This window comes from Mesorhizobium sp. WSM4850 (assembly GCF_055811735.1).
In genome coordinates this window covers 1-113,646 of the sequence record NZ_JBVVPV010000010.1, presented here as the reverse complement: position 1 = coordinate 113,646, position 113,646 = coordinate 1, and the positions used below count along the sequence as shown (strand labels likewise).

General features: G+C 63.5%; 101 protein-coding genes, 2 other RNA genes and 2 pseudogenes (1 of these 105 only partly in view). 74 read left to right on the top strand and 31 right to left on the bottom strand.

Annotated features, from left to right (window positions below; all coding sequences use genetic code 11):
* Positions 1 to 980 carry the 5' portion of a lytic murein transglycosylase gene (locus AC0L2Z_RS13205; RefSeq protein ID WP_473628216.1) on the bottom strand. The gene continues 196 nt to the left of window position 1, outside the view, so only the first 980 of its 1,176 coding nucleotides appear in the window; the start codon lies at positions 978 to 980; its stop codon lies beyond the left edge, outside the window.
* An 80-nt stretch (positions 981 to 1,060) separates the two neighbouring features.
* Positions 1,061 to 1,852, bottom strand: a complete 792-nt coding sequence (locus AC0L2Z_RS13200) for a glycoside hydrolase family 25 protein (RefSeq protein ID WP_023798718.1) — start codon at positions 1,850 to 1,852, stop codon at positions 1,061 to 1,063.
* A 223-nt stretch (positions 1,853 to 2,075) separates the two neighbouring features.
* Here AC0L2Z_RS13200 and AC0L2Z_RS13195 point away from each other — a divergent pair, with 223 nt between their 5' ends.
* Positions 2,076 to 3,455: a serine hydrolase domain-containing protein gene (locus AC0L2Z_RS13195; RefSeq protein ID WP_473628215.1), complete on the top strand. Its 1,380-nt coding sequence runs from the start codon at positions 2,076 to 2,078 to the stop codon at positions 3,453 to 3,455.
* Between the two features lie 553 nt (positions 3,456 to 4,008).
* Here the strand turns inward: AC0L2Z_RS13195 and AC0L2Z_RS13190 are convergent.
* The 3 genes from AC0L2Z_RS13190 to AC0L2Z_RS13180 form a co-directional block, all read right to left on the bottom strand.
* The gene (locus tag AC0L2Z_RS13190; RefSeq protein WP_287259765.1) at positions 4,009 to 4,695 is read right to left on the bottom strand and encodes a class I SAM-dependent methyltransferase; all 687 of its coding nucleotides are present in this window, start codon (positions 4,693 to 4,695) and stop codon (positions 4,009 to 4,011) included.
* Entirely contained in the window at positions 4,692 to 5,939 is a 1,248-nt protein-coding gene (locus tag AC0L2Z_RS13185; RefSeq protein ID WP_287259766.1) for a BtaA family protein, read from the bottom strand. Before AC0L2Z_RS13185 ends, AC0L2Z_RS13190 begins: the two co-directional genes overlap by 4 nt.
* Before the next feature lie 82 nt (positions 5,940 to 6,021).
* Entirely contained in the window at positions 6,022 to 9,954 is a 3,933-nt protein-coding gene (locus AC0L2Z_RS13180; protein ID WP_473628214.1) for a hydantoinase B/oxoprolinase family protein, read from the bottom strand.
* A 200-nt stretch (positions 9,955 to 10,154) separates the two neighbouring features.
* On the opposite strand from AC0L2Z_RS13180, the gene AC0L2Z_RS13175 reads away from it, so the two are divergent.
* From AC0L2Z_RS13175 to AC0L2Z_RS13165, 3 genes are all read left to right on the top strand, one after another.
* Positions 10,155 to 10,355: a hypothetical protein gene (locus tag AC0L2Z_RS13175; RefSeq protein WP_023798723.1), complete on the top strand. Its 201-nt coding sequence runs from the start codon at positions 10,155 to 10,157 to the stop codon at positions 10,353 to 10,355.
* Positions 10,356 to 10,666: 311 nt separating this feature from the next.
* Positions 10,667 to 11,386 (top strand): J domain-containing protein, encoded by a 720-nt coding sequence (locus tag AC0L2Z_RS13170; RefSeq protein ID WP_023798724.1) that lies wholly within the window; start codon positions 10,667 to 10,669, stop codon positions 11,384 to 11,386.
* Positions 11,383 to 12,144 (top strand): N-acetylmuramoyl-L-alanine amidase, encoded by a 762-nt coding sequence (locus AC0L2Z_RS13165; protein ID WP_287259771.1) that lies wholly within the window; start codon positions 11,383 to 11,385, stop codon positions 12,142 to 12,144. Before AC0L2Z_RS13170 ends, AC0L2Z_RS13165 begins: the two co-directional genes overlap by 4 nt.
* Before the next feature lie 164 nt (positions 12,145 to 12,308).
* On the opposite strand, the gene AC0L2Z_RS13160 is transcribed toward AC0L2Z_RS13165, so the two are convergent.
* The gene (locus tag AC0L2Z_RS13160; protein WP_287301815.1) at positions 12,309 to 12,629 is read right to left on the bottom strand and encodes a hypothetical protein; all 321 of its coding nucleotides are present in this window, start codon (positions 12,627 to 12,629) and stop codon (positions 12,309 to 12,311) included.
* Positions 12,630 to 12,636: 7 nt separating this feature from the next.
* Here AC0L2Z_RS13160 and AC0L2Z_RS13155 point away from each other — a divergent pair, with 7 nt between their 5' ends.
* The 4 genes from AC0L2Z_RS13155 to AC0L2Z_RS13140 all read left to right on the top strand — a co-directional run bounded on the left by AC0L2Z_RS13155 (position 12,637) and on the right by AC0L2Z_RS13140 (position 14,450).
* Complete coding sequence (locus tag AC0L2Z_RS13155; protein WP_473628212.1) at positions 12,637 to 13,119, top strand: lytic transglycosylase domain-containing protein; 483 nt, start codon at positions 12,637 to 12,639, stop codon at positions 13,117 to 13,119.
* Between the two features lie 59 nt (positions 13,120 to 13,178).
* Positions 13,179 to 13,576: RNase P RNA component class A (gene rnpB / locus AC0L2Z_RS13150), an RNA gene on the top strand.
* A 299-nt stretch (positions 13,577 to 13,875) separates the two neighbouring features.
* A complete protein-coding gene (locus AC0L2Z_RS13145) occupies positions 13,876 to 14,160 on the top strand; it encodes a type II toxin-antitoxin system ParD family antitoxin (protein ID WP_091594133.1) in 285 nt (94 codons plus the stop codon).
* Positions 14,157 to 14,450: a type II toxin-antitoxin system RelE/ParE family toxin gene (locus tag AC0L2Z_RS13140; RefSeq protein WP_287259775.1), complete on the top strand. Its 294-nt coding sequence runs from the start codon at positions 14,157 to 14,159 to the stop codon at positions 14,448 to 14,450. The genes AC0L2Z_RS13145 and AC0L2Z_RS13140 overlap by 4 nt, the downstream gene beginning before the upstream one ends.
* A gap of 9 nt (positions 14,451 to 14,459) precedes the next feature.
* Here AC0L2Z_RS13140 and AC0L2Z_RS13135 read toward each other — a convergent pair whose 3' ends face one another.
* Positions 14,460 to 15,575: a cystathionine gamma-lyase gene (locus AC0L2Z_RS13135; RefSeq protein ID WP_128167173.1), complete on the bottom strand. Its 1,116-nt coding sequence runs from the start codon at positions 15,573 to 15,575 to the stop codon at positions 14,460 to 14,462.
* Positions 15,576 to 16,001: 426 nt separating this feature from the next.
* Here AC0L2Z_RS13135 and mraZ point away from each other — a divergent pair, with 426 nt between their 5' ends.
* From mraZ to AC0L2Z_RS13020, 23 genes are all read left to right on the top strand, one after another.
* On the top strand, positions 16,002 to 16,460 hold the full coding sequence (gene mraZ / locus AC0L2Z_RS13130; protein ID WP_023798730.1) for a division/cell wall cluster transcriptional repressor MraZ: 459 nt from the start codon (positions 16,002 to 16,004) through the stop codon (positions 16,458 to 16,460).
* Positions 16,457 to 17,488: a 16S rRNA (cytosine(1402)-N(4))-methyltransferase RsmH gene (gene rsmH, locus AC0L2Z_RS13125; RefSeq protein WP_023798731.1), complete on the top strand. Its 1,032-nt coding sequence runs from the start codon at positions 16,457 to 16,459 to the stop codon at positions 17,486 to 17,488. The genes mraZ and rsmH overlap by 4 nt, the downstream gene beginning before the upstream one ends.
* Before the next feature lie 4 nt (positions 17,489 to 17,492).
* Complete coding sequence (gene ftsL / locus AC0L2Z_RS13120; protein WP_023798732.1) at positions 17,493 to 17,885, top strand: cell division protein FtsL; 393 nt, start codon at positions 17,493 to 17,495, stop codon at positions 17,883 to 17,885.
* The gene (locus AC0L2Z_RS13115; protein ID WP_287259780.1) at positions 17,882 to 19,609 is read left to right on the top strand and encodes a peptidoglycan D,D-transpeptidase FtsI family protein; all 1,728 of its coding nucleotides are present in this window, start codon (positions 17,882 to 17,884) and stop codon (positions 19,607 to 19,609) included. The genes ftsL and AC0L2Z_RS13115 overlap by 4 nt, the downstream gene beginning before the upstream one ends.
* Before the next feature lie 54 nt (positions 19,610 to 19,663).
* A complete protein-coding gene (locus tag AC0L2Z_RS13110; RefSeq protein ID WP_473628211.1) occupies positions 19,664 to 21,121 on the top strand; it encodes a UDP-N-acetylmuramoyl-L-alanyl-D-glutamate--2,6-diaminopimelate ligase in 1,458 nt (485 codons plus the stop codon).
* Positions 21,118 to 22,551 carry a UDP-N-acetylmuramoylalanyl-D-glutamyl-2,6-diaminopimelate--D-alanyl-D-alanine ligase gene (locus tag AC0L2Z_RS13105; RefSeq protein WP_473628210.1) on the top strand — a complete coding sequence of 478 codons (1,434 nt, stop codon included), beginning with the start codon at positions 21,118 to 21,120 and terminating at the stop codon, positions 22,549 to 22,551. Before AC0L2Z_RS13110 ends, AC0L2Z_RS13105 begins: the two co-directional genes overlap by 4 nt.
* A 24-nt stretch (positions 22,552 to 22,575) precedes the next feature.
* Positions 22,576 to 23,658 (top strand): phospho-N-acetylmuramoyl-pentapeptide-transferase, encoded by a 1,083-nt coding sequence (mraY, locus tag AC0L2Z_RS13100; protein WP_023798736.1) that lies wholly within the window; start codon positions 22,576 to 22,578, stop codon positions 23,656 to 23,658.
* Between the two features lie 8 nt (positions 23,659 to 23,666).
* Entirely contained in the window at positions 23,667 to 25,070 is a 1,404-nt protein-coding gene (gene murD, locus AC0L2Z_RS13095; protein WP_473479910.1) for a UDP-N-acetylmuramoyl-L-alanine--D-glutamate ligase, read from the top strand.
* On the top strand, positions 25,070 to 26,221 hold the full coding sequence (gene ftsW / locus AC0L2Z_RS13090) for a putative lipid II flippase FtsW (protein WP_023798738.1): 1,152 nt from the start codon (positions 25,070 to 25,072) through the stop codon (positions 26,219 to 26,221). The genes murD and ftsW overlap by 1 nt, the downstream gene beginning before the upstream one ends.
* A gap of 1 nt (position 26,222) precedes the next feature.
* The gene (gene murG / locus AC0L2Z_RS13085; RefSeq protein ID WP_473479908.1) at positions 26,223 to 27,350 is read left to right on the top strand and encodes an undecaprenyldiphospho-muramoylpentapeptide beta-N-acetylglucosaminyltransferase; all 1,128 of its coding nucleotides are present in this window, start codon (positions 26,223 to 26,225) and stop codon (positions 27,348 to 27,350) included.
* The gene (gene murC / locus AC0L2Z_RS13080) at positions 27,347 to 28,753 is read left to right on the top strand and encodes a UDP-N-acetylmuramate--L-alanine ligase (protein ID WP_473628208.1); all 1,407 of its coding nucleotides are present in this window, start codon (positions 27,347 to 27,349) and stop codon (positions 28,751 to 28,753) included. The genes murG and murC overlap by 4 nt, the downstream gene beginning before the upstream one ends.
* A complete protein-coding gene (gene murB, locus AC0L2Z_RS13075) occupies positions 28,750 to 29,715 on the top strand; it encodes a UDP-N-acetylmuramate dehydrogenase (RefSeq protein ID WP_287259792.1) in 966 nt (321 codons plus the stop codon). The genes murC and murB overlap by 4 nt, the downstream gene beginning before the upstream one ends.
* Positions 29,716 to 30,018: 303 nt before the next feature.
* Positions 30,019 to 30,945 (top strand): D-alanine--D-alanine ligase, encoded by a 927-nt coding sequence (locus AC0L2Z_RS13070; RefSeq protein WP_473628207.1) that lies wholly within the window; start codon positions 30,019 to 30,021, stop codon positions 30,943 to 30,945.
* A complete protein-coding gene (locus AC0L2Z_RS13065; RefSeq protein WP_473628205.1) occupies positions 30,933 to 31,874 on the top strand; it encodes a cell division protein FtsQ/DivIB in 942 nt (313 codons plus the stop codon). Before AC0L2Z_RS13070 ends, AC0L2Z_RS13065 begins: the two co-directional genes overlap by 13 nt.
* The gene (gene ftsA, locus AC0L2Z_RS13060; RefSeq protein ID WP_473479900.1) at positions 31,871 to 33,178 is read left to right on the top strand and encodes a cell division protein FtsA; all 1,308 of its coding nucleotides are present in this window, start codon (positions 31,871 to 31,873) and stop codon (positions 33,176 to 33,178) included. The genes AC0L2Z_RS13065 and ftsA overlap by 4 nt, the downstream gene beginning before the upstream one ends.
* A gap of 67 nt (positions 33,179 to 33,245) precedes the next feature.
* A complete protein-coding gene (ftsZ, locus tag AC0L2Z_RS13055) occupies positions 33,246 to 34,904 on the top strand; it encodes a cell division protein FtsZ (protein WP_023798745.1) in 1,659 nt (552 codons plus the stop codon).
* 273 nt (positions 34,905 to 35,177) lie between these two features.
* A complete protein-coding gene (lpxC, locus tag AC0L2Z_RS13050) occupies positions 35,178 to 36,125 on the top strand; it encodes a UDP-3-O-acyl-N-acetylglucosamine deacetylase (RefSeq protein WP_128246414.1) in 948 nt (315 codons plus the stop codon).
* Between the two features lie 216 nt (positions 36,126 to 36,341).
* Positions 36,342 to 37,211, top strand: a complete 870-nt coding sequence (locus tag AC0L2Z_RS13045) for an outer membrane protein assembly factor BamD (RefSeq protein ID WP_128174186.1) — start codon at positions 36,342 to 36,344, stop codon at positions 37,209 to 37,211.
* Positions 37,212 to 37,224: 13 nt separating this feature from the next.
* Positions 37,225 to 38,895: a DNA repair protein RecN gene (recN, locus tag AC0L2Z_RS13040; protein ID WP_473628204.1), complete on the top strand. Its 1,671-nt coding sequence runs from the start codon at positions 37,225 to 37,227 to the stop codon at positions 38,893 to 38,895.
* 318 nt (positions 38,896 to 39,213) lie between these two features.
* Entirely contained in the window at positions 39,214 to 41,364 is a 2,151-nt protein-coding gene (ligA, locus tag AC0L2Z_RS13035) for an NAD-dependent DNA ligase LigA (protein ID WP_473628203.1), read from the top strand.
* Positions 41,364 to 42,056 (top strand): DUF2461 domain-containing protein, encoded by a 693-nt coding sequence (locus AC0L2Z_RS13030; protein ID WP_473628243.1) that lies wholly within the window; start codon positions 41,364 to 41,366, stop codon positions 42,054 to 42,056. The genes ligA and AC0L2Z_RS13030 overlap by 1 nt, the downstream gene beginning before the upstream one ends.
* Positions 42,057 to 42,285: 229 nt before the next feature.
* A complete protein-coding gene (locus tag AC0L2Z_RS13025; RefSeq protein WP_128167158.1) occupies positions 42,286 to 43,014 on the top strand; it encodes an AzlC family ABC transporter permease in 729 nt (242 codons plus the stop codon).
* Complete coding sequence (locus AC0L2Z_RS13020) at positions 43,011 to 43,307, top strand: AzlD family protein (RefSeq protein WP_473628201.1); 297 nt, start codon at positions 43,011 to 43,013, stop codon at positions 43,305 to 43,307. The genes AC0L2Z_RS13025 and AC0L2Z_RS13020 overlap by 4 nt, the downstream gene beginning before the upstream one ends.
* Positions 43,308 to 43,331: 24 nt before the next feature.
* Here AC0L2Z_RS13020 and AC0L2Z_RS13015 read toward each other — a convergent pair whose 3' ends face one another.
* From AC0L2Z_RS13015 to AC0L2Z_RS13005, 3 genes are all read right to left on the bottom strand, one after another.
* A complete protein-coding gene (locus AC0L2Z_RS13015) occupies positions 43,332 to 44,063 on the bottom strand; it encodes a DUF1501 domain-containing protein (RefSeq protein WP_473628199.1) in 732 nt (243 codons plus the stop codon).
* A 34-nt stretch (positions 44,064 to 44,097) separates the two neighbouring features.
* On the bottom strand, positions 44,098 to 44,616 hold the full coding sequence (locus AC0L2Z_RS13010) for an RNA polymerase sigma factor (protein ID WP_473628198.1): 519 nt from the start codon (positions 44,614 to 44,616) through the stop codon (positions 44,098 to 44,100).
* 198 nt (positions 44,617 to 44,814) lie between these two features.
* Positions 44,815 to 46,662, bottom strand: coding sequence for an aminopeptidase P family protein (locus tag AC0L2Z_RS13005; protein ID WP_473628196.1), 1,848 nt, complete (start codon positions 46,660 to 46,662; stop codon positions 44,815 to 44,817).
* Between the two features lie 579 nt (positions 46,663 to 47,241).
* Between AC0L2Z_RS13005 and AC0L2Z_RS13000 the strand changes: the two genes are divergently transcribed.
* Complete coding sequence (locus AC0L2Z_RS13000) at positions 47,242 to 47,427, top strand: hypothetical protein (protein WP_029351430.1); 186 nt, start codon at positions 47,242 to 47,244, stop codon at positions 47,425 to 47,427.
* Positions 47,428 to 47,462: 35 nt separating this feature from the next.
* On the opposite strand, the gene AC0L2Z_RS12995 is transcribed toward AC0L2Z_RS13000, so the two are convergent.
* A complete protein-coding gene (locus tag AC0L2Z_RS12995; protein WP_473628195.1) occupies positions 47,463 to 48,335 on the bottom strand; it encodes a 50S ribosomal protein L11 methyltransferase in 873 nt (290 codons plus the stop codon).
* Between the two features lie 86 nt (positions 48,336 to 48,421).
* A complete protein-coding gene (locus tag AC0L2Z_RS12990; RefSeq protein WP_473628193.1) occupies positions 48,422 to 49,000 on the bottom strand; it encodes an SCO family protein in 579 nt (192 codons plus the stop codon).
* A 204-nt stretch (positions 49,001 to 49,204) separates the two neighbouring features.
* Between AC0L2Z_RS12990 and AC0L2Z_RS12985 the strand changes: the two genes are divergently transcribed.
* The 3 genes from AC0L2Z_RS12985 to AC0L2Z_RS12975 all read left to right on the top strand — a co-directional run bounded on the left by AC0L2Z_RS12985 (position 49,205) and on the right by AC0L2Z_RS12975 (position 50,938).
* Entirely contained in the window at positions 49,205 to 49,723 is a 519-nt protein-coding gene (locus tag AC0L2Z_RS12985; RefSeq protein ID WP_473628192.1) for a CreA family protein, read from the top strand.
* 70 nt (positions 49,724 to 49,793) lie between these two features.
* Positions 49,794 to 50,435 (top strand): LbetaH domain-containing protein, encoded by a 642-nt coding sequence (locus AC0L2Z_RS12980; protein WP_473628191.1) that lies wholly within the window; start codon positions 49,794 to 49,796, stop codon positions 50,433 to 50,435.
* Between the two features lie 74 nt (positions 50,436 to 50,509).
* Positions 50,510 to 50,938: a low affinity iron permease family protein gene (locus tag AC0L2Z_RS12975; RefSeq protein ID WP_473516868.1), complete on the top strand. Its 429-nt coding sequence runs from the start codon at positions 50,510 to 50,512 to the stop codon at positions 50,936 to 50,938.
* Between the two features lie 3 nt (positions 50,939 to 50,941).
* Here AC0L2Z_RS12975 and AC0L2Z_RS12970 read toward each other — a convergent pair whose 3' ends face one another.
* The gene (locus AC0L2Z_RS12970) at positions 50,942 to 51,811 is read right to left on the bottom strand and encodes an SDR family NAD(P)-dependent oxidoreductase (RefSeq protein ID WP_473628189.1); all 870 of its coding nucleotides are present in this window, start codon (positions 51,809 to 51,811) and stop codon (positions 50,942 to 50,944) included.
* 132 nt (positions 51,812 to 51,943) lie between these two features.
* On the opposite strand from AC0L2Z_RS12970, the gene AC0L2Z_RS12965 reads away from it, so the two are divergent.
* A complete protein-coding gene (locus AC0L2Z_RS12965; protein WP_128167136.1) occupies positions 51,944 to 52,225 on the top strand; it encodes a hypothetical protein in 282 nt (93 codons plus the stop codon).
* A gap of 7 nt (positions 52,226 to 52,232) precedes the next feature.
* Here AC0L2Z_RS12965 and AC0L2Z_RS12960 read toward each other — a convergent pair whose 3' ends face one another.
* On the bottom strand, positions 52,233 to 52,808 hold the full coding sequence (locus tag AC0L2Z_RS12960) for a TMEM175 family protein (RefSeq protein ID WP_473628188.1): 576 nt from the start codon (positions 52,806 to 52,808) through the stop codon (positions 52,233 to 52,235).
* A gap of 66 nt (positions 52,809 to 52,874) precedes the next feature.
* A complete protein-coding gene (locus AC0L2Z_RS12955; RefSeq protein WP_473628187.1) occupies positions 52,875 to 53,903 on the bottom strand; it encodes a LacI family DNA-binding transcriptional regulator in 1,029 nt (342 codons plus the stop codon).
* A gap of 197 nt (positions 53,904 to 54,100) precedes the next feature.
* Here AC0L2Z_RS12955 and AC0L2Z_RS12950 point away from each other — a divergent pair, with 197 nt between their 5' ends.
* The 5 genes from AC0L2Z_RS12950 (at position 54,101) to AC0L2Z_RS12930 (ending at position 59,128) form a co-directional block, all read left to right on the top strand.
* Positions 54,101 to 55,129, top strand: a complete 1,029-nt coding sequence (locus tag AC0L2Z_RS12950; protein WP_287064982.1) for a Gfo/Idh/MocA family protein — start codon at positions 54,101 to 54,103, stop codon at positions 55,127 to 55,129.
* Between the two features lie 2 nt (positions 55,130 to 55,131).
* Positions 55,132 to 56,037, top strand: coding sequence for a sugar phosphate isomerase/epimerase family protein (locus tag AC0L2Z_RS12945; RefSeq protein ID WP_473628186.1), 906 nt, complete (start codon positions 55,132 to 55,134; stop codon positions 56,035 to 56,037).
* Between the two features lie 174 nt (positions 56,038 to 56,211).
* A complete protein-coding gene (locus tag AC0L2Z_RS12940; RefSeq protein WP_473628185.1) occupies positions 56,212 to 57,225 on the top strand; it encodes a substrate-binding domain-containing protein in 1,014 nt (337 codons plus the stop codon).
* Positions 57,226 to 57,281: 56 nt separating this feature from the next.
* The gene (locus AC0L2Z_RS12935) at positions 57,282 to 58,079 is read left to right on the top strand and encodes an ATP-binding cassette domain-containing protein (protein WP_473628183.1); all 798 of its coding nucleotides are present in this window, start codon (positions 57,282 to 57,284) and stop codon (positions 58,077 to 58,079) included.
* Positions 58,076 to 59,128, top strand: coding sequence for an ABC transporter permease (locus tag AC0L2Z_RS12930; protein ID WP_473628182.1), 1,053 nt, complete (start codon positions 58,076 to 58,078; stop codon positions 59,126 to 59,128). The genes AC0L2Z_RS12935 and AC0L2Z_RS12930 overlap by 4 nt, the downstream gene beginning before the upstream one ends.
* A gap of 9 nt (positions 59,129 to 59,137) precedes the next feature.
* Here the strand turns inward: AC0L2Z_RS12930 and AC0L2Z_RS12925 are convergent, their stop codons facing one another.
* A complete protein-coding gene (locus AC0L2Z_RS12925; protein WP_473628180.1) occupies positions 59,138 to 61,834 on the bottom strand; it encodes an ATP-dependent helicase in 2,697 nt (898 codons plus the stop codon).
* 335 nt (positions 61,835 to 62,169) lie between these two features.
* Here AC0L2Z_RS12925 and AC0L2Z_RS12920 point away from each other — a divergent pair, with 335 nt between their 5' ends.
* Positions 62,170 to 63,075 (top strand): dienelactone hydrolase family protein, encoded by a 906-nt coding sequence (locus AC0L2Z_RS12920; protein WP_473628179.1) that lies wholly within the window; start codon positions 62,170 to 62,172, stop codon positions 63,073 to 63,075.
* On the opposite strand, the gene AC0L2Z_RS12915 is transcribed toward AC0L2Z_RS12920, so the two are convergent.
* Positions 63,076 to 63,981, bottom strand: coding sequence for an EamA family transporter (locus AC0L2Z_RS12915; RefSeq protein ID WP_473628177.1), 906 nt, complete (start codon positions 63,979 to 63,981; stop codon positions 63,076 to 63,078).
* A gap of 41 nt (positions 63,982 to 64,022) precedes the next feature.
* Here AC0L2Z_RS12915 and AC0L2Z_RS12910 point away from each other — a divergent pair, with 41 nt between their 5' ends.
* The gene (locus AC0L2Z_RS12910) at positions 64,023 to 64,556 is read left to right on the top strand and encodes an Lrp/AsnC family transcriptional regulator (RefSeq protein WP_473628175.1); all 534 of its coding nucleotides are present in this window, start codon (positions 64,023 to 64,025) and stop codon (positions 64,554 to 64,556) included.
* Positions 64,557 to 64,803: 247 nt separating this feature from the next.
* Here the strand turns inward: AC0L2Z_RS12910 and AC0L2Z_RS12905 are convergent, their stop codons facing one another.
* Both AC0L2Z_RS12905 and AC0L2Z_RS12900 read right to left on the bottom strand, forming a co-directional pair.
* Positions 64,804 to 65,001: a hypothetical protein gene (locus AC0L2Z_RS12905; RefSeq protein WP_091594205.1), complete on the bottom strand. Its 198-nt coding sequence runs from the start codon at positions 64,999 to 65,001 to the stop codon at positions 64,804 to 64,806.
* 121 nt (positions 65,002 to 65,122) lie between these two features.
* Positions 65,123 to 65,629, bottom strand: coding sequence for a thioesterase family protein (locus AC0L2Z_RS12900; RefSeq protein ID WP_128174141.1), 507 nt, complete (start codon positions 65,627 to 65,629; stop codon positions 65,123 to 65,125).
* A 200-nt stretch (positions 65,630 to 65,829) separates the two neighbouring features.
* Here AC0L2Z_RS12900 and AC0L2Z_RS12895 point away from each other — a divergent pair, with 200 nt between their 5' ends.
* Both AC0L2Z_RS12895 and AC0L2Z_RS12890 read left to right on the top strand, forming a co-directional pair.
* Entirely contained in the window at positions 65,830 to 67,242 is a 1,413-nt protein-coding gene (locus AC0L2Z_RS12895) for an FAD-binding oxidoreductase (protein WP_128174139.1), read from the top strand.
* 94 nt (positions 67,243 to 67,336) lie between these two features.
* Positions 67,337 to 71,335, top strand: a complete 3,999-nt coding sequence (locus AC0L2Z_RS12890; RefSeq protein WP_473628174.1) for an AsmA family protein — start codon at positions 67,337 to 67,339, stop codon at positions 71,333 to 71,335.
* Between the two features lie 20 nt (positions 71,336 to 71,355).
* On the opposite strand, the gene AC0L2Z_RS12885 is transcribed toward AC0L2Z_RS12890, so the two are convergent.
* From AC0L2Z_RS12885 to AC0L2Z_RS12870, 4 genes are all read right to left on the bottom strand, one after another.
* Complete coding sequence (locus tag AC0L2Z_RS12885) at positions 71,356 to 71,583, bottom strand: ribbon-helix-helix domain-containing protein (protein WP_023798778.1); 228 nt, start codon at positions 71,581 to 71,583, stop codon at positions 71,356 to 71,358.
* Between the two features lie 20 nt (positions 71,584 to 71,603).
* Positions 71,604 to 71,849 carry a DUF4169 family protein gene (locus AC0L2Z_RS12880; protein WP_128174135.1) on the bottom strand — a complete coding sequence of 82 codons (246 nt, stop codon included), beginning with the start codon at positions 71,847 to 71,849 and terminating at the stop codon, positions 71,604 to 71,606.
* 18 nt (positions 71,850 to 71,867) lie between these two features.
* Positions 71,868 to 72,401: an SspB family protein gene (locus AC0L2Z_RS12875; protein ID WP_128174272.1), complete on the bottom strand. Its 534-nt coding sequence runs from the start codon at positions 72,399 to 72,401 to the stop codon at positions 71,868 to 71,870.
* Positions 72,402 to 72,519: 118 nt separating this feature from the next.
* Entirely contained in the window at positions 72,520 to 73,209 is a 690-nt protein-coding gene (locus AC0L2Z_RS12870) for a TetR/AcrR family transcriptional regulator (protein ID WP_091594214.1), read from the bottom strand.
* Positions 73,210 to 73,362: 153 nt separating this feature from the next.
* Here AC0L2Z_RS12870 and AC0L2Z_RS12865 point away from each other — a divergent pair, with 153 nt between their 5' ends.
* On the top strand, positions 73,363 to 74,568 hold the full coding sequence (locus AC0L2Z_RS12865) for a multidrug effflux MFS transporter (RefSeq protein WP_473628172.1): 1,206 nt from the start codon (positions 73,363 to 73,365) through the stop codon (positions 74,566 to 74,568).
* A 147-nt stretch (positions 74,569 to 74,715) separates the two neighbouring features.
* On the opposite strand, the gene ssrA is transcribed toward AC0L2Z_RS12865, so the two are convergent.
* Positions 74,716 to 75,072, bottom strand: a transfer-messenger RNA (tmRNA) gene (gene ssrA / locus AC0L2Z_RS12860).
* Between the two features lie 171 nt (positions 75,073 to 75,243).
* On the opposite strand from ssrA, the gene AC0L2Z_RS12855 reads away from it, so the two are divergent.
* The 6 genes from AC0L2Z_RS12855 to AC0L2Z_RS12830 all read left to right on the top strand — a co-directional run bounded on the left by AC0L2Z_RS12855 (position 75,244) and on the right by AC0L2Z_RS12830 (position 79,800).
* Positions 75,244 to 75,555, top strand: a complete 312-nt coding sequence (locus AC0L2Z_RS12855) for a DUF2853 family protein (protein ID WP_023798783.1) — start codon at positions 75,244 to 75,246, stop codon at positions 75,553 to 75,555.
* A 198-nt stretch (positions 75,556 to 75,753) separates the two neighbouring features.
* A complete protein-coding gene (locus AC0L2Z_RS12850) occupies positions 75,754 to 76,548 on the top strand; it encodes a thymidylate synthase (protein ID WP_473628171.1) in 795 nt (264 codons plus the stop codon).
* 201 nt (positions 76,549 to 76,749) lie between these two features.
* Positions 76,750 to 77,544, top strand: a complete 795-nt coding sequence (gene modA, locus AC0L2Z_RS12845; RefSeq protein ID WP_473628169.1) for a molybdate ABC transporter substrate-binding protein — start codon at positions 76,750 to 76,752, stop codon at positions 77,542 to 77,544.
* Between the two features lie 13 nt (positions 77,545 to 77,557).
* On the top strand, positions 77,558 to 78,262 hold the full coding sequence (gene modB, locus AC0L2Z_RS12840) for a molybdate ABC transporter permease subunit (RefSeq protein WP_027153742.1): 705 nt from the start codon (positions 77,558 to 77,560) through the stop codon (positions 78,260 to 78,262).
* Positions 78,259 to 79,371, top strand: coding sequence for a molybdenum ABC transporter ATP-binding protein (gene modC, locus AC0L2Z_RS12835; protein ID WP_473628167.1), 1,113 nt, complete (start codon positions 78,259 to 78,261; stop codon positions 79,369 to 79,371). The genes modB and modC overlap by 4 nt, the downstream gene beginning before the upstream one ends.
* A gap of 87 nt (positions 79,372 to 79,458) precedes the next feature.
* Positions 79,459 to 79,800, top strand: a complete 342-nt coding sequence (locus AC0L2Z_RS12830; protein ID WP_023798788.1) for a winged helix-turn-helix domain-containing protein — start codon at positions 79,459 to 79,461, stop codon at positions 79,798 to 79,800.
* 27 nt (positions 79,801 to 79,827) lie between these two features.
* Here AC0L2Z_RS12830 and cobF read toward each other — a convergent pair whose 3' ends face one another.
* Entirely contained in the window at positions 79,828 to 80,601 is a 774-nt protein-coding gene (gene cobF / locus AC0L2Z_RS12825) for a precorrin-6A synthase (deacetylating) (RefSeq protein ID WP_287228243.1), read from the bottom strand.
* A gap of 242 nt (positions 80,602 to 80,843) precedes the next feature.
* On the opposite strand from cobF, the gene AC0L2Z_RS12820 reads away from it, so the two are divergent.
* The 7 genes from AC0L2Z_RS12820 (at position 80,844) to AC0L2Z_RS12790 (ending at position 86,754) form a co-directional block, all read left to right on the top strand.
* A complete protein-coding gene (locus tag AC0L2Z_RS12820; RefSeq protein WP_473628165.1) occupies positions 80,844 to 81,851 on the top strand; it encodes a DUF4424 domain-containing protein in 1,008 nt (335 codons plus the stop codon).
* Positions 81,851 to 82,369: a dihydrofolate reductase gene (locus tag AC0L2Z_RS12815; protein WP_023798791.1), complete on the top strand. Its 519-nt coding sequence runs from the start codon at positions 81,851 to 81,853 to the stop codon at positions 82,367 to 82,369. Before AC0L2Z_RS12820 ends, AC0L2Z_RS12815 begins: the two co-directional genes overlap by 1 nt.
* Positions 82,370 to 82,511: 142 nt before the next feature.
* On the top strand, positions 82,512 to 83,621 hold the full coding sequence (gene hflK / locus AC0L2Z_RS12810) for an FtsH protease activity modulator HflK (protein WP_027154960.1): 1,110 nt from the start codon (positions 82,512 to 82,514) through the stop codon (positions 83,619 to 83,621).
* Positions 83,621 to 84,598 (top strand): protease modulator HflC, encoded by a 978-nt coding sequence (gene hflC / locus AC0L2Z_RS12805; RefSeq protein ID WP_128167091.1) that lies wholly within the window; start codon positions 83,621 to 83,623, stop codon positions 84,596 to 84,598. Before hflK ends, hflC begins: the two co-directional genes overlap by 1 nt.
* A gap of 84 nt (positions 84,599 to 84,682) precedes the next feature.
* Positions 84,683 to 84,895, top strand: coding sequence for a DUF2065 domain-containing protein (locus AC0L2Z_RS12800; RefSeq protein ID WP_287056277.1), 213 nt, complete (start codon positions 84,683 to 84,685; stop codon positions 84,893 to 84,895).
* A gap of 138 nt (positions 84,896 to 85,033) precedes the next feature.
* Positions 85,034 to 86,548, top strand: a complete 1,515-nt coding sequence (locus AC0L2Z_RS12795) for a DegQ family serine endoprotease (protein ID WP_287210773.1) — start codon at positions 85,034 to 85,036, stop codon at positions 86,546 to 86,548.
* A 74-nt stretch (positions 86,549 to 86,622) separates the two neighbouring features.
* Entirely contained in the window at positions 86,623 to 86,754 is a 132-nt protein-coding gene (locus AC0L2Z_RS12790; protein WP_473628164.1) for a hypothetical protein, read from the top strand.
* A gap of 16 nt (positions 86,755 to 86,770) precedes the next feature.
* Here the strand turns inward: AC0L2Z_RS12790 and AC0L2Z_RS12785 are convergent, their stop codons facing one another.
* Together AC0L2Z_RS12785 and serB are read right to left on the bottom strand one after the other, a co-directional pair.
* Entirely contained in the window at positions 86,771 to 87,334 is a 564-nt protein-coding gene (locus AC0L2Z_RS12785; RefSeq protein WP_473520132.1) for a GNAT family N-acetyltransferase, read from the bottom strand.
* The gene (serB, locus tag AC0L2Z_RS12780) at positions 87,331 to 88,218 is read right to left on the bottom strand and encodes a phosphoserine phosphatase SerB (protein ID WP_473628163.1); all 888 of its coding nucleotides are present in this window, start codon (positions 88,216 to 88,218) and stop codon (positions 87,331 to 87,333) included. The genes AC0L2Z_RS12785 and serB overlap by 4 nt, the downstream gene beginning before the upstream one ends.
* On the opposite strand from serB, the gene miaA reads away from it, so the two are divergent.
* The gene (miaA, locus tag AC0L2Z_RS12775) at positions 88,208 to 89,200 is read left to right on the top strand and encodes a tRNA (adenosine(37)-N6)-dimethylallyltransferase MiaA (protein WP_473628241.1); all 993 of its coding nucleotides are present in this window, start codon (positions 88,208 to 88,210) and stop codon (positions 89,198 to 89,200) included. The genes serB and miaA overlap by 11 nt on opposite strands.
* A gap of 102 nt (positions 89,201 to 89,302) precedes the next feature.
* Entirely contained in the window at positions 89,303 to 90,094 is a 792-nt protein-coding gene (locus AC0L2Z_RS12770) for a GGDEF domain-containing protein (RefSeq protein WP_027154966.1), read from the top strand.
* A 216-nt stretch (positions 90,095 to 90,310) separates the two neighbouring features.
* Here AC0L2Z_RS12770 and AC0L2Z_RS12765 read toward each other — a convergent pair whose 3' ends face one another.
* Together AC0L2Z_RS12765 and AC0L2Z_RS12760 are read right to left on the bottom strand one after the other, a co-directional pair.
* Positions 90,311 to 92,149 carry an ATP-binding protein gene (locus AC0L2Z_RS12765; protein ID WP_473628240.1) on the bottom strand — a complete coding sequence of 613 codons (1,839 nt, stop codon included), beginning with the start codon at positions 92,147 to 92,149 and terminating at the stop codon, positions 90,311 to 90,313.
* A gap of 160 nt (positions 92,150 to 92,309) precedes the next feature.
* On the bottom strand, positions 92,310 to 94,112 hold the full coding sequence (locus AC0L2Z_RS12760) for an NAD(P)-binding domain-containing protein (RefSeq protein ID WP_473628161.1): 1,803 nt from the start codon (positions 94,110 to 94,112) through the stop codon (positions 92,310 to 92,312).
* A gap of 138 nt (positions 94,113 to 94,250) precedes the next feature.
* Between AC0L2Z_RS12760 and AC0L2Z_RS12755 the strand changes: the two genes are divergently transcribed.
* The 10 genes and pseudogenes from AC0L2Z_RS12755 to AC0L2Z_RS12710 all read left to right on the top strand — a co-directional run bounded on the left by AC0L2Z_RS12755 (position 94,251) and on the right by AC0L2Z_RS12710 (position 105,157).
* Positions 94,251 to 94,451, top strand: a complete 201-nt coding sequence (locus AC0L2Z_RS12755) for a hypothetical protein (protein ID WP_091594240.1) — start codon at positions 94,251 to 94,253, stop codon at positions 94,449 to 94,451.
* 120 nt (positions 94,452 to 94,571) lie between these two features.
* Positions 94,572 to 96,353, top strand: a complete 1,782-nt coding sequence (locus AC0L2Z_RS12750) for an acetolactate synthase 3 large subunit (RefSeq protein ID WP_287290879.1) — start codon at positions 94,572 to 94,574, stop codon at positions 96,351 to 96,353.
* An 88-nt stretch (positions 96,354 to 96,441) separates the two neighbouring features.
* Positions 96,442 to 97,017, top strand: coding sequence for an acetolactate synthase small subunit (gene ilvN, locus AC0L2Z_RS12745; RefSeq protein WP_091594244.1), 576 nt, complete (start codon positions 96,442 to 96,444; stop codon positions 97,015 to 97,017).
* 150 nt (positions 97,018 to 97,167) lie between these two features.
* On the top strand, positions 97,168 to 97,764 hold the full coding sequence (locus AC0L2Z_RS12740) for a LysE family translocator (protein ID WP_287219128.1): 597 nt from the start codon (positions 97,168 to 97,170) through the stop codon (positions 97,762 to 97,764).
* A gap of 167 nt (positions 97,765 to 97,931) precedes the next feature.
* Positions 97,932 to 99,161: an efflux RND transporter periplasmic adaptor subunit gene (locus tag AC0L2Z_RS12735; RefSeq protein WP_473628160.1), complete on the top strand. Its 1,230-nt coding sequence runs from the start codon at positions 97,932 to 97,934 to the stop codon at positions 99,159 to 99,161.
* Positions 99,158 to 102,323 (top strand): annotated as a pseudogene (locus tag AC0L2Z_RS12730) (efflux RND transporter permease subunit). The gene AC0L2Z_RS12735 and the pseudogene AC0L2Z_RS12730 overlap by 4 nt, the downstream one beginning before the upstream one ends.
* Positions 102,324 to 102,388: 65 nt before the next feature.
* A complete protein-coding gene (nthA, locus tag AC0L2Z_RS12725; protein ID WP_023798807.1) occupies positions 102,389 to 102,994 on the top strand; it encodes a nitrile hydratase subunit alpha in 606 nt (201 codons plus the stop codon).
* A complete protein-coding gene (gene nthB / locus AC0L2Z_RS12720; protein ID WP_473628158.1) occupies positions 102,991 to 103,650 on the top strand; it encodes a nitrile hydratase subunit beta in 660 nt (219 codons plus the stop codon). The genes nthA and nthB overlap by 4 nt, the downstream gene beginning before the upstream one ends.
* Complete coding sequence (locus AC0L2Z_RS12715) at positions 103,637 to 104,017, top strand: nitrile hydratase accessory protein (RefSeq protein WP_473628157.1); 381 nt, start codon at positions 103,637 to 103,639, stop codon at positions 104,015 to 104,017. The genes nthB and AC0L2Z_RS12715 overlap by 14 nt, the downstream gene beginning before the upstream one ends.
* A 118-nt stretch (positions 104,018 to 104,135) precedes the next feature.
* Positions 104,136 to 105,157, top strand: a pseudogene (locus AC0L2Z_RS12710) (IS630 family transposase).
* A gap of 112 nt (positions 105,158 to 105,269) precedes the next feature.
* Here the strand turns inward: AC0L2Z_RS12710 and AC0L2Z_RS12705 are convergent.
* On the bottom strand, positions 105,270 to 108,614 hold the full coding sequence (locus AC0L2Z_RS12705) for an AAA family ATPase (RefSeq protein WP_473628155.1): 3,345 nt from the start codon (positions 108,612 to 108,614) through the stop codon (positions 105,270 to 105,272).
* A gap of 350 nt (positions 108,615 to 108,964) precedes the next feature.
* Between AC0L2Z_RS12705 and AC0L2Z_RS12700 the strand changes: the two genes are divergently transcribed.
* Entirely contained in the window at positions 108,965 to 110,092 is a 1,128-nt protein-coding gene (locus tag AC0L2Z_RS12700; protein WP_473628153.1) for an ATP-dependent DNA helicase, read from the top strand.
* A gap of 58 nt (positions 110,093 to 110,150) precedes the next feature.
* Here the strand turns inward: AC0L2Z_RS12700 and AC0L2Z_RS12695 are convergent, their stop codons facing one another.
* Positions 110,151 to 110,555 carry a SpoIIAA family protein gene (locus tag AC0L2Z_RS12695; protein WP_128167059.1) on the bottom strand — a complete coding sequence of 135 codons (405 nt, stop codon included), beginning with the start codon at positions 110,553 to 110,555 and terminating at the stop codon, positions 110,151 to 110,153.
* 112 nt (positions 110,556 to 110,667) lie between these two features.
* Between AC0L2Z_RS12695 and AC0L2Z_RS12690 the strand changes: the two genes are divergently transcribed.
* Positions 110,668 to 111,408, top strand: a complete 741-nt coding sequence (locus AC0L2Z_RS12690; RefSeq protein ID WP_287138192.1) for a pyridoxine 5'-phosphate synthase — start codon at positions 110,668 to 110,670, stop codon at positions 111,406 to 111,408.
* A 103-nt stretch (positions 111,409 to 111,511) separates the two neighbouring features.
* On the top strand, positions 111,512 to 113,425 hold the full coding sequence (locus AC0L2Z_RS12685; protein WP_023798815.1) for a potassium transporter Kup: 1,914 nt from the start codon (positions 111,512 to 111,514) through the stop codon (positions 113,423 to 113,425).
* Positions 113,426 to 113,646 lie beyond the last annotated feature (221 nt).

Genomic DNA, 113,646 nt, shown 5'->3' with positions numbered 1-113,646 from the left:
GGGTCGAATTGCGGCGCACCCGCCAGCCGCGCGGCGAGATTTGCCGCGGTCAGCGCATAGGTGAAGGACTGGTTCCATTCGAGGTAGACGTCGAAATTGTCGTAGACCAGGAAGGCTGGCCCCTTGCGGCCCATAGGCAGTGCGAGGCCTGCCTTCAGGCCGTTGTCGACAAGCGGCGTGCTGTTCGGGTTGGTGACACCCCACTGAGCCCATTGCGCCAGCGGCAGCTTGTTGGTGCGGCCGGTCTGGTCCCATGGCAAGTCGTCCGGCACGCGGACTTCCTCGATCCAGGGCTGGTCGCGTTTCCAGCCGCGCGACGTGATCTTGTTGGCCGTGGTCATGATCACATCAGGCGCGCTGCCGCGCAGGTCGATCACTTCGTCGCCGTCGCCGTCGACGCCTCGGCCGAGATAGTCGGAAGGCAGCATCTGCGTCTGGCCGATTTCGCCCGCCCAGGCGCCGATGACGTCGGCCGGGACCACGCCGCGATCGATCAGCGTCAACAATGGCACGATCTGGGGCCGGAAGAGCTGCGGGCGACGACAGTCGTGAGAGAGCGTGACCAACGCGTTCAGCGTTTGGAAATCGCCCTGCACGGCGCCGAAATCGGTTTCCAGCGCCCAGAAGGCGGCAATGACCGGGGCCTGAACGCCGAATTCGCGATCGGCGCGGGCAAACACGTCGGCATATTCCTTTAAGACGACCGCGCCCTGCTTCAGCCGATAGGCCGATATCATGCGGTTCGAAAACTCGATGAAGGTCTGGGTAAAGACGCCTTGGGCGCGATCTCGCGCCAGCACCTTTCCATCGAGAGCGGCGGTTTCCAGTGCCTCAAGTCCGGCAGTGCCGACGCCGGCGTTCTTCGCCTCGGCCACAACGCCCTGCTTCCAGGCCTGGAAATCGCCGCCGCATTGCTGTGCCACCGCCGGCGACGTGGCGGCCAGAAACAGCGCCGCGAGAATTTCCAAGCGCAATCGCATCGCCATCCTCCCGAGAAGATTACCGGCGGTTGCAGGCGTCCTTCATTGGCTGTGTCGAAAAGCAGGCTGCAGGCCCGCTGTCAACGGGTGTTCTGCCGCAGCCATTTGTTCCAGGTGGCTTCCGAGCCGTTGAACACGTTGATATCGGCCTTCCCTGAGATGCCCGGCACAATACCGGTTCCGGTGTACTGCCAGAAGGTGAACGGGTGGCTGCCGTATCTTTTGCGCGGATGGCCGGCCACCGAACGCAGCCAGTAGGGATAGCCGCGGAAGGCCGACAGGCCGTTGTCGTCGAAGAAATCGATCGAGGTGTAGATGATCGGCTTCTTGCCATAGTGCTTTTCGACGATTTCGAGGAAAGTGCTCATCTCGCTGCGCACCGTGGCCGCATTGGGGCGCAGCTTGCAGGTCGGCGATTGCGGGTTCCATTCCATGTCGAGAACCGGCGGCATTGCCGAGCGGTCTCTGGGCACGTTCTGGATGAACCAGCGCGCCTGCGTCGCGGCCGGTGTGCAGAAATAGTAGAAATGATAGGCGGCGCGCGGAATTCCGGCGGCTTTCGTGCGGCTCCAATGCTCGTTGAAATACGCGTCGAAGCGATCGCCACCTTCCGTCGCCTTGACGAAAACGAAGGAAATGCCGCTTGCCCTGGCCGCCGGCCAATCGACCGAGGTCTGGTATTTGGAGACGTCGGTGCCATGGACGGCATAGCTCCACGGCGCGCCGCTGTCCCACTCATGCGGGTCGGAGTCGTCAAAACGGGGTGCGCGCACCGCAACGCTCGGCGCGCCCGATGAGGGAGGCGCAAGATCGTCGACGGTCGAGCAGGCGCCCAGCAGCGTCAGCAAGATGAAAGCCGCGAAACGGCGCATCGCTACTCCTGAACCGGTTTCAGCCGGCCGCTGATGGGTTGTTGCTGCAGGTGGTCCCTCGACCGTGCCCCCAAGCGATCGCCCCACAGGACCGCTCTCCTATCCCTGGTGTATCGCTGATCATGGTTGATATTCCGTTGACAGCGCTCGACCAGAACCGCGATTTTGCCGAAGCAATGACGGCAAATCGATGGCATAGATGAGCTTCCGGGGGAATCGGAAAATGCAGATTGCTCTGAGGCTGGTGAAGTGGCTGCTCGGGCTGGCCGTATTGGCGGTCGCAGCACTCGCCGCCTGGCTTTACATCGCGCCGCCGGAACTGATCCGAGTCGGCTCGGGTTATACGGCCAAGATCGTCTGCTCGAATGTCTTCATCGCCGGACGCGATGCCGATGAGGTGCTCGCAGTCGACGTGCAGGCGCCGGGCCATCCACTGCTGCGGCTGATGAGGATGTCCGTCGACAAGGAGCAGGGCACGGTTTCGGCCGGGCTGTTCGGCGTGTTCGGCAAGAGCGTCGCCGTCGTTCGGAACGGGCTTGGTTGCACCGCGGTTCCGGGCGGCGACATCGCCCGGGCCAAAGCAGTCGCCGGGCCGGCGCTGACACCGGCGCCGCCGCTCGCCGCGCTCTGGCCGGAGGGCGACAAGGTCGAAGCATCGCAAAACCCCGAGATCGCGAAAATCCTCGACGATCCTGCAATGACCGGCGCCGGTATGCGGGCGGTGGTGGTGGTCAAGAACGGCCGCATCGTCGCCGAGCGTTATGGCGCAGGCTTTACCCAAAAGTCGCCGCTGCTTGGCTGGTCGATGACCAAGACGGTCAATGCCGCGATCGTCGGCACGGTGGTGAAGGACGGCAAGATGGTGATGACGAACCTGCGCCTGTTCGGGCCCTGGAAAGCGGACGGCCGCGCCGCCATCAGCCTCGCCGATATGATGGCGATGTCGAGCGGGCTGGAGTTCAACGAGGATTACGGCGACGTCACCGACGTGACGCGGATGCTCTATCTGGAGCCTGATATGGCGGGCTTTGCCGGATCCAAGCCGCTGACCGGCGAGGTGGGCAAGGTATTTTCCTATTCAAGCGGCACGGCAGCGATGCTGTCGCGGCTTTGGCAGGATGCGATCGGCGACAAGAACAAGGCGCTGGCGTGGCCAAGGATTGCACTGTTCGACCCACTCGGCATGCAGAGCGCGGTACTGGAGACCGACGAGCACGGCACCTTCGTCGGATCGTCCTATCTCTACGCCACCGCCCGTGACTGGGCGCGCTTCGGCCAGTTCCTGCTGCAGGATGGTGTCTGGAACGGCCAGGAGGTCCTGCCTGCGGGCTTCGTCACCTGGATGCGGGAAGCCGCACCCGCCTCGAAAGTCTACGGCAGGGGCCAGGTGTGGATCGAGGGTCCGGGCGACGAGGAGAGCCCCGGCGCCGGTATCGCTGCGGGCCTGCCAAGGGATAGCTATTGGATGGAAGGCCATGACGGGCAGACGGTCGCCATAATCCCCTCGGCGCAGCTTGTGGTGGTGCGGCTCGGCCTGACGCCGGCCAAGCTCGGCTACCGGCCGCAGATTATGCTGGCAGCACTGGTGAAGGCGCTGCATTAGAGGAATGCGGCGATCGCTCGCCGCAGCGTCTATGCAGTTGTCGCCAAAGGCCTTCCACGATCAACACGCGCCCGCCCGTCTGGCGAGGAGCGAAGCGACGCGACCGATCTTGGGATTCCGTGACCTTGGAGCGCTGCTGCGGTGCAGAACCTTCGATCGCGGAGCGAGGCGCCCCCCTCTGTCCTGCCGGACATCTCCCCCACAAGGAGGGAGATTGGCAGCTCGCGCGCCTCACCCTTCTTTCAACGTTGAAGATTGGCGAAGCCGGACGCGACATCTGATCTCCCCCCAAGTGGGGGAGATGTCCGGCAGGACAGAGGGGGGCGCGACGGATCACTGCTGTTTTCGTTCTGAGCCGCTGCATTCTTCGGCTGATGTCACGGAATGGATCCCAAGTTCTGCGCTGTGTCGCTTCGCTCCTTGCTTGACCTAGGATGACGAAGGCGCGGGGGCTTATGGCTAATCGCAGACGTTGGAGATTGGCGGTTGCAGGCCGGTCGGCAGCGACCCTCCACAGGGCTCAGTCAAAGAGCAAATCCTCTGGGCTGCGGAACTAGCTGGCGATCTTGATCACGGCCAGCCAGGCGTAACCGCGATAAAGCGTTCTAAACCGAAGGGTTGCGCCGCGCCTTGCAGATTCCGATTGCAGGATGTCCCGCAGTGCCTCGCGCGGCTCGACGTGGAATTTTCTCAGCCAGCCGCGCAGCAGCGTGCGGAACCAGCGGGGCAGGGCCTCCTGCTGGCCGAAATCGACGACGTGCAGCGAACCGCCGGGTGACAGGGCTGCAAGTGCCGCCGAAATCGTCTTCTCCCAGCCGGGGATCATCGACAGCGAATAGGAGACAAAAATGCGGTCGAAACTTTCGACGGAAAATAGCACCTTCGCGTCGAAATCGGTGGCGTCGCCGCGCGCCAGCGTGACGCGGCCTGAGACGCCTTCGCGGGCAATGGCAGCAGTGGCCGTTTCCAGCATTTCGGCTGAAATATCGAGACCGAAGAAGCGGGCGTCGGGATAAAGCCGGGCGGCGAGGACGATGTTGCGGCCGGTGCCGCAGCCAAGCTCGAGCACGGTGCCGCCGGCGGGCACATTCAGCCCCGCGATCAGCCGGTCGCGGCCGAGCAGGTAGTATTTGCGGGTCAGGTCGTAGACGTGGCGCTGCCAGCGGTAGACGCCGTCCATCAGCTCGGCGTGCCCGGCCGGCGGTTCGCCGTGCCTGGCCGGCAGTTCGGTCGCGCTCATGCGGCCTGCTTCACATAAAGGTGGAAGCCGCCATAGATGGCCGAACGGTCGCGGGCCGAGAATTCGCGCGACGCCTCCTCCGCATAGCTCCACTGGTCGAGCAGCGAATTCGAGACCCGGCCGGGCAACAGGCTGGGTTCGGCCGCGGTGCGGAAGATGACGCGGGCATCGGTCGACGCGGTACGGGTGATCTCGGCCCACAGCGCATTGAGCTGGTCGTCGGTCATCCAGTCCTGCGCGTCGAGCAGGACGAAGCGGTCGACCGAACCGGCATCCTTGCCGGCAAGGAACTCGATCAGATTGGCATGGTGGATGGCGATGCGGTCGACATTGTTGCGGATCGTTTTGTAGTTGCGTTTTTCGAGATAGGCAGGCAGCGCCGCCTCGCCGGGATTGGGGTAGCGGCGGGCAAAAGCCTGCCAGGCGAAATAGTTGTTCTCCAGCGGAAAATCGCAGGCGAGCTTTTCCAGCCGGGCCTTCAGCACGCTGGCCATGGTGCCGTCGCCCGAGGTGATCAGCGAATCGTACTGTGCCGGCGGAATGCCGAGGCCGAACAGCGAGGCTTTTCGCGATGTTGCCCATTTCAGCAGCGGTTTTTCGAAAACCGGCGCCAGTTCCTCGTCGAAGAAGCGGCGCTGGTCGACGAGGCTTTTGGCTTCCATGATGCCGGCCGGATCGACGCCGAAGAATTTGGCGGTGCGATGGCCCATGGCAATGAACAGGCCGAGCAGCCCGGTCTGGTAAAAATTGCTGTCGAAGACGGCGATGCGGCGACGCCGGCGCCAGTTGCGATGTTCCCAGTAATGACGGCTGACCGGGTCGAGATGCGGCGCGATGAAACGGTCGTAGGCTTGCGAATTGTGACGGGTCTCGGCAGCGCCGAAGAAACGGAACAGGTCACCCTGCGACGGCAGATGGCGCACCGCTTCGAGCTTCATGCGGTTCAGCGCGATATGGGCGGCGTTGAGATCGACGGCGTCGATCCGTTCCGGTGACCGGGTGAGATAGGCAAGGATGTTACAGCCACCCGAGGCGATGGTGACGACGCGGTGGCCCTGGCCAAGCTGCATCGCCTCCATGTCGACGTCGGGGTCTTCCCAGATCTGTGGATAGACGAGGCCGGAAAACAGCAAGGCGAAGAGCCGCTCGGAGAGGCCGGCCTTAGACAGCGGGCGGTTCTGGTAGACGGCCTTGCCAACTTGCTTGCCGCGGCGAAAAACCAGTTCTCCGGAAACATCCGTCATGACAAGGCGATTCCCCGTTTGCTCTGGCGCAAGCGGGTAGCGCAGGTGGATGACAGGCCGGTGACAGTCTGTTGAGGCGAGTTCAGGCGTTGCCAAATCCGCCCGGCGTCGGCGTCGTCACGATGACGGCTTCACCGGCCTCGAGCACCGTCTGGTCGCAAGCCTTCAGGACTTCGATGCGGCCATCCTTGCGGCGAACCTTGGTCGAGCCGACCTCGCCATCGCCGCCGCCGTCCAGGCCTCGCGGCGGGCGATTGCGATGTGAGGACAGGATCGCGCATTCCATCTTTTCGAGGAAACGGATGATGCGCTCGGTGCCGTCGCCGGCACTCCATTTGCCTTTGCCCCCGGAGCCTTCGCGGATGTGGAAATCCTCGAGCAGGACGGGGAACCGCAACTCCAGCACTTCCGGGTCGGTCAGGCGCGAATTGGTCATATGGGTGTGGACGCCGGAGGTGCCGGCAAAGCCGCGACCGCTGTTCATCCGGCCTGCCGGCGAGCCGGAGCAGATCGTCTCGTAATACTGGTACTGCTTGTTGCCGAAGGTGAGGTTGTTCATCGTGCCTTGCGCATTGGCCATCGCGCCCATGGCGCCGAACAGCGCATTGGTGACATGCTGCGAGGTCTCGACATTGCCGGCGACGACCGCGGCCGGGTAGGTCGGCTTCAGCATGCAACCTTCGGGAATGATGATGTTGATCGGTCTCAGACACCCGGCATTCATCGGGATCATGTCCTCGACCATGACGCGGAACGCATAGAGCACGGCTGCGCGGGCGACCGGCTCGGGGGCGTTGAAGTTGTTCTTCATGACCGACGATGTGCCAGTGAAGTCGACGGTCGCCTCGCGCTTTTGCCGGTCGACCGATATCTTCACCTTGATGATTTGGCCGGTGTCGGTCGGATACTCGTATACGGAGCTGTCGGGCAACCGCTCCAGCACGCGGCGCACGCTTTCGGCGGCATTGTCCTGGACATGGCCCATATAGGCCTCGACCACGCCAAGGCCGAAATGCGCGACCATCTCGCGCAACTCGGCAACGCCCTTTTCATTGGCGGCAATCTGCGCCTTGAGGTCGGCGATGTTCTGGTGCGGATTGCGCGCCGGGTAGGGGTGGTCGGTGAGCAGCGTCTCCAGCTCCTTCTCGCGGAACCGGCCGCGATCGACGATGCGGAAATTGTCGAACAGCACGCCTTCCTCGTCGACGGTGGTGGCGAGCGGCGTCATCGAGCCGGGCGCCGTGCCGCCAATGTCGGCATGATGGCCGCGCGAGGCGACGTAGAAGAGGATCTTTGGCGATTGGCCGATCTCCCCCCTTGTGGGGGAGATGCCAATTGGTGACAAAGAGGGCAGGGCAGAGGGGGGCAACGTCGAGCGCTCAGCTTCGCGGTATGCCGGCTCGCCAATTGGAGGCGTTGGCGGGACAGCGCCCCCCTCTGTCGGCTTCGCCGACATCTCCCCCACATGGGGGGAGATTGGGCGCCCATCCTCAAAGACCGGCGTCACCACGGTGATGTCTGGCAGATGCGTGCCGCCATTATAAGGCGCATTCAGTGCAAAGACGTCGCCGGGGTGGATGTCGCCGGAGTTCAGCCGAATGATGGTTTCCACCGAACGGTCCATGGAGCCGAGATGCACCGGCATGTGCGGCGCATTGGCGACCAGCGCGCCATTGCGGTCAAAGACGGCACAGGAGAAATCCAGCCGTTCCTTGATGTTGACCGAATAGGCGGTGTTTTGCAGGGTCACGCCCATCTGTTCGGCGATCGACATGAACAGGTTGTTGAACACCTCCAGCATGACCGGATCGGCCTCGGTGCCGAGCGCCGCCAGCCGGCGCTTTTTCTCGATGCGACGCAGGAGCACGTGGTTCCTGGCGGTGATTTCGGCCTGCCAGCCCGGCTCGACGACGATGGTCTGGTTCGGTTCGATGACCAGGGCAGGGCCGCCAAGCTTGTGCCCCGGTTTGAGCGCCTCGCGGCGGAAAATGCCGGCGTCTCGCCAGGTGCCGTCGATGAAGATTTGCCGATTTTCCGAAGGGCTTGCGGCGATGTCTTCAAGGATTGAATCACTTTCCTCGCGGCCGGCGTCGCCGCTGTCGATGCCTTCGACGCCGACCGATTCCACGATCATCGGCTTGTCGTCATAGACGAAGCCGAACTGCGCCTTGTGGGCGGCTTCGAAATCCGCCTTGGCCCGTGCGATCGAACCGTGCTCGAAATTCACCGGCAGCGCGGTGTCGGTGCCGTCGTAGCGGATCTGCAGCACCGGTTTCGAGGCGACGGCGCCCTCGGCAATGCCTTGCGCGGCAAGCTCGTCGATGACGGCTTTGCGCAGCGTCGCGATGAGTTCATCGATTGCCGGCCTGGACACTTCCGTCAGCGGTTTCAGCAGCGCCTGCTGGCGCGACGAAAAAATCGAGGACAACCCAATGCCATAGGCCGACAGCAGCCCGGAGAAGGGATGGATCAGCACCGCCTCCATGCCGAGTGCGTCGGCAACGAGGCAGGCGTGCTGGCCGCCGGCGCCGCCAAAACAATTCAGGAGATACTCGGTGACGTCGTAGCCGCGCTGCACGGAAATCTTCTTGATGGCGTTGGCCATGTTTTCGACGGCGATGGTGACGAACCCTTCGGCGACCGCCTCCGGCGTGCGGCCGTCGCCGATTTCGGCGGCGAGTGCGGCGAATTTCTCGCGCACGGTTTGCATGTCGAGCGGCTCGTCCTGGCCGGGTCCAAAAATGGCCGGGAAGAAGTCGGGGTGCAGCTTGCCCAGCATGACATTGGCGTCGGTGACGGCCAGCGGGCCGCCGCGCCGGTAGGCGGCCGGGCCGGGATTGGCGCCGGCCGAATCCGGCCCGGCGCGAAAACGGCCGGCCTCGTAGTGCAGGATGGAGCCGCCGCCGGCGGCGACGGTGTGAATGCGCATCATCGGCGCGCGGATGCGCACGCCGGCAACCTCCGTGTCGAAGGCGCGCTCATAGTCGCCGTCATAATGAGCGACGTCGGTTGAGGTGCCGCCCATGTCGAAGCCGATGACCTTGTCGAAACCGGCGAGCTTTGCTGTCTCGACCATGCCGACGACGCCGCCGGCCGGACCGGACAGCAACGCGTCCTTGCCCTGGAACATATCGGCGGCGGTAAGGCCGCCGGATGACATCATGAACATCAGGCGAGGGGATTCCCTCCCCCTTGAGGGGAGGGTGGCGGCGAAGCCGCCGGGTGGGGTCGGCTCGACTGGGTTCGACGCTCTGGCGGTGCCTTCTAAGATGACCCCCTCTGTCGGCTTCGCCGACATCTCCCCCTCGAGGGGGGAGAGGACGCCCAGCTCTTGCGCCACCTTCTGCACATACCTTGCCAGAATCGGCGACAGATAGGCGTCGACCACGGTCGTATCGCCGCGGCCGACCAGCTTGATGAGCGGCGAGACCTCATGACTGACCGAGACCTGCGAAAACCCCAGTTTCCTGCAGACTTTTGCAACCGCCTTTTCGTGGTCGGGATATTTCCAGGCATGCATGAACACGATCGCCACCGCGTCGATGCCGTCGGCCTTGGCTTGTTCGATGGCCGGGCGCATGGCGGCGATGTCGAGCAGCCTTTCGACGCGGCCGTCGGCGCGCACGCGCTCATCGACCTCGATGACGCGCTCGTTGAGCTGTTCGGGAAGGATGATCTGCTTGGCGAAGATATCGGGCCGCGCCTGATAAGCGATCCTCAGCGCGTCGCGAAATCCCCTGGTGATGAGCAGCAGCACACGGTCGCCCTTGCGCTCCAGAAGCGCGTTGGTGGCAACGGTGGTGCCCATCTTGATGTCGCCGATCAGGCCGGATGGGATCGGCGCGCCGGATTTTAGCCCGAGCAGATCGCGAATGCCCTGGATGGCGGCGTCGGCATAGGCTTCGGGATTTTCGGATAGCAGCTTGCGCGGGTGCAGCCCGCCTTGCGGGTCCCGGCCGATGACATCGGTGAAGGTGCCGCCGCGGTCGATCCAGAAATCCCATTTGGCGGTCACGGCAGCTCTCCCGGGCATTTTATTGATTCAAATGTGCTAATTCGCCATGGTCTGGTGTTAATTCGCCATGGCTTCGCCGGCAACGCAAAAGCAGATGATGTTACATACGGAAATGCAACGTTATGAAACCCATGGGGCATTCGGTGCATTCTGTCCTCGATCGTCACCGGTAGCGGGGGCGTGATTAGAGGAGAGATGTCATGAAGAAACTCATTCTTGCGTCGGTTTCGGCGCTTGCCCTGCTTGGCGTTGCGGCTTGCAGCGACAGCGGCACGGGCGGGGACGCCACCACCACGCAGAGCACCAACCCGCCGGCGAACGAACAACCGATGCAGCCGGCTCCCGACGCGACCAAGCCGGCCGAGCCGGCTCCGGCACAGCCATCTGCGCCCGCGCAGTAATTCTTATGTGATGAACAGAAGGCCGGCATCCTGCCGGCCTTCTGACTTCAGGACAGTCTTCTTGCGGCCGCCGCCGCAAGCTCGGTTTCGCCTGTCACTTTTTGGCCCAGCAGAAGGGGCCGAAATGGCGAGGTGACGAAGGCTTGCAGTTTCGCGCGCCATGGCCGCTGCTGCCGGCTAATTTCCATGATCGACGGTTGCGCCAGCTGCTCAGGCGGCCGCGAAATCGGCTGGGCCGGCCCTGCGGCATTGTCTTCAGCTTGATAGCGGTGGGGTTGATAGCGGCGGCCAGTTAGCCCTAATAGGTGCCCATGTCGATTTGGGATCGCCTCGGCGACTTCATCACCCGCGTTTCGTCCTCAACCTCGTCCGGCGTCGCCGACGTGGTCGAGGCTGTGCGCACGGTTTTCTCCGGCGACCCCGACCTGCGCCGGCGCGTCGCCTTCTCGGTGGCGATGATCGCGCTGTCGGCCAAGATGGCCAAGGCCGACGGCATCGTCACCCAGGACGAGGTGCGCGCCTTCCAGCAGATATTCGAAGTGCCGAAGGAGCAGACGCGCAATGTGGCGCGGCTCTACGATCTGGCCAAGCGCGACATCGCCGGCTTCGAGACCTATGCCGCGCGCATGGCGCAGCTTTGCGGCTCCGGCCATTCGAACTGCGCGATGCTGGAGGACATTCTCGACGGGCTGTTCCATATCGCCAAGGCCGACGGGCTGGTCCACGAGCGCGAAGGTCAGTTCCTGCATCGCATCGCCGAGATCTTCCGGATCGAGGAGGCGCATTACCAGAGCATTCTGGCCCGGCACGTCGATCTGGGTGCGGCCGATCCGTATGTCGTGCTCGGCATCGAGCGGGGAAAAACCTTCGAGGAGGTCAGGAAGCGTTACCGCAAGCTGGTTTCGGACAACCATCCCGACCGGCTGATCGCACGCGGCCTGCCGCAGGAATTCATCAAGATCGCAACCAGCAGGATAGCGGCGATCAACGCGGCCTATGAGATGATCGAACGGGGCCTGCGGCACGCATGAGCGGCTTCCTGCCCGACGAGCCGAGCGCCGAGGTCAGGGTATCGCCGAATTTCGGTCCACGACGCGAGACGGTCGACATGATCGTGCTGCACTACACCGGCATGGAGACCGGCGCCGGCGCCGAAGCATGGCTGTGCGATCCGGCCAGCGAGGTTTCGTCGCACTACCTCGTCCATGAGGACGGCCGCATCGTCCAGATGGTCAGGGAAAGCGACCGTGCCTGGCATGCCGGCAAGAGTTCCTGGTTCGGACGAAGCGACATCAACTCCTGTTCGGTCGGCATCGAGATCGTCAATCCGGGACATTCGCTGGGCTACCGAAATTTTCCGAAACGGCAGATCGATGCCCTGATCGGCCTGTGCGAGGGGATTGTTCAGCGCCATTCCATCCCGGCTCAACGGGTGCTCGCCCATTCCGACGTGGCGCCGGGACGCAAGATCGACCCGGGCGAGAGATTCCCCTGGAAGGCCCTGTTCGATGCCGGTGTCGGCCATCTTGTCGAAGCGGCACCCGTCAGGCGCGGCGCGGTGCTGAAGGCCGGCGACGCGTCTGCCGAGGTCGAGGCGCTGCAGTCGATGCTGGCGCTCTACGGTTATGGCGTGGAGATATCAGGCGCTTTCGACCGGCAAACCGAAATCGTGGTCGAGGCTTTCCAGAGGCATTTCCGGCAACGCAAAGTGGATGGCGTGGCCGACGGATCGACAATCCGCACGCTGGAACGGCTGCTTGGCTCGGTGAGGGCAGTTCCGTCCAAGTAGTCTTTTCCTGGCTGTAAGTTACAGCCTGTCATTTAAAGTGACTTGCCCCGCCTTTTTTGCCGCCAATTCGACCGTCAAATGCGATCCGTGCAAGTTGTCGGACCTACAGCCTCCCAAATGTTCCGACGTTGATTGGCGTAGCTGCGTGAAGTTCTTCGCGCGGTTTAAACAGAACAGGATCCCATGCAGAAATTAACCGTTTTAACGGCAGCTGTTGCTGCCGGCGTAATGACTTTTGCCATCGGTGCGGCCAATGGCGCGCCTTTGAGCCAGCGGGCCGACCAGGGTTTCATGACCGCGTCCGATAAGACTGCCACGCCGAAAGCCGGGCAAGATGCCGGGGAAAAAAGGACAGCCTCCGCAAAGGCGAAAAAAGCTGCTGCGGTGAAAGCGAAAAAGCCAGCATCCGCAAAGGCGGAAAAGGTCTCTGCAAAGAAGGCAGTCGTTGCAAAGAAGCCAGTCGTTGCAAAGAAGGCAGTCTCCAAGCGGCATGTGAAGCGCAACAGGACCCGCATCGACCAGGCGACGACGGCGTCGATCGGCCGGCAAAACCGGGCGGCGGCGCCGAAGCCGGCGGCCGCTGGCGATAGCGGCCAGTATTCGACGATCATCGAGCGTCATGCGGCCAGCAATGGTGTGCCGGTCTCGCTCGCCAAGGCCGTCATCATGATCGAGAGCAGGTTTCAGCCGAACCAGGTCGGCCGCGCCGGTGAGATCGGCCTGATGCAGATCAAGCCGTCGACGGCGCGGATGATGGGTTACAGCGGCTCGATCAAGGGTCTCCACGATCCCGAGACCAACATCAAATACGGCATGAAATACCTCGCCATGGCGCGCAACCTCGGCGACGGCACGACCTGCGGCACGATCCTGAAGTACAATGCCGGCCATGGCGCCAAGCGGATGAACCCGATTTCCGCGGCCTATTGCGGCAAGGTCAAAGTGCAGCTGGCCGCGCTTGGAGCGCCGGCGTAATAGACCGGGACCTGCTTTTTTGTTTGCGTTTTCGAATGTGAATCCCTTTATACGCCTTGCCAGCTGGCCGGGTGGCCGCACCCGCGAAGCCGAAAGGCTGCGGGTGAGGAAAGTCCGGGCTCCATGGAGACACGGTGCCGGTTAATGGCCGGCGGGGGCGACCCTAGGGAAAGTGCCACAGAAAGCAAACCGCCACGATCCGTCGTGGTAAGGGTGAAAGGGTGGGGTAAGAGCCCACCGCGCGACTGGCAACAGGAGCGGCACGGTAAACCCCACCGGGAGCAAGACCGAATAGGGGCGGTGCGAGGGGAAACCCTCGAGGGCTGTTTCCGGCTCACCGCCCGGGTAGGTTGCGTGAGGCGCATGGCAACATGCGCCCAAGATGAATGGCCGCCACGTTCTCGCGCCGCAAGGGGCGAGGGCCATACAGAACCCGGCTTACAGGCCAGCTGGCAATTTTCGTCCAGATTCTACGTTTTCGTCCAGATTCTAGGGGGAAACTCCCTGATATCAGCACGTTGCGTCTTCGGGCGCGCTTGCTGGTTCAGGCGCTTCATTGACTGAATCAGCTTTTACTGGGCTGTGCATGGAGCAAGCGTTTCTTGAAACTGGTGCGATTAAATCGTACTTTCCTAAAGCGCGTCGCGTTCGACCGTCCTCTCGCGACGCGCTTTAGGTTGTTGTTTATGCATGTCGCAGAACCGCTGCACACTTTTGCGCGACATGCATTAGTACGGGCGGTATCAGGAGCGCACCATGGGTCAGGTCGACAAACGCAGCATCACGCTCTCGCCGGAATTGGCGGCGGCGGTCGACGATGTGGTCGCCGCCGGCGAATATGCTTCGGCGAGTGAGGTGATCCGCGACGCGCTCAGGCAATGGAAGGACCGCCGTGACTTGCACGGCTACACGCTCGAGGAGTTGCGCAAGCTGGTGCAGGAGGGGATCGACAGCGGGCCGGCGCTGGACGGCCCGCCAATCATGGAACGACTGCGCGCCAAATATCTGAAAATGGCCGAGGCCAAAGGCCTTGAGGAGTGAAATACCGCCTGCTTCCTCAGGCATTAATCGACCTCGAACGTATCGGCGACTACATTGCCGAACACAATCCTAATGCCGCGATCCGCCTCGTGAAAATCCTGGAGAGGCGTTGGGATTTGCTGACCTTGCATCCTTTCTCGGGGGCACCGCGCGAAGACATTGCGCCCGGCATCCGCCATCTGGTCGTCGGCGAATACCTCACCTTGTACCGTGTCGGCGCGGATGCAGTCGAGATCCTGCGTGTGCTGCATGGCCGGCGCAGTATCGAAGCCGACGATCTGGCTTCGTGATCGGTTCGCTCAACCGTCGACGCCGTCCAGTGACGCCTCGATCGCATGCCAAAGCGCTTCCACCGGCTCGCAGCCGACCGACAGGCGAACAAAGCCGGGCGGCACCGCATCACCCCAACGGGCGCGCCGTTCGGCCGAAGAGTGGACGCCGCCGAAGGAGGTCGCCGGCTGGATCAGGGCGCAGGCGCCGATGAACGCTTCGGCCCTGGCTTCACTCCCCAGGTCGAGGCCGACAAGGAAGCCGAAACGCTCCATCTGGGTGGTCGCCAGATTGTGTGAAGGATCATCCTCCAGTCCAGGAAAGCGGACGGATTTCACGGCCCGATGATCTGTCAGGCGTCGGGCGATCAGTTCGGCCGATTTGCACATGCGGTCGAAGCGGACCTCCAGTGTCTCGAGGCCTCGATGGACCAGCCAGGCTTCGAATGGTCCGGGGATGGAGCCCGACAGTTTGCGCCACTCGCGGATGGCGGTGATGATGCCGGCGTCACGGCTGGCGACATGGCCGAACAGCGCGTCGGAATGGCCATTGGGCGCTTTTGTGTCAGCAGCAACGACGATATCGGCGCCGAGGTCGAGCGGGCGCTGACCGTAAGGCGTCATCGTGGTGTTGTCGGCGACGACCAGCGCGCCGGCCTCGTGCGCAAGGCGCGCCACGCCGGCCAGGTCGCAAATGTCCAGCCCGGGATTGGATGGGGTCTCGACGAACACCAGCCGGTAGCCGGAAAAACCGCCGTCCACAAAGGACTTGGTCGGTCGTGTGTCGAACGGGACATCGAAAGGTTTGAGGAAGCGCTCGGCAAGCAGGCGCGGCGTGTAGTAACCGTCGGACGGCAACAGGATGCGATCGCCCGCCTTGAGCAGCGCGAAGAAGACCGCCGCGATCGCGGCCATGCCCGACGGGAACGCTACGGACGGCGCGTCCTCGAGGTGGCCGAGCATGTCTTCCACCGCTTCCCATGTCGGATTGTCGTAGCGCCCGTACTGGCTGACGCCGGCCGGATTGCCGGGCAGATGGAAAGTGGTCGTCATTGTCAGCGGCAGCGAGACCGGGTCGCCCTTGGCGAGCTTGACGCCACGCAAATGGGCAAGGGTGGCCGCGCGCGATTTGGCTGTTTCGGACATGTATTTTCAACCTTCTGACCGAGAAAAGAACCTGTTTCTGACCGAGAAAAGACAGGCCGACGCTATGCGTGGTGGCGCTCCGCGGCAAGCCGCCTCCGGTTAGGCCAAACCGCTCTAAACGCTTCGTTAGGCTTAATGGAGCATAAACACGGGAGTGCCGTCAAAGCTGCCCTCATCGGTTGTGGCGCGCGTTTTGTGAAGCCTATTCCCGTTGACGCCCATAGTACCCCATGATATCCCATTCAGATATTCAAGCCTTCGTTCCGCGTCAGGGTGAAGCGTACGCCAATCGGGCAGCCGCGGCGGCTGCGCGTTCGCCTGTTTTTGCCTTTTGGAGCGAAGTGAGTTTTGGGCAGGGACCGCGCTGCGGCGGCGCGGGCGGGAAGATGCAGAGGGGTGCGGCGGCGCAAGCGGCCGTAACGCGTAATGGACCGGTTTCTGTCAAGCGCGGTGAACAGGATCGATGCGAAGGGGCGGGTGTCCGTTCCAGCGCATTTCCGTGCGGTTGTGCAGAAGCGCGGTTATTCGGAACTCTATGCGCTGCGCTGCCTGGACCGTCCGGCGATGGATGTCGGTGGGCTCGACCTGCTCGACCGCTACGAGCAGCGCATCGCGCAGGAAGACCCCTTCCTGCAGACCTCGGACGACATGTCGTTCTTCTGCCATGGCGATGGAACCTTTCTCAAGCTCGATCAGGACGGCCGCATCTCGATGACCGATTTCATCCGCGAGCATACCGGCATTTCCGCGGAAGTGGCTTTTGTCGGCCGCGGCAATTTCTTTCAGATCTGGGAACCTGGACGGCTCACCGCCTATGGGGCGGAAGCACGCGCCCGGCTTTTGCAGCTTCGGCAGGGGACGAAGCCTGGGGAGCGGCCGGAATGATGGCGGGCTACGGCGATGACCCTCACGCCGTTGGCGGACCAGCCCGTCACATTCCGGTCCTCCTTGCCGAAGTGCTGGAGGCGCTTTCGCCCAAGACGGGCGAGGTGGTCGTCGACGGCACATTCGGCGCCGGCGGCTACTCCAAAGCCATTCTGGCGAGCGGCGCCTCGGTTGTCGCGATCGACCGCGATCCGGATGCGATTGCTGCCGGTCGTGTTCTCGAGCAACAATCGGGCGGCAGGCTCCGGCTTGTTCAGGCGCCGTTCTCGACATTGGACGAGCATGTCGAAAGCGCTGACGGCGTCGTGCTCGACATCGGCATCTCCTCCATGCAGATCGATCAGGCGGAGCGCGGTTTTTCGTTCCGTGCCGACGGACCGCTCGATATGCGCATGGCGCAGGCTGGCCTCAGCGCCGCCGATGTCGTCAACTCTTTCAAGGTGGGCGATCTTGCCCGCATCTTCGGGTTTCTTGGCGAAGAGCGCCATGCCGGCCGCATCGCCCGCATGATTGAAAGCCGTCGCGAAAAACATCCGTTCGAGCGCACGCTCGACCTTGCAGACGCCATTGAGACGCATATCGGCCGCGCGCCGAAGGACAAGATCCATCCAGCGACCCGCGTCTTCCAGGCGTTGCGCATTTTCGTCAATGACGAACTCGGCGAACTGGCCAAAGCGCTGTTTGCGGCTGAACGCGTGCTGAAACCGGGCGGACGGCTGGCCGTGGTGACGTTCCATTCCCTGGAAGACCGCATCGTCAAGCGCTTCATCGCCGATCGCGCCGATGCGGCGACCGGATCGCGGCACCTGCCCGAGGCGCAGGCGCGCAGCGCCACCTTCAAAAAGGTGGGCAGCGGCGTGACGCCCGGTGAGGCCGAGATATCGGCCAATCCGCGGGCGCGCTCGGCAAGGCTGCGCGCGGCGATCCGCACCGACGCGCCGGCGCGCGCCGGCGATTTTTCGATTTTCGGGCTTCCAAAACTTCCTGATCCAAAACTTCCCGGTGCCGAGCGGCCGGGAGAGAGGTGAGCACGTGTTTCGTACCAGCGACATAGTCCTTATCGCCGTCATGGTTTCGGCCGCGGCCTTGACCTTCAAGACCAAGCGCGAGGCCGAGGAACAATTGGCGGCGGTGCACAAGATCCAGGCGCAGATCCGCTACGAGGAGGATACGATCGATCTCCTCAAGGCGGACTGGAGCCTGCTTACCCAACCGTCGCGCCTGCAAAAGCTGGCCGAGACCTATAAATCGCAACTCGAGCTCGAGCCGGTCAGCGCCCGCCAGATCATCGGGCTGGACGATCTGCCGGCAAAACCCCTCACCATCGAGGACCTTTCGTCCGAGCGGCTGGGCGGCATGGCCGACAGTTCCAGCAAGGAACCGATGGGCAACGACCCCGTGGTCACCGGAGGCATCGTCCAATGATCGCCAGACTTCCAGTGATCACCAGTCTGCTGACGCGCCGCGCCAAGTCCGGTGACGACGGATCGATTGTGGTCGAAGGCGCCCGCAAGGCGACCGGCGGCAAGGGCAGGACCCGCGTCGTGATGACGATGGCGGTGTTTTTCGGCATCTATCTGACCATCACCGGGCGGCTGGTCTATCTCGGTTTCCAGAACCCCGACTTGTCCGGCGGTCCGCAGAGCCGGGTGACGGCGTCCCGGCCCGACATCGTCGACCGCAACGGCGAAGTTCTGGCGACCGACATCAAGACGGCGTCGCTGTTTGCCGAACCGCGCCGCATTGTCGACGCCGACGAGGCGATCGAAAAACTGGCGACGGTGCTTCCCGAAATCGACTACGAGCAGACCTATCACAAGCTGAAGAGCGGCGCCGGCTTCGTCTGGCTGCAGCGGCAACTGACGCCCAAGCAACAATCGGAGATTCTGCAGCTCGGCATTCCGGGCATCGGCTTCCGCACCGAAAAGCGCCGCTTCTACCCGGCCGGCGAAACCTCGTCCTACATTGTCGGCCTCACCAACATCGACAACCAGGGCATCTCCGGCATGGAGAAATACATCGACGAACAGGGGCTGAGCGATCTTCAGGCGTCCGGCCTGGCGGTGGCCAAGGATCTGAAGCCGGTGCAGCTCTCGATCGACCTGCGCGTCCAGCATATCGTGCGTGATGAGGTCGCCACCGGCATGGAAAAATACCGCGCAATCGCGGCGGGCGCCGTCGTTCTCAACGTCAAGACCGGCGAAGTGGTCGCGATGGCCTCGGTTCCGGATTTCGATCCGAACAACCCCTATAATGCGCACGACAAGGACCGCTTGAACCGCATGTCGGCCGGGCTCTACGAGATGGGCTCGACCTTGAAGAGCTTTACCACCGCCATGGCGCTCGATTCCGGCAAAGTGACGCTGGAAAGCCGTTTCGACGCTACGCGCCCGATCAGGATCGGCCGCCAGACCATCCATGATTTTCATGGCAAGTCCCGGGTGCTGTCGGTGCCCGAAGTGTTCATCTATTCGTCCAACATCGGTTCGGCCAAGGAAGCTGAAGCGGTCGGCATCGAGGGGCACCGCGAATTCCTGCATCGCCTGGGTATCCTCGAGAGAATGCAGACGGAACTGCCTGAGGTCGCCCGCCCGACCGAGCCAAAAGTCTGGAAACAGGTCCATTCGATCACCATCGCCTTTGGTCACGGTGTGTCGACGACGCCCCTGCAGACGGCGGTCGGCTGTGCCGCGCTGATGAACGGCGGCTATCTGATCCAGCCGACATTCCTGAGACGGGCGCAGGAACAGGCGATGTCGGTGGCCAAGAAAGTCGTCAGCGACAAGACATCCGAGAACATGCGCTATCTCTATGCACTCAACGCCGAGAAAGGCTCAGGCAGGAACGCCAGGGTTCCGGGTTATCGCGTCGGCGGCAAGACGGGAACGGCCGAGAAGGTTGTCAACGGCCGCTACTCAAAGGACAAGAACTTCAACGCCTTCGTCGCGGCTTTCCCGATGGATGATCCGCAATACATCGTGCTTACCATCGCCGACGAACCGAAGCCGGAAAAACCCGGCATGGGTGCGACGGCCGCCTCGAATGCTGGCGTCATGGCTGCAAACATTATCCGACGTTCGGCTTCCATGCTTGGCGTGAAGCCAGATTTCAGCCATGAAAATGGCGCAACGCTGGTTTCCTATCAGTGATTCTGAGGGCGCGCCGGCAACTGCGCGCTATTTTGTTGCTATGAACGGGGTTCGATGAAGCTGAAAGACCTAGCCGGTATCCTGCCTGTCGAGGGGACAGCTTCCTTCGATACGGAGGTTACCGGGATTTCTTCGGATTCCCGCCAGGTAGGACCGGGCGTGGTCTTCTTCGCGCTCGCTGGCACCAAGACCGATGGCGCGGCCTATTCCGCCGATGCCGCCAAGCGCGGCGCCGCAGCGATCGTGACCGGCAAGGGCAGCGGCGCCGTCACCGGACTGCCGGTGCCGGTTTTCGCCGTCGACGATCCGCGCCTGGCGCTGGCGCTGAGTGCGGCCCGCTACTTCGGCAGGCAGCCGCAAACCATGGTCGCGGTGACCGGCACCAGCGGCAAGACATCGGTTGCGGCTTTCACCAGGCAGATCTGGGAGCAGTCAGGCTTTGCCGCTGCTTCGATCGGCACGACCGGCGTGGTGGCGCCGGGCCGCAACGAGTACGGCTCGCTGACCACCCCCGACCCGGTCGACCTGCACAGGCTGCTGCGCGAACTGGCGGATGCCGGCGTCACCCACGCATCGATGGAGGCCTCCAGCCATGGTCTCGATCAGCGCCGGCTTGACGGCGTGAAACTCGCAGCCGGCGGGTTCACCAATCTCGGCCGCGATCATATGGACTATCATCCGACAGTCGAGGACTATCATCGCGCCAAGCTGCGCCTGTTCGACGCGCTGCTGCCGAAGGGCGCGCCGGCCGTCATCTTTGCCGACGATCCCTGGTCGGAGCCGACGATCCAGGCGGCAAGGGCCGCGGGACTGGATGTGCTGACGGTCGGCCGCCACGGCGAGTTCCTGACACTGAAGCGGGTCGAGCACGAGCGCCACCGCCAGCGTGCCGAGGTGGAAGTCGATGGCGTTCTCCACGAGATCGACCTGCCGCTGGCCGGCGATTTCCAGATCGCCAATGCCCTGGTTTCGGCGGGCCTCGCCATTTCTACTGGAACACCTGCCGCCAAAGCCCTGATGGCGTTGGAGAAATTGAAGGGCGCCCCGGGCCGGCTGGACCTTGTTGGCACCGCTGCCAACGGTGCGCCGGTCTATGTCGATTACGCGCACAAGCCGGACGCGCTGGAAAACGTGTTGGCTTCGGTGCGGCCGTTCACCACCGGCCGCGTCATCGTCGTGTTAGGCTGCGGCGGCGACCGCGACCGTGGCAAGCGTCCGATCATGGGCGAGATCGCCACGCGGCTCGCCGATGTCGTAATCGTCACCGACGACAATCCGCGCTCGGAAGTGCCCGAAACGATCCGTGCCGCGATTCTTGCCGCTGCACCCGGCGGCATCGAGATCGGTGACCGGCGCAAGGCGATCCACGAGGCAGTCGCCATGCTCCATGCCGGCGATACGCTGATCGTGGCCGGCAAGGGGCATGAGGAAGGCCAGACCGTCGGCGCCGAGACGCTGCATTTTTCCGACCATGAGGAAGTCCGCGCCGCGCTCCAGGAGCACGCCGCATGAGCTTCCTGTGGACGTCAGAGGATCTCGTCGCCGCCATGGGCGGACGACCGCTCGGTCCGATGCCGGAGGGTATCGGCGGCATCTCGATCGACAGCCGCAGCCTTGAGCCGGGCGATGCTTTCTTCGCGATCAAGGGCGAGGCGATGGACGGCCATGATTTCGCGACCGCCGCCATCAAGGCCGGCGCCGGCGTGCTGGTCGTCGCTGAGGGCAAGTTGCCGTCGCTCGGGCGGCTGACGGCGCCGATGATCGTCGTGCAGGACGTCTTGGCCGCGCTGGAAAAGCTGGGGCTGGCCGCGCGCGCGCGCTCCAATGCCAAGATCATCGCGGTGACCGGTTCGGCGGGCAAGACCACCACCAAGGAAGCGCTGCGCCATGTGCTGTCCGTAGTCGGCAAGGTGCACGCATCGGCGCAGTCTTTCAACAACCACTGGGGTGTGCCGCTGACGCTGGCGCGGCTGCCTGTGGATTGCGACTATGCCGTGTTCGAGATCGGCATGAACCATCCTGACGAGGTCCGGCCACTGGCCAGGATGGTCCGGCCGCATGTCGCCATCGTCACGCTGATCGCCGCGGCACATCTCGGCTTCTTCCGCAACCTGGACGAGATCGCCAGGGCCAAGGCCGAGATTTTCGAAGGACTGGAACCGGACGGCGCCGTCCTTCTCAACCGCGACGACCCGCGCTGGAAGCTTCTGGACAAGATGGCGAGAGCCGCCGGCGTCGAGCACATCTACGGCTTTGGCGAGAATGCCCGTGCGACCTTCAAGCTGCTGGCATGCGCGCTGCATGCCGATCATTCCGTCATCACTGCCAAGATCGGCGGTCAGGAGATCACCGCCAGGGTCGGCGCGCCGGGCCGACACATGGTGCAGAATGTGCTGGCCGTGCTGGGCGCCGCGCACCTGGTCGGCGCCGAAATAGCCAGGGTGGCGCTGGCGCTGGCCGATCTTTCGGCCGAACGCGGACGCGGCAAGCGCCATGTGCTGCGCCACCCGAAAGGTCCGATCACGCTGATCGACGAGAGCTACAACGCCAATCCGGCGTCGATGAGCGCAGCGATGGCGCTGCTCAACGCGACGCCGGTGTCGGGCGAAGGCAGGCGTATCGCGGTGCTCGGCGACATGCTCGAGCTCGGCGACCATTCGGCGAAGCTGCACGCTGCCCTTGCCGATCTCATCGTCGGCACCGACACGCGCACGGTGTTTCTTGCCGGCCCGCAAATGCGGGCGCTGGCCGATATCCTGCCTGATGAGATCGAGACAGAATATCGCGCCGGCGCAGAGGATCTGAAACTGGTGCTTCTGTCGGCGCTGAAGCCGGGCGACGTGGTGATGATCAAATCGTCGAAAGGCATCGGATTTTCCAAACTGGTCGACGCACTGCTCAGCAAATTTCCGGCGGCAGCCGCAACCGCCAAACAGACCTAGAGCCAGGTCCGGGGACCGAATCGCATGTTCACACTGCTCGTCGAATTCGCGGACAAGATCTCCGTCTTCAACGTCTTCCGCTACATAACCTTCCGCACCGGCGGCGCGCTGATCACCGCGGCGCTGATCGTCTTCATCTTCGGCCCGGCCATCATCAATTCGCTGAGGCTGCGGCAGGGCAAGGGCCAGCCGATCCGTGCCGACGGGCCGCAGACGCATTTCAAGAAAGCCGGCACGCCGACCATGGGCGGGCTGATGATCCTGTGCGGCATCATCGGCTCGTCGCTGCTATGGGCGAACCTGTCCAGCATCTATGTCTGGGTGGTGCTGCTGGTGACCCTGGGTTTCGGCTCGATCGGGTTCTACGACGATTATCTCAAGGTGACGAAGCAATCGCATCTCGGCTTTTCCGGCAAGGCGCGGCTGGGGCTTGAATTCGTCATCGCCGGCATCGCCGCCTGGGTGATCATGCACAACGGCCAGGCGCCGTTCTCGTCGTCTCTGACCTTCCCCTTCGCCAAGGAGTTCCTCATCAATCTCGGCTGGTTCTTCATCCCGTTCTCGTGCTTCGTCATCGTCGGCGCCGGCAACGCGGTGAACCTGACCGATGGCCTCGACGGCCTTGCGATCGTGCCGATCATGATCGCGGCGGCGTCCTTCGGCGTCATCGCCTACCTGTCCGGCAATGCGGTGTTCGCCGAGTATTTGCAGATCCATTTCGTGCCCGGCACCGGTGAATTGGCGGTGGTCCTCGGCGCAGTGATCGGCGCCGGCCTCGGCTTCCTGTGGTTCAACGCACCGCCGGCGGCGATCTTCATGGGCGATACCGGCTCGCTGGCGCTTGGCGGCCTGATCGGCACGGTTGCGGTTGCCACCAAGCACGAGATCGTGCTGGTCATCGTCGGCGGCCTGTTCGTTGTCGAGATCCTGTCGGTCATCATCCAGGTCGGCTACTTCAAGATGACCGGCAAGCGGGTATTCCTGATGGCGCCGATCCACCATCATTTCGAAAAGCTCGGCTGGACCGAAAGCCAGGTGGTGATCCGCTTCTGGATCATCGCCGTCATCCTGGCGCTGGTCGGCCTGTCGACCCTCAAGCTGCGATAGGAGGCCGCTTGATCCCCGCCGCATCCTTCGCAGGCAAGCGCGTTTCACTCTTCGGGCTCGGCGGCTCGGGGATCGCCACTGCGCGCGCGTTGATCGAGGGCGGGGCGGAGGTGCTCGCCTGGGACGACAATCCCGGCAGTGTCGCCAATGCCGCGGCCGTCGGTATCGCGACCGGCGACCTGCGTGGCGCCGACTGGGCGAAATTCTCGGCCTTCGTGCTGTCGCCCGGCGTGCCGCTGACGCATCCGAAGCCGCACTGGACAGTGGAACTGGCGCGCGCTTCAGGCGTCGAGATCATTGGCGACATCGAGCTGTTCTGCCGGCAGCGGACCTTGCTGGCGCCGGCTGCACCCTTCGTCGCCATAACCGGCACCAACGGCAAATCGACGACCACGGCGCTGACGGCGCATATCCTGAAATCGGCCGGATGCGACACGCAGATGGGCGGCAATATCGGCCGCGCGGTGATGACGCTCGATCCGCCGGAGCCGGGGCGGCATTATGTCGTGGAATGCTCGTCCTACCAGATAGACCTGGCGCCCTCGATCAATCCGACTGCCGGCGTCCTGCTCAACCTGACGCCCGATCATCTCGACCGTCATGGGACGATGCAGCACTACGCCGCGATCAAGGAGCGGCTGACGGCCGGCAGCGAAACGGCCATCGTCGGCGTCGACGATTCCTGGTGCGCCCAGCTCGCCGACCGGCTGGAGCGGGCAGGCCGGCACGTCATTCGCATTTCGAAGCGCCTGCCGCTGACCGACGGCTATTTCGCCGAGGGCACCGATCTGATGGAGGCGGTGCACGGCCGTTACAGCCGGGTCGCCTTTCTCGAAGGCATCGGCTCGCTGCGCGGCCAGCACAATGCGCAGAATGCGCTGGCCGCTCTCGCCGCCTGCCTCAAGGTCGGGCTCGATCTGGGCGAGATCCAGTCGGGGCTGGAGAGCTTTCCCGGGCTGGCGCACCGTATGGAGCAGGTCGGCCGCAAGGGCCATGTGCTGTTCATCAACGATTCCAAGGCGACCAATGCCGATGCGGCTGCGCCCGCATTGTCCTCCTTTTCGCGCATCTACTGGATCGCCGGCGGGTTGCCGAAAGAGGGTGGCATCGAGCCGTTGCGCGGCCTCTTTCCGCGCATCGCCAAGGCCTATCTGATCGGCGAGGCCGCACCAGCCTTCTCGGCGACGCTTGGCGAGGCGGTGCCCTACGAGATCTCCGGCACTCTGGCGGCAGCTGTCGAGCATGCGGCAAGCGACGCGGCCAGGGACGACTGCAACGGCGAGGTGGTGGTGCTGCTTTCACCGGCCTGCGCCAGTTTCGACCAGTTCAAGAATTTCGAAGTGCGCGGCGAAGCCTTCAGGCAAGCTGCGAGCACTATTGATGGCGTGAAGCTCATCGGAGGGGCACGATAATGCAAAGCCGTCTCGACAAAAGCCCGGTTGCCACTTGGTGGTGGACGATCGATCGCTGGTTCCTGGCTGCGTTCCTGTCGCTGATGGGGCTCGGCATCGTGCTGTCCTTCGCGGCAAGCCCGGCGGTGGCCCAGCGCATCGGCCTGGACAGTTTCCACTTCGCCACGAGGCAGATCATCTTCACCATTCCCGCACTTGGCGTGATGCTGGCCGTCTCCTTCCTGGAATCGCGGCAGATCAGGCGCATGGCCCTGGCGATGCTGTGCATCACGCTGGTGCTGATGTTGGCGGTGCTCTACATCGGCGTCGAGGTGAAGGGCGCGCGTCGCTGGGTGTCGCTCGCCGGGGTGTCGCTGCAGCCGTCGGAATTCCTGAAGCCTGCCTTCGTCGTCATCTGCGCCTGGCTGTTTGCCGAACACAAGCGCCAGCCCGACATTCCAGGCAATCTGTTCGCCATGCTGCTGCTGGCCCTCGTCATCTCGCTGCTGGTGGCGCAGCCCGATTTCGGCCAGACCATGCTGGTGCTCGGCACCTGGGGGGTGATGTTCTTCATGGCCGGACTGCCATGGCTGTGGATCATCGCGCTGGGCGCTGTCGGCATCGGCGGCGTGTTTGCCGCCTATACCGTGTTCCCGCATGTCGCCGGCCGCATCGATCGCTTCATGACCGGCGAGGGCGACACGTTCCAGGTGGACATGGGCCGCGATGCGCTGATCAATGGCGGCTGGTTCGGCGTCGGTCCGGGCGAGGGCACCGTCAAGCGGGTGATACCCGACAGCCATGCCGATTTCGTCTACTCGGTGGCCGGCGAGGAGTTCGGACTGATCATGTGCTTCTTCATCATGATCATCTTCGCCTTCATCGTGCTGCGCGGCCTCGGCACCGCGCTCAAGGAGCAGGACGATTTCACACGCTATGCGGTCGGCGGCCTGGTCACGGTCTTCGGTCTGCAGTCGGTCATCAACATGGCCGTCAATCTGCAGCTGATGCCGGCCAAGGGCATGACCTTGCCGTTCATCTCCTATGGCGGCTCTTCGCAGATCGCCATCGCCATCTCGATGGGCATGGTGCTGGCGCTGACGCGCAAGCGGCCGGAAAAGCGCAAGCAGTTGGGCTTCGCGCCGTCGCAGCGCGCCATGCCGGCGGAGTGAAATGTCGAGGGGCGCGATCCTTTTGGCGGCCGGCGGCACGGGCGGGCATCTCTTCCCGGCCGAGGCGCTGGCGCACGAGCTGATCAGGCGCGGCTGGACGGTGCATCTGGCCGCCGATGATCGTGCCGAGCGTTTTGCCGGCCAGTTCCCGGCCGCGGGTATCCATCCGATCCAGTCGGCGACCATCGGCTCGAAAAATCCTTTCGCCGTGCTCGCCGCCTTCTGGAAGATCTGGGGCGGCGTGCGGCAGGCATCGGCCGTGATCGGTCGGGTCAAGCCAGCCGTGGTGGTCGGTTTCGGCGGCTATCCGACGCTGCCGCCGCTCTATGCGGCGACGCGGCGCAAGGTGCCGACGCTGATCCACGAGCAGAACGCGGTGATGGGGCGCGCCAACCGGGCGCTCGCCGGCCGTGTCGATGCCATCGCCGGCGGGTTTTTGCCAGAAGATTCAACCGCTGCAGGCGCCAAGACGGTGACGACCGGCAATCCGGTCAGGCCGCAAGTGCTGGAGGCGGCAAAGACGCCCTATGCGGCGTCGACCGGGGAGCAGCGGTTCCGCTTCCTGGTGTTCGGCGGCAGCCAGGGCGCACAGTTCTTTTCCGATGCGGTGCCGGCGGCGGTTCGACAGCTTTCCGATGCACAACGCGGGCGGCTTGATATCACCCAGCAGGCGCGTGCCGACGATGTCGAGCGGGTGAAGGCGGCCTATGCCGCCCTTGGCGTCGAGGCTGAGGTGTCGCCCTTCTTCACCGACATGGCGGCGCGCATGGCTGCGGCGCATCTGGTGATGTCGCGGTCCGGCGCATCGACCGTATCGGAAATCGCGGTGATCGGCCGGCCGGCGCTGCTGGTGCCCTATCCGCATGCGCTCGACCACGACCAGGCGGCCAATGCCGCGGCATTGGCCGCGGCAGGCGGCGCCGAAGTGCATCCGCAATCGACGCTTTCGTCCGAGCGCATAGCCGCGCTCGTCGGAGCGCTGATGGACGATCCGGAGCGGCTGACCACGATGGCAGCGGCGGCGAAATCGGCCGGAAAACCGGACGCGGCACGGTTGCTCGCCGATCTGACAGAGGCTATTGCGTCGAAGAAAAGCGTATCGGAATTCAGGAAGGAGACGCACGTATGAAGATGCCGCAGACGATCGGCCTCGTGCATTTCATCGGCATCGGCGGTATCGGCATGAGCGGCATCGCCGAGGTGCTGCATAATCTCGGCTACCAGGTGCAAGGGTCCGACCAGGCCGACAGCGCCAATGTGCAGCGGCTGCGCGACAAGGGCATCGAGTGCTTCGTCGGTCACCATGCCGACAATATCGGCGATGCCGAAGTGGTCGTCGTCTCGACGGCGATCAAGAAATCCAATCCGGAGCTGAAGGCGGCACGCGAGAAACTGCTTCCCATCGTCCGTCGCGCCGAGATGCTGGCGGAACTGATGCGCTTCCGGCAGGCGGTGGCCATCGGCGGCACGCATGGCAAGACGACGACGACCTCGATGGTGGCGACGCTGCTCGAGGCCGGCGGGCTCGATCCGACCGTGATCAATGGCGGCATCATCAATGCCTACGGCACCAACGCCCGCATGGGCGATGGCGAATGGATGGTGGTGGAGGCCGATGAGAGCGACGGCACGTTCCTGAAGCTGCCGGCCGAGATTGCCGTCGTCACCAACATCGATCCCGAACATCTCGACCATTACGGCTCCTTCGACAAGGTGCGCGAGGCCTTTCGCCAGTTCGTCGAAAACGTGCCGTTCTACGGCTTCGGCGTCATGTGCACCGACCATCCGGAGGTGCAGGCGCTGGTCAGCCGCATCGAGGACCGGCGCGTCATCACCTATGGCGAGAACGCACAGGCCGACGTGCGTTTCATCAATCACCGCATGGATGGCCCGACCTCGGAATTCGACGTGGTGATCCGCGACCGCAAGACCGGCGGCCAGTCGACGATATCAGGCCTGCGCCTGCCGATGCCCGGCCGTCACAACGTCGCCAATGCGACGGCGGCGATCGCCGTCGCGCATGAGCTCGGCCTTTCGGCCGAGGCGATCAGGAAGGGCCTGTCGTCCTTCGCCGGCGTCAAGCGGCGCTTCACCCGTACCGGTTCGTGGAACGGCGTCGATGTGTTCGATGATTACGGCCACCATCCGGTCGAGATCACGGCGGTTCTCAAGGCGGCGCGCGATGCCACCAAGGGCCGCGTCATCGCGATTGCCCAGCCACACCGCTTCACCCGGCTTCACGACCTGTTCGACGAGTTTTCCGTCTGCTTCAACGATGCCGACACGGTGATGGTGGCGCCGGTCTATGCGGCAGGCGAAGAGCCGATCGACGGGGTGACGTCCGAGGCATTGGTGTCGCGCATCCGCTCCGGCGGCCATCGCGACGCGCGCTACATCGAAGGCCCCACGGCGATTGCGCCGGTTATCCGCGACCTGGCCAAACCAGGCGATTTCATCGTCTTCCTCGGTGCCGGCAACATCACGCAATGGGCCTACGCGCTGCCCAGGGACCTCGGCGGTACTGCCTCATGATGCGTGGCCAGGCATTGATCGACAAGCTTGGCGGCCGGCTTGCCGGCCTGCGCGGCCGCATCACGCCCAATGCCGAGATGGACAAGATCACCTGGTTCCGCGCCGGCGGGCTGGCCGACGCGCTGTTCCAGCCGGCCGACGAAGACGATCTCGCTGCGTTCCTGGGGGCAGTGCCCGAAGAGATACCGCTGACCACCGTCGGTATCGGCTCGAACCTGCTTGTGCGTGACGGCGGTATTGCGGGCTTCGTCATCCGGCTTTCGGCCAAGGGCTTTGGCGAAGCCGAAGTGACTGCGCCAACCACAATCAAGGCGGGTGCGGCGACGCCCGACAAACGCCTTGCCGCTGTCGCCTATCAGGCTGGCATAGGCGGCTTTGAGTTCTACCACGGCATTCCGGGCGCCATCGGCGGTGCGCTGAGGATGAATGCCGGCGCCAATGGCGTCGAGACGCGCGAGCGTGTTGTCGAGGTGCGGGCGCTCGACCGCAAGGGCAATGTGCATACGCTGAGCAACGCCGATATGGGCTACGCCTATCGCCATTCGGCAGCACCTGCCGGGCTGATCTTCACATCAGCGGTGTTCGAAGGCGTTTTGGCAGACAAGGCCGCGATCAAGGCGGCAATGGACGCCGTCCAGCATCATCGCGAGACCGTGCAGCCGATCCGCGAAAAGACCGGCGGCTCGACCTTCAAGAATCCGGAGGGCACCTCGGCCTGGAAGGAGATTGACAGAGCGGGCTGTCGGGGGCTGATGATCGGCGGTGCGCAGATGTCGCCGATGCATTGCAACTTCATGATCAACACGGGAACCGCCACCGGCTACGACCTTGAATATCTTGGCGAGACAGTGCGCGCGCGCGTGCTCGAACGGTCGGGCATCCGGCTGCATTGGGAAATCAAGCGCATCGGCAAATTCCGGCCAGGGCACGAGGTCCAGGAATTCCTCGGACAGTTGCTGTAAGGACTCAACAACACAGTTTTCGCGGCCGTTTTTGCGGAAAGTGAATCTCGCGGAATCGTAAGGACTTGCCAGCGATTCAACTCTCTGATTCTCTGCCCTGAAGCGTTTCCTGATTTGAGTCGTTTCGACGCGTCACCAGCGTTTTTCCGTCAGGGGCTGCCTGCCGGGAGGCTTGGGGACTCGATGTTGCAGAAATCGTCAGAGCAGGGAGTGCTCCGAGCGTTTGAGTGAATGGCCCTTTCCGGGGCGTGTGAGATGCAGACCCGCAGTGAAAGGGCCCGCCGTGATAGGGAATGACGGGAAATGAAAAGCAAGCACGTGGCCGTCCTTCTGGGTGGATTCTCGTCCGAGCGGCCCGTGTCCTTGTCTTCGGGGAAAGCCTGTGCCGATGCGCTCGAGACGGAAGGCTACCAGGTCACTCGCGTCGACGTCTCGCGCGATGTTGGATCGGTGCTGGCCGAGCTCAAGCCTGATGTTGCCTTCAATGCGCTGCATGGTCCTTTCGGCGAGGACGGCACCATCCAGGGCATCCTCGAATATCTTGCCATCCCCTACACCCATTCCGGCGTGCTCGCCTCGGCGCTTGCCATGAACAAGGAGCAAGCCAAGAAGATCGCCAAGTCTGTCGGCATTCCGGTCGCCGAATCGAAGGTGGTCAATCGCTTCGCCATCCAGAACAAGCACCCGATGAAGCCGCCTTACGTCGTCAAGCCGGTCAATGAGGGGTCGAGCTTCGGTGTCGTCATCGTGCACGAAGGGCAGTCGCATCCGCCGCAGGTCATCGGTTCGTCCGACTGGAAGTATGGCGATACCGTCATGGCGGAGCGCTATGTGCACGGGCGGGAGTTGACCTGCGCGGTGATGAGCGATGTGGCGCTCGGCGTCTGCGAGATCATCCCGACCGGCCATTCCTTCTACGACTATGATTCAAAATACGTCGCGGGCGGATCAAAACACGAATGCCCTGCAAAAATTTCACCGAATATTTACCAAAAAATACAGACACTGACGCTCAGGGCTCACCAAGCCATCGGCTGCCGGGGCGTTTCCCGGTCGGACTTCCGTTATGATGATCGACACTCCGAGAACGGCGAAATTGTCTGGCTCGAGGTCAACACTCAGCCCGGCATGACGCCGACATCCTTGGTGCCTGAGATCGCCGCGCAGGCGGGACACTCGTTCGGCGATTTGTTGAGTTGGATGGTGGAGGACGCTTCGTGTCTGCGTTGAGGTGGGGACAGGGCAAGGGGAAGGGCGCGACCGGGCCGACGCTGTTCGGCGTGGCGTTGTCGTTCGACCATTTCGTGCTGCCGCGCCTGCTTCGCCGGCCGGCGCGCATGCTGGCGCGTCTGGGCGAGGACGACTTCGAGGTGCCGCCGTTTTCCGCAGCCGTGCTGTCGGCGGCGCTGCTCGTATCGGGCAGTGCCTATGGCGCCTATCTCGGCGGGCATGTCGACGCTATCGTCCAGGGCATCACCGCGCGCACGGGCTTTGCCGTCGACCAGATCAAGGTCGTCGGCAACCGCGCAACCTCCGAGATCGATATTCTCGACAGGATGCAGCTCGATGGCTGGACGTCGCTGATCGGCTTCGATGCCGAAGCCGCGCGGGAACGCATCGCCACGCTGCCCTGGGTCGAGGTTGCGGCGGTGCGCAAGGTCTATCCGCACACGCTGGAGGTGCGCATCGAGGAGCGTGAGCCCTTCGCGCTCTGGCAGCAGGGCAGCGAGCTTTCGGTCATCGAGCGCTCCGGCGCCGTGATCGCGCCATTCTCCGGCGGCAAGCAGTCGCTGCTGCCGCTGATCGTCGGCACCGGCGCCCCGGCCAAGGCGCCGGATTTCCTGGCCAGGATCAAGAAATACCCAGAGCTTGCCGCACGGATCAAAGGCTACATCCGCATCGGCGAACGACGTTGGGATCTGAAGCTGGAAAACGGCATCACGGTCAAGCTCCCCGAGGATGGCGAGGACCAGGCGATCGCCGATCTGCTCAGGATGGACCGAGAGAACGGGCTTTTGACGCGCGATATCGCCGCCGTCGACATGCGCCTTTCCGATCGCCTCGTCGTCCAGTTGACGCCGGAGGCGGCGACGCAGCGTCAGGCCGCGCTCAATGAAAAGCCGAAAATGCCGAAGCGCAAGCCGGAGACGAAGATATGAGCTGGCTTGGCGGCAACAGCGATACCTCGTCGCGCCGGTCCGGCATCATGACGGTGCTGGATGTCGGCTCGAGCAAGGTCTGCTGCGTGGTGGCCAAGCTCAAGCCGCGCGAGGACGGCATGCTGCTGCGCGGGCGCTCGCATCGCATACAGGTTATCGGCATCGGCCACCAGAAATCGCAAGGCGTGAAATCGGGTGTCGTCATCGATCTCGACAGGGCCGAGCACGCCATCCGCCTTGCCGTCGATGCCGCCGAGCGCATGGCCGGGCTGACCGTCGATTCGCTGATCGTCAACATGACGGCCGGCCGGCTGAAGAGCGAAAGCTTCTCGGCAACCATCAACCTTGGCGGCCATGAGGCGGACGAGGCCGACATCAAGCGCGTGCTTGCCGCCGGCGCCAAGCAGGCGCTGCGGGCCGAGCGAGAAGTGATCCATTCGCTTCCCGTCGGCTTTTCGCTGGACGCCGAGCGCGGCGTGCGTGATCCGCGCGGCATGGTCGGCGACCAGCTCGGCGTCGACATGCACGTGCTGACGGGTGACGCGGCACCGTTGCGCAATCTGGAGCTTTGCATCAACCGTTCGCACCTGTCGGTCGAGCGCATGGTGGCGACGCCCTATGCCAGCGGTCTTGCCGCACTGGTCGACGACGAACTCGAGATGGGCGCAGCCTGCATCGACATGGGCGGCGGCACCACGACGATCTCGATGTTTTCGGAAGGCAAGTTCGTTCATGGCGACGCCATCGCCATCGGCGGCAACCACGTTACGCTGGACATGGCCAAGGGCCTGTCAACCTCGCTCGATGCCGCCGAGAGGCTGAAAGTGATGCATGGCTCGGCGCTGCCCGGCAGTGCCGACGACCGCGACCTGGTCTCGATACAGCCGATCGGCGAGGACGGCGAGGTGCCGCTTCAGATCCCGCGTTCGGTGATGACGCGCATCATCCGGGCGCGCATCGACGAAACGCTCGAACTGTTGCGCGACCGGCTGAACAGGTCCGGCTACGGCAACGCGGCCGGCAAGCGCGTCGTGCTGACCGGCGGCGCCAGCCAGCTTTCCGGCCTGCCCGAGGCAGCGCGCCGCATTCTCGGACGCAATGTGCGCATCGGCCGTCCGCTCGGTGTAGCGGGCCTGCCGGAGGCGGCCAAGGGGCCGGCTTTCTCGACGCCAGTCGGGCTTCTGATCTACCCGCAGATGGCGAATTTCGAGAGCCATCCGGCGAAAGGAATTTCTGGTCTCAGGATGACCGGAACAGGCGGAAAACTGCATCGAATGAGTCAGTGGTTGAGAGACAGTTTTTAAATTGACGGGGACAGCCCCATAGGCGGCCGCAGCGGCGAAGCGGCGGGAAAGGCAAAGGACGGAGACAATGACCATCAATCTGCAAAAGCCGGACATCACCGAGCTGAAGCCGCGTATCACCGTGTTCGGTGTCGGCGGCGGCGGCGGCAATGCCGTCAACAACATGATCACCGCCGGCTTGCGCGGCGTCGAGTTCGTGGTGGCCAATACCGATGCGCAGGCGCTGACCATGTCCAAGGCGGATCGCCTGATCCAGCTCGGCGCGCATGTCACCGAGGGCCTGGGTGCGGGGTCGCAGCCGGAAGTCGGACGCGCCGCGGCGGAGGAATGCATCGACGAGATCGTCGATCATCTCTCCAACACCCATATGTGCTTCGTCACTGCCGGCATGGGCGGCGGCACCGGCACGGGGGCCGCGCCGGTCGTTGCACGTGCGGCGCGCGAGAAGGGGATTCTCACCGTCGGCGTCGTCACCAAGCCGTTCCATTTCGAAGGCCAGCGCCGCATGAAGACGGCGGATCTGGGCATCGAGGAATTGCAGAAATGCGTCGATACCCTCATCGTCATCCCCAACCAGAACTTGTTCCGGCTGGCCAATGACAAGACGACCTTTGCCGACGCTTTCGCCATGGCCGACCAGGTGCTCTATTCCGGCGTCGCCTGCATCACCGACCTGATGGTCAAGGAAGGGCTGATCAACCTCGACTTCGCCGACGTCCGCTCGGTCATGCGCGAGATGGGCAAGGCGATGATGGGGACGGGCGAAGCTTCCGGCGAGGGGCGCGCCATGGCCGCCGCCGAAGCCGCGATCGCCAATCCGCTGCTCGACGAGACCTCGATGAAGGGCGCCAAGGGGTTGTTGATCTCGATCACCGGCGGCCGCGACCTGACCCTGTTCGAAGTCGACGAGGCGGCGACCCGAATTCGCGAGGAGGTCGACCAGGAAGCCAACATCATCCTGGGTGCGACCTTCGACGAGGATCTCGAAGGCGTCATCCGCGTCTCGGTGGTTGCTACCGGCATCGACAAATCGGCGGCAGAAATCGCTGCCGCGCCGATCGCCATCCGCACGGCTCCGCCAAAGCCGGTCAGCCGTCCGGCCGCTCCGGTCACGGAAAGCCGTCCGGCGCCTGTCCAGCAGGGAGGCTACGAGCCGCGCGCCGCCGATCCGGTCGCCGAGGCAATCCAGCTCGCCGAGGCGAATGCGGCGGCGATGGCGCGTCCCGCGCCGGCCTCCCAGGCAGAAGATTTCCGCCCGCAGAGCAAGATCTTCCAGGCGCCGCCGGCCCAGCCGCAGCCGATGCTGCAGCCAATGGTTCAGCAAACGATGCAGCCCGCGCCGCAGCGTGAAGTGCTTCAGCCGGCAGCGCCCCAGCGCATGCCGCGCGTCGAGGACTTTCCGCCGGTGGTGAAAGCCGAGGTGGAAGCCAAAAGCCGTCCGGCCGACCACGAGAACAGCGGACCGATGGGACTGCTCAAGCGCCTGACCAACGGCCTTACCCGTCGCGAAGAAGAGCCTGCACGGCTGCAGCCGGCGCAGCCGCGCGAGCCGAAACTGCGCCAGGCGGCACCCGAAGTGCGCCGCCTTGCCAGCCAGGATCCGCAGCTTTACGCGCCACGCCGCGGCCAGTTGGACGACCAGGGCCGGCTGACGCCGCAGAGCAGGGCCGTCCAGGAAGACGATCAGCTGGAGATTCCGGCATTCCTGCGCCGCCAGGCCAACTAACCTGTTAACGGACCGTAACAGTTATTAACAGGCAGACAAGAAATTGTTTGCCTGTTAACGCTAAAAGCGCCTGTAAAACAAGGAGTTATGAGACCGTATCCGGTTCGGATCGCGGTTACAGAAAGTAAGAAACCGTGATTTGGAGACTTCCTGCCGGACCACTATCTTCGCCGCAATCAATTTCGGTTTGCTGGGATTCGGGGAAGTGGCCCTGCCTGCCGATCAAAGAGCCGCGCCCTTGGGCTTATGAAGCGGACGTAGGCAGTATGGGCTATGGGGTTTGTTTTGCACGACTATCAGACGACACTTAGATCGCGTGCGACGCTGACCGGCACCGGTGTTCACAGCGGCAATTCCGTTACCGTTCATTTCCTGCCGGCAGACGCTGATACGGGTGTCGTGTTCCAGCTTTCGAATGGAAGCGAAGTCCGGGAGTTCCGCGCGCTGGTTTCCGAGGTCGGCGCCACCGATCTGTGCACCATGCTCGGCGATCCGGCAGGCGAGCACATCGCCACAGTCGAACATCTGATGGCCACGGTTTTCGGGCTCGGCATCGACAATGTCGTCATCGAGATCGACGGCCGTGAGGTTCCGATCCTCGACGGCAGCGCCATGGCGTTCGTCGAGGCCATCGACCAGGCGGGTATCGATACGCTGCCGGTCAAGCGCCGCTACATCAGGGTGGTGAAGCCGGTTCGCATCGAGAACGGTGCCTCCTGGGCGGAGTTCAGGCCCTATGACGGCACGCGCTTCGAAATCGAGATCGATTTCGAAAGCCCGGCGATCGGCCGTCAGCTGTTTGCATCCGACATGAACGCCGACATTTTTCGCCGCGATATCGCGCGGGCGCGCACCTTTGGTTTCATGAAGGACGTCGAGCGGCTGTGGGCAGCCGGCTATGCGCTCGGCTCCTCGCTGGAAAACTCCCTGGTGATCGGTGACGACAACCGCGTGATCAACATCGGAGGCTTGCGCTATCCCAACGAATTCGTGCGCCACAAGACGATGGATGCCATGGGCGATCTGGCGCTGGCCGGCGCCCGGTTCATTGGCTGCTTCCGTTCCTATCGCGGCGGCCACAGGCTGAATGCGGCAGCGCTGCGCCGCCTTTTGTCGGACCGTTCGGCGTTCGAGATCGTCGAGACGACACGCCGCGAGCGCGGTCGCACCGTCGAAAAGAGCGCCGTCTACGCACCTGTCTACGCGCCCTGGATGATCTGATTCTTAACGTTTTTTCGGGTTTTATGGCCGCCGGCCTGTGTTGCATGAATGCACCATCGGCCGGCGAAATCACGCAAGTGTGCGGGTTGCGCCAGGCTGCCACAAAAATGTGCGAATGGCCGGAGATAGCGTTGCCGGGCACGGCGATTATGGTTATGCCTGCTGCCCCAGGGCGAGATGTCGACTGAAATGACGCCGAAAGGGCGGAATCCAATCATGTTCTTCAAGCGAATTGGTCAATCGAAAGCGCCGCATCGGGCTGTTTTCCTGGCGCTTTCGGTGGTTGTTCCATCGCTGTTCCTGTCGGCCTGCATGTCGTCCGAAAAGGATGTCGACCTGTCGACCTATGTCGAGCAGACCGAGCCGGCAGACGTTCTCTACAATCAGGGCCTCGCCAATCTGAATGCCGGGCGCCTGCAGGAGGCGAGCCGCAAATTCGGTGCGGTCGACCGCCAGCATCCCTATTCCGAATACGCCCGCAAATCGATGGTGATGGGCGCCTTTGCCGACTATCGCCAAGGCAACTATACCGAGGCGATCGGTTCGGCCAAGCGCTATCTCACGCTCTATCCGTCGACCGACGACGCTGCCTATGCCCAGTATATCATCGGGCTGAGCTATTACCGGCAAATCAGGGATGTCACCCAGGATCAGAAGGAAGCGCGTCAGACCGTGCAAACGATGCAGGATCTGGTGACGCGCTGGCCCGATTCCGAATATGTCGACGACGCCAAGGAAAAGATCCGCTTCGCCAACGACCAACTCGCCGGCAAGGAGATGCAGATCGGCCGCTATTATCTCGAGCGCCGTGAATACATCGCCGCCGTCAAGCGGTTCCGCGTCGTGGTGGAGACCTATTCCAACACGCGCCATGTCGAGGAAGCGCTCGCGCGTCTTACCGAAACCTACTACGCGATGGGGCTGACATCGGAAGCGCAGACTGCCGCTGCTGTGCTCGGCACCAACTATCCCGACAGCGTGTGGTACAAGGATTCCTACAAGCTCCTGCAGACTGGTGGGCTCGAGCCGCGCGAGAATGCGGGCTCGTGGATCGCCAAGGCCGGGAAGCTGATCACCGGCGCCTGAGCGGCGCGTCACCATGCTTTCCAGACTGTCGATCCGCGATATCGTTCTGATCGAGAAGCTGGACATCGACTTCTCGTCCGGTCTCTCGGTGCTGACCGGCGAAACCGGCGCTGGAAAATCCATCCTGCTCGACGCGCTGTCGCTGGCGCTTGGCGCCCGCGGTGACGCCTCGCTGGTGCGGCATGGCGCAGCACAGGGCCAAGTCATCGCCGTGTTCGACGTGCCGCGCAACCATCCTGCCCGCATGCTGCTTGCCGACAACGCTATCGAGGACGATGGCGACATCATCCTGCGCCGCGTGCAGACGGCGGATGGCCGTACCCGCGTCTTCGTCAACGACCAGCCTTCCAGCGTGACACTGATGCGCGATGTCGGTCACGCGCTGGTCGAGATCCACGGCCAGCATGACGAGCGTGCCTTGGTCGATCCCGGTGCCCATCGCGAATTGCTCGACAGTTTTGGCGGTCATCTCGGCGCTGTGCGGGCGACCGGCGAGGCATGGCGGTACTGGCGGGCCTGCGAACTGGAACTTTCGCGGCATCGTGCCAAGGTGGAAGCGGCGGCCCGCGAGGCCGACTATCTGCGCGCCGCGGTCGCCGAATTGACGAAGCTCGATCCCCAGCCAGGCGAGGAAGCCGACCTCGCCGAGTTGCGCGCCTCGATGATGCGGGCGGAAAAGATCGCCTCGGAAATCCACGATGCGCAAGATGTGCTCTCGGGCCCGTCTTCGCCCCTGCCGCAACTCGCCAGCCTGTTGCGACGGCTGCAGCGCAAGGTGACCGAGGCGCCCGGCCTGCTCGACGACGTGGTCAAATCGCTCGATGAGGCGATGCTGTCGCTCGACGCAGCGCAATCGGGCGTGGAAGCGGCACTTCGCGCCACCGAGTACGATCCGCGGCGGCTGGAACAGGCCGAGGAGCGGCTGTTTTCGCTGCGCGCCGCCTCACGCAAGCACAGTGTGGCGGTCGACGATCTGGCGCAATTGCGCGATACGATGGCCGCCGATCTCGCCGATCTCGACGCCGGCGAGGAGCGCCTGCACGGGCTGCAGAAGCAGGCCGCCGCCGCGTGCGAGACCTATGACATTTCCGCTGCCCAGCTTTCGTCGCTTCGCCATGCGGCGGCGGTCGGGTTGACCAGGGCGGTGATGGCCGAACTGCCGGCGCTGAAGCTCGAACGGGCAGCCTTCATCGTCGAGATGGCAAGCGAGGCCGAGAGCCGCATGGAAGACGGCATCGATCAGGTCGAGTTCTGGGTGCGCACCAATCCCGGCACAAGACCGGGCCCGATGATGAAAGTCGCCTCCGGAGGCGAACTTTCGCGGTTCCTGCTGGCGCTGAAGGTGGCGCTGGCCGACCGCGGCTCGGCGCCGACCTTGGTCTTCGATGAAATCGACACCGGGGTTGGCGGCGCGGTGGCGGACGCCATCGGCCAAAGGCTGGCACGGCTGTCGAAGCGCGTGCAGGTGCTTTCGGTCACGCACGCGCCGCAAGTGGCGGCACGCGCGGCGACGCATTTCCTGATCTCCAAATCCGGCGGCGCCGATCGCGTCGCCACCGGCATCGCCGAGATGGACTGGGCGGCGCGCCAGGAAGAGATCGCGCGGATGCTTGCCGGGGCGACCATCACCGACGAGGCGCGCGCAGCGGCCGAGCGGCTGCTGCGAGAGAACACCGCGGCCTAAAGCGCGTCGCATTTGAACGGATTCATGCGACGCGCTTTAGGTTCTTGTTTTTATGCATGTCGTTATCGCAAAACCGCTGCGCACGCTCGGTTCAAGCCCGAGGGCATGCTTTTGCGCGACATGCATTAGCGGACCTCATGCTCGGCGTTGTGGATCGAGTCAGGATGTGGCTCCATCCTGCTGTTCAGCAATGATTTTCTCAAAATCCTGATCTATTGTGGCGCGCCGCGCGTCCTTCGAACGCGCAAGGACGCTGTAGCAATTTGATTTCGCGCATGGCCCAGGAAATCGTTCCGGGTCAGCGTCGAGGAGCCGTGCATGCCCGAAAAACCAGTCGATTCACTCAGCGAAAGTGAAGCAGCCAGCGTGCTGAAGCGGTTGGCCGAGGAACTCGCCGCCCACGACCAGCGTTACCATGCCGAGGACGCGCCGACGATTTCGGACGCGGCCTACGATGCGCTGCGGCGGCGCAACCTTGCCATCGAGCAGCGGTTTCCTGCCCTTGTGCGCGAGGATTCGCCGTCACGCAAAGTCGGCGCGGCGGTGTCGGAGAAATTCCGCAAGATCGTCCATGCCATTCCGATGCTGTCGCTCGACAACGCTTTCGCCGATGCGGACGTGATCGATTTCGTCGGCCGCATCCGCCGTTTCCTCAGGCTCAGCGCCGACGCGCCGCTGGCGATGACTGCCGAGCCTAAGATCGACGGCCTGTCGCTGTCGCTGCGCTACGAGGCCGGACGGCTGGTGACGGCGGCAACGCGTGGCAACGGCCAGGTCGGCGAGGATGTGACGGCCAACGCCCGCACCATCGCCGAGATTCCCAACGTGCTCTCAGGCGATTTTCCCGATGTGCTGGAAGTGCGGGGCGAGGTCTATATGCGCCTCACCGACTTTGCCGAGCTCAATCGCCGCAATGCCGAGGCCGGAAAGCAGGTTTTTGCCAATCCGCGCAACTCGGCGGCAGGCTCCTTGCGCCAACTCGATACCTCGATCACAGCCAGCCGGCCGCTGCGGTTTTTCGCCTATACCTGGGGTGAGGTGAGCGCCATGCCCGCCGACACGCAGATGGGCATGGTGGCGGCGTTCGAGCGCTTTGGCTTCAGGATCAATCCGCTGATGAAGCTGTTCGACAGCGTCGAGGGATTGCTCGAGCAATACCGGCTGATCGAATCCAACCGGGCGACGCTCGGCTACGACATCGACGGTGTCGTCTACAAGGTGAACAGCCTCGAGCTGCAGCAGCGGCTGGGCTTCGTCTCGCGTTCGCCGCGCTGGGCGATCGCTCACAAATTCCCGGCCGAGAAGGCGACGACGATCCTGACCGGCATCGACATCCAGGTCGGCCGCACCGGCGCGCTGACGCCGGTGGCGCGGCTGGTGCCGGTGACGGTCGGCGGCGTCGTGGTGACCAACGCGACACTGCACAATGAGGACTACATCAAGGGCATCGGCAACAACGGCCAGCCGATCCGCGAAGGCCGCGACATTCGCATCGGCGACACGGTGAGCATCCAGCGTGCTGGCGATGTCATTCCGCAGGTCATCGACGTGGTCATGGAAAAGCGGCCGCCCGACAGTGTGCAATATGCCTTCCCAGTGCTTTGCCCGGCCTGCGGCAGCCACGCCGTGCGCGAGGAGGGGGAAGCAGTCAGGCGCTGCACTGGCGGATTGATCTGCCCCGCGCAGGCGGTGGAGCGTCTGCGCCATTTCGTCTCTCGGGGTGCTTTCGATATCGAGGGGCTCGGTGAGAAGCAGATCGAATTCTTCTTCCACGCCGAGGATCCGTCACTACGCATCTATTCACCGGCCGACATTTTTACGCTGAAGAAGCGGCAGGCAGCATCGCTGACCAAGCTCGAGAACGTTGACGGTTTCGGCGCGACCTCGGTACGCAAGCTGTTCGCGGCAATCGACGATCGGCGGCAGGTCGAGTTCTCGCGATTCCTCTATGCGCTCGGCATCCGCCACATCGGCGAGACCAATGCCAAGCGGCTGGCCCGCCATTTCCTTTCCTTTGCCGCTTTCCGCGAAACCGGGCAAAGCGCCGTCATGCCGGCCGGCAAGGGTGACCCTGGCAACGCTGCCTGGCAGGAGTTGAACGGCATCAACGGCATCGGCTCGATCGTTGCCGAGGCGGTGGTCGATTTCTTCGCTGAAGACCATAACCGGCAGGCGCTCGATGCATTGCTGGCGGAAGTAACAGTGCTCGACGAGGAGCCGGTCGGTGGCGTGTCGTCGCCGGTCTCCGGCAAGACGGTGGTCTTCACCGGCGCGCTGGAAAAGATGTCGCGCGACGAGGCCAAGGCAATGGCCGAAAAGCTCGGCGCCAAGGTCGCCGGCTCGGTGTCGAAGAAGACCGATCTCGTCGTTGCCGGCCCAGGTGCTGGCTCCAAGCTCAAGCTTGCCACCGAACTCGACATCGAGGTGATCGACGAAGACGCTTGGTTGGCGCGGATCGGCAAGGCGTGATGGAAGGCGCGTTCACCGGTTTCGGCCAAAAGGCAATTCCCTTCCTCAAGGCGCTCGATTTTCACCAGAGCCGGGAGTGGTTTCTGGAAAACCGCGACCTCTTCGAAAGCGAGCTGCGCGACCCCTTCGGCGATCTGGTCGAAACGCTCTCCGAGCGCTTCGCGGCAGCGGGGCTGGGCTTGCGCGGCGATCGCAAGAAGTCGCTGTTCCGGATCAATCGCGACGTGCGCTTCGCCAAGGACAAGCGGCCCTACAACCGGCATCTGTCGGCAATCCTCTCGCCTGATGGCACCAAGATGGAACAGGGCGTGTTCTTCATCCATATCGGGCTTGAGCGCTGCTTTGCCGGCGTTGCCTGGTGGCAGCCGGGGCCGGCGCTGCTGCTGGCGATGCGCCAGGCCATCGCGGCGCGGCCGGGTGAATTCCGGGCGCTGATCGAGGCGCTGAAGCAAAACCGCCTCGAACTCGATGCGGAAGGCTGCATGAAGCGCGCGCCACGCGGCTTCGAGCATGTCACGGCGGCCGATCTCGCGGCGGCCATCCGCAACCGGCATTTCGCCGTCCGGCACGAAGTCGACCCTGCGGGAATCCACTGGCCGGCGCTGGTCGACGAGCTGGTCGATTTCGCCTTGCGGGCCAAGCCGTTGCTCGACTGGGGCAGGGCGATCGAAGCCAAGGTCCCGGTGGACTGAGCACTGGCCGAAACGCGCACGCCTGAACCTGCGACGAGGATCACTTCCGCTGATCGTCGGCTCAAGCGAATTGGTGTGACAAGGCTGACAGCGCTCCCTACATACCAGCTTTCCCCCGCATCGGCCCGAAAATCGGGATCGATTTTCGGATGGCCCGACGCGTGGATTCAAAGTGTTAGAGCGTCCTTTGATCGTCCAAAAGGACGAGCGGTGCTCCGAGGAGTGGCTGATGTCGGCGGAAGCAATCTCCGAAAACCGCGCAAAAAGCGATTTCTGGCAAGGCGTGCGGCTCAGCATGCCCGTCGTGGTGGCGGCGGCGCCGTTTGGACTGCTGTTCGGGGCGCTCGCCGTAGACAACGGATTTTCGGTGCTTGAAGCCTTGCTGATGAGCGCCATGGTTTTCGGCGGCGCCAGCCAGATGGTCGGCATCGAATTGTTCGGGCAGCATGTCGCGCCATGGCTGATCGTGCTGTCGATCTTCGCCGTGAATTTCCGCCATGTGCTTTACTCCGCGGGCATCGGCCGGCGCATCGCGCACTGGCCGCCGGTGCAGCAGGCGGTCGGCTATTTCCTGCTCACCGATCCGCAGTTCGCCGTGGCCGAGCGCAAGGCGGAGGCTGGCGAGACGGTCGGCTTCGCCTGGTATATGGGGCTTGGCCTGCCGGTCTATGTGTTCTGGGTGACCGAAAGCGCGCTTGGCGCGGTATTCGGCAGGCTTATTCCCGATACCCATGCGCTGGGCATCGATTTTCTGCTGCCGATCTATTTCCTCGGACTGGTCATGGGCTTTCGCAAACGGCCACTGTGGCTGCCGGTGGTCGTCGCCAGTGCTGCTGCCTCCATCATCGCCTACAAGACGGTGGGCTCGCCCTGGCACGTCTCGATTGGCGCCGTGGCCGGCGTGCTGCTCGCGGTCATCCTGCCGCCGCGCCACAGCGGCGTGGAGGCGCGGCCATGAGCACGACCTTGTGGATCATCACCGCCGGCGCGATCGCGACCTATCTGACCCGCATCGGCGGCCATCTGGTGATCTCGCGCTTCGAAAACATCCATCCGCGCGTCGAGGCCGGGCTGAACGCTGTGCCTGCCGCAGTGCTGACGACGCTGGTGGCGCCGGCAGCACTTGGCGGCGGGCCGGCGGAATGGGCGGCATTGATCGTCGCCGGGCTGGTCTCGCTGCGCAGCGGGCTTATGGCGATGTTTTTGGCCGGCGCCGTCGTGCTGGTGCTGGCCCGGCAGTTCGTCGGGTAACCGGACCGGCTGAGTACGCCAGTCCTATTTCCGCACGATGTTGGAGATCGCGGGATCGAATCGACCTCCTGCAAAGAGCCTGTGCATCGTCTCTTGCGGATCGAGATCAAACGTTTCGGCTGATGTCACCGCAATCAGCGCGTCGAGGTCGAGCGTCGGGGCGAGGTCGCGTCCTTGGTAGAGTGCACCGGTAGACAGTCCCGGCCAGTCGGCCAGCACCCGCCCGCCATTCACCGCTCCGCCAGCGATCATCGCAGCCGATGCCGTACCGTGGTCGGTGCCGCCAGTGCCGTTGACGGCGACAGTGCGGCCGAACTCGGTGGCGACCAGCACGGTCGTATCCTTCCAGATATCGCTGAGGCCAACGTGCAACCCATCGATGAGCGCGTCGAGCGCTCTGAGCTGGTTGGCCAGCCTGGCTTGCTGGCCGCTATGGGTGTCCCAGCCGCTGGTTTCGATCATGGCAACGCGCGGTCCGCCGGCCTTGGCGAGGAAGCCCGCGGCGGTGCGGCCGACGCTCGCTGCGTCCTTGCGCTGCGCGTTCACCGCGCCCAACGCCCGTGTCTCCATCGCGCTGCTCGACAGCGCATGCAGCTGTTCGTCGGCGTCATAGAGCTTGCCGACGCGCGTCATCAGGTCGTCCGGCGCCTCTGGCAGGGCGGACGGCGCATAGGAGGTGACGTCTGCCTGGCCTCGCAGCGCCAGCGGGATGGTCGGTGCAAAAGCGATTGCTTCGCCGCGAGACTTCGGCAGCATGCCGACCAGCCGGTTCAGCCAACCGTGCTTGCGCTCATAGGGCGAGCTGCCGCCGCGCCCGCGACAACAGGCTTTCCAATGCCTCGATGCTGATGCCCATGACCTCTGCCGCATCGCCGTTCGAAAGCTCCTGATAATACTGCAGCACGATCGCCTCGCGCTGGCGCTCCGGCAGCTCGGCCAGCGCGCGCCGCACCTGGTGCTGATCGTCGGCCGCGAGCATATCCGCTTCCACGCCCGGGCGTTCGTCGGGGCGATCGGGAAGTTCCGCCACCGGCGTCTCCCGCCGCCTGCGCAGCCGGTCGTAGCAGAGATTGAGTGCGACGCGATGCAGCCAGGTGTCGAACTTCGCCTCGCCGGCGCGCCAGCCCGGAGCCGCCCGCCAGATGCGCAAGAACGTCTCCTGCGCGACATCCTCGGCCTCGCCGCGGTCGCCCAGCATTCGCGTGGCGAGACGGATCAGCCGCGGCAGCTTGCGCTCGACCATGGCTTCCACCGCAGCCGCATTGTTCTGAGCGATCAGCGCCAGCAGCCGCTCGTCGGTTTCGCCCACGCTCTGCCTTCTCGTTCCACCACGCCAGACCTTGTGCCGAGACGACCGTCATCCTGCACCCGCCATGTGTCTTCAACGAGTTTCGCGGCGAAATCCGTCGGCGACCCTTGGAGGTTAGAAGGCAGCGATAAGGCCGCAGGCCATTGCCTGCGGACCGGCATCCTGGGTCCCTAGCTGACCCACCGCCTTTCCGAAAAATCAGGACTTCTGGTCGTGCGGCAGCGGTGCGGTTGCCTTTTCCAGCCAGGCCAGCGTCTCGCCATCGAGCATCGGTCCGATCTCGGCCAGCACGCGCTGGTGGTATGTGTCGAGCCAATGCAGCTCGTCGCGCGTCAACAGGTCGGATCGCACCAGCCTGGTGTCGATCGGCGCCAGCGTCAGCGTCTCGAAGCCATGCACAGCGATGTCGCCGCCCTCTATCGGCTCGGCCGGCGTCACCAGTATGAGATTCTCGATGCGAATGCCGTAAGAACCCTCCTTGTAGTAGCCCGGCTCGTTGGAGACGATCATGCCTGCCAGCAGCTTTTCGGTGCCGGTCCTGGCGATGCGCTGCGGGCCCTCGTGCACGGCCAGATAGGAGCCGACGCCATGGCCGGTGCCATGGGCGAAATCGCAACCGTGTTTCCACAGGGCAAGGCGCGCCACGGCGTCGATCTCGGAGCCGCGCGTGCCCGGGGGAAAGCGCAGCATGGAAATGCCGATCATGCCCTTCAGCACCAGCGTGAAGCGTTCGCGCATTTCCTCGGTCGGTGTGCCGATCGGTACGGTGCGGGTGATGTCGGTGGTGCCGTCCTGATACTGCCCGCCCGAATCGAGCAGGAACAGTTCGCCAGACTGAAGCTTTCGGCTGGTGGCGCGGGAAACGCGGTAGTGCATGATGGCGCCGTTCGGGCCGGCGCCGGCGATGGTGTCGAAGGACACGTCGCGCAGCGGCATCTGTGTTTCCTCGCCGGTGCTGCGGCGGCACTCCTCGAGCTTGGTGACGACCGCGATCTCGTCGAGCTTGCCCGGTTCCTGGCGGTCGAGCCAGCAAAGCAGCTTGGCAACGGCGGCGCCATCGCGGCGGTGCGCGGCACGGGCGCCGCTGATCTCGGCCTGGTTTTTCGTCGCGCGCGGAATGCGGGCAGGGTCGGGTGCGGTGATGACGGTGCCGCCATTGTCCTCGACCAGCATTCTCAGTCTCTCCGCCGCCAGCACCGGATCCAGCGCGATCTTCGCGCCGCCCTTGGCCAGGGCTGCGATAGCAGCTTCGAATTCACCGGGTTCGTGCAATTCGGCGAGCTGCGTCAGATAGGCCGCGACGGTGCGTGAAAACTTACGCTGGTCCATGAAAAGCAGGTGCGATCGATCGGCGGCGAGCACGGCGAAGCCGAGCGCCAGCGGCGTGTGCGGCACATCGCCGCCGCGGATGTCGAAGGCCCAGGCGATGGAGGACGGGTCGGTCAGCACGGCATGGGTGGCGCCATCCTTGCCGATCGACTCGGCCAGCCGCGCCAGCTTGTCCTTGGCCAATTCGCCGGCAAAGCCGATAGGATGAAGCTCGACCGGCGCCAGCGGCGGTTCGGGCTGGTTCTCCCAAATGGCGTCGATCGGATTCCTCTCGAGCGGCACCAATGTCGCTCCCGATTTTTCGGCCGACGCTTTCAGCGCTTTCACGTCGCCGATCGTCTGCAGCCACGGGTCGAAGCCAAGCCGCACGCCCTTGCCGAGATTGTCCTTGATCCAGGCGGCGGGCGGATTGTCGACCAGGCTTTCGATCGAAAAGATGTCGAGATCGACCTCGTGGCGCACCTGCAGCGTGTAGCGGCCGTCGACGAACATGATGGCACGGTCGCCGAGCACGATGGCGGCGCCGGCCGAGCCGCTGAAGCCGGTCAGCCATTTCAGCCGCGCCGAGCGGTCGGCGACATATTCGCCCTGATGCTCGTCGGCACGAGGCACGATGAAGCCATCCAGCCCGTTGGCCGCCAGCCATTGACGCAGCAACGCCACACGTGGCTTGCCGACGGCGGGGTCGCCTGCGGAATCAAAGGTCTGGAACATCATGGCCTCTCCTCGGATGCTGGATGTGAGCGGCGGACTTTCAAGTCGAACCGTGCCGCCGCTCACATCTAGCCTTTTGTTTGAGCATCGGGTTTTCCCAAACCGGTTTCCACTTTTGGGCCCGATGCTTTGGCGCGACCGTAGCGCATGACCCCGGAAATCGGAATCGACTTTTGCTACGCCAGGCGCTCCAGCAGGGCAATCGCTTCAGGTCTGCGCTGCCCTCATCTGCCTGCCGGCATCTTCTCCCCGTATAGTGACGGGGAGAAGGGGCTGACCGCAACCTCGGCATCCTTTCCGCAACCTGGAGATTGGCGAAATCGTTCGCGAAGGCGTTTTTCTCCCCGTCACTATACGGGGAGAAATGCCCGGCAGGGCAATGAGGGGCAGCGCCGACATCGACGGTGGTCATTCTACGTGAGCTGGGAGGCCCTCTTTTGCCTGCAGTGATTGCCCTGTTCGGTCCAGCATCGCTTTTGCGCATGGACGCCATGCAGAATCAGCGATTTAAAAAAAGGTCAGCAGAGCTTACCTTTTTTGGCGTGGAGGAACGAGTCTTACTGCCCTGCAAAGGAGACCATCATGTCCACGATTTCAGCCAGACGCGGATTTTTCAGAAGCGCCGTGAACGCTCTCATCGAAGCGCGCCAGCGCGAAGCGAGCCGCTATGTGAGCGGCGTTCTGCTTGGCTTTGACGACGAAACGCTGAAAGCGAACGGCTACGATCGCGAAGAACTGAAGAAGGCGGCAAGGTCGCGCTATGTCTGAGCGAATTTGCGGCGTGCAATTGAAGGCGCTGCGCGTCACCGCTTGAGGTGGATCGTCACCCAGCCTTCGCGATGCAACGTCCTGACATGGCGGAACTGCTGGCCGACATAGGCGGAGATCACCGCGTCGCGCTGCCGGTCGAGGATGCCCGACAGCACGATCGAGCCGCCCAAACCGACATGCCTGGCCATTTCGGGCGCCAGCCGCATCAGCGGCCGCGCCAGTATATTGGCGACGATGAGGCCAAAAGGGCCGCGCGCGGCAAAAATCGGATGGTGGAAGCCCGGCGCCGTCACCGTCTCCACCAGCGCCTTGACGTGATTGAGCCGCGCGTTGGCGGCGGCGACTTTTGTGGCGACCGGATCGATGTCGGTCGCCAGCACCGGAATATGGGCGAGCTTGGCCAGCGCGATGGCCAGCACCGCGCTGCCGGTGCCGAGGTCGAGCGCGTTGCGCGGGCGTTCGCGCCGCACGACCTGTTCCAGAATTTCGAGGCAGCCGGCGGTGGTGCCGTGATGGCCGGTTCCAAAGGCGAGGCCCGCTTCGATCTCGATGGCGAGCTCGCCGCTGTGGCGCTTCCTGCGGTCATGCGCGCCGTGGACGAAGAAACGGCCGGCGCGCACCGGCTTCAGTCCCTCCAGCGAACGCGTCACCCAGTCGATATCAGGCACGGGCTCGCGCGCAATCGGCCTCGACAGGGCCAGCCCGGCAAGGATCTCCTTCAAGCGCGCCTCGACGGCATCGACATCGCCGTCGGCATAGAGTGACACTTCGTGGATGTCGCGGTCCTCGTCGACTTCGACCAAGCCAATCGGCAGGCCCTCATCTTCGAATGCCGCTTCGAACGCCGCGAAGATACGGTCGGCCTCGATCTTTCCAGTGCTGAAATAAAGCCGCGTTTGGGTCATCAAACGATTTTCTTTGTGCGCATGATCTTATCCGAAATCCGGTTCCCACTGTTCGCTGGTGCGGAGCTTCGGTTCGGGATCATGCACTAGCCTGCCGCCGCCAGCCGCTTGAGCTTGGCGATGGCGGTGTCGGGGCTTTCGCCATAAGCGATGGTGCCGGCGAAATCGCCCCTGGCGTTGAGCAGCAGCACCGAAGCGGTGTGGTCCATCGTGTAGTCGCCGTCGCCGGTATCGACCTTTTTCGAATAGATGCCGAAGGATTTGGCCATGGCGCGGACCTTGTCCGGGTCGCCGGTGATGCCGAGGATGCGGTCGGAGAAGTTGCTGATATAGGCGTTCATGATTTCGGGCGTGTCGCGCTCCGGGTCGACCGTCACGAAATAGGCGCGCAGGTTCTTGCCATCATCACCCATCGTCTTCAGCCAGCCGGCCAGTTCGAACAGCGTGGTCGGGCAGACTTCCGGGCAGTGGGTGAAGCCGAAGAAGACGACGCTGGGGTGGCCGCGAAAGGCCGCCTCGGTGATCGGAGCGCCCTTCTGGTCGACCAGCGTGAACGGCGCGCCGAACGGCTCGCCGCCATAATGCCCACGGTACCACTCGAAGGTGAGCCAGCCGATGCCCGCCGCCATCAGGATGAGAATGCCGACCAGTATTGAACGCATCATCAAATGGCTGTCCGTCGCGATTTTCATCGGCGCCGTATCGGCGCCTTTGGAGCTTGTTGGGCGAACACTCTTAACGGTTTGATCTCGCTCGCGCAAAGATGTCGCGTTGCCGCAACCGGCTTTCCCTTAAAAAATGATCCGCTTGCAAAGTGCCGCCGCCCGTCCCACCTGAGGTCGGCAAAACTCGAACCGCAGGAGGCTTTGTTGCAACGACTGATTGGGCAGGGACTGATTGGGCGAAAACTGATCGGCGGCGCTTTGGCCGCGTGCCTTGTCGTCGGCGCTGGTGCGGCTGTCGCCCAGGAGGTCGGCAAGGTCGGCGTCGACTGGCTAGGCAACGACATCATCGTCGAGGCGATCAAGGACCCGAAGGTCGAAGGCGTGACCTGCCACGTCTCCTATTTCGACCGTGGCGTGATCGATCGCCTGCAAAAGGGCAACTGGTTCGAGGACCCATCCGATTCCTCGATCGCCTGCCGCCAAACCGGGCCGATCACAATCGGCGACATCGACATGAGCGATGCCGGCGAGGAGGTGTTCAAGCAAGGCATCAGTCTGATCTGGAAGAAACAGGTGGTGAACCGCATCTACGATAAAGCCAACGAGACCCTGATCTATCTGTCGCATTCGCGCCAGGTGCAGGACGGTTCTGCGAAAATGTCGGTCACCACGGTCCCGCTCTATGGCCAGAACGTGGTGTGGACCAACGGCAAGCCGAAATAGGCTCTGGAAACAGGTGACGGACGATTGCTCCCGCTTGCGGGACCAATCGCTCGGGCGTAAAGCCGCCGGCATGGACCGTCCCGAAAATCTTGTCCTGAAAGACCCCAAGCCGCGCATCCATCCGACCGCGGAATTGAAGGCATGCAAGCTTGGGCGCTACGCTTCGATCGGCGAGCGGGTCATCTTGCGCGAAGTCATAGTCGGTGACTTCTCCTATTTCGAGCGCCACGCCGAGGCGATCTACACGACAACAGGCAAGTTCTGCTCGATCGCCGCCAACAGCCGTATCAACGCGCTCGAGCACCCGATCGAGCGATTGACCCAGCACAAGGTCAGCTATCGGCCAAACGAGTATTTTCGCTGGCTCGGCGTCGACGCGGCGTTCCGCGAGCGGCGGCGGGCGACGTCCGTCACCATCGGCCACGACGTCTGGATCGGCCATGGCGCGGTGATCATGCCCGATGTGACCATCGGCAATGGCGCGATCATCGGCGCCAATGCGGTGGTGACGCGCGATGTACCTGCCTATGCGATCGTCGCCGGCGTTCCGGCCAACCCGCTGCGCCAGCGTTTTGCCGAGAAAACCGCTGCGCGGATTGAAAGCCTCGGCTGGTGGGACTGGTCGGTCGAAAAACTCGCCAGGGCCATTCCCGACATGCAGGCGCTTTCCATCGAGGCCTTCCTCGACCGCTGGGAGCGCGAAATCCCTTGATCCTTGCGGGTCTGTGAACGGCTGCGTCGGTGAAAGGAGGGAACCAGGAGCGGATGCTGGTTGTTTCTCCTGCCATGATAGAGAAGCTTTTCACCAGGATCGCCAATTATGTGGCGCATCTAGCCGGTCTGCCGTCGACATTCGCCGTCTGTTTCCTGATCATTGTTGCGTGGGGGGCAAGCGGACCGATGTTCGGGTTTTCCGATACATGGCAGCTCATCATCAACACCGGCACCACGATCGTCACCTTCCTGATGGTGTTCCTAATCCAGAACACCCAAAACCGTGACGGCGCCGCGATCCAGGCGAAGCTCGACGAATTGATCCGGGTCAGCAAAGCCAAAAACAGCTTTATCGGCATCGAGCATCTGACCGAATCCGAGGTCCAGGAGATCCGCGACAAATGTGAGCGCGCGGCGAAGCGGCATGACCGACAGGTCGCGGATGTGGCGGTCAACAAGGCCGCTGCGCAAAAGCACGGCTCGAAGACGCATGCGGCGTGAGCGTCAGCCTTCCATGAACGCCGCGAAAGCGTCCTTGTGGTCCGGGTGCCAGCGCGACAGAGCAGGGCGGTTCTCGATGATGTCGCCGATCGCCCAGGCCATGCGCTTTTCGTCCATAGGCCGCGTCGCCTCGTTGTCGGGGCACAGGATGTAGAAGTCGCCACGCACCAGCGCGGCCAGCATGAAGTCGATCACCTGCTCGCCGGTCCAGGCGCCGGCGGGCTTTTCGGTCGCACCTTCGGTCAGGCCGGTAAAAGTGAACCCCGGAATGAGCAGATGCGCGGCGATGTTGGCCCCGGGCTCGTTGCGCAGCGCATGCGCCAGGCCCTCGGTGAATGTTTTCACGCCCGATTTGGAGACGTTGTAGGCAAGATTGCCGGGCGGCGTCGTGATGCCTTGCTTGGAGCCGGTGTTGACGATCAGGCCCGGTTTTGCTGTAGCCAGCATACGTGGCACGAAGGCCTCGACGCCATGGACGACGCCCCAGAAATTGATGTCCAGCAGCCGCTTCCAGGCGTCGCGGTTTCCCCAGGGCTTGCCGGGGTTGTTGCCGACGCCGGCATTGTTCATTAACAGCGACACGCCGCCGAAGGCATCGAACGCCTTTTCGGCCAGCCGGTCGACCTCGTCGGGCTGCGAAACGTCGGTCGCGACAGCGAGCACGGCGGCGCTGTCGCCGGCAATCGTGGCAACGCCGTGGGCAGCCTCATCGAGCCGCGCGCCGCCGATGTCGGCAAGCACGATTTTTAGGCCCATTGCCGCCAGCCGCCTGGCCGCTGCGAGGCCGATGCCGCTGGCGCCGCCGGTGATGACGGCTACGTTGCCGGAGCCAAGGGCAGGCAAAGCGCTCTGGATTTCGGCGTCGGTGGTCATCGATCGTGTCCTCGCTCAGGTTGCGCCGAACTTAACGCGGCGACAGGCTCGCGCAAGCCCGTTTGGGCGTCCTTGGGTTGACCATATCGGCAGGCGCTGCGCATGCTGTCCGCGTAAGAAGGAGATTACCGATTGACCGACTGGATCGAGATCCTGAAAGAACAGACCGCCACCGGCGACCAGATGAGCCGTGAGGTGCCGCAAATGCTTGCCAATCCCGACATCAGCGAAGCGCAAGTGAGAACGCTGTTTTCGGCGCTTGAAAAGCAGGCGGAGTTCGTCGAGAAGCTGCGCATGGCGCTGGAAAAATTCGGCCACGATTTTTCGGTGATCAAGGCGGCCGAGCGGCTGGAGGAGCGCTATGCCGACCTTGCGGCCTCGGTGGCGGAAAAGCTGAAGGCGATGCGGGGATAGGGCGGACCTATTTTTCGATCTGCTTTTCGAAACGCTTGTCCGGCACGAACCAGATCATGGCAACCAGCACATAGAGCGCAACGCTGATCCATTGATTGACTGACGTCAGTGGAATGGCGGCGATGTAGAGGACCACCGAGATCTTCTCCTTGCGATCGGTGCCTGCCGCTCTGGCGAAGGCAGTGTCGTTGCCATGCAGCCGGTGCAGGATGACGACCAGAATGAAGTAGGCGGCCGCGCAAAGCGCCAGGACAACACCGTAAACGGCGACAGGCACCGGCGCGAAATGGTTTTCGCCCATGAAGGCGGTGGTCACGGGCATCAGCGACAGCCAGAACAGCAGATGCAAATTCGCCCACAGCACGCGGCCATCGACCCGCTGCACGGTGTGGAACATGTTGTGCAGATTGTTCCAGTAGATGCCGACATAGATGAAGGACAGCACGTAGCTGAGAAAGGTGGGCCATAGCGGTGCCAGCCCGGAAAAATCCGCGCTATGCGGCACCTTCAATTCCAGCACCATGATGGTGATGATGATGGCCATGACGCCATCGGAAAATGCCTCGACCCGTCCCTTGCCCATGCATTCTCCCCTGCTGCGCCTGACTCATCCTAGGCGATCGACGTGGCTGGAGGGAAGGCCCGGCCATCACCAATCGCTGTCGCGCGCGATCAGCTCCAGCGGCCAGACCTCACGGATGATCCGCGCGCCTTCGGGGCCGGCGAAGGCGGGGATCGACGCCAGCAACATTTCGGCAAGCCGCCGTCCCATCGGCTCCAGGCGAGGGCGGAAGCCGGTCAGTGCCGGTGAAAAATAGCGGCAGAGCGGCGTGTCGACGATGACGATCACCGCAATGTCGTGGCCCGGCTTGATGCCCATCTCGGCCAGCGCCTTGCAGCCGCCGAGTGCCATAGCGTCATTGTTGAAGATGATGGCGGTCGGCGGGTCCTTGGAGCGCATGACCTGCGGCGTCACCGCGTCGCCGCCGGCCTCGTTGATGAAGCCTTTCGCGATCAGCCCGGGGTCGACCTCGATGCCGTGCCGCCGCAGGGCCTTGCGATAGCCGGCCAGGAACAGATAGCCGAAATTGAGGTTGAGGGACGGGCGGATGGCGGCGATGCGGCGGTGGCCGCGCGCCACCAGGCGGTCGACCGCGTCGGCCCCGGCTTTTTCGAAATCGAGGTCGAGCGACGGGTAGGTCTTGCCGCCGGAGCGGCTGCGGCCGAGCGTCGCGAACGGGAAGCCGACCCTGGTCAGGTAATCGATGCGCTCGTCCTCGCGACGCGTATAGGCCAGCACCACGGCGTCGGCCCGACGCGTCTCGACCACCCGGCGCAGGCGCTCCTGCTGGTAGTCGCCCGGCGCGCCCATCACCACGATCAGGTCGAGCCCGCTTTCGGCGAGTTTCGCCTGCAGCCCGGTCAGGAACGGAATGAAGAACGGCTCGCCATATTGCTGGTCGCCCGGGTGCGGCTGCAGCATGAAGGCGATCGAGTGGGTGGCGCCGCGGCGCAGGCTGCGGCCGGACTGGTTCGGCGAATAGTTCAGCTTTGCCGCCGCATCGAGCACGCGCTGGCGGGTGTCGGCATTGACGTCGGCACGGCCGTTGAGCGCGCGCGACACGGTGCCGATCGAAATGTTCAGGTGACGCGCAAGGTCGTGAATGCTGGACGCCAAAGGACAGTTCTCCCCCTTGCCTGGCTATCATCGACCGCTCTTCAGGCCAAGGTGATCTAGGTGATTTTCGCGAGCGGCCAATTGACATTCTACGCCTTCCGGTGTGTTCTCGTAAACGTTTACGGAAAAGCGTTTACGGTCATGCCGTGAATGCGTGACGACCGGTCTGGAGGGGCCGAGCGGAGGAGGAGCGCTGGATGATGAATGTCGTCCTGGTCGGCTGCGGAGCGATGAGCAAGCACTGGCTCGATGCGGCGAGGCAGATCGACGGGTTGGCTATTGTCGGCCTTGTCGATCTCGACGCCGACAGGGCGACGGCAAGGGCGCGCGAATACGAGCTTGCCGGCGCCATTGTCGGGACCAATCTTGACGCCGTGCTCGACCAGACCAGGCCAGACGCTGTGTTCGACGTCGTGGTTCCCGCGGCCCGGCGCGATGTCGCGCTTTCGGCCTTTGCCCATCATTGCCATCTCCTGACGGAGAAGCCGCTGGCTGACAGCCCGGAGAACGCGCGCGCCATCGTCGAGGCTGCCCGACGCGCCAGGCGCGTGCACGCCGTCGTCCAGAACCGCCGCTATGTCGCCAACGTCAGGCGCATCAGGCGTTTTCTCGATTCCGGCGCCATCGGTGCGCCAACCAGCATCCACGCCGAATTCTTCGTCGCGCCGCATTTCGGCGGGTTTCGCGAGGAGATGCGCCATGTCCTGCTGCTCGACATGGCGATCCATACTTTCGACGCCGCCCGCTACATGGTCGGCGGCGCGCCGGCCAGCGTCTACTGCCAGGAATGGGAGCCGGTCAATTCCTGGTACCGGCAGGGATCGTCGGCCACCGCAATCTTCGAGCTCGGCGGCGGCAAGCTGTTCACCTATGCCGGCTCCTGGTGCGCCGACGGGTTCCGCACCAGTTGGGAGAGCACATGGCGCATCGTCGCCGAGCACGGCAGCTTGGTCTGGGACGGTGAGGACGGACTGATGGCGGAAGTCGCGCGGCCTATCCGTGAAGGCCTGTTCGATCGCACTGAGCCGCTCGCCGTGCCGCCGCTCGATCCGAGAGACCGCATCGGCGGCCATCTCGGCATCATCCAGGATTTTGTGCGTGCCGTCGAAACCGGCAGCGAGCCGGAGACGCGCGGCGCCGACAACATCAAGAGCCTGGCCATGGTCTTTGCCGCGATCGAAAGCGCCGAAACCGGGCGCCGGGTCGCGATCGCACAGGAAGGGTGACGATGCCAAACCCGCTTCTCGACATCAGGATCGGCACCATGGTGCGGGCCAATCTCGATGACCCGGCCGCCTATATTAAGGCGATCCTGCCGCTCGGCTTCGAGAGCATCCAGCCCTTCTTCTGGCAGACGCTGGGCGACAAGGATCTTCCACGGCTGGCCGGCCAGATCCGCGAGGCGATCGGTGATGCCGATGTCGTCGTCTCCTCGCTCGGCGTCTTCGGCAATCCGCTGGAAAGCGGCGATGTCGATCGCGGCGTGCTTGATGCCTGGGAAACGGCCATCGACCATGCGCATCTGTTCGGCACCGCGATGGTCAGCGGCTTCACCGGCCGCCTCCGCGGCAAGCCGCTGCCCGACAGCCTGCCGCGCTTCCGCGAGGTCTGGGGACCACTGGCCCGGCGCGCCGCCGACAAGGGCGTGCGCATCGCCTTCGAGAATTGCGCGATGGACGGCAACTGGGCTGATGGAGACTGGAACATCGCCCACAATCCGGACGCCTGGGAGCTGATGTTCAACGAATTGCCAGATGACAATCTCGGCCTGGAATGGGAGCCCTGCCACCAGCTCGTCTACCTGATCGATCCGATCCCGCAGATCCGCAGATGGGCGCCGCGCATTTTTCATGTCCACGGCAAGGACGCGACGGTGCGCTGGGACGTGATCCGCGAGCATGGCGTGTTCGGCCGGCTGCCGTTCGTGCAAATGCGCACGCCTGGCTTCGGGGACAGCGACTGGACGCGGGTGATCAGCGAATTGCGGCTGGCCGGATACAGGGGCGCCATCGACATCGAAGGCTGGCACGACCCGGTCTATCGCGGCGACCTTGAGATTACCGGGCAAGTGCGGGCGCTGGACTACCTCAAGCAATGCCGGGGAGGTGCGACGTATCTGCCGAACCCGGCGTGAGGCTAATGCATGTCGCGCAAGAGCATTCCCTCTGGCCTGACCCAAGGGTGTGCAGCGGTTTTGCGACAACGACATGCATCAAACAGGGAGCCGGCCAGCGAAGCATTGCGGCGAGAAGCCGAAGCATTCGTCGAAGACCCCTCGGCTTGCGAGGGAACAAAGGGAGGAACGTGCATGAGCATCACGATGAGAAGGACAGTTCTGCGCTCGACCGTCATGGCGGCCGCCACGGCGCTCGCCGCCGCAATCTCCACCTTGCCCGCCCAGGCGCTCGATGCCCAGTGGTGCAAGGACGTCCACATCCGCTTCTTCGTCGGCGGCGCCGAGGGCGACGCCTTCGGCACCATCGTCTACAATGGCGCCAAGCAGGCCCAGGCCGATCTTGGGCCAAAGGTCGACTACATCTTCTCCCAGTGGGATGTCGAGAAGATGGTGCAGCAATTGCGCGAGGCCGTCGCGGTCAAGCCCGGCGGCATCGCCATGATGGGCCACCCTGGCGATGCTTCGATCATGCCGCTGGGCGAACAGGCGCACAAGGACGGCATCAGGATGATGTACCAGAACGTGCCGGTGCCGAAGGTCACGGCAGCGTTCGGCGGCGGCTATGTCGGCGCCCAGCAGGAAGAGCAGGGCCGCGCGCTCGGCGCCGAGGCGTTCAAGCTGGCCGGGCTCAAGGCCGGCGACAAGGCGATCATGATCGGCCCGTTCGAGAACGAGAGCCGCGGCGCACGCGAGCGCGGCACAGTCGCCGCCCTGAAAGAGGCGGGCGTCGAGGTCATCCAGCTCTCCTCGCCGCCGAGCGGCGAATGGGCTTCCGACCCTAATCTGGCCATTCCGGTGATTACCGCAGCACTCCTCAACAATCCCGATGTCAAGGCGGTTGGCTATCCCGGCGGACAGATGCTGGGCAACGTCCCGACCTACATGCAGGCGGCGGGCAGGAAGGCTGGCGATATCTTCAATTTTGGCTTCGACACCAGCCCGCAGATCGTCGAGGGCTTCAAGGGCGGCTGGGTCCAGCTGACGGCCGACCAGCAGCCGTTCCTGCAGGGTTATCTGCCGATCCTCAGCCTCTGCCAGCAGGTGGTGCTGGGCCTGGCGCCAATGAATGTCGACACCGGCGCCGGCTTCGTCACGCCTGACAATTACGAGATCGTCGCCGAGCTCGCCAAGCAGGCGCTGCGCTGACCTTTTGACACGGCTGCCGGTCTTCCGACCGCAGCCGGAACCAAGCGAGGATCGCCATGGCCGAACGCCTCATCGAACTGCGCGACATCAGCAAGTCCTACGGTCAGGTCTATGCGCTGGGTGGGGTCAATCTCAGCGTCGACCGCGGCGAGGTGGTCGGCCTGATCGGCGACAACGGCGCCGGCAAGTCGACGCTGATCAAGATCCTCTCCGGCGTGGTCAAACCGACCAGCGGCGAGATCCTCATCCGCGGCCAGCCGGTGACCGGCTGGAGCGCCGCGCGCTCTCGCGACGCCGGCATCGAGACGGTATTCCAGGACCGGGCGCTGGCCGTGCAGCAGACGATCGTGCGCAACATCTTCATGGGCCGCGAACTCACCGGCTTTCTCGGCTGGCTGAAGGTCAACAAGGAAATCGAGGAGGCGAGCCGGCTGATGCGCGAGATCGGCTTCACCTCGAAAGTGTTCACGCCGCAATCGATCGTTGGCCAGCTTTCCGGCGGCGAACGCCAGGGCGTGGCGATCGCCCGGGCAATCTACAAGCAGGCCGACCTGATCATCCTCGACGAGCCGACGACGGCGCTGTCGCTGACCGAGACCGCCAAGGTCTTCCATTTCGTGCGCCAGGTGCGGGCGAGCGGACGGTCGATCCTGTTCATCGGCCACAACATCCACCACGTCTTCGACGTCGCCGATCGTTTCGTCGTGCTGGACCGCGGCAAGGTGGCGCTCACCGCCGACCGCAGCCAGGTCAAGTCGGCCGAAGACCTCATCAACTTCATGGAAGACGTCGCGCATCCGGGTGGATTGCCGGGACTGCACGACGCCGGCGACCCGGAGCAGAGAGCACGATGAGCAAGACGATGGAGCCCGATCTGCAAGAGCCGTCCGCAGGCATCTCCCGTCCCGGCAATCCCCGGAAAGAGTGGAAACACCCATCCGATCACTGGATGCGCGGCTTCATCCTCGACAACCGCGCCGCACTTGGCACGCTTGCCGTGTTCGTGGTGATGATGACGGTGTTCATGATCGCCAACCCGACCGTCTTCACCACCTGGTATCTCTACAGTTCCGTGCTCACCACGCTGCCGGTTGCGCTGTTCGTGGTGGTGCCGCTGGTCTTCGTCGTCACCTGCGGCGAGATCGACCTGTCGTTTCCGGCGACGATGGGTTTTGCCTCATGGGTGTTCGCGCTGGTCGTGCAGGCCGGCTACGACCCGTTTCTCGGTATTGCCGCCGCCATTGCAACGGGCACGTTGCTCGGCTTCCTTGTCGGGTCGCTGGTCGTCTATGGCGGGCTGTCGTCGCTGATCGCCACGCTCGGCATGAACTTCCTGCTGCGCGGCCTGATCCAGATCATCAACGAAGGCAGGTCGACGGCGCTGACCAGCCTTGCCGACAGCTGGGCCTACAAGATGTTCTCCAGCCAGCTTTACGGCATCCCGGTGCAGATCTTCTGGGCCATTGGCTTTGTCGTGCTGTCGGCGCTGCTCTACAACAGGCATCGTTTCGGCGCGCAGGTGAAGGTGGTCGGCGACAATCCCGACAGCGCCCAGCAGATGGGCATCGACGTCAAGCGCGTGCGGGTGAAAGTATTCGTCTTCGTCGGCATCGGGGCGGCGATCGCCGGCACCTTCTCGGTGATGATCAACTTCACCTGGTGGCCGACGGCTGGCGACGGCTATTTGCTGCCGGTGCTGGCATCGGTGTTCGTTGGCGGCACGCCGACCTGGGGCGGCGTCGGCACCGTGGTCGGCGGCGCCATCGGCGCCGTCACCGTGTCATTCATCCAGACCGGCGTCGTCGCGGCAGGCCTGAGCGGCTTCTATGTCCAGTTCTTCAACGGGCTGATCATCATCCTGTCGCTGCTCGGCCACAAATGGAACCAGGCGCGGTATCGGTGAGAGGGACGCTCACACCCCGGTGACAAACCCGTCCAGCACGCGTTTCTGGCCGGCCTTGTCGAAGTCGATGGTCAGCTTGTTGCCGTCGATGGCGGCAATGTTGCCGTTGCCGAATTTCTGGTGGAAGACGCGGTCGCCGACATTGAAGGGGGATGGCGTGTCGGCGACGGATTTGGCGACCAGCTCGCCGTCGATGGTGCGGCCCTTGATCGAGGTGCGGCCGGCGCCATAGCCACTGTCGGTCTCGCCATAGCCGATGCGCTCGACCTGGTGGCCGGAGCGGGAGCCCCAGTTGCGGTCGGTCGCCTCGGTGCGGTTCTGCTGCGCGCGCTGCCAGCCCGGCGTTGCATAGGTGCTAGAGAAGGCGCCGGATTTTTCTGCGCCGACATTGTCGAAGCGCGAAGCGCCGTAAGGATTCTGCCGTCCTGCCGCCTGGCCGCCTCGTCCGGAGGCGAAGGAGCCGCCGCCATAGGCATTGCCGTAGCCGCCATAGGAGTTGCCGCTCTCGGCGACCTCGACATGGGCTTCCGGCAATTCATCGAGGAAGCGCGACGGGATCGTCGATTGCCACAGGCCGTGGATGCGGCGGTTGGAGACGAACCACAAATGCAGGTTCTTCTTGGCGCGGGTCAGCCCGACATAGGCCAGCCGCCGCTCTTCCTCGAGCCCGGAGCGGCCGCCCTCGTCGAGCGCGCGCTGATGCGGGAACAGTCCTTCCTCCCAGCCGGGCAGAAAAACCGTCTCGAATTCGAGGCCCTTGGCCGAATGCAGCGTCATGATGTTGACGGCGTCGAGCTCGGCGTTCTGCTCGGCGTCCATCACCAGCGCTACATGTTCGAGGAAGGAGCGCAGCGATTCGTACTCCTCCATGGAGCGGATCAGTTCCTTGAGGTTTTCCAGCCGGCCGGGCGCTTCTACCGAGCGGTCGTTCTTCCACATGTCGGTGTAGCCGCTCTCCTCCAGGATGGTCTCGGCCAGCTCGGTGTGCGGCGTGGTCTCCAGCGCCTTCTGCCAGCGCTCGAAATTGGCGGCGACTTCGCGCAGCGCTGCGCGCGGCTTTGGCTTCAGCTCGTCGCTCTCAGCGAGTTTTTCCGCAGCCTCCAGCATCGGGATGCGCAGCGCCCTGGCGGTGTCATGGATCTGGCGGATGGTGGCTTCGCCCAGCCCGCGCTTCGGCACGTTGACAATGCGCTCGAAGGCGAGGTCGTCTGCGCCTTGCGCTACGACGCGGAAGAAGGCCAGGGCGTCGCGGATTTCGAGGCGCTCGTAAAAGCGCGGGCCGCCGATGACGCGGTAGTTGAGGCCAAGGGTGACGAAGCGGTCCTCGAACTCGCGCATCTGGAAGGACGCGCGGACAAGAATGGCCATGTCGTTGAGATTGTGCTTCTGCCGCTGGTAGGCCTCGATGGTTTCGCCAACGGCGCGGGCCTCTTCCTCGGAATCCCAGGCGGCATGGACATGCACCTTCTCGTCGTCCTCGGCGATCTTTTCGGTGAACAGCGTCTTGCCGAAGCGGCTTTCATTGTGGGCGATGAGGTGGGAGGCGGTGCCGAGGATGTGCGCGGTGGAGCGGTAGTTGCGTTCCAGCCGGATGATCGTGGCGCCGGGGAAATCCTTGTCGAAGCGAAGGATGTTGTCGACTTCGGCCCCGCGCCAGCCATAGATCGACTGGTCGTCGTCGCCGACGCAGCAGATGTTGACTTTATTTTCGCTCACGGGCTGTTCCGCGCCTGCCGGCGCGGGCCCGACCCCCCCTTTTTGCGCGCCTTCGGCGTCGCGGGAGGGACCTCGCAACGGCTCGGACGCCCGGTCGGGCTTGCGGCCTTCGGCCGTTCGCAAACCTGTTGATGTTGAAGCTCGTCCGGCATCCGGCCGCTGCGCCAGCAGCCGCAGCCACATGTATTGGGCGGTGTTGGTGTCCTGGTACTCGTCGACGAGGATGTAGCGGAAGCGCTTGTGGTATTCCTTCAGCACGTCCGGATTGGCGCGGAAGATACGGATCGGGTGGCACAGGAGATCGCCGAAGTCGCAGGCGTTCAGCGTCTTCAGCCGCTCCTGATAAGCCTTGTAGAGTTCACGCCCCTTGCCGTTGGCGAAGGCGCGGGCGTCGCCCTCGGCAATCTCGGCAGGGCCAAAGCCCTTGTTCTTCCAGCCGTCGATCATCTGGGCGAACTGCTTGGCCGGCCAGCGCTTGTCGTCCAGCCCTTCGGCCTGGATGAGCTGCTTGATCAGGCGCACGACGTCGTCGGTGTCGAGAATGGTGAAGTCGGATTTGAGCCCGGCAAGCTCGGCGTGTCTGCGAAGCAGCTTCACGCCAATCGAGTGGAAGGTGCCGAGCCACGGCATGCCCTCAACATTGCCTTCGCCGATCAGCAGGCCGATGCGCTGCTTCATCTCGCGCGCAGCCTTGTTGGTGAAGGTGACGGCGAGGATCTGGGACGGGAAAGCCTTACCGGTGGCGAGGATGTGGGCGATGCGAGTGGTCAAGACGCGCGTCTTGCCGGTGCCGGCGCCGGCCAGCACCAGCACCGGACCCTCGGTGGTTTCCACCGCCAGCCGCTGCTCGGGGTTGAGCCCGTTCAGATAATCGGGCGCATTGGCATGGCCGCTGCGGGCAGCCATGGCGCGCGCAGCAATGCCCGACGGGGCCACGGGCCGCGCGTTCGGTTCATCAAAAAAAGGCATATCTTCCGAAAAGCCGGACATCTCCCCCGAATGTAGTGATTCGGCAGCGAAAGGCCAGAAGTGTCTCCGTTTTGTTCTCTGTCCAGCCGGGGGAGTTGCAAATCCTATGGCACGCCAGCCATAGCGCCGGCCTGCTCGACAGGCACGGCGGGTCGGAGAAAGTGGGACGCAAATGCGCGGTTGCCCATGGGCGCGCCGCGGAGCGCACCTGTCGGAAGGAGTATCATCCTGGACCAGCCGCCGGTCTGGCGGACCTGCACTCGCGTCAGCAGCGCCTCACCGATCCGTGACTGGACCGTGCGGGCTTCTACCCTATCTTGCGCGGCGGACATGTTCCCGAAGCCGAGGAGAGCGCCATGACAAAACCGAGCCCTGCCAACCCCGCCGTCAACAGACCCGCCATTACCCAGGCTATGATCGACGCGTATGACGAATACACGCATCTGACGCTCGACCGGCGGCGCTTCATGGAACAATTGACCAGGCTTGCCGGATCAGGTGCGGCGGCCGCCGCAATCGCACCGCTGCTGGCGGCGAATTCAGCCCGAGCGGCGATTGTTGCCGAGGACGATTCACGCGTGACCGGCGAGGACATCAGCTATCCCGGCAGCGGTGGCGAGGTGAAGGGCTATCTGGTCAAGCCGGCCGGCCAGTCCGGCAAGCTCGGCACCGTCATCGTCGTGCATGAGAACAGGGGGCTCAACCCGCATATACGCGATGTGACGCGGCGCGTGGCGCTGGAAGGCTTCGTTGTGCTCGCCCCGGATTTCCTGTCGCCGCTCGGCGGCACGCCGGCCGACGAAGACAAGGCGCGCGAGCAGTTTTCCAAGCTCGATCCGGCGCAAACCACTGCCAATGCGGTCGCAACGGTCGCTTTCCTTAGGGGCAGCGAGGATGGCAACGGCAAGGTCGGCGCGGTCGGCTTCTGCTGGGGCGGCGCCACGGTGAACACACTGGCTGCCAATGCGCCGGATCTGGCTGCCGCTGTCGCCTATTACGGCATGCAGCCGAAGGCCGAGGATGTGCCGAAGATCAAGGCGGCGCTGCTGCTGCATTATGCCGGGCTCGACACCCGCATCAATGCCGGTATCGACGCCTTCAGGAAGGAGCTCGATGCAGCCGAAGTCGAGTACACGATCCATGTCTATGAAGGCGCCAATCATGCCTTCAACAATGACACGTCGGCGGCTCGCTACGACAAGAACGCGGCGGACCTCGCCTGGGGCCGGACGATCGCCTTTCTCAAGGAGAAGCTTGCCTGATCAGGCATTTGCCGGTTTGTGAAAAGCGACGCCGGCCACTACCAGCGCGATGCCGATGCAATCGGTAAGGCTGGGTATCTGGCGGAGCACAATGACGCCGATCAGCGTGGCGGTGACCGGCAGCAACGACAGCATCAGCGCGAAGCTCGATCGCGGCAGCCGCGACATGGCAAGCTGGTCGCAGATATAGGGGATGACCGAGGAGCAGATGCCGACGCCGATGGCGGCGATGAGCAGTGGCGGCGCCGAGAAAGCCGGCAGCGCATCGGTGAAGCCGATCGGCAGCACGATGAGAAAGGCGACCGCCATGGCTGCGCCCAGTCCGGCGATGCCCTCGCCAGCGCCGGCGCGGGAAACGCGATGGCCAAGCACGATGTAGCCGACGAACAGCGCGCCGTTGAGGAAGGCCCAGAACAGGCCAATCGGGTCGCTTGACCATTTGACGTCGATCAGCAGCAAGGTGCCGATAACGGCAACGGCAAGCGCTGCGAAATTGCGCGGGCTTCTGACGCCGACCAGCGCAACGCCGATGGTGCCGACGAATTCGATCGCCGCGACCAGCGAGATCGGCAAGCGGTAGAGTGCCAGGTAAAAGGAGCAATTCATCACGCCGAGGCAAGCGCCGAAACCGAGAAGCAGCAGCCGTGTCGGCCGGTCGGCGCGGGCGAAGGCCGTCCACGGCCGGGTCAGCGGCGCGAAGACAAGGGCGGCCGTAACTATGCGCAGCCAGGCCATGCCGAGCACGCCGACATGCGGGAAAAGCAGCACGGCGAAAGCCGGCCCGAGATAATGAAACACAGCGCTGACACCGAACCAGACATGCGGCGGCAGCGATGTCGCCAGCCTGCCAAAGACAGGGCCGGCGAGGGCAGGGATAGCAGCTGGGGCTTGCGCTTGATCATCCATAGGATCATTATCGCAGGCAGATTTACCTGTTTACATGGGCAATGGCCAACCAAAGAGACCATTTATTTTCCAGAAACAAGGAGTTTTTCCTGAAACGTATTCGAAACGAAAATGCTGATCTGGATGCGGCGGATCTGAAAATCCTGCGCCTGCTGGAAAAGGATGCGCGCACCAGCACCGCCGAACTGGCGCGCTCGGTCGGCCTGTCGGCGCCGAGCGTGGCCGAGCGCATCAAGCGGCTGCAGGAGAGCGGCGTGATCGAGGCCTATACTGTGCGGATCAACCCGGCAGCGCTCGGCATGAAGCTGTCGGCATGGCTGCGGATCAGGCCGGTGCCCGGGCAGTTGGCTGCGGTCGCCGAGATCATCCGCGACTTGCCGGAAATCGCCCAGTGCGATCGGGTGACCGGCGAGGACTGTTTCATCGCGCTGGCGCATGTCGGTTCGGTGGCCGAACTCGAACGGGTGATCGACCGCATCATTCCGTTTGCGATGACCAACACCGCAATCATCCAGTCGTCGCCGGTGGTGGCGCGTTCGCCGCTGGCGGCAGTGTTCGTCAATACATCTGCTTAACTGGAAAAAGTCGCGCCGCCCCTCATCGCCCTGCCGGGCACTTCTCCCCGTATAGTGACGGGGAGAAGGACGCTGTCATCAATGGTTTCGCCAAATTGCGGGCATTGCTGAAAGAACGCCGAGGCTGCGGCAAGCTCACCTTCTCCCCGTCACTATACGGGGAGAAGGTGGCGGCAGCCGGATGAGGGGCGACGCAAACGCCCCAGAAAAAGCAATCGAACAACGAACCTACTTGTTCCCGCACCGATCAGGCGTGGCCGCGCTTCATCCGCGCCTGCTTCAGGATGGCGCGCCAGCGGATCATGGCGAAAGGGATCGGTTCGTTGTTGTTGGCGATGGTAAAAATTTCGTAGTTGAGGTTCTTCAGCGATCGCCAGAAATCATAGTCGCTGATGCGTGGGTCGGCCGCCAGCCTGTCCGCCTCGACCTTGATATCGGTTTTCATGTAATTTCCCCGAACCGCTTCAGCCCCCGCCGCCAGTATCGCAATGCGGACGGTTTTCGAACACCCGGCTGAGTCGTTCAACGCCTCAATTCGGCTTGTTCACGTTAAAACCTTGGTAAGGTTAACGGCGGTCTGACTGCGGCTCAAGCGTCTTGCGACGAATACCGATCGAACGGCCGGCGCGCTCAGGCATCGGCAGCGCCGCATGGGCGGCGCGCATGACTTCGACCTTGGCCAGGACATCGGCCGGGAAGGGCGCCACCTTCGGTCCGGACATGTCGACATGCAGCGACAATGATTCGGACGTGGCAGCGAGCCAGCCGTCGACATGGCGGATTTCCTGGTAGGCTCGCAGCCGCTTGTCGTCATGGTCGAGCAGCTGGAACGAGACATCGACCTTGTGGTCGAGATGCAGCTCCCTGACATAGCAGACATGGACTTCCGCCGTGTAGATGGTCAGCCGGCGCTGCTTCGCATAGTCCGGCCCCATCCCCATCATTTCGAACGCTTCGTCGGAACAGCGGTCGAACAGCACGTTGTAATAGGCCATGTTGAGATGGCCGTTATAGTCGATCCAGTCTTTTTCGATGGCCATGGGAGCAGAGGCGAAGGGGGCGGCGGTGGACATCGAAAACTTCCTTCTGGCTGGACAGGACGTGGTCGGGAGACTAGAGCGACGTGCGTCCAATTGGACGCACAAAGTACGCTCTAGCACATTGAATCTTCGCATCGTGCTTTCCGAAAATCGATTTCGATTTTCGGGCCGATGCGATAGGCATCCATAAGTCCATAACAAGGGTGGACGCTGGTCCATTCGCGGAGGAATAGATGGCTCTGAGCGACCTCAATCCGGTCGAGCGCAACGAAGAAGGCATCGCCGCGGTGCTCGGCATCCTCAAGCAGCGGCTCGGCGAACGGTTCCAGACCGGCCAGGCGATCCGCACCCAGCACGCGCATACCACCACCTACATTCCAACCCAGGCGCCGGATGGCGTGGCATTTCCGCAGACGACACCGGAGGTGCAGGAGATCGTGTCGGCCTGCGCCGCGCACCGCGTGCCGGTGATCGCCTTCGGCGTCGGCTCTTCGCTGGAGGGCCACACCAACGCGCCGGGTGGCGGCATTTCTGTCGATACGTCGCGGATGAACCGCATCCTCGCGGTCAACCCGCAGGATCTCGATTGCACGGTTGAGCCCGGTGTTACGCGCGAGGATCTCAACCGGCACCTGCGCGACACCGGCCTGTTCTTTCCGATCGATCCGGGCGCCAATGCATCGCTCGGCGGCATGGCGGCGACGCGGGCGTCGGGCACCAATGCCGTGCGTTATGGCACGATGCGCGAGAATGTATTGTCGCTGACGGCGGTGATGGCCGACGGCGAGACGGTGACGACCGGCAAGCGCGCAAAAAAGAGCTCGGCCGGCTACGATCTGACGCGGCTCCTGATCGGCTCCGAAGGCACGCTCGGCATCATCACCCAGCTGACGCTTAAGCTGCAGGGCATTCCGCAGGCGATTTCCGGCGGCGTCTGTCCGTTTCCCAGCGTCGAGGCGGCCTGCAATGCGGTGATCGCGACGATCCAGATGGGCATTCCGGTGGCGCGCATCGAACTGGTCAATGCGCTGCAGATGCGGGCGATGAAGAGCTATTCGAAACTTGACTATCCCGAAAGCCCGTGCCTGTTCGTCGAATTCCATGGCAGCGACGCCGGCGTTGACGAGCAGGCCGAAACCTTCGGCACGATCGCCGAAGAGTATGGCGGCGGACCATTCCTGTGGACCAGCGTCGCCGAGGAGCGGACGAAGCTGTGGAAGGCCAGGCACGACGCCTATTGGTCGTCGCTGACGCTGCGGCCGGGCGCCAAGGGGCTGTCGACCGACGTCTGCGTGCCGATCTCGCGCTTTGCCGAATGCGTCACGCAAACCGAAGCCGACATCGCCGAGATGGGGCTGATCGCGCCGATCGTCGGCCATGCCGGTGACGGCAATTTCCATGTGCTGGTGCTGATGGACGCGGACGATCCGAAGGAAATCGAGCAGACGGAAGAGTTTGTCGCGCGGCTGAACATGCGGGCGATCGGCATGGATGGAACCTGCACCGGCGAGCACGGCATCGGACAAGGCAAGATCGGCTTCCTGCGCCATGAACTCGGCCACAGCGTCGACATCATGCGCACGATCAAGCAGGCGCTCGATCCGCAGAACATTATGAACCCTGGGAAGATACTGCCGGCCGACTAAAGTCTTTTGCTTTTGGGGCGATCGATTTGCCTCTTTATCGACACGCTGATGCGGGTAGAGTGCGGCTGATTTTCAATCGACTGCTTGGGGGTTGATGCTCGCACGTTTGTTCGTGATCTTCGGTGGCTTTTTCGTGCTGGTGCTGTGTGCGGCGCTGGTGGTGCCGTATTTTATCGACTGGACGGGCTACCGGGCCGATTTCGAGCGCGAGGCGAGCGCCATTCTGGGCCGCAAGGTCACCGTTCAGGGCGATGCAACGGCGAAATTGCTGCCGTTTCCCTCGGTGACCTTCTCGAATGTCACTGTCGCCGGCGGCCCCGGCGGCCGGCCGGCAATGACCGTCGAGACCTTTTCGATGGATGCCGAACTGGCGCCCTTCCTGAGCGGCGAGGTGCTGATCTTCGACATGCGGCTGGTGCGGCCGAAGGCGACGATCGACATTGCCGCCGACGGCACGGTCGACTGGGCGATACGCCCGTCCTCGCCCTACGATCCCAGCCAGATCTCGATCGAGAAGCTGACGGTGACCGACGGAGAGATCGCGCTGCGCCATGCCGCCGGTGGCCGCAGCCATCGTCTTTCCGAGATCAATTCGACAATCTCTGCCAGATCGCTGGCTGGACCCTGGCGGATGGATGGTTCGCTGCGGCTCGACGGCCTGCGCAGCACGGTCGTCGTCTCCACCGGCAAGGCCAGTGGCGACGGACAATTGCGGCTCAGGCTCAAGGCCGACCCAGACGCCTATCCGCTGGTCATCGAAGCGGATGGCAATGCCGGCATTGTCGACGGGGCCGCGATCTATTCGGGCCGGTTCAAGGTCACAAGTTCTGACAGGAATGGCGCCGACAAGCGTTTGCCGCAGCTTGATGGCACCGACGGTGAGAAGGCCAGCGCCGGCAAGCCGGAACCGGGGTTCAGACTGAACGGCAAGTTCTCGCTAGACCACCGGAAGCTTGGCGTCGACGAATTCCGCTTCGAGACCGGGCCACTCGACAATCCCTACACCGCCGACGGCAAGGCTGCCGTCGACCTTGGGCCGAACCCTCGCTTTTCAATCGAGGCCGATGGCGCTCAGGTGCAGTTCGATGAAGCCGTCGGCGCCGCGACCGGACTGACGCTGTCCGAGCGCGTCGCTGCGTTGGAGCAGGCGCTGCTCGCCCTGCCCAAGCCGACCATACCGGGCACCGTCGAGGTGAAGCTGCCGGCGGTGGTGGCCGGCGACACGACGGTTCGTGACGTGCGCCTTTCCGCCGAGCCGGCCGATGCCGGCTGGTCGGTGAAGTCGCTGGGCGCGACGCTCCCGGGCCGTGCCAGGCTGGAAGCAAACGGCATGCTCAGTCTCGAGGATCAGTTCGGCTTCAGCGGTTCGCTGCTTCTGGCCGTGGGGCAGCCTTCCGGCTTCGCCGCCTGGCTGTCGAAGGATGTCGACGAGGCGATCCGCCGGCTTCCGGCCGCCGGCTTCAAGGCCAAGGTCGACCTGTCCGGGAACCGCCAGGCCTTCAGCGACCTCGAACTCGTTCTCGGCAAGGCGAAATTTTCCGGCCGCATCGATTCCAGCCAGGGCGAAGACGCCAGGCCGTCGGTGCTGATGCGGCTCGACGGCGGCGAGCTCGACGTCGACGGGCTCGCCGCCTTCGCCTCGATCTTCATCAGCGACAAGGGCGCCAACCGATTTTCCGACCGCGACCTCGATTTCCAGATCAAGGCCGGGCCGGTCAGCGCCGGCGGACTGACCGCCGATACGGTCGATACGGCGCTCAGGCTGCGCGACGGGCTGCTTGAAATCGACCGGCTCTCGGTCGGCGGACTTGCCGGCGCCTCGATCAGCGCCACCGGCCGGATCAAGGATTTCCCAGCGAGCCCGACCGGCAAGCTCGATGCCTCGGTGGTCGCCGTCGATCTCAAGCCGTTGGTCGATGTCGCGGCGAAGCACTATCCCGACAATGCCGTGCTGAAAGGGCTGGCGAGGCGTGTCGCCGCCTATCCCGAGCTGTTGCAGAATGCGCGCATCGATCTGGTGACAAGTGCCGCCGCCAATGGCGACGGCACGACGGGACTGGCGGTCAGCGCGCAAGGCAGGGCAGGCGGCTCGGCGTTTTCAGCATCGCTGTCCGGCAAAGGACTGGCCGATCGGCTTCTCGAGGCGACGGTGTCGTTGACCTTCAACGCCAGGAATACCGACGCCACCGCGCTTCTGGCGCTTTACGGCCTGCCGGCGCTGCCGCTCGGCATGCTTGGCGAGGCGACCACTGATGTCTCGGCGAAAGGCACGCTTGGCGGCGGCATGGCGACGAGCTTCAACCTGACCGGCGACGATTTCAAAGCCGGTTTCGACGGGACGATCGCCAGCGCGCCGCAAGGCGCCACCGCCAAGGGCAAGATCGGCCTGGAAGCCGCCGATATCGAGCCGTGGCTGATGACGACAGGCGTCGGGCTGCCGGGCCTGGGGACAGGCATGTCGACTTGGCTTGCGGCCGACGCCGACTTCGGCAACGGCCGTCTGGTGCTGTCCAGCCTCAGCGGCGCCGTCAACGAGGCTGCGGTTTCCGGCGACCTCAATGTCGGCGTCGCCGACGGGCTGCCGCATCTTGCCGGCGCGCTGGCGCTCGATGAGCTGGATCTCGACCCGATGGCGGTGGCAGTGTTTGGCGACCAGGCCTTTGTGGGCTCCGGCAGGGCTTGGCCGGCCGCCCCGTTCAGCCAGAAACCCATCCTGCCGTTCACCGCCGAACTCGAGTTGACCACGGCGTCGCTGGTCGCCGGCCCGTTGGCCACGACCTATGACGCGGCGCTTTCGCTGAAGCTCGACCACGAAGGCATCCGCGTTTCGGACCTCAAGGCAAAGTTCGCCGGCGGCGCGCTTTCCGGACTGTTCGAGCTGAAGAACAATGACGGCACCGGGTTTTTCTCCGGCCAGCTGAAACTTGCCGGCGCCGATCTGGCCACCGTGCTGCCAGAGACCGGCATCAGCGGAACCGGCGATTTCTCGGCGGCGCTCTCGACCAGTGGCAAATCGGTCGATGCGATGGTTGCGGCGCTGTCCGGTTCCGGCACGGCGGCGCTGAAAGGCTTGACCATTGCCGGCGTCAATCCCGCCGCCTTTGGCGCCTTCATCGCCAAGGCCGACGCCATTGGGCGCGATATCGACGCGGCCAAGACCGCCGGCTTCGCGCCGCAGATCGCCGCGGACGGCAGTTTTCCGGCTGGGGATGCCGACATCGCCTTCACAATCGCTGGTGGCACGCTGAGGGCGCCGCCGGTCAATCTTGAAAATCCGGCGGCGACGCTGTCGGCCGACATCATGGCGGACCTGAAGGCCAGCATGGTCGCTGCCATTGGTTCGATCACTTATCGGCCGGGCGACGAAGCGCTGGTCGGCTCCGATCCGACCGTGAATTTCAGCGTTGACGGGCCGTTCGGCGCCGCGAAGCGGCGGTTCGACAGTGAGCCGCTGGCGCAGTTCCTGACCCAGCGCGCGCTGGAAAAGGAGCAGCAGCGGGTCGAGGCGATGCAGGCAGCGCTGCTTGAAAAGCAGCGGTTGCGGCGCGAGGTGCGTTACTACGCGGCCCTGCAAGCCGAGCGCGACAGGGCAGCCGAAGAATTGCGCAAGCAGCAGGAGGCGGCGCGGCTGAAAGCCGAGGCGGATGCCAGGGCGAAAGCCGAAGCCGAGGCAAAGGCTAAAGCCGAAGCGGAGGCGAAGGCCAAGGCGGATGCGCAGGCGAGGGCTGAAGCCGAGGCTAAAGCCAAAGCCGAGGCGAAGGCTGAAGAGGAGGTTAAAGCCAAGGCTGAAGCCGAGGCCAAGGCTAAGGCGGATGCCGAAGCGAGAGCCAAGGCGGCGCAAAAAGCGGCGGACGAGGCGGCGAAGGCCGAGGAACAGCGACGTCGGAAAGCGGAAGAGGCGAGGCGGATCGCTGCGGAACAAAAGGCAAGGCTCGACGCCGAGCGCAGGGCCGCCGCCGAGCAGGCGCAGAAAATCGAGCGGGCGCGTCAGCCGCCGGCCAATGACAACCCGCCGCCTTCAGGACCCGCGCCAAAACCCACGCTTGAACCCTCGTCGATCGAAAATCTGCTGAAGTCGCTCGGCGGCGGATAGCCTCTAGCTAACCATCCGGGCTAGACCGGTTTCATCCCTCGCTTCGCCCAATCCAGGACGTAGAGCCTGAGCGCCGAGGACAGGTTGGCATCGCGCGGCCGGGCCTCGTCGATTTCGGCGACGAGGGCTGCGAGAGTCAGTTTGCGCGCGGCGGCGATGGCGACGAGATCGTCGAAAAACGGCTTTTCGAGCGAATAGCTGGTGCGATGGCCGCGAATGGTCACCGAGCGTTTCTCGACCGGGCTCACCGGACCTGACTCATTTCACTTCAGGCATCGGACTTGTCCGAAAACCCCGCCGCATTTTTCGGTCTGACTTCAGGGCAATCCGCATCGCCCGAGGTTTCGCGGCGATGGCCGGCGACAAATCTTTCTGCCTTGTCGGCGATCGAACGGTCACGCTCCCGGTCGGCCTTGGAGCGGCCGTGCAGCGCCCGGTTCAGTTCGGCCAGGCGCTCCTGCTCGGCTCGTGCCTTCTGCTTGCGGGCCTGCCGGAGGTTGACGATGTCGGCCATGTCGCGAGGCCCGTCGGATCACTTCTTGCGGAAGGCGTCGAGCGATACCACTTCGGCGCCCTTGGCGGCGGCGTCGGCTGCGGCCGGCTTCTTTTCGGCCTCAGCGGCCTTCTTCTTCTCGGGCTTTTTCTCGGCGACGACGGCCAGCGGTTCGGAAGCGGGCTTGCCGGTCAATTCCCCTTCTGCCGAGGTTTCCGTCTTCACGTCGAATTCGAGCTCGAAATTGACGGACGGGTCGTAAAAGCCGCGCACGGCCGAGAACGGGATTTCCAGCTTTTCCGGCACGTCGGAGAACGACAGCCCGACCTCGAAGCCGGTGTCGGTCACCTTCAGGTCCCAATACTGGAACTGGATGACGATGGTCATCTGTTCGGGATAGCGCTCCCGCAAGCGGGAAGACACGCGCACGCCGGGGGCGCCGGTCAGGAAAGTGATGAAGAAATGATGGTTGCCGGGGAGGCCGGTGCGCGCGACTTCGGCCAGGACCTTGCGCATGACGCCGCGCAGTGCCTCCTGGGCCAGAATGTCGTAGCGAATGTGGTCGTCGGCCATGTCGCTGTCGGGTTCCGTTGAATCGTCCGCATAGCTGTAATCAAGCTTGAGCGCGGCGTAAACCGGATATAGATGCCGGCAGCACAGATGCGAGAGGACATGCCTCAGATTTGATCGCTCAGGCGCCAGCGAGCGCGCTGTGCTTTTGCGCATCGGCCGCCGGCTGCCGCTTGGCGAAGGCGCGCAGGAAGGTGCGTACGCCATGTGTCGCGGATTGCAGCACTTCATCATCGGTCGGCGTGCCGCCGAGCATGAAGGTCGTCTGCAATTCGGCATTGGCGAGGGCCTGGAACTGGCGCGCCGCGACATCGGGGTCCTCGATGTCGAGGAAACCGGCATGGGCGAGGCGGGCGAAACGGGCGGCGATCGCCGGCCATGTCCTGCCCGGTCCCAGTTCGCGCCATTCGGCAAACAGCTCGGGATAGCGCTCGCCCTCGGTCTGGATCAGCTTGCGCAGGAACTTTCCGTCGCGGCTGCAGATACAGTTGCGGGTCATGCGCACGGCGAAGGCGATCAGATCGGCCTCGAGATCCTTCGGCTGGTCGGGAAAGGTTGAAATGGTGGCGAAGATGCCGGCATTGCAGCGCTCGGTGAGATCGCGGACGATGGCGACGAAGAGTTTCTCCTTGTCGCCATGGTGATTGTAGATCGTCTGGCGCGACACGCCGGCCTCGGCGGCAATCATGTCGATATTGGCGCCGGCGAAGCTTTCGCGGCAGAACACCGCGCCGGCAGCGTCCATGATCGAGGCGCGCTTTGCCTCATGGCCGCGTGGCGGGATGCTGTCAGGAGAAACGTCGTGCTTCATGAAAACTATATAGAGGTGATTGACGAATTAGACAAGAGTGTCTAAATTTATGGACTTAGATTTAGAGGAATTCCCCCTGCAGGAATTCCACGGGATGGGACGTCCCAGGATTACACGCCGGTCGGCAAACCAGATTGAAAGAAGCCCGCTATCATGAATCCCCAATTCCTCCGCATCGCGGTTGTGCTCGGCCTGTTGTCGGCCATCGGTCCGTTCGCCATCGACATGTATCTTCCGGCGCTGCCTTCGATCGGCGCAGATCTGCAGGCCAGCACCGCAGCCGTGCAGATGAGCTTGCTGATCTTCTTTCTGTCCATGGGTTTTGGCCAGATCGTCGTCGGACCGATCTCCGACATGGTCGGGCGCAAGCTGCCGCTCTATGGCGGCCTCGCCCTGTTCATGGTCGGCGGCATCGGCTCGGCGCTGGCGCCCTCGGTCGAATGGCTGATCGCCTTCCGTTTCCTGCAAGGGCTCGGCGCCAGTGCAGGCATGGCGGTGCCGCGCGCCATCGTGCGTGACCTGCACACCGGCACCGAAGCTGCCAAGCTGATGTCGCTCCTGATGCTGGTGTTTTCGGTGTCGCCGATCCTGGCGCCGCTGACCGGCAGCGTCATTATCGAGAATTTCGGCTGGCGTGCCGTGTTCTGGACGGTGACCGGTGGGGCGGTGCTCGCCACCATCCTGCTGGCGACCTCGCTGAAGGAGACGCGGCCGGTCGAGGCGCGTGCAGGCAGTTCGTTCGGCACCGCGCTGTCGGCCTATCGCTTCCTGATCGGCGACCGCAACTTCCTTGGCCTGGCGGCCATCGGCGGCTTCGGGCTGGCGAGCTTCTTCGTCTATCTGTCGAGCTCCTCCTTCATCCTAATAGAACACTACGGGCTGTCGCCGTCGGTCTACAGCGTGTTCTTCTCGATCAACGCGGTCGCCTTCATCGGCATGTCGCAATTGACGGGAACGCTGTCCGAAAGGTTCGGGCTGAGGCCGGTGGTGCGGGTCGCGGTGGTCGGCTATGCGACGACGATGGTGGTGCTGTTCGCGGTGATGGCGTCCGGCCTCGATCGGCTCGACGTCATGGCGGCGCTGCTGTTCGTCGGCTACGGGTTCCTCGGCCTGGTGATCCCTGCGACTTCGGTGCTGGCCATGGAGGAGCATGGCGCGATCGCCGGCACGGCCTCGGCACTGATGGGCACCCTGCACTTCGCCATCGGCGCGGTCGCCATGGGCATCGCCGGGGTGTTCTTCGACGGCACGCCGCTGCCTATGGTGGCCGGCATCATGCTTTGCGCGGTGATCTCGTTCACGCTGGCCAAGGTGACGCTCGGCCGCGGACGGCAGGTTGTCGAAGCGCCGGCAGAATAGATGCTTTCCAGTGAGAGCAATGAAAAGGCCGGGTCAGTCCCGGCCTTTTTCGCGTCTGGGCGCGGCCGCGCGGCCAGCAAACCTGCTGCCGTCACAGTATCGAGGTGAGATGGGGATCGGAGGGAAAGTTGGAATCGAAGCAGGAGAAGTGGAGGTTTCTGTTGCCAGGTACCTCCGAACCCCGCCTAGAAGTGCGAACCACTAGGGCTTGATTTGAAGCTATCGCACCGCTTACGCGGCGAGACGTGCTTCCGCATAGTTGTCGTTGGCAACTATAAGTTCAGCCCGATAACGGTGGTACAATGCCGGGCAAAAGTACGATCTTTACACCTTCGTCGATCCTATTTCGCCCCCAGCAAAAGCCGCTCTTCGCAGAGCGGTTTTTGGTGGAGGCGCCGGGTACCGCCCCCGGGTCCGAACGGCTTATTTCATCGCCTGTTTATCGCCATAGTCGGTCGAGCCGACGAAACAGATATAGGGACCGATCGTGAAAAATGAAAGGCCTCAATGATGCTTTGTCCGCTGTCTCAAACAGCATCGCCAAAGGCTTGACTTGTCAACGCTCTCAACCGAAGCTTTGCGGCGGTGAGGAGTTACCGACTAGCGCACATTTTGCGGCAGCGCGCCACAACCCTCATCGACTGGATCTCGTGGCGCCGACGAGGGGAAAATTTGATGGCCGATTATCTCGCAGACGTGAAGAAGTACGACGCCGCGGCGGATGCCGACGCGGTCGCCAAGATCGTGAAGCATTTGGGCATTGCGCTCAGGAATCGTGATTCCTCGCTGGTCTCCTGCACGGATCCCGACGAACTCGGTCGCGTCAAGGCCAGCTGGGTTGCCAAAAAGCTCGGCGTCGACGACGGCAGCAAGGCGGACGCCGCCATCGAAAAGACCTGCAAGGCGATGGAGGCCGATAACACCAAGAGCCGGGTGACCTTTTATTACCTGGTTGCCAAGGAGCTGGGCAAGCTCGCCAGCCTCTGAGGATCGCATGTCAATTTGCGGATGCTGACGCGGGCAGCTCTTTCTCCCCGTCACTATACGGGGAGAATTGCCCGGCAGGGCAATGAGGGGCGGCGCAAACGACCGTAAGAGAAAGCGACTCTGGTGCCGTTTTGACATATTCGGCCGGCAGCCAGTCGGTTATGATTGCCTAACCCGAATCGAGCCCCCGAATCGCCGATGCGCCAATATCTCGACCTCTTGAAGCACGTGCTGGAAAACGGCGCCGATCGCGGTGACCGCACCGGCACCGGAACGCGCTCGGTGTTCGGCTACCAGATGCGCTTCGACCTCGCGCGCGGCTTTCCGGTCACCACCACCAAGAAGCTTCACCTGAAGTCGATCGTGCATGAACTTCTGTGGTTCCTGGCCGGCGACACCAATATCAAATATCTCAACGACCACGGCGTCTCGATCTGGGACGAATGGGCCGACGAGAATGGCGACCTCGGCCCGGTCTACGGCAAGCAATGGCGCTCCTGGCCGGACGGCCATGGCGGCGCCATCGACCAGATGGCCAATCTCTTGAAGGAGATACGCAAGAATCCTAATTCCCGACGGCTGATCGTTTCGGCGTGGAACCCGGCCGAAGTGGAAGCCATGGCGCTGCCACCCTGTCATTGCCTGTTTCAGTTCTATGTCTCGGAAGGCAGGCTCTCCTGCCAGCTCTACCAGCGTTCCGCCGATATCTTTCTCGGCGTGCCGTTCAACATCGCTTCCTATGCGCTGCTCACCATGATGGTGGCGCAGGTCACGGGGCTGAAGCCCGGCGATTTCGTCCATACGCTGGGCGATGCGCATCTTTATGCAAACCATTTCGAGCAGGCGCGCGAACAGTTGCAGCGCACGCCCAAGGCGCTGCCGACGCTATGGATCAATCCGGAGGTGAAGGACCTTTTTGCCTTCCGCTTCGAAGATCTCCGGCTGGAAAACTACCTCGCCGATGCGACGATCAAGGCGCCCATCGCGGTGTGAGCCGCAACATCGGGCTTTTTGCTTTGTCTCAAATTGCTCGCCGGTGCTGTGTCGTCCGCCCGCGAGCGGTGGCGGTGTCATGCAGTGCCGTCGGCGGGCTATTGGGCTAAGTCAGGCAAAAAGCCTTCCCTTGTTATATTCAGGCGGATATATCGACTGACAGGGTCGCGCCGATCGGATTTCAAGCTCCGGGAGAGTTTCATGCTGGTGCGCAAGGGTTTCGGATTGAAGGCGGCCGCCATTGGCGGTCTTGCGATATTGATCGCCGCCATGCCGGTTGCCCATGCCGATGACAGGCTGATCGTCTTTGCCGCCGCAAGCATGAAGAACGCACTGGATGCAGTGAACACCGCCTGCGCCGCCGATGTCGGCGAGGCGGCGACCATTTCCTATGCGGCAAGCTCCGCATTGGCCAAGCAGATCGAGGGCGGCGCGCCGGCCGACGTCTTCATCTCGGCCGATCGCGACTGGATGAACTATCTGTCCGACAAGAAGCTGACCAAGCCGGGTTCCGAGGTGAAATTGCTCGGCAACCAGATCGTGCTGGTGGCGCCGAAGGATTCGACGGTCGAAACCAGGATCGAAAAGGGTTTTGATCTTGCCGGGCTGATCGGTGACGGCAGGCTTGCCATGGGCGATTTCCAGGCGGTGCCGGCCGGCAAATATGGCAAGGCGGCGCTTGTATCGCTCGGCGTCTGGTCCTCGATCGAAGACAAGTTGGCGCAGGCCGAGAACGTGCGTGCCGCGCTCAAGCTGGTCTCCACAGGTGAGGCAGGGCTCGGCCTCGTCTACGCCACCGACGCGCATGCCGAGCCCGGCGTCAAAGTGATCGGCACCTTCCCGCAGGATTCGCACCCGCCGATCGTCTACCCGGTTGCCCAGATCGCGGATTCGAAGGACAAGCATGCGTCGGCATTCCTAAAGTGCCTGCAATCCGCCAAGGCAGGCGAGCTCTTCAAGGCGCAAGGTTTTACGGTCCTCACGCCGAGCAACTGAGGCACGCCAAAAGATGGATTGGTTGCTGGACCTCACTCCCGACGAATGGAACGCGGTCCGGCTGTCGATCAAGGTGGCGACAGTGGCGATGGTCGCCAGCCTGCCGCCCGGCATATTGATCGCGCTTGTGCTTGCCCGTGGCCAATTCTGGGGCAAGACGCTGCTCAACGGGCTGGTGCATCTGCCGTTGATCCTGCCGCCGGTGGTTATCGGCTATCTGCTGCTGCTCTCCTTCGGCAGGCGCGGCCCGGTCGGGGCGTTTCTGGCCGAGCATTTCGGCATTGTCTTCTCCTTTCGCTGGACGGGTGCCGCATTGGCCTGCGCTGTCATGGGCTTTCCCCTGATGGTGCGGGCGATCCGGTTGTCGATCGAGGCGGTCGACCGCAGAATCGAGGCGGCGGCCGGGACACTTGGCGCCAATCCGTTGTGGGTATTCGGGACGATCACGCTGCCGCTGATCCTGCCCGGCCTGATTACCGGCGCGATCCTGTCTTTCGCCAAGGCGATGGGCGAATTCGGCGCAACGATCACTTTCGTTTCCAACATCCCCAACCAGACGCAGACGCTGCCGTCGGCGATCTACACGTTCACGCAGGTGCCGGGCGGCGATGCCGGCGCGCTCAGGCTGACGCTGATCTCGATCGTCATCTCGATGGCAGCACTTGTCGCATCGGAGGTGCTGGCGCGGCGCGTCGGCAGGCGGATGGATATCGAATGACGGTTGTGGTCGACATCAGCCATCGGCTCGGCGACTTCGAGGTCGACGCCCGCTTCGAGAGCGCCGGGCGGCTGACCGCGCTGTTCGGGCCCTCGGGCTCCGGCAAGACGACGCTGATCAACATGATTGCCGGCCTGATCCGGCCGGACAAGGGGCGGATCGAGGCCGACGGCCGCGTGCTGGTCGATACGGATGCGGGTCGGTTCGTGCCGAAGCACAAGCGCCGCATCGGCATGGTGTTCCAGGACGCGCGGCTGTTTCCGCATATGAGCGTGGCCAGCAATCTGCGCTACGGCCGCTGGTTCACGCCGACGGCGGAACGCTATGCGGACATCAAAGCGGTGGTCGACCTGCTCGGCATCGGTGCTCTGCTCGACCGGCGGCCGGCAAAGCTATCCGGCGGCGAAAAACAGCGCGTGGCGATCGGCCGGGCGCTGCTCGCCAGCCCGAAACTGTTGCTGATGGACGAGCCGCTGGCTTCGCTTGACGAGGCCCGCAAGGCAGAAATCCTGCCTTACATCGAGCGGCTGCGCGACGAGACGAAAATCCCGATCGTCTATGTCAGCCATTCGGTCTCGGAGGTCGCGCGGCTGGCAAGCGACGTCGTTGTGCTGGCGCAAGGCAAAGTCGCTGCTTGCGGCCCGACCGGGGCGATCATGCAGCGGCTCGACCTGTTGCCGGCGGAGGAGCGCGGCGAGGGCGGCGCGGTGCTGGATACCGCGGTGCTGCGCCACGACAATGTCTTTGGCATGACCGTGCTCGGCTCGGTGGCGGGCGAGATCCGCGTGCCGCTTCTGGCAGTGCCGGTCGGTGCGCCGATGCGCGTTCGCATCCGTGCCCGCGATGTGATGATCGCCACCGAACAGCCGACGGGTCTCAGCGCGCTCAACATCTTGCAGGGCACGATCGTGACGATGGCGCCGGGCGAGGGCCCCGCGGTCGAGATCGGCATCGACTGCCATGGCGCAACCGTGCTTGCCCGGATCACCGAGCAATCGCGACAGACGCTGAAACTCCGGCTTGGTCGAGAGGTCTACGCGGTGGTCAAGACGGTTAGCTTCGACCCGGCGAATATGAGTGCCGGCCTGCCACTCGAGGCCGATGGATGACCCGCGGATGATTGTCGCTATATCATTTTGGAATAGCGGTAGCGCCGGAGAGCTTCTAGGATGGATGGCGGGACTGCGGAGGAGCAAATGCCGTCGCTGAGCTTGCGGATAAACCTCGATCCAGAAGGGCGCATCGGGCCGGGCAAGATCGAGCTTCTGGAGCAGATCGCCGCCTTCGGCTCGATCTCGGCGGCGGCGCGCGGCATGGAAATGTCCTACAAACACGCCTGGGATCTGGTCGAAGACATGAACCGGGTGTTCGGCAAGCCGCTGGTCGCGGCGCAGACCGGTGGCAAAAAGGGCGGCGGCGCGCAGTTGACTCCGGCGGGGCTTGCGGTGGTCAGCCGCTTTCGCGCCATCGAACGGGCAGCGGCTTCCGCGGCAGCGGCGCATTTGGAAGCTTTACAGGCGGAGATCGATGCCGGGTGAGGTCGATGGAACCTGTATTGGCGGAGCCTACTCCTCCGGCTCGCCGGGCTTGCGCAGCAGATAAGTGTCCATGATCCAGCCTTTTTTCCGACGCGCCTCGTCGCGAGTCCTGACGATCTCGTCGCCGACGTCGCCAAGGCGGCCGGAAATGAGGATCTCGTCGGGCGTGCCGAGATAAGCGCCCCAGTGGATAAGGAGGTCGTTGTCGTCCAGCGTGTTGAAGGCGCATTTGCCGTCCAGCATGACGACAGTGCTGCCGGCATTGTCGGGCAAGCCTTCCTCGGTGAGCCGGCGGCCGGTGGTGATCTGAACCGCATCGCCGATGCGGTTCAGCGCCATCTTGTGGCTGGCGGCGAGCGCCTGGACGGCAGTGATGCCGGGGATCACCTCGAGCTCGAACGCGACATTGCCTCTCATGCGCACCCGCTCCAGGATGCGTAGCGCGCTGTCGTAGAGCGAGGGATCGCCCCAGATCAGGAACGCACCGCAGCCATCTTGCGAAAGCTCGTCGCGGATCAGGCTTTCATAGATCGCGGCGATCGCCTCGTGCCAGTCATCGACGGTCGAGCGATAGGAGGGCGTTGGCTCGGCCCGCACCGGCACGTCGAATTCGACCCGGCGCGAGTCTGGATTGGTGACGAACCGGTCGCAGATCTGGCGGCGCAGTTCTGCGAGATCGTTCTTTCTGGCGCCCTTGTCGGGAATGAACAGCACGTCGGCGCGGTTCAGGCCGTCGACCGCCTGCACGGTCATGTGGTCGGGATTGCCGGCGCCGATGCCGATGACGAGAAGCTTGCGCATGGGCGAACTCCTGCCCGATCGGAGCGTCGCTGTCCAGACAGGCCGGCAGGTCGGCATGGCATGTGCGCAAGCGCGGAAGGGCTTTGAAACTCCACATTGAAACGTCTAGAGCGACGCGCGTCCACTTGGACGCGCAAAATACGCTCTAGCACCTTTAATCGTCGCATCGTGCTTTCCGAAAATCGATTCCGATTTTCGGGCCGATGCGATAGAGTCATCGGCATCTCGCCCAGGGAGCTTCCATGTTCCGTTATGTCCTGACCGGCGCGCTGGCGCTTTCGGCCACGCCCGTGTTCGCCAATGATTCGATCGCCGAATTGGGGACGGGCGGCCTGATCCTGTCGCGCAGCGACGCGGTCGCCATGGAAAGCGAGGACCTCTACATCTCGCCGGAAAAGGTGACGGTCGACTATGTCTTCCGCAACAACACCGACAAGGATGTCGATGCGATCGTCGCCTTTCCGATGCCTGACATCGAAGGCGATCCGAACGAGATGCCGGCAATTCCCGACGGCCAGAGCGATAATTTCCTCGGCTTCGAGGTGACCATAGACGGCGTGGCGGCAAAGCCGCAGCTCGAGCAGAAGGCATTTGCGCTCGGCATCGACATCAGTGCCGATCTCGAGTCGCAGAACGTGCCGTTCTACCCGTTCGGCGATGCGGCCAGGGCGGCATTGGCGAAGCTGCCGCAAGCGGTTGCCGACGACTGGGTCGACCGCGGCCTCATCATCGAGGACACCGCCGACGACGGGTTTGGCATGAAAACCGTCTATGTGCCGTTCTGGCAATTGCGCTCGACTTATTGGTGGCGCTCGACCTTTCCAGCCAACAAGGCAGTCCGCGTCGCCCATCGCTACAAGCCCAGCGTCGGCGGCACCTCCTCGGTCAGCTTCTTCTATGACGGCCAGTTCCAAGGCCAATACGCCGCCTACAAGACCCGTTACTGCATGGACGGCACGTTCGAGAATGCGATTCGCAAGGCGGCGAAGGGCACTCCCGACGGCACGCCGAGATATTTCGAAAACCGCATCGCCTATGTCCTGACCACTGGCGGCAACTGGGCGACTGGCTCGATCGGCAAGTTCAAGCTGACCGTCGACAAGGGCGATCCGAAGAACCTGGTCTCGTTCTGTGGCGAAAACGTCAGGAAAGTCGGGCCGACGCGTTTCGAGATGACGGCAGAGAATTTCTACCCTGAGCACGACATCGACATAATGCTGCTGGTACCTTCGGGCGGGAGCGGCGGCTGATGGACGTCGCGATCTATGTCGCCATCGCCGAAAACGGTGTGATCGGGCGCGATGGCGGTTTGCCGTGGCGGCTTTCCAGCGATCTCAAGCGGTTCAAGGCCGACACGATGGGCAAACCTGTCATCATGGGTCGCAAGACCTATGAAGGCATCGGCCGGCCTCTGCCGGGCAGGCTCAATATCGTGGTGACCCGCGACAAGGCCTGGCGCGCCGAGGGCGTCGAAGTCGTGCATTCGCTCGACGAGGCGATCCGCCTGGCGAAGGTGCGCGGGCGCTGCATGGCCGGCGCCGACGAAATCTGCGTCATCGGCGGCGGCGAGATCTATGCCCAGGCGCTGCCGCTGGCCGACCGCTTGCATGTCACCCATGTCCTTGCCGCAGTCGACGGCGACGCGCATTTCCCGCCGATCGACCCGGATTTGTGGCGCATCGGCCGCTCGCAGGACGTTCCGGCCGGTGAAAAGGATAGTCATGCGACACGCTATTCGGTTTACGAGCGACGCCGCGACGTGCATTGAGAGACGGTAAAGGGTCGCGACGGTCCAAAACGGACGGTGACGACGACCGATCGCGTTGAAAGCGCGCCGTCGCATCCCTATAGAAGAACAACACCGGATTTTGCGTCGTCAGGCCGGCGCATGAGGGAGCGAAAGGACATTTATGCCCTGGAATGACAAAAGCGGCGGAGGCGGCGGCCCATGGGGCGGCGGCAACAATCCAGGACCCTGGGGGCAGGGACCAAAGGGGCCTAGCGGTCCGCAGGGCTCGCCTCCCGATCTCGAAGACATCATCCGGCGCGGCCAGGACAGGTTGCGGCGTGCTTTGCCGGGTGGCACTGGCGCCAGCCCAGCCGTGTTCGGATTGATCGCGGCAGCGCTTATAGCGCTGTGGGCGTTCAAGGCGGTCTATACCGTGCAGCCCGACGAGGTTGCGGTCGAACTCAGATTCGGCGTGCCAAAGGCAGAGTTCTCCCAGCCCGGCCTGCATTTCCATTGGTGGCCCATCGAGACGGTCGAGACGGCCGTGATTGCCGAACAACTCGTCAACATCGGCGGCGGCACGGCCTCCGGAAACGGTTCAGGGCTGATGCTTTCGGGCGACCAGAACATCGTCAACGTCCAGTTCTCGGTGGCCTATCAGGTCTCCGATCCGAGGGCCTATCTGTTCGACGTGTCCGATCCCGACGGCATGCTGCGCCAGGTCGCCGAAAGCGCCATGCGTGAAGCGGTCGGCCGGCGGCCGGCGCAGGACATCTTCCGCGATGATCGCGAGGGCATTGCAGCGTCCGTGCGCGAAATCATCCAGACGACGCTGGACGGCTACAAGGCCGGCCTGAACGTCAACGCGATTTCGATCGAGGATGCCGCACCGCCGCGCGAAGTGGCCGACGCCTTCGACGAGGTGCAGCGCGCCGAACAGGACGAGGACAAGTTCGTCGAGCAGGCCAACCAGTATTCCAACCAGAAGCTCGGCCAGGCGCGCGGCGAGGCCGCACAGATCCGCGAGGAGGCGGCCGGCTACAAGAACCGGGTCGTGCAGGAGGCCGAAGGCGAGGCGCAGCGCTTCATCTCGGTCTATGACGAATACGCCAAGGCGCCGGATGTGACGCGCCAGCGGCTTTATCTGGAAACGATGGAGAGGGTTCTGAAGGATTCCAGCAAGGTCATTATCGAGCAAGGCAGCGGACCAGGGGTCGTTCCCTATCTGCCGTTGCCGGCATTGCAGCAGAAGGCGCCGGCGCCGGCGCCGGTGCTGGGAGGAAACCAGTGATGGCCAACCGTCTTCCCATCATCGCCGTCATCGCCGCGGTCGTCCTGTTCCTGCTCTATTCGTCGGTCTTCGTTGTCAATGCGCGCCAGCAGGCACTGGTGCTCAGGTTCGGCGAGATCGTCGACGTCAAGAGCCAGCCGGGCATCTATTTCAAGGCGCCGTTCGCCTTCTTCGATGCCGACAGCGTGCAGTTGATCGAAAACAGGGTGCTGCGCTTCGACCTCGACAACATCCGCGTCCAGGTTTCGGGCGGCAAGTTTTATGAGGTCGACGCCTTCATCGCCTATCGGATCTCGGATCCGCGCGTGTTTCGCTCCGCGGTTTCCGGCCAGATCGAGCTGGCCGAGGCACGCTTGAGGACGCGTCTCGACGCCGCCTTGCGCCGTGTCTACGGTCTGCGCGACTTCGAGGCGGCGCTCTCGGAAGAGCGAGCCGTGATGATGCGCGAAGTGCGCGATCAGCTGAGGCCCGACGCCACGTCGCTCGGCCTGCAGATCGAGGATGTCCGCATTCGCCGGACCGATTTGACGGCGGAAGTCTCGCAACAGACATATGACCGCATGAAGGCTGAGCGTCTGGCCGAAGCCGAGCGGCTGCGGGCGCGCGGCAACGAGGCGGCGCAGCGCATCAGGGCGCGCGCCGACCGCGAAGTGGTGGAGATCGTCGCCGAGGCACGGAGAGAGTCTGAAATCCTGCGCGGTGAAGGTGAAGCTCAACGCAGCGCCACCTTCGCGAACGCCTACCAGCGCGATCCAGCCTTCTTCGACTTTTACCGGTCGATGAATGCCTACGGCACGGCGCTGAACAGTACCGGGACGACGATGGTGCTGTCGCCGAATTCGGACTTCTTCCGCTTCTTCCGCAATCCCGCCGGCGCGGACACGCCGGCAGCGCCGGCTGCACCGGCAGCGCCTGGGCCAGCAGCTGGGCCCCGTGCACCCGCTGCACCGACAGCGCAGCCAGGCACCGGCCAGTAACGGCCGGTGCAGGACTTTCTGGCGGCAATAGGCCTGGTTCTCGCGCATGACCCCGAAAATCGGAATCGATTTTCGGAAAGGATCATGCGCCAAATCAAAGTGCTACAGCGTCCTTTGCGCGTCCAAAAAGACGCGCGGCGCTGTAGTGTCGAGGGCCTGGTCTATGGCGGCTTTCCCGGTCTCGCCAAGAAACTTGCCGGCGAAGTTCTGTCGATGCCGGAAAATACGCTGCGGGTCGCCGGACTGATTGCAATCGCCGTTGGTGTCGGCCTGGTCTGGCTGGTGCGCGGTGGATGACGATGATTTCGGGATAACGGAGGATTTATCCTCCGCCGATAGCCATAGCCGCAAACGTGCCGTATTTCTTGCCAACATGGCTCGACGCAGCGTTTTCGGCGAGCGCTTTTCTTCTCAGAGACACCGGGAGACTTCTCGATGACATCCAACAGCTTTTTGCGCGCGGCGAGGCGGACGTTGACCGCGGGTGCTGCAGCACTTCTTATCGGCGCCGCTACCGTCCCGTCGCTGGTGATGCCCGCGGCCGCCGACGACGGCCCGGCTTCGGTCGCCGATCTCGCGCAGGGCCTGCTCGGCGCCGTGGTCAATATATCGACCTCGCAGAGGGTGAAGGGCACGGAGGGCCCGGGCGCGGTGCCGATGCCGCAGCTTCCAGAGGGCTCGCCCTTCCAGGACTTCTTCGACGATTTCTTCAAGAACCGTCCCGGCGAACAGGGCAATCCCTCCCAAAAGGTGCAGTCGCTGGGCTCAGGCTTCGTGGTCGACGCCGAGCAAGGCATCGTGGTGACGAATAACCACGTGATCGCCGATGCCGACGACATCGAGGTGAATTTCTCCGACGGCGTGACGCTGAAGGCGACGCTGGTCGGTACCGACACCAAGACCGACGTGGCGGTGCTGAAGGTCGATCCGAAAGGGCACAAGCTGACGGCGGTGAAATTCGGCGATTCCAGCAAGATGCGCGTCGGTGACTGGGTGATGGCGATCGGCAATCCGTTCGGCCTCGGCGGCACCGTGACGGTCGGCATCGTCTCGGCCCGCAACCGAGACATCAATTCCGGCCCCTATGACGATTTCATCCAGACCGATGCCGCGATCAACCGCGGCAATTCCGGCGGGCCGCTGTTCAACAGCGCCGGCGAGGTGATCGGCATCAACACGGCGATCATTTCGCCGTCCGGCGGCTCGATCGGCATCGGCTTTTCCATTCCCTCGCAGCTGGCGTTGGGCGTGGTCGACCAGCTCCGGCAGTTCGGCGAGACGCGGCGCGGCTGGCTCGGTGTGCGCATCCAGCCGGTGACGGACGACATTGCCGAGAGCCTCGGCATGGCCACCGCCAAGGGCGCGCTGGTCGCCGGCGTCATCAAGGGCGGGCCTGTCGACAACGGCACCATCCTGGCGGGCGACGTCATCATCAAGTTCGACGGCAGGGACGTCAATGAAATGCGCGACCTGCCACGCGTCGTCGCGGAGAGCACGGTCGGCAAGGCTGTCGACGTGGTCATCGTGCGCAAGGGCGTCGAGCAGACCGTGAAGGTGACGCTTGGCCGGCTCGAAGATGGCGAAAAGCTTGCCAGCGGCGAGAACGGCAATACCGACAAGGACACCGGCGACGAGGCGCCTGCCGTTTCGACGGCGTCCGTGCTCGGCATGACCGTTGGCGACCTCAACGACGAGACGCGGACGAAATTCGGTATTGCCGCCGAAGTCTCCGGCGTCGTCATCACTGAAGTCGCCAAGGATTCAGCCGCTGCCGAACGCGGCATCCAGGCCGGCGAGGTGATCACCGAGATCGCGCAGGAATCGGTCGCCACGCCCAAGGATGTCATGGACCGGATTGCTGCGTTGAAGGAGCAGGGACGCAAGAATGCGCTGCTGATGCTGGCGTCGAAGAGCGGCGAATTGCGGTTTGTGACGATCCGGATGGACTGAGTCCCGGAGGCGCGTGCTGATGGTGTGCCGCTGAACCAGTGGATCGCGTCGGCCGTGTCGCAAAGGTTGGAGCCATGGAGACAGCGGCCGATTTCCTGCGCCGACGGGCTGGTGATGCATCGGGCGACGATTTCGCGAAAGTGCTCGATCGGGTCGGCGCAAAACCGCCGCAGCCCTTCGACGAGCTTCCGTTTGACAAGCGCTGATCAGGGTCGGCACTGATCAGCGCCGGTTTTTCTGCCAATCCTTGGCTGTCAGCCTGTAGAACACATGCCGCTTGAGCCTGGCGTGGCTGTCCGGAATGCCGGGGTGGTCGAAATCGCTGGTCGGGTCGGCGGTCATACCCAGCCGTTCCATGACGGCAGTGGACCGGCTGTTATCCCTGACGGCGAAAGAAACGATTTCCTCGAGGCCAAGCGTTTCGAAGCCATAGGCGAGCCAGGCTTCGGCTGCCTCGGTGACATAGCCATGGCCCCAGAATTCGGGCGCCAGCCGCCAGCCGATCTCGACGGTGCCGGCCGGCAGGAACGGCAAATGATCGGTGTCGAGGAGGCCGACGAAGCCGATGCATTGGCGCGTTTCAATTATCTCGGCGGCAGCGAAACCGTAGCCATCCTCGGCAATCCAGGCGCGGAACTCGTCCATCTTGGCGTCGGCCTGCGCGCGGTCGCGGCGAAACGGAAAGAACTCCATGACGCGCTCGTCGGAGTTGATGCGGTAGAAGAGGTCGCGGTCGCGATCCTCCCAATTGCGCAGGATCAGGCGCTCGGTGCGGATTGGCGTCACTCCACAAACTCCTCCCGCCGGTAGCCCTGCAGATAGAGAAGCGCGGTCAGGTCGCCATGGTCGATGCGGAATTTTGCCTCCGCCGCCACGACATGCTTGGCATGAAGCGCCACACCGGTGCCGGCAAGGCGGATCATGTCGAGGTCGTTGGCGCCATCGCCGACAGCAATGGCGTCGGCGGTCGTCAGCCCGAGGCGCGCCGAAATCTCGAGCAGCGCATCGGCCTTGGCGGCACGCCCCAGGATCGGCTCGGCGACCAGCCCGGTGAAGCGGCCATCCTGCTCGATCAGGCGGTTGGCGCGATTCTCCTGAAAGCCGAGCATGGCGCCGATGCGTGCGGTGAAGACGTTGAAGCCACCCGACACGAGTGCAGTCCAAGCGCCGTTGGCCCGCATGGTCTGGACAAGCGCGCGGCCACCGGAAGCCAGCGTCAGGCGATTGGCGATGATGCGGTCGACCACGGCAGTGTCGAGGCCTTTCAGCAGCGCCACCCGCTCGCGCAAGGCCGGCTCGAAAGCGATCTCGCCATTCATCGATCGCGCCGTGATGGCGGCGACGTAATCCTTGACGCCGATCTCGTCGGCGAGTTCGTCGATGCACTCCTGGTCGATAACAGTCGAATCCATATCGGCGATAAGGATTTTCTTTCGCCTGCCCTCGGGCCGCTGAACGATCACGTCAACCGGTTCGGGTGCAAGCACGGCGCGCAGGCTGGCGGTCGTTTCAGCGGCTTCGGCCGTCTCGGGCAGGGCGAATTCACAGGCGATGCCTTCGGCCAGCCAGCGAACAGTGCTTGCGCCGACCGACCGCGACGCCATATTCGCAAGCGCCGGCGACAATGCGCGACCGGCGGGATGGGATACAAGCGTGGCGATCAGCGGCATAAAAAATTCCGGCGGGCAGGCGGGCGAGGGCCGCGTTAAGAACGCGATCCTGATAGCCGGGCCGACCGCCAGCGGCAAGTCCGCCCTTGCGCTCGCCCTCGCCGAGCGCAACGGCGGCGTCATCGTCAATACCGATTCGATGCAGGTCTATTCGGTGCTCGACGTGCTGACGGCGCGGCCGACTGCTGCCGAACTCGCTCGCGTCTCGCATTTCCTCTACGGACATGTCCATCCCTCCACCGCCTATTCCACTGGCGCCTGGCTGCGCGACGTGATGAATCTCATCGACGACGGCGCGTTCGTCGAACGTCCGGTCGGCACGTTCTTCGAACGGCCGGTGATTTTCGTCGGCGGCACCGGGCTTTATTTCCGGGCGCTTGCGGAGGGCATTTCGGAAATGCCCGACATTCCGCAGTCGATCCGTGATCGCTGGCGCTACGAACTCCAGGAGCAGGGCGCAGCCAAGCTGCACCGTATCCTGCTGCGCAGGGATTCTGCAGCCGGCATGATGCTGAAGCCGACCGACGGCCAGCGCATCGTGCGGGCGCTGGAGGTGCTCGACGCATCGGGCCGTTCCATCCTGGAATGGCAGGCGGCGCGCGGCCGTCCACTGATCGACAGAGCCAGCACGCGCTTCTTTGTGATCGAGCCGGACCGAGCGGAGCTGGTGGAGCGGATCGAGGCGCGGTTCGACCGCATGCTGGAGAAGGGCGCCCTCGACGAGGTCACGCAGATCACCGATCTTGGCCTCGATCCCGACTTGCCTGCGATGAAAGCCATCGGCGTTCGCGAACTCCAGGCCGCAATGGCCGGCGAGCTGAGTTTTCCCGAAGCGATCGAGCGCGCGAAGATCGCGACGCGACAGTATGCCAAGCGCCAGGCGACCTGGTTCAGGCATCAGTTGGGTCCGGAATGGCTGAGATCGCGCCCTGGTGATCGTGTGGAATCCACGATCTTGGATATCTTTTCGAATGCAACCTGAAAAGTTGACTTAAGGGAAGACCTCCCGTTGAAGTTGTCCCAATTAACCCTCCGTAAGGCCGTCGATGCCATAACGTCTTTGGGGTTTTGCAACGGGGAGCAGATGCGTTTTCACAAGGCGGAATCAGCCTTTTTCGTCTTCATCTTCGTGATCCTGGCCGCCGGCCTGGTGACGCTTCACGCCTATGGGCTTCTGCAGGCGCTCGCGGCGGAGATCACTACGCCTGCCGCGATTGAGAAGACCACTTATCTCAACAAGCTGTTGTTTGGGACCGGCGTCCTTTTGGCGACTGCCCTGTTCTTTGGCATTTTCTTCATCTACCCGCTGATCCGCAAGCAGGCGACGGAAGAAGGGAAGCTGCGCGCCATGACGGTTTCGCTCAGCGCCCGTTCGGAAACGCTGGAGCATGCGGCGCTGACCGACGGCCTGACCGGCATGCAGAACCGGCGTTATTTCGACGATGCACTGAAGGAATATCTCGAGGAATTCCGTCGCATCGACAAGCCGGTCGGGCTGATGATCCTTGATCTCGACCATTTCAAGCAGGTCAACGATACCCACGGCCATGACGTCGGCGACCAGGTGTTGCGGGCGGTCGCCAATTGTCTCAAGGACATGACGCGTTATCACGACGTGGTGGCGCGCCTGGGTGGTGAGGAGTTCGCGGTGGTCACGCCCAACATGGATGCCGAACTGCTGTCCAGGTTCGCCGAGCGCATCCGCAAGGCGATCGCCAACATGTCGATACTATCGGGCAATGTCCGGCTGAAGATCACCACCAGCGTCGGCCTTGCCATCTGGGACCGCAAGGAAACCGCCGAAGAGTTCTATCGCCGCGCCGACCGCCAGCTCTACGAAGCCAAGAGGCAAGGCCGCAACCGCGTCTGCGCCTGAAATCCCGGAGAAGAATTCATGAGGCCGGCCGACTGACGCAGCTTTCTCGACTTCCGGTGCTCATGGACTCAAATGTCCACTCCGCGCCGGGTTCTCGAAAGCCACGTCATTCGATCCGGCCTGATGAATTCCCTTCCGGGATTTGCCCTGGTTTCCTAGGGTGACATAGTTTTAACTTTGGAAGCGCCTTAGCCTCACAGGCTAAAGCCGCCCGGCTCAATCGTTCTGCGAGCGCAGGCCGAAGGTTGCGGGTTTCAGGCCATAACGCATGTCGAAATCGTCGTCCGGCTGGGCGCGTGCGACAGTCGGGGCGGGCGGCTTGCGATAGTCGGGATCGCCGGCCTGCCGGCTCGAATCCACGACTTCGGCGAAGGCCATCGCCTGCTGCGGTTTTGGCACGTTGCGAAGCCTTTCGACGATCGCCACCAGATCGACATCATCGCCAAGCTTAGACGGCAAGGCTTCCTCGCGCTTGGCCGTGCCCGGGATCAGGCCCTCGGAGAGTTTTTCGAATTTCATTCGCATGGTCGTCGCCACGCCTTCACCAAAGGCGATGGCTTCGCGCTGGCCCATCGAAGACAGGAATGCCAGTGTCGAGGCCGAGGAATCGGCGATCGCCGAGCGGATGATCGCCTGGTCCTGCTCGTTGGCGAGCCGCATCGCAAAAAAGGTCGAGCACTGCGACAGGATGGTGGGGTCGAGTTCGCCCGGGCGCTGTGTGACGATGCCGAGATAACAACCATATTTGCGGCCTTCCTTGGCGATGCGCGACAGCGCGTGCCGGGTCGGCGCGAAACCAAGGCGCGGATCGGCCGGCATGTAGCGGTGCGCTTCCTCGCACAGCAAAAGCAGCCGCAGCCGGCCTTCGCTCCACAGCGCCAGGTCGAAGGCCAGACGCGCCAGCACCGAGCAGACGGAATTGACCACTTCCGAAGGCATGCCTGCCATCTCGAAGCAGGTCACCGGGCGGCCGTGATGCGGCACGCGGAAGATGTTGCCGATCGTCTCGTGGATGGTGTCCTCGATCAGCCGCGAGTTGAACATGAAGCGGTAGCGCGGATCGGAGGCTGCCGATTCGATGCGCGTCTTCAGCGATTTGAGGGTGGGGCGGTCGTTCTTGCTTTCCAGCAGTCCCATGCGCTCGTCGATCTGCTTGATGAGATCGACAATGCGATAGGGCACCGGCGTGTCCGCGGTCAGCGCATCGCTGCCGCGCCTGAGATACGTGCCCGAATTCGGGTTGCGATAAAGGTTTTTGGCCGCGGGAATAAGATCGCGCAAGGCGTCCACCTCTTCCGGCACGATCTCTCGACCGCGAAACAGCACTTCGGCAAACTCCTCGAGCTTGAACATCCAGAAGGGCAGGTCCAGCGTCGCCGAATCGACCCTGACGCAGTGCTCTGGCAAGGACGCGGCGAACTCGTTGTGCGGATCGAGGATGAGAACGCGCAGGTCGGGTCGAGCGGCGATCGACTTGCGCAAAAGCAGCGAGACGGCGGTGGATTTGCCGACGCCGGTGGTGCCGACAATGGCGAAATGGCGCGCCAGCGTGTCGTCGATAGCGATGTTGGCGTCGATCTCCTCATCCTGTGACAGCGTGCCGATGGTGATCGAGTGACGCCCGGCCAGGTCATAGACCGCCTGCAGGTCGCGGCTGCGGATGCGGTGGGCAATGGCGCCGATATGTGGATAGGTGGTGATACCGCGGTCGAAAACCGGTTTGGCGCCGGGCTCGGCGCCGTCGCGCACCTCGCCGATGAGCTCGATACTGACCTCGATCGGGTTCTGGCCCTCATCGTGCCAGGCGCGATCCGACTTGCCGACCGCGTAGACCAGCCCGACGGTTCGCGTGTTGCCAAGGTTGATGGAGATCATCTTGCCGACGCTCCAATGGCCGGTGACCGTGCCTAGGATATCGGCGGCATGGGCGCTGATGGTGGCGCGCGCGCCGTCGCACTGGACGACATTGCCCAGAACGCGCTTGTCGCTCTGCTCCGCCTTGCGGCGCTCCTGCAATGTCGGCTCTCCAACGGAGGCGTCGCGGTCGACGAACATGGACAGGCTGTTCCCCATTTCCCTTTTCCATTTTCCCCAAGGCGATCGACCTTACGCCGACGCGGTTAAGGGGGGGTGAGGTCGGATGGTGTAGGGACCATTAAGCCGGTCGCGAAAATTGAACCGACCGGCGGCGAGTCCCGGCGACAGCCTCGATCGTCTATCCTGTGTGATGGACCTGCTGCAGCCCGTAGACCGGCGTCGCGATGCCCTCGTGCCGCGCTTTCAACTGCAGCGACAGGAACTGCGAATAGTGGCGTGACTGGTGCAGATTGCCGCCGTGGAACCAGAGCGCTTCCTGTTGCGTCGGCTTCCACATGTTGCGCTGCTCGCCCTCCCAGGGACCGGGATCCTTGGTGGTGTTCGAGCCGAGCCCCCAGCATTTCCCGACTTTGTCGGCGACCTCTTTCGAGATCAGCTCTGCCGCCCAGCCGTTCATCGAACCGTAGCCGGTGGCATAGACGACGACATCGGCCGGCAGCTCGGTGCCGTCGCTGAGCAGGACCGAATGTTCCTTGATCTCGGTCACGTCGACGCCGCTCTTCAGCTTGATGGCGCCGTCGATGATCAGCTGGGAGGCGCCGATATCGATATAGTAGCCGGAACCGCGCCTGAGATATTTCATGAACAGGCCCGAACCGTCGTCGCCCCAGTCGAGCATGAAGCCAGCTCTTTCCAGGCCCTCGTAGAAGGCTGCATCACGCTCCTTCATCTTCTCGTAGAGCGGGATCTGGAATTCGTGCAGGATCTTGTAGGGCAGCGAGGCGAAGATGAGATCGGCCTTGGCCGTGGTCATGCCGTTTTGCACGGCCTGCTCCGAATAGAGCGCTCCGAGCCCGATATCCATCAGCGTGTCGGATCTGACGATGTGCGTGGTCGATCGCTGCACCATGGTGACGTCGACGCCGGCTTCCCAGAGTGCGGCGCAGATATCATGCGCGGAATTGTTCGACCCGATGACGACGACTTTCTTGCCAGCGTAGCTGTCTGGACCGGGATGTTTCGAGGAATGGTGCTGATCGCCCTTGAAATTCTCCATGCCTTTGAACTGCGGGATGTTGGGCCGGCCCGACATGCCGGTGGCCAGCACCAGCTGCTTCGGCTTCAGCGTGATGTCCTTGCCGTCGCGACGGACGACGACCGTCCATTCCTTCTTCTGATCGTCATAGGTGGCGCTCTTGGCCTGCGTGGAGGACCAATAGTTCAGCTCCATGACCTTGGTGTACATTTCCAGCCAGTCGCCGATCTTGTCCTTGGGCGAGAAGACCGGCCAGTTCCGAGGAAAGTCGATATAGGGCAAATGGTCATACCAGACCGGATCGTGCAGGCAGAGCGACTTGTAACGCTTGCGCCATGAATCGCCGGCACGCTCGTTCTTCTCGACGATAATGGTCGGCACGCCGAGCTGCCTCAGCCGGGCACCGAGCGCGATGCCGCCCTGGCCGCCGCCGATGATCAGCGTGTTGGGCTGATTGACAAAGCCGAGTTCGGCGGCTTCCTTCTCGCGCTCCTCCTTCCAGGTTGGCCGGTTTTTGCCGTGACCGTGCTTGGCACCCATCGGCCGGGCGAAGCCGGCGGGTTCCTCATGGTCCTTCAGCTCGACCATGGTGGTGAGCAGCGTCCAGATCTTGCCGTTCCTCAGCCTGATATGGCCGAAGCCGCGCGCAACCTCCGTTTCGAAACTGATCCAGCCGTCGAGCAGCCCATCGCTCTCCGTGGCATCTTCGCCTTTCGCAAGCGCCCAGTTCGATGGCTTTATCGTCGCCAACTGGCTCATCAGCATATCGCGGACCTGGTCGCGACCTTCCATGGTCTTGATGTTCCAGGTGAAGGTCACCAGGTCGCGCCAGTAGCAGTCTTCCTGAAAGCACCCGACCGATCGGTCGATGTCGCCGGCGGCGAGCGCTGCGCTGAATTGGTCGAGCACGTCGGATAGTTTCTTGGCTGGGGCCTTGTCGAGCATCAAACTTCCTCCCGTGAAGTGCTGGTTGTCATCGCGGCTTGCCGGCCCCTCCCAGGCCGGTCGACCGGAGTATCGCGGCAAACGGCGTGCCGCGTCACGTCGTCAAATAGTTTGGCGCGGTTTCAATGGCTTATCTGGATGATCGCGGACACTGATCCTGCCGGCGATCATGCGGAACGGTGGTTCGAGGCGATGGGTGCAACCGGGCTGCCTGGCCCGAACCGTCTGGCGTCTTTCATATTCGCCGTTGACAGCGGCGCAAAACCAATTCTATTGTCCGCCACCATGAAAACGGCACTCATTCTCGTAGTAGGAAAGCGTGTGGGCAAGGCGGTGTAACCGCCGGGCGAAAACCCCCCATGCGCAAGACACAGGCTCCCTCGGGGGCCTTTTTTATTGCCCGAAACACGACTAAACGACCAGCAATCGCCCGATGGCGGACAATACGGGACCAGACCGATGAGCAGTGGACAGAACGAACGGCGCGAAATGACCGGAGCCGAAATGGTGGTGCAGGCGCTGAAGGACAACGGCGTCAAGCATGTCTTCGGCTATCCGGGCGGCGCAGTTCTCCCGATCTATGATGAAATCTTCCAACAGGACGAGGTCGAGCACATCCTCGTCCGTCACGAGCAGGGTGCCGGTCATGCGGCGGAGGGCTATGCGCGGTCGACCGGCAAGGCCGGCGTCATGCTGGTGACATCGGGGCCGGGCGCCACCAACGCGGTCACGCCGCTGCAGGATGCGCTGATGGATTCGATCCCGCTGGTCTGCCTGACCGGTCAGGTGCCGACCTCGCTGATCGGCTCGGATGCGTTCCAGGAGTGCGACACGATCGGCATCACGCGGCCCTGCACCAAGCACAATTGGCTGGTGAAGGATGTCAACGAGCTCGCGGCGATCATCCATGAGGCCTTTCACGTCGCGACGACAGGACGCCCCGGTCCGGTCGTCGTCGATATCCCGAAGGACGTGCAGTTCGCCAAGGGCACCTATGTGCCGCCGCAGACGGCGCCGCGCACGAGCTATCAGCCCAAGGTCCAGGGCGACCTGGACAAGATCAAGGCGGCGGTCGAGCTGATGGCCAACGCGAAAAGGCCGATCCTCTATACCGGCGGCGGTGTCATCAATTCCGGCCCGGAAGCCAGCCATTTGCTGCGCGAACTGGTCGACCTGACCGGCTTCCCGATAACCTCGACGCTGATGGGCCTTGGCGCCTATCCGGCTTCGGGCAAGAACTGGATGGGCATGCTCGGCATGCACGGCACCTATGAAGCAAACATGGCGATGCATGATTGCGACGTCATGGTCTGCATCGGCGCGCGCTTCGACGACCGCATCACCGGCCGGCTCAGCGCGTTCTCGCCGAATTCGAAAAAGATCCATATCGACATCGATCCGTCGTCGATCAACAAGAACGTCCACACCGATGTGCCCATTATCGGCGATGTCGGCCGGGTTCTGGAGGATCTGGTGCGGCTGTGGCGGGCCACCGCCAGGGCCGACAAGAAGGCGCTGCACCCGTGGTGGGAGCAGATCGCGAAATGGCGGGCACGGGATTCGCTTGCCTACAAGATGAACCACGACGTCATCATGCCGCAATATGCCGTCCAACGGCTCTATGCGCTGACCAAGGACATGGACACCTACATCACCACCGAGGTCGGCCAGCACCAGATGTGGGCGGCGCAGCACTATCATTTCGAGAAGCCGAACCGCTGGATGACCTCCGGCGGGCTCGGCACGATGGGCTACGGCCTGCCGGCGGCGCTCGGCGTGCAGATTGCGCACCCGGATGCGCTGGTCATCGACATTGCCGGCGACGCCTCGGTGCAGATGACGATGCAGGAGATGAGCGCCGCGGTGCAGCACGAGGCGCCGATCAAGATCTTCATCCTCAACAATCAGTATATGGGCATGGTGCGGCAGTGGCAGCAGCTTCTGCACGGCAACCGGCTGTCGCATTCCTACACCGAAGCGATGCCGGATTTCGTCAAGCTCGCCGAAGCCTATGGCGGCCATGGCATCCGCTGCGAGAAGCCGGACGAACTGGACGACGCCATCAAGGAGATGATCTCGGTGAAGAAGCCGGTGATCTTCGACTGCCGGGTCGCCACGCTTGCCAACTGCTTCCCGATGATCCCGTCGGGCAAGGCGCATAACGAGATGCTGCTGCCGGACGAGGCGACCGACGAGGCGGTGGCCAACGCCATCGACGCCAAGGGCAGGGAACTGGTGTAACCCCTAACGCCCGAGCCGAGGCAGGGCTGTCGGAAGAAGCCGTGCGGAAACAGAAAAACAGCTCAAAGTTGAAAACGAGATTCATGTCATGAACGCACAGCACCTTCAACCCACCGGTTCCGCCTACTTCATCGCCAAGGAGACGGAAAGACCGGAAATCCACACGCTTTCCGTGCTGGTCGACAATGAGCCGGGCGTGCTTGCCCGGGTCATCGGCCTGTTTTCCGGACGCGGCTACAATATCGAGAGCCTGACCGTTTCCGAAACCGAGCACGAGAAGCATCTGTCACGCATCACCATCGTGACGCGCGGCACGCCGCATGTGCTGGAGCAGATCAAGCACCAACTCGAGCGCATCGTGCCGGTGCACCGTGTCGTCGACCTCACCGTGCGCTCGCACGAGCTCGGCCAGGAACGGCCGCTGGAGCGGGAACTCGCGCTGGTGAAAGTGGCCGGCACCGGCGAGGGCCGCGTCGAGGCGCTGAGGCTGGCCGATGCCTTCCGCGCCAGCGTCATCGACGCCAACACCGAGCATTTCATTTTCGAGATCACCGGCAAGGGCTCCAAGATCGACCAGTTCATCGCCATCATGAAGCCGCTCGGCCTGGTCGAGATCTGCCGCACCGGCGTGGCGGCGATGAATCGCGGCCCGCAAGGGATGTGATCATCCGGCGCTTTGGGTCCAGTGCTCTGGCACCGCCTGTATTTGTTCTGTCGGCTTGATCCTGACCTTCTGGCCCGGCTGCCGCCGTAAGCTGGCCTTTGTGCGTCTGAAGTAAAAGGACAATATTGCTGACCTGCTTGGGAGAAGCCAATGACCCTCGATGCGTTCCTTGCCCTGCTGGTCTATGCCTTCGTGACTTCGATCACACCGGGTCCGAACAACTTCATGCTTCTGGCTTCCGGCGTGAATTTCGGTTTTGCCAAAACCATTCCGCACATGCTGGGCATCAGCATCGGCTTCCTCGTGCTGTTGCTTGCCGTCGGCTTTGGTCTTGGCGCGGTGCTGACTGCGTTTCCGGTTCTCCACACCGCATTGAAGATCGCTGGCGGCGTTTATCTGCTCTATCTCGCCTGGAAGATCGCCATGTCGCGTTCGCTCAGCAGCAAGGGCGAGACCAAGGCGCGACCGATGCGCTTCATCGATGCGGCAGCGTTCCAGTGGGTCAATCCCAAGGCGTGGGTGATGGCGATCACCGCCATGGCCGTCTATGCCGTTCCGGAGCATCCGTTTCTGTCGGTGGCGCTGGTTTCGATAGCCTTCACCGTCGTCAACCTGCCGAGCGTTTCGGTGTGGGCAGGTTTCGGCACGGCGCTGCGCGGTTTTCTGTCGGACCCGGTGCGGCTGAAATGGTTCAACATCGCAATGGGCGTGCTGCTGGCAGCGACGTTGTGGCCGATGCTGCGGTAGCTGCCGTTTTACTGTGCAATGCACATTAAATCTTCGTAATCCCGGGTTTTGGCCCTTTTTTGCCCTCGGCACCTTCTATCTATTTGGTGAAACCGCGGCACGAGGCTGCGAGTTATACCCAGACATGACCACCGAACCACGGCGTGTCGGAGGGAAGGTCTTTGACGATGCCTGGAAAGATCGTGCTTGCGATGCTTGCGGTCGCCTGCCTTGTCGCGGCTGGGCTCGGTCTTTCGCCCGCGGCAACGGACAAGGCCCGGCAGATGCTGTCAGCGGGTCAGGCGCCTGACAAACCGGCGGCCGCCGCGAATGCCGCACGTGCGACCGCGGTGGTTGCCGCCACCGCTTCGACGGCCGATTTCCCGATCCGGCGCTACGCTATCGGCTTTGTATCCTCGCCCGCCGTGGTCAGCGTGAATGCGCGGATCTCGAGCCAGATCACATCGATCGCCGTCAAGGACGGGCAGATGGTGAAGGCCGGCGACCTTCTGTTCTCGCTGGACGACCGCGCGCTGAAGGCGCAACTGGCCCGTGACCAGGCGACGCTCGCCAAGGACCAGGCGCTGCTTGCCAGTGCGACGGCCGATCTTGAGCGTGCCAAGGCTCTTGTCGCCAGGCAGGCCGGCACGCAGCAGACCTATGACCAGGCGATCGCCGCGCAGAAGTCCGCTGCGGCCACGGTCGATGCCGACAGAGCAACGCTCGAAGCGGACGAGGTCCAACTCGACTTTGCCACGATCACGGCGCCGATTTCCGGCAGGCTGGGTGCGGTCAGCGTCGCGATCGGCGATCTCGTCACCACCAACAGCGGCAGCAGCACGTCGACCCCGCTGGTGACCATCACCCAGATGGACCCGCTGCTGGTGAACTTCAATCTTCCGGAAAGCGATCTTGCCCTTTTGCACAAGGCGCTGGCGGCGCCAGGGCAAGGCGCAGTCACGCTGACCAGGGACGGCCACCCGACACCGATCGGCAAGGGGACCCTCGATTTCGTCGATTCCAGCGTCGACACCGCCTCCGGCACGATTGCTGCGCGGGCCAGCGTGCCCAACCCCGATCTTTCGCTGTGGCCGGGCCAGTATGTCAATGTCGTGCTCGATGCCGGCATCATGCCGCAAATGACCTCGGTTCCCACGGTTGCGGTCCAGCCAAGCCAGAAGGGGCCGTTCGTCTATGTGATCAAGCCCGACAACACGGTGGAGGTGCGGCCCGTGCAGGTCGCACTGACCGAAGGCGACAACAGCGCTATCGGCGAGGGGCTGAAAAGCGGCGAAAATGTCGTCGTCGAGGGCCAGGCAAAGCTGAAGGACGGCGCGCGGGTCCGCGAAGGCGATGCCGTTGATCGGGCGCCTCCCAGGGTTGCCGAGGCTGGCAAGGCGGGCGGGACGCGGCCGTGATCTCCGAATTCTGCATCCGCAGACCTGTCGCCACCCTGCTCATGTCGTTTGCGCTCGTGCTGGGCGGGCTGTTCGCTTACAGGTTCCTGCCGGTGGCCGCTCTGCCGAGCGCCGAGTTTCCGGTGGTCAATGTCTCGGCCTCGCTGCCCGGCGCCTCGCCGGAAACCATGGCGACCTCGGTGGCAACGCCGCTGATCAAGCAGTTCACCACCATCGCCGGCATCGATTCGATCTCGACCACCAACGCGCTCGGCTCGACCTCGATTGCCATCCAGTTCGTGCTTAACCGCGATATCGATGCGGCCGCCGCCGACGTGCAGGCGGCGATCGCGCGAACGCAGCGGCAATTGCCGCCCGAGATGACCAGCCCGCCGAGCTACCGCAAGGTCAATCCGGCCGATGCGCCGATCCTGCTGATGTCGCTGGTCAGCGACACGGTTCCGCTGACCGATCTCGATGCTTTTGCCGAGAATGTGATCTCGCCGTCGCTGTCGACGATCGAAGGCGTGGCGCAGGTCTCGATCTTCGGCCAGCAGAAATACGCGGTGCGCGTCCAGATCGATCCGACGGCACTCGCCGCACGAGGCATTTCGATCGACCAGCTGCAGACGGCGATCGCCTCGGCCAACAGCAACACGCCGCTCGGCGTGCTGCAGAACGAAAAGCAGCAGCTGACCATCACCGCCAATACCCAACTGAACAACGCGGCGGGATTTTCCAACATCATCATTGCCACCAGGAACGGCCGTCCGGTGCGGCTCGGCGAGGTCACCCGCGTCATCGATTCCGTCGAGACCACGACGACGGCAAGCTGGTACGACGGCACCCGCGCGATCATCATGGCGGTGCAGCGTCAGCCCGATGCCAACACCGTCGACGTCGTCGACCGCGTCAAGGCGATGCTGCCGTCCTTCCAGGATCAGATGCCGGCGGCGGCCAGCATCCGGTTGCTCAACGACCGCTCGACGTCGATCCGCGAGGCGGTCGACGACATGCAGTTCACGCTGCTGCTCACCATCGCGCTGGTGGTGATGGTGATTTTCCTGTTCCTGCGCCGGGTAACGGCGACGATCATCCCGGCGGTGGCGGTGCCGATCTCGCTGATCGCCACGCTTGGCGCCATGTTCCTGTTCGGCTTTTCCATCGACAACATCTCGCTGATGGGGCTGACGCTGGCGGTCGGCCTTGTCGTCGACGACGCGATCGTCATGCTGGAGAACATTTTTCGCCACATGGAGGAGGAGGGACTCTCGGCCTTCGACGCGGCGCTCAAGGGGGCGCGCGAAATCGGCTTCACCATTATTTCGATCTCGATCTCGCTGGTCGCTGTGTTCATCCCCGTGCTTTTGATGGGCGGCGTGATCGGGCGCATCTTCAACGAATTCGCGGTGGTGGTGACGGTCGCCATCCTGGCCTCGATGTTCGTGTCGCTGACGCTGACGCCGATGCTGTGCTCGCTGCTCTTGTCGGTTTCGAGGGCTGAGCGCGAAGCAGCGCAGGGCGAAGGTCACAGGCACAATTTCTTCATGCGGGGTTATGACTGGCTGCTGACAGTTTGCCTGCGGCACAGGTTCCTGGTTCTTCTCGTCTTCATTGGGACGGCCGCACTGTCGGCCTGGCTGATCCAGACCTCGCCGAAGGGCTTCTTTCCGCAGGAGGATATCGGCCAGATTTCGGTGACGACCACCGCGCGCCAGGACATCTCGTTCGACGCCATGATGAAGCTGCAGGGGCAAGTGGCTGATGTCTTTACCCATTCACCCTATGTCTCGCATGTCGGGTGGTCGGTGGGCAGCGGCGACAACGCACTCAACCAGGGCCGGCTCTATGTGCAATTGAAGGACAAGGACCAGCGCCCCGATATCGACAAGGTGCTCTCGGATCTGCGGCGGCAGCTGGCCAATGTCCCCGGCATCGAGACCTTCATGCAGCCGGTGCAGAACCTGCGGCTCGGCGCGCGCGCTTCGGCCAGCGCCTATCAACTCGTCGTGCAGGGCCTCGACATCGGCGCGGCGGACAACTGGGCGCAGAAGCTCACCGACGCGATGGCCGCCGACCGTAGCGCCTTCACCGACGTCACCAATGACTTGCAGAACAACGCCCTGCAGGCGTCGCTGGTGGTCGACCGCGACAAGGCGGCGACGCTCGGCGTCGACACCGATACGTTGCGCTCCAGCCTCTATGGCGGTTTCGGCACCGAGCAGGTCTCGACCATCTTCGGTTCGGCCGACAGCTACGAGGTGATCATGGAGCTCGACCCGAGGATCGAGTGGTCGCCAGAAAGGATGCTGGCGATCAAGGTAAGGACGGCCAGCGGCAGCCTGGTGCCGCTCGGCGCCTTTGCCCGCGTCGATCGGACCGCCGGCGCCTTGACCGTCAATCAGCTCGGCCAGCTTCCGGCGGTGACCATTTCCTACAACCTGCCGCAGGGCGTCGCGCTCGGCGACAGCGTGAGCCGCATCGATGCGCTGAAGGAGAAGATCGGCATGCCAGCGACGATCTCGGCCACTTTTTCGGGCACGGCGAAAACTTTTCAGGATTCGCTTGCGAACCAGGGCCTGCTGATCGCCGGCGCGATCCTGACCATCTATATCGTCCTCGGCATCCTCTACGAGAGTTTTATCCATCCGCTCACCATCCTGACTGGACTGCCGTCGGCGGTGCTCGGCGCGCTTGTTGCACTGCGGCTTGCGGGGATGGACCTGTCGGTGATCGCGGTCATCGGTATCCTGATGCTGATCGGCATCGTCAAGAAGAACGGCATCATGATGATCGACGTCGCGCTCGAACTCAGGCGCGAGGGGATGTCGCCGCTCGAGTCCATTCACAAGGCCTGCCTGATGCGCTTCCGGCCGATCATGATGACGACGCTGGCGGCACTGATGGGCACGATCCCGATCGCGCTCGGCACCGGCGCCAGCGCCGAACTGCGCCAGCCGCTCGGCGTGGCGGTGGTCGGCGGCCTCGTCGCTTCCCAAGCGCTGACGCTGTTCGTCACGCCGGTCATCTATGTCTACATGGAGCATTTTTCGGGCTGGCTTGTCGGGCTGTAGGCCAAAGCGCCGGCACGAGCAGCCATCTGTCGAGGCCGTCGACCAGCCGTTGCTGTTCGAGAACGGAGAAGCGTTGCAGGGCGAGCCGCACAAGGCGGCGGCCGAATAGAAGCCGACGGGCTGGCCCAAACCGCGGCGCTTGCGGTGGAACGCTTGCAGCCGTAATTTACGGCCATGTCCCACGATCATAATCACGACAACGAACTTGATCCTTTTGCCGCCCGGGTGCGCGCACTGGAGACGATCCTCACCCAGAAAGGGCTGATCGATCCGGCCGCGATCGACGTGATCGTCGACACCTACGAGACAAAGATCGGTCCGCGTAACGGCGCCAAGGTGGTGGCGAAGGCGTGGGTCGAGCCGGACTTTGCCGTTTTGCTGAAACGCGACGCGACGGCGGCGATCGGCTCGCTCGGCTACACCGGACGGCAGGGCGAGCACATGCAGGCCGTGTTCAACACGGCGGACACGCACAACCTCGTCGTCTGCACGCTGTGCTCCTGCTACCCGTGGTCGGTGCTCGGCCTGCCGCCGGTCTGGTACAAGGCGCCGCCCTATCGTTCGCGCGCGGTCATCGATCCGCGCGGCGTGCTCGGGGAATTCGGGCTGACCTTGCCGGCAACGACAAAGATCCGGGTGTGGGATTCTACCGCCGAGCTGCGTTACCTGGTCGTGCCGATGCGGCCGAAGGGCACCGACAGCTGGAGCGAGGAGCGGCTGGCGGATCTGGTGACGCGCGACGCGATGATCGGCACCGGACTGGCGCGGGAGCCGGCATGAACGGGCCGCAGGATCTCGGCGGGCAGATGGGGTTCGGGCCGGTCGCACCCGAAAAGGACGAGCCCTGTTTCCATGCCGCCTGGGAAAGGCGGGCGCTTGGAGTGACCTTGTGCGCGGGCGCCATGGGCGCCTGGACCATCGACGAGAGCCGGCATGCGCGGGAATTGCTGGATCCCGCCGACTATTATGGCTCCAGCTACTACGAGATCTGGATCAAGGCGCTCGAAACCTTGCTGAAGCGACATGGTTTTGTCAGCGACCGCGATCTGGCCGCGAGCAAGGCGGTCGACCCTGCCGCGACGCCAAAGCGGGTGCTGAAGGCCGAAAACGTGCCGGCAGTGTTGGCCAAGGGCGGCCCATGCGACCGGCCGATCGCCGCGCCGGCCCGGTTCAAGGCAGGCGATATGGTGCGCACGAAGAATTTCCATCCGACCGGCCACACAAGGTTGCCACGCTACGCACGCGGCAAGCAAGGCGCCATCGAGGCGGTGCGCGCTGGTTTTGTCTTCCCTGACACCAATGCACATGGCCAAGGCGAAAACCCGCAATGGGTCTATACGGTGGTTTTTGACGGCGCCGAGATTTGGGGCGAGGGCGCCGACCCGATGCTGACCGTGTCGATCGATGCCTGGGAGAGCTATCTTGAGCCGGCGTGAGGCGAAGTCAGCCACCGCCACGCTGCCGGCGGATGCGCCGGTATTCGCCGAGCCGTGGCAGGCGGAAGCCTTCGCCATGACGGTCGCACTGCACGACAGCGGCCTGTTCTCCTGGAGCGAATGGGCGGACGCCTTGTCCGCCGAGGTCAAGCAGCCTGGTGCCGCAAGCGATGGCCACGATTATTACGAGCACTGGCTGGCGGCGCTGGAAAATTTGCTGTCGGCAAAAGGCGTTGCCGGCAAGGGCGACGTCGATGCGCTCGCTGCCGCCTGGGAACGCGCCGCGCATGCGACGCCGCATGGCAAGCCGATCCTGCTCGAGAACGATCCCAGCCCGACCGAAGGTCGTGGCGGCCCGATCGGCTAGTGGTATCGGCCTAACATAAGAGTCCGGCTTGGATTCCCTTTGGCGAAAGCGCATGCGAGTCTGGCGCATGCGCACAGGAATATCCTTCACCGTTTCGCCGACCGATCGCTAGCGACTGATGGCTGTCGTCAAAGACCGCAATGCGCCGCAGAAGCACGTCTGGCGCGCCGAGATCATGCTACTGAGTGCCGACAGCGCCGGTACCGTCGAGATCATGCGGCAGACCGGCAAGTCGAAGACCTGCGTGTGGCGCTGGCAGGAGCGCTTCGCCGCGGCAGGCTTCGAAGGACTGTTGCGCGACAAGACGCGGCCATCGCGCATTCCGCCTCTCAGTCCCGAAGTGGCGGAGCGCGTGGCGGCGCTGACGTTGCAGGACCCACTTGGCGAAACCACGCACTGGACCGCCGATATGATGGCCGAAGCCGCCGGCATCAGCGCCAGCGCGGTACGCCGCATCTGGAAGGCGCACGGCCTTCAGCCGCACCGCTGGCGGCAGTTCAAGCTGTCCAACGATCCACAGTTCGTCGACAAGCTGCGTGACGTCGTCGGCCTCTATGTCGACCCGCCAGCCCACGCCATCGTGCTGTCTGTCGACGAGAAGAGCCAGATCCAGGCACTCTACCGTACGCAGCCCGCCCTGCCCATGAAGAAGGAAGGCTCGGCACCATGACCCACGACAACCACTCTGTTGCCGCCCTCAACGTGCTCGATGGCACCGTCATCGGCAGGAACATGCAGCGACATCGTCACCAGGAGTTCATCCGCTTCCTCAACGCCATCGATGCCGAGGTGCCGGCCAGCAAGGCCATCCACGTCGTCATCGACAACTACGCCGCCCACAAGCATCCTAAGGTACGTGCCTGGCTCGACCGCCATCTGCGTTTCACCTTCCACTTCACGCCAACCTCGTGCTCGTGGCTCAACGCGGTCGAGGGCTTCTTCGCTAAACTGTCGAAGCGGCGCCTCAAGCGCGGCGTCTTCCACTCTGTCGTCGACCTCCGGGCTGCCATCAACCGCTACCTCGCAGAACACAATCAGCAACCCAAACCGTTCACTTGGACCGCCGACCCCGACAAAATCATCGCCGCCGTCAAACGTGGGCATCAAGTGTTAGATTCCATCCACGTGGTGAAAATCTGACGCTTGGCACCGGAGCCGAAATTCCGGTTTCGACCCCTCATAACAGGTTTGAGCCCGATGCGGGCATTTAGTCAGTTTGCCTCCACCCCTAGTGACATCGAGCTGACTTGAGTCACCTCAGGGTGTCGAGAAACGCCTTGGCTTCTCTCAGGTCGGGGGTCTCGAAGCCCTCGGAGAACCACTCATTCACGGGCACGAGCAGGGTGTGGGCATCGGCAGGCTTGCCTTGGTCGCGCCACAGCCGGGCAAGACCGGTGGCCGCACGCAACTCCCAGGACTTCGCGGATTGACGCCGGGCGATTTCGATCGCGTGCTCAAATGCGGCGCTCGCCTCATCGGGTCTTCCGTCCGGTAGGGCTGCCAGAAGCTGCCCGCGCAAGCAATACAGTTCGGCCTCCGGCCAACGCTCCCCTGTCCCCTCGACCACTGCCAGAGCCTCATCCAGTGCACCGAGCCCCCGTTGCATGTCCCCCGAGAGGGCACAAGCCTCGGCCAGCAGGCCCAGGAAGAACGGACGCATCCACGCCGCGCCGCTCTTCCCCCAATCCGCAAGCCCGCGCTGGATCGCTTCTATCCCGGCGGCCTCCTGACCGTGACGAGCCATGGCCCAGCCCTGGACCACCGTCGCGCTGGCGGCCCATAGATCCAACTTGTGTTCCCGGGCCAGCTCCAGCAACGCCGCCGCATGCCCCGCGGCCGCGCTGTCGTCGCGGCCGAAAGCCCCCACCAGCGCGCTGTACATCAGGGCAAACCCGAGGGTGTTCTTATGGCCGACCCGGTGGGCTACGGCCAATCCCTCGGCTTGTCGGCGGGATGCCTGATCCGGGTAGCCCAGCAGCCACAGCACCCAGGTCAGGTGGGCGAGCGCGGACACGCCAAGGTCCTGGCCAAAAACAAAGGCCGTCGAACCATGCCGTTCCGGGTCGTACAGCGCAACGGCACACTCGAGGTGCTCGCGGGCGGCGAGCAGCTCGCCCCCCACCTCATCTGTCGCGCCGCACATTCGGTGCGCCAAGCACAGCCGCTCCGGGTCTGGGTGCAGCTCGGCCAAGGCGAGAATTTGCCTGGCCAGCTTCTGCTGCTCGGGAAGCGCCATGCGTACGAATTGGACAGCCCAGAACCCATACAGCACAGGAAACTGTTGTGATGCGTCGCCTACGGCCTCTACCAACTCCTGCGCCCGGGCGAAAGCGGAGGCGGTCTCAGGTGCTGCGTGGCCGTACCGGGCAATGCACGCCTGACCAAGCATAGTCTGAAGATGAAGTTCGCGCTCTGCCCGGGCGCGGCTCTCGGGCAAGGTCCGCACGAGGTCAATGCTCCGGGTGAGATGGCCGATGGCTTCCGCAACGGCCGAGCGCCGGAAGGTGCGTTCCCCGGCCCGCTGCCAGTAGTCCGCAGCCCGCTTGGTCAGTTCCGCCTGGGTAAAGTGATGGGCCAGCAGCTCAGGTTGGGTTTCGACCACCTCCGGCCAGCGCTCTTCCAGTACCTGGGCGATCCGGGCGTGCAACTTCTGGCGTGTGCCACGCAGGAGGCTCACGTAGGCGGTGTCCTGCACGAGCGCGTGCTTGAACGTGTAGGTCGCCTCGGGCGGCGTGCCGCGCCGGAACGCGAGACCAGAATTGACGAGCTCGTCCAGTCCCTGCGCCAACGCTGCCTCGGGTAGTCCCGCCACGGCAGCCAGCAGCTCATGGTTGAACTCCCGGCCGAGTGCCGCGCCGATCTGCGCCACCTGCTTGGCGGCCGGCAGCCGATCCAGCCGAGCGGTCAGTGAAGCCTGCAAAGTGCTCGGGATCGGAAGCGCCGAGACAGCAGCATCGGGCTGGCTGGCACTCTCCAGCACGGCTTTGGTCAATTCCTCGATGAACAGGGGCACACCGTCGGTCTGCGCCACGATCCGATCCAGCATTCCGGCCGGTAATGCTTGGCCCACGACCACCTGAGAGGCGAGCGTCGCGGCTTGACGCGGACTGAGACGGCTCAGCGCCATCAAGGTCACGCCCGCCAGACCGACCCAGGGCGCCTCAAACTCCGGCCGGAAGGAGATGACCACCAGCACTGGCAGCGAGGCCAAGCGCATGATCAACCTATCCAACAGCTCCAGCGAGCTTGGATCGGCCCAATGCACGTCCTCGAACAGCATCAGCACGGGGGATCGGCGGGCCCGTTCATCGAGGATGTGAAGCAATGCCCCGAAGGTCTGCTCCTTCTTGCGCTCCGGGCTGAGAGCCAGTGGCGGGTACCGCTCGCCACCCGGCACGCCGAGCATCTCGGCAATGAGCGCCAGCTCATGCGAGGCGGCGAGTGGGTGTAGCAGGGTTTCCAGCTTGACGAGCCGAGCCTCCGCAGGCTCGCCGTCCACGAAGCCTACCTCGTTCTTCCAGCGTGCGATGATCGGTTGGAGGGCGCTCTCACGGTGATGGGGCGAGCAGAAGTACTTGAGTTTGAGATGCACCTTTCCAGCTACGTGCTCCTCAAGCGCAGCGATCAGGCGGGACTTGCCGATGCCGGGCTCGCCGGCGATGAGCACGACCTGCCCTTCGCCGCCCTTCGCCTGCCGCCAGCGGCGCAGCAGCAGATCGAGCTCGTCATCGCGCCCGACCAGCGGCGTGAGGGCGGCCGGATGCATCGCGTCGAAGCGGCTCTGAACCATGGCCTCGCCAAGCACCTGCCAGGTGCGGACAGGGCCAGTTAGCCCTTTGAGGTGAACCGAACCAAGCTCGCGGCACTCGAACAGGCCGCCGATGCGCCGCCGTGTTTCTGCGTCGATCACTGCGCATCCAGGATCAGCAAGGGATTGTAGCCGCGCGGCAACGTTCGGGGTCTCGCCGATTACAGCCTGCTCCTGTGCGGCCCCGGCCCCCAGCAGGTCGCCCACGACGGCGAGGCCACTGGCGATGCCGACGCGTGCGGACAACCGCTCATCGGCGGGCGCAATCTGGCCAACCGCTTCCAGCGTGGCCAAGGCGGCGCGTACTGCGCGCTCGGCATCGGCCTCGTCGGCCTGGGGCCAACCGAAATAGACCAGGACTCCATCGCCCATGTACTTCGCGACGAAGCCGCCGAAGCGACCAACCGTCTCGGCAATGCGGCGGTGGTAGGTCCCGATCACCTCGCGCATGTCCTCGGGGTCCAGGTGCGCGGCGAGCGCCGTGGAGCCGACGAGGTCGACGAACATCACACTAAGTTGGCGCCGCTCCGCCTCAGGGGACGGCAGGGCCACTGTCCCGGAGATCGTGCTCTGTGGCTGGATGGATGGGGACATGGCTGGAGGCGAGCCCGCGCGCACGGCGGCGATGGCGGCGAGCAACTTGCGGCGGTGGCCGATCGAGACGACGCCAAGTCCGCTCAGATCATCGGCGGTGAGGTCGGCTAGGACGTCGCCATCGATGTCGTTCTCGCGGAACGCCTGTTCGTACTGTCCCAGCCCCAGATCGCGCAGCCACGCGCCAATGTCCATGGCCCTCTCCCGGGTTCGTGGCGACCGGAACGCTAAGGTCTTCAATCTACCCCAAAATCGCGGAGAGGGCATGATGAAACGTCACGAGCTACCTTCGGATAAAGGGCAGCTCGTGCCAGCACCAAGCAGACTTTCGCCGCTCTGTCGGCCAGCTTCCGCTTTCCACCTAAAACCGAAGTCTGTATCGGGTACTGAGCGTCAGGTTTTCACCACAAGGTCGTGGCGGCTCGACTTCGATCTCTTTAGGTTCCGTCTTCTGCCTGATAACTTGCGCCATTGGAAGCGGTGCGGCCCGCCGCCGATGATCGTTGCGCCTTGTCTTTCCCTCGCGAATCCGGTCTCTCGCGCTGATGGAATTCTCTCCTCAACAGGACGATGCGCTGAAGGCGGTCGCCACCTGGCTCAAGACCGGAAAGCCGCAGCTGTTCCGGCTGTTCGGCTATGCCGGCACCGGCAAGACGACGCTGGCGCGCTATTTCGCCGAGCATGTCGACGGCCAGGTGCAGTTCGCCGCCTTCACCGGCAAGGCGGCGCAGGTGCTGCGTTCCAAGGGCGCGGTCAATGCCCGCACCATCCATTCGCTGATCTACCGGCCGAAGGGCGAGGAATCGGTGGCGGACGAGGTGACCGGCAAGACTTCGATGTCGCCGACCTTTTCGCTCAACCGGCAAAGCCCGATCTCGCGGGCCAAGCTCGTCGTCATCGACGAATGTTCGATGGTAGACGAGCAGCTTGGCCGCGACCTCTTGAGTTTCGGCACGCCGATCCTGGTTCTCGGCGATCCCGGCCAGCTGCCGCCGATCTCGGGCGGCGGCTTCTTCACCGACCATGAACCGGATATTCTGCTCACCGAGATCCACCGGCAGGCGCGCCACAACCCGATTATCCGGCTGGCGCTCGACGTGCGCGAGGGCCGCGAGTTCATGCGCGGCGACTATGGCGCGGCGCAGGTGATCGGCAAGGAAGACGTCACCCAGGAACTGGTGCTGAAGGCGGACCAGGTGCTGGTCGGCACCAACAGGACGCGGCGTCGCTATAATCAGCGGCTGCGCGAGCTGAAGGGGTTCAATGCCGACTATCCACAGGCCGGCGACAAGCTCGTCTGCCTGCGCAATGACCCAGCCAAGGGACTGCTCAACGGTTCGCTGTGGAAGGTGATGACCTCGTCGCGCGAGACGGTGAAACCCGGCATCAATCTGCTGGTCTCCCCGGAGGAGGACGATCCGGACCGCGGCGTCGCCAAGATCAAGCTGCTCAAAGCGGCGTTCGAGGACCCGGACGCCGACATTCCCTGGCAGCAGAAAAAACGCTTCGACGATTTCGACTATGGCTACGCGCTGACCGTGCACAAGGCGCAAGGCTCGCAGTGGAACGAGATCGTGCTTTTCGACGAAAGTTGGGCGTTCAAGGAAACCCGCCAGCGCTGGCTCTATACGGCAATCACGCGCGCGGCGGAACGGCTGACGATTGTCAGATAGCCCGGTCGAGCAGCCCCCATGGACCAGGAATCTGGGACTGGCACGGGGTCGACCTGCGTCAGCGTGGGGCCAGCGGTCTGGCGTCGAGCCATTCCCAGGCGGATGCTTCGTCCTTTGCCTCGAAATGCCTGAGTTCGACGGCTGAGGAAGCAGGCAGCACGCTCTGTGCGTTGGGTACCCAGTTCGGCTCGCCGAGCGCAGCGCAGCGGCCGACATGCTCCACGGCATGGGCCGTGCCCTGTTCAAGCGTTTCGTCCGACACATCGGCCCAATCGACGCCTTCATGGTCGATCAGGCGCACCAGCACATCGATTTTCGGGTGCAGCGCGTAGGCCGCCTCCAGCAATCCGAACAGGTTTTCCGCATCGGCCGCCGTGACATGGCCGACGACGTCGATGGCGAACAGGTCGTCGCGGTCGGTGTCGATGCGGCGAACCGCCGGCACGTCTTCAAGATAATTCACGGGTCTTCCTCTTGCTGGATATTATACGTCCCTCTGGAACACCGAAAACCCCCTGTCTGTTCCCGCCAAAGGCGGTATAGATGGCCGCGATTATATCCGGACCCGACAAGCTATGCCTGCAAAACTCTCCGTCAATCTCAATGCCATCGCCATGCTGCGCAACCGGCGCGACCTGCCGTGGCCAAGCCTCATCGGGCTCGGGCGCCTGGCGCTGGCAGCGGGCGCGCATGGCCTGACCGTGCATCCGCGGCCCGACGAGCGGCACACCAGGCATTCCGACCTGCCGCAGATCAGGGCGCTGATCGACGACGAGTTCCCCAAGGCGGAGTTCAACATCGAGGGCTATCCAAGCGAGGATTTCCTGGCGCTTGTAGAAAAGCACCAGCCGGAGCAGGTGACGCTGGTGCCCGATGACCCTGCCCAGGCCACCTCGGACCATGGCTGGAACTTTGCCGCCGAGGCGGCGTTCCTGACACCGATCGTCAAACGGCTGAAGAAGGGGGGCTTTCGCGTGTCGTTGTTTTCCGACCCGGATCCGTCAGGCATGAACGCCGCGCGCGACACTGGCGCCGACCGGATCGAGCTCTACACGGGGCCGTATGGCAGCTTTCATTCCAATTCGGCAAAAGCGGCGAATGAGCTGGAAAGATTGGGAAAAACCGCGGATGCAGCGCTTGCCGCCGGACTTCAGGTCAATGCCGGCCACGATCTGGTGGTGAACAACCTGCCGGCATTGGCAAAACGGATCCCGGCATTGGCTGAAGTGTCGATCGGACATGGGTTGACAGCCGATGCGTTGGAGTATGGCATGGCCAATACGGTCAAAAGATTTCTGAAGGCCTGTGGGTGGTAGAGATGGAAGCGTCGCTTTGCGGACATGGCAGCCATCACGTTGGGGCACTTGATATTGCATCGCAGCAAGCGTAGAGCACCGCGCGCTTATCGGAGTGTCGTCCATGGCCCTTACCAACAGTGGTAGTGAGGCAGAACCAGTCGAACAATCCAGCCATCCTGAGGTCGAAAAGCACAGCACCAAGGTCTTGATGCTGGGCGCCCTCGGCGTGGTCTATGGCGATATCGGCACCAGCCCTATTTATGCGCTTCGCGAAGCACTGCATGCTTCGTCGGGCACCGATCCGCGCAGTGCCGTTCTGGGCATTCTGTCGCTGATCGTCTGGGCACTGACGATTATCGTGACAATAAAGTATGTCGCCTTCGTGCTTCGGGCGGATAACAAGGGTGAAGGCGGTACCCTGTCGCTTATGGCGCTGGCCCGGAAAGCCTATCCGGCTGGTTCCGGCATTATTCTTGTCATTGGTCTGTGCGGAGCCGCACTGTTTTTCGGCGATGCGATCATAACGCCGGCCATTTCGGTGCTTTCGGCGGTGGAAGGGCTGAGCGTCGTGACCCCGGCGTTCGATCCATATGTGGTTCCCATTACATTGGTGATTCTTGCCGTCTTGTTCGCCGTGCAGCGCTTCGGGACCGGCAGGGTGGCCTCGGTTTTCGGGCCGGTGACGGCGCTCTGGTTTCTGGCGATCGGCATTGCCGGATTGGTGCATATCCTCGACGATGTCTCGGTCCTTCTGGCAATCAATCCCTATTATGCGGTGGCCTACCTTGCCGAGGCCAAAGCGGGCGCGTTTCTCACCGTCGGCGCGGTTTTTCTGGCGGTTACCGGTGCCGAAGCGCTTTACGTCGATCTCGGACATTTCGGTCGCCGTCCAATCGTGCTGGCCTGGTTCTGGATCGTCTTTCCCTGCCTGCTGCTCAGCTATTTTGGGCAAGGCGCATTCGTTCTTGCTCATGGGGGCGTGCCCGACAATCCGTTCTTCCAGATGCTGCCGGAATGGGCACTGATACCGATGGTCGGGCTCGCTACAGCAGCGACTGTCATCGCCAGTCAAGCCGTTATCTCCGGAGCGTTTTCGCTGACCCGGCAAGCGGTGCAGCTCAATCTTCTGCCCAGAATCGAAGTTCAGCATACTTCCGAGATGCAGCTTGGCCAGATTTACATGCCACGCGTGAACCTCATTCTCGCGCTCGGCGTGATGCTGCTGGTCGTCGGCTTTGGCAGTTCGAGTTCGCTGGCTTCCGCCTATGGGATTTCGGTGACAGGCGAGATGCTGATGACGACGATTTTGCTGTTCGTGGTGATGCGGTGGCAATGGAAATGGCAGACCGCGCTCGCTGCGGCGCTGGCGCTGCTGTTTGGCACGATCGACACCGGCTTCTTCCTGGCGAATATCGTGAAATTCGTGGAAGGCGGATGGGTTTCAATCGCCGTGGCCTGTATCATGGGGCTGATCATGGGGACCTGGATACGCGGCAGCCGCTATCTGTTCGACAAGACGCGCAGGAACGAGATTCCGCTCGATTTCCTTGCCGCCAATTTGTTGAAGAAGAAGCCGCAGCTGGTGTCCGGCACGGCCGTGTTCCTGACCAGCGATCCGGTCAGCGCGCCGACCGCGCTGATGCACAGCCTGAAGCACTACAAGGTGCTGCACGAACAGAACGTCATCCTCTCGGTGGTGACGGCGCAGCAGCCTGTCGTGCCAGACAGTGACCGGGTCAAGATGGAAACGATCAACGATCTGTTCATGCGGGTGACACTGACCTTCGGCTACATGGAACAGCCCAACATCCCGCGTGCGCTGGCGATCTGCCGCAAGCAGGGCTGGAAATTCGACATCATGACGACCTCCTTCTTCCTGTCGCGGCGCTCGCTCAAGGCCTCACCCAATTCCGGCATGCCGGTGTGGCAGGACAAGCTGTTCATCGGCTTGGCGCGCACGGCAGCCGATGCGACCGAGTATTTCCAGATCCCGACCGGACGTGTGGTCGAGATCGGAACGCAGGTGGCGATTTAGAGCCGCTTCGGCGCGATCCTTCGCGCCCCCCTCTGTCCTGCCGGACATCTCCCCCACAAGGGGGGAGATCGGCAGCTTCGGCCTTACAGCCTTCCTGCGACGCTGAAGATTGGCGAAAACCTCGTGACGGCCAATCTCCCCCCGTGTGGGGGAGATGTCCGGCAGGACAGAGGGGGGCGCTGTCCCATAGGCGCTAACCTTAGGGGTAGACTGGTGGAATC

Coding starts and splice junctions, on each gene's coding strand:
- AC0L2Z_RS13200 (WP_023798718.1), bottom strand. CDS start 1,852: ATGCGCCGTTTCGCGGCTTTCATCTTGCTGACGCTGCTGGGCGCCTGC.
- AC0L2Z_RS13195 (WP_473628215.1), top strand. CDS start 2,076: ATGCAGATTGCTCTGAGGCTGGTGAAGTGGCTGCTCGGGCTGGCCGTA.
- AC0L2Z_RS13190 (WP_287259765.1), bottom strand. CDS start 4,695: ATGAGCGCGACCGAACTGCCGGCCAGGCACGGCGAACCGCCGGCCGGG.
- AC0L2Z_RS13185 (WP_287259766.1), bottom strand. CDS start 5,939: ATGACGGATGTTTCCGGAGAACTGGTTTTTCGCCGCGGCAAGCAAGTT.
- AC0L2Z_RS13175 (WP_023798723.1), top strand. CDS start 10,155: ATGAAGAAACTCATTCTTGCGTCGGTTTCGGCGCTTGCCCTGCTTGGC.
- AC0L2Z_RS13170 (WP_023798724.1), top strand. CDS start 10,667: ATGTCGATTTGGGATCGCCTCGGCGACTTCATCACCCGCGTTTCGTCC.
- AC0L2Z_RS13165 (WP_287259771.1), top strand. CDS start 11,383: ATGAGCGGCTTCCTGCCCGACGAGCCGAGCGCCGAGGTCAGGGTATCG.
- AC0L2Z_RS13145 (WP_091594133.1), top strand. CDS start 13,876: ATGGGTCAGGTCGACAAACGCAGCATCACGCTCTCGCCGGAATTGGCG.
- AC0L2Z_RS13135 (WP_128167173.1), bottom strand. CDS start 15,575: ATGTCCGAAACAGCCAAATCGCGCGCGGCCACCCTTGCCCATTTGCGT.
- mraZ (WP_023798730.1), top strand. CDS start 16,002: ATGGACCGGTTTCTGTCAAGCGCGGTGAACAGGATCGATGCGAAGGGG.
- rsmH (WP_023798731.1), top strand. CDS start 16,457: ATGATGGCGGGCTACGGCGATGACCCTCACGCCGTTGGCGGACCAGCC.
- AC0L2Z_RS13115 (WP_287259780.1), top strand. CDS start 17,882: ATGATCGCCAGACTTCCAGTGATCACCAGTCTGCTGACGCGCCGCGCC.
- AC0L2Z_RS13110 (WP_473628211.1), top strand. CDS start 19,664: ATGAAGCTGAAAGACCTAGCCGGTATCCTGCCTGTCGAGGGGACAGCT.
- AC0L2Z_RS13105 (WP_473628210.1), top strand. CDS start 21,118: ATGAGCTTCCTGTGGACGTCAGAGGATCTCGTCGCCGCCATGGGCGGA.
- mraY (WP_023798736.1), top strand. CDS start 22,576: ATGTTCACACTGCTCGTCGAATTCGCGGACAAGATCTCCGTCTTCAAC.
- ftsW (WP_023798738.1), top strand. CDS start 25,070: ATGCAAAGCCGTCTCGACAAAAGCCCGGTTGCCACTTGGTGGTGGACG.
- murG (WP_473479908.1), top strand. CDS start 26,223: ATGTCGAGGGGCGCGATCCTTTTGGCGGCCGGCGGCACGGGCGGGCAT.
- murC (WP_473628208.1), top strand. CDS start 27,347: ATGAAGATGCCGCAGACGATCGGCCTCGTGCATTTCATCGGCATCGGC.
- murB (WP_287259792.1), top strand. CDS start 28,750: ATGATGCGTGGCCAGGCATTGATCGACAAGCTTGGCGGCCGGCTTGCC.
- AC0L2Z_RS13070 (WP_473628207.1), top strand. CDS start 30,019: ATGAAAAGCAAGCACGTGGCCGTCCTTCTGGGTGGATTCTCGTCCGAG.
- ftsA (WP_473479900.1), top strand. CDS start 31,871: ATGAGCTGGCTTGGCGGCAACAGCGATACCTCGTCGCGCCGGTCCGGC.
- ftsZ (WP_023798745.1), top strand. CDS start 33,246: ATGACCATCAATCTGCAAAAGCCGGACATCACCGAGCTGAAGCCGCGT.
- lpxC (WP_128246414.1), top strand. CDS start 35,178: ATGGGGTTTGTTTTGCACGACTATCAGACGACACTTAGATCGCGTGCG.
- AC0L2Z_RS13045 (WP_128174186.1), top strand. CDS start 36,342: ATGTTCTTCAAGCGAATTGGTCAATCGAAAGCGCCGCATCGGGCTGTT.
- recN (WP_473628204.1), top strand. CDS start 37,225: ATGCTTTCCAGACTGTCGATCCGCGATATCGTTCTGATCGAGAAGCTG.
- ligA (WP_473628203.1), top strand. CDS start 39,214: ATGCCCGAAAAACCAGTCGATTCACTCAGCGAAAGTGAAGCAGCCAGC.
- AC0L2Z_RS13030 (WP_473628243.1), top strand. CDS start 41,364: ATGGAAGGCGCGTTCACCGGTTTCGGCCAAAAGGCAATTCCCTTCCTC.
- AC0L2Z_RS13025 (WP_128167158.1), top strand. CDS start 42,286: ATGTCGGCGGAAGCAATCTCCGAAAACCGCGCAAAAAGCGATTTCTGG.
- AC0L2Z_RS13020 (WP_473628201.1), top strand. CDS start 43,011: ATGAGCACGACCTTGTGGATCATCACCGCCGGCGCGATCGCGACCTAT.
- AC0L2Z_RS13015 (WP_473628199.1), bottom strand. CDS start 44,063: ATGCTGCCGAAGTCTCGCGGCGAAGCAATCGCTTTTGCACCGACCATC.
- AC0L2Z_RS13005 (WP_473628196.1), bottom strand. CDS start 46,662: ATGATGTTCCAGACCTTTGATTCCGCAGGCGACCCCGCCGTCGGCAAG.
- AC0L2Z_RS13000 (WP_029351430.1), top strand. CDS start 47,242: ATGTCCACGATTTCAGCCAGACGCGGATTTTTCAGAAGCGCCGTGAAC.
- AC0L2Z_RS12995 (WP_473628195.1), bottom strand. CDS start 48,335: ATGACCCAAACGCGGCTTTATTTCAGCACTGGAAAGATCGAGGCCGAC.
- AC0L2Z_RS12990 (WP_473628193.1), bottom strand. CDS start 49,000: ATGATGCGTTCAATACTGGTCGGCATTCTCATCCTGATGGCGGCGGGC.
- AC0L2Z_RS12980 (WP_473628191.1), top strand. CDS start 49,794: ATGGACCGTCCCGAAAATCTTGTCCTGAAAGACCCCAAGCCGCGCATC.
- AC0L2Z_RS12975 (WP_473516868.1), top strand. CDS start 50,510: ATGATAGAGAAGCTTTTCACCAGGATCGCCAATTATGTGGCGCATCTA.
- AC0L2Z_RS12970 (WP_473628189.1), bottom strand. CDS start 51,811: ATGACCACCGACGCCGAAATCCAGAGCGCTTTGCCTGCCCTTGGCTCC.
- AC0L2Z_RS12960 (WP_473628188.1), bottom strand. CDS start 52,808: ATGGGCAAGGGACGGGTCGAGGCATTTTCCGATGGCGTCATGGCCATC.
- AC0L2Z_RS12950 (WP_287064982.1), top strand. CDS start 54,101: ATGATGAATGTCGTCCTGGTCGGCTGCGGAGCGATGAGCAAGCACTGG.
- AC0L2Z_RS12945 (WP_473628186.1), top strand. CDS start 55,132: ATGCCAAACCCGCTTCTCGACATCAGGATCGGCACCATGGTGCGGGCC.
- AC0L2Z_RS12940 (WP_473628185.1), top strand. CDS start 56,212: ATGAGCATCACGATGAGAAGGACAGTTCTGCGCTCGACCGTCATGGCG.
- AC0L2Z_RS12935 (WP_473628183.1), top strand. CDS start 57,282: ATGGCCGAACGCCTCATCGAACTGCGCGACATCAGCAAGTCCTACGGT.
- AC0L2Z_RS12930 (WP_473628182.1), top strand. CDS start 58,076: ATGAGCAAGACGATGGAGCCCGATCTGCAAGAGCCGTCCGCAGGCATC.
- AC0L2Z_RS12925 (WP_473628180.1), bottom strand. CDS start 61,834: ATGTCCGGCTTTTCGGAAGATATGCCTTTTTTTGATGAACCGAACGCG.
- AC0L2Z_RS12920 (WP_473628179.1), top strand. CDS start 62,170: ATGACAAAACCGAGCCCTGCCAACCCCGCCGTCAACAGACCCGCCATT.
- AC0L2Z_RS12915 (WP_473628177.1), bottom strand. CDS start 63,981: ATGGATGATCAAGCGCAAGCCCCAGCTGCTATCCCTGCCCTCGCCGGC.
- AC0L2Z_RS12910 (WP_473628175.1), top strand. CDS start 64,023: ATGGCCAACCAAAGAGACCATTTATTTTCCAGAAACAAGGAGTTTTTC.
- AC0L2Z_RS12905 (WP_091594205.1), bottom strand. CDS start 65,001: ATGAAAACCGATATCAAGGTCGAGGCGGACAGGCTGGCGGCCGACCCA.
- AC0L2Z_RS12900 (WP_128174141.1), bottom strand. CDS start 65,629: ATGTCCACCGCCGCCCCCTTCGCCTCTGCTCCCATGGCCATCGAAAAA.
- AC0L2Z_RS12895 (WP_128174139.1), top strand. CDS start 65,830: ATGGCTCTGAGCGACCTCAATCCGGTCGAGCGCAACGAAGAAGGCATC.
- AC0L2Z_RS12890 (WP_473628174.1), top strand. CDS start 67,337: ATGCTCGCACGTTTGTTCGTGATCTTCGGTGGCTTTTTCGTGCTGGTG.
- AC0L2Z_RS12880 (WP_128174135.1), bottom strand. CDS start 71,849: ATGGCCGACATCGTCAACCTCCGGCAGGCCCGCAAGCAGAAGGCACGA.
- AC0L2Z_RS12875 (WP_128174272.1), bottom strand. CDS start 72,401: ATGGCCGACGACCACATTCGCTACGACATTCTGGCCCAGGAGGCACTG.
- AC0L2Z_RS12870 (WP_091594214.1), bottom strand. CDS start 73,209: ATGAAGCACGACGTTTCTCCTGACAGCATCCCGCCACGCGGCCATGAG.
- AC0L2Z_RS12865 (WP_473628172.1), top strand. CDS start 73,363: ATGAATCCCCAATTCCTCCGCATCGCGGTTGTGCTCGGCCTGTTGTCG.
- AC0L2Z_RS12855 (WP_023798783.1), top strand. CDS start 75,244: ATGGCCGATTATCTCGCAGACGTGAAGAAGTACGACGCCGCGGCGGAT.
- AC0L2Z_RS12850 (WP_473628171.1), top strand. CDS start 75,754: ATGCGCCAATATCTCGACCTCTTGAAGCACGTGCTGGAAAACGGCGCC.
- modA (WP_473628169.1), top strand. CDS start 76,750: ATGCTGGTGCGCAAGGGTTTCGGATTGAAGGCGGCCGCCATTGGCGGT.
- modB (WP_027153742.1), top strand. CDS start 77,558: ATGGATTGGTTGCTGGACCTCACTCCCGACGAATGGAACGCGGTCCGG.
- modC (WP_473628167.1), top strand. CDS start 78,259: ATGACGGTTGTGGTCGACATCAGCCATCGGCTCGGCGACTTCGAGGTC.
- AC0L2Z_RS12830 (WP_023798788.1), top strand. CDS start 79,459: ATGCCGTCGCTGAGCTTGCGGATAAACCTCGATCCAGAAGGGCGCATC.
- cobF (WP_287228243.1), bottom strand. CDS start 80,601: ATGCGCAAGCTTCTCGTCATCGGCATCGGCGCCGGCAATCCCGACCAC.
- AC0L2Z_RS12820 (WP_473628165.1), top strand. CDS start 80,844: ATGTTCCGTTATGTCCTGACCGGCGCGCTGGCGCTTTCGGCCACGCCC.
- AC0L2Z_RS12815 (WP_023798791.1), top strand. CDS start 81,851: ATGGACGTCGCGATCTATGTCGCCATCGCCGAAAACGGTGTGATCGGG.
- hflK (WP_027154960.1), top strand. CDS start 82,512: ATGCCCTGGAATGACAAAAGCGGCGGAGGCGGCGGCCCATGGGGCGGC.
- hflC (WP_128167091.1), top strand. CDS start 83,621: ATGGCCAACCGTCTTCCCATCATCGCCGTCATCGCCGCGGTCGTCCTG.
- AC0L2Z_RS12800 (WP_287056277.1), top strand. CDS start 84,683: ATGCGCCAAATCAAAGTGCTACAGCGTCCTTTGCGCGTCCAAAAAGAC.
- AC0L2Z_RS12795 (WP_287210773.1), top strand. CDS start 85,034: ATGACATCCAACAGCTTTTTGCGCGCGGCGAGGCGGACGTTGACCGCG.
- AC0L2Z_RS12790 (WP_473628164.1), top strand. CDS start 86,623: ATGGAGACAGCGGCCGATTTCCTGCGCCGACGGGCTGGTGATGCATCG.
- serB (WP_473628163.1), bottom strand. CDS start 88,218: ATGCCGCTGATCGCCACGCTTGTATCCCATCCCGCCGGTCGCGCATTG.
- AC0L2Z_RS12770 (WP_027154966.1), top strand. CDS start 89,303: ATGCGTTTTCACAAGGCGGAATCAGCCTTTTTCGTCTTCATCTTCGTG.
- AC0L2Z_RS12765 (WP_473628240.1), bottom strand. CDS start 92,149: ATGTTCGTCGACCGCGACGCCTCCGTTGGAGAGCCGACATTGCAGGAG.
- AC0L2Z_RS12760 (WP_473628161.1), bottom strand. CDS start 94,112: ATGCTCGACAAGGCCCCAGCCAAGAAACTATCCGACGTGCTCGACCAA.
- AC0L2Z_RS12755 (WP_091594240.1), top strand. CDS start 94,251: ATGATCGCGGACACTGATCCTGCCGGCGATCATGCGGAACGGTGGTTC.
- AC0L2Z_RS12750 (WP_287290879.1), top strand. CDS start 94,572: ATGAGCAGTGGACAGAACGAACGGCGCGAAATGACCGGAGCCGAAATG.
- ilvN (WP_091594244.1), top strand. CDS start 96,442: ATGAACGCACAGCACCTTCAACCCACCGGTTCCGCCTACTTCATCGCC.
- AC0L2Z_RS12740 (WP_287219128.1), top strand. CDS start 97,168: ATGACCCTCGATGCGTTCCTTGCCCTGCTGGTCTATGCCTTCGTGACT.
- AC0L2Z_RS12735 (WP_473628160.1), top strand. CDS start 97,932: ATGCCTGGAAAGATCGTGCTTGCGATGCTTGCGGTCGCCTGCCTTGTC.
- nthA (WP_023798807.1), top strand. CDS start 102,389: ATGTCCCACGATCATAATCACGACAACGAACTTGATCCTTTTGCCGCC.
- nthB (WP_473628158.1), top strand. CDS start 102,991: ATGAACGGGCCGCAGGATCTCGGCGGGCAGATGGGGTTCGGGCCGGTC.
- AC0L2Z_RS12705 (WP_473628155.1), bottom strand. CDS start 108,614: ATGGACATTGGCGCGTGGCTGCGCGATCTGGGGCTGGGACAGTACGAA.
- AC0L2Z_RS12700 (WP_473628153.1), top strand. CDS start 108,965: ATGGAATTCTCTCCTCAACAGGACGATGCGCTGAAGGCGGTCGCCACC.
- AC0L2Z_RS12690 (WP_287138192.1), top strand. CDS start 110,668: ATGCCTGCAAAACTCTCCGTCAATCTCAATGCCATCGCCATGCTGCGC.
- AC0L2Z_RS12685 (WP_023798815.1), top strand. CDS start 111,512: ATGGCCCTTACCAACAGTGGTAGTGAGGCAGAACCAGTCGAACAATCC.